Annotated in this window: 114 protein-coding genes (1 of these 114 cut by a window edge); 61 read left to right on the forward strand and 53 right to left on the reverse strand. The window is 52.5% G+C overall.

Features of this window, described 5'->3' with window-relative positions:
• From proB to WGC32_RS02385, 14 genes are all read right to left on the reverse strand, one after another.
• On the reverse strand, positions 1 to 280 hold the 5' portion of the coding sequence (gene proB / locus WGC32_RS02320; protein WP_342680547.1) for a glutamate 5-kinase. 509 nt of this gene lie to the left of the window's left edge; the window shows 280 of its 789 coding nt (coding positions 1-280); it begins with the start codon at positions 278 to 280; its stop codon lies beyond the left edge, outside the window.
• Positions 281 to 405: 125 nt separating this feature from the next.
• A complete protein-coding gene (locus WGC32_RS02325) occupies positions 406 to 699 on the reverse strand; it encodes a hypothetical protein (protein WP_342680548.1) in 294 nt (97 codons plus the stop codon).
• A 129-nt stretch (positions 700 to 828) separates the two neighbouring features.
• Positions 829 to 2,946: a polyribonucleotide nucleotidyltransferase gene (locus WGC32_RS02330; protein WP_342680549.1), complete on the reverse strand. Its 2,118-nt coding sequence runs from the start codon at positions 2,944 to 2,946 to the stop codon at positions 829 to 831.
• 220 nt (positions 2,947 to 3,166) lie between these two features.
• On the reverse strand, positions 3,167 to 3,430 hold the full coding sequence (rpsO, locus tag WGC32_RS02335) for a 30S ribosomal protein S15 (RefSeq protein ID WP_191481934.1): 264 nt from the start codon (positions 3,428 to 3,430) through the stop codon (positions 3,167 to 3,169).
• A gap of 169 nt (positions 3,431 to 3,599) precedes the next feature.
• Positions 3,600 to 4,556, reverse strand: a complete 957-nt coding sequence (locus WGC32_RS02340) for a bifunctional riboflavin kinase/FAD synthetase (RefSeq protein WP_342680550.1) — start codon at positions 4,554 to 4,556, stop codon at positions 3,600 to 3,602.
• 1 nt (position 4,557) lies between these two features.
• Positions 4,558 to 5,451 (reverse strand): tRNA pseudouridine(55) synthase TruB, encoded by an 894-nt coding sequence (gene truB, locus WGC32_RS02345; RefSeq protein ID WP_342680551.1) that lies wholly within the window; start codon positions 5,449 to 5,451, stop codon positions 4,558 to 4,560.
• A gap of 3 nt (positions 5,452 to 5,454) precedes the next feature.
• Positions 5,455 to 6,426: a DHH family phosphoesterase gene (locus WGC32_RS02350; protein WP_342680552.1), complete on the reverse strand. Its 972-nt coding sequence runs from the start codon at positions 6,424 to 6,426 to the stop codon at positions 5,455 to 5,457.
• A gap of 21 nt (positions 6,427 to 6,447) precedes the next feature.
• A complete protein-coding gene (rbfA, locus tag WGC32_RS02355; protein WP_191481888.1) occupies positions 6,448 to 6,792 on the reverse strand; it encodes a 30S ribosome-binding factor RbfA in 345 nt (114 codons plus the stop codon).
• 82 nt (positions 6,793 to 6,874) lie between these two features.
• On the reverse strand, positions 6,875 to 9,652 hold the full coding sequence (gene infB / locus WGC32_RS02360) for a translation initiation factor IF-2 (protein ID WP_342680553.1): 2,778 nt from the start codon (positions 9,650 to 9,652) through the stop codon (positions 6,875 to 6,877).
• Positions 9,653 to 9,724: 72 nt separating this feature from the next.
• On the reverse strand, positions 9,725 to 10,036 hold the full coding sequence (locus tag WGC32_RS02365; protein WP_191481890.1) for a 50S ribosomal protein L7: 312 nt from the start codon (positions 10,034 to 10,036) through the stop codon (positions 9,725 to 9,727).
• The gene (gene rnpM / locus WGC32_RS02370) at positions 10,029 to 10,298 is read right to left on the reverse strand and encodes an RNase P modulator RnpM (protein WP_191481891.1); all 270 of its coding nucleotides are present in this window, start codon (positions 10,296 to 10,298) and stop codon (positions 10,029 to 10,031) included. Before rnpM ends, WGC32_RS02365 begins: the two co-directional genes overlap by 8 nt.
• Before the next feature lie 87 nt (positions 10,299 to 10,385).
• Complete coding sequence (nusA, locus tag WGC32_RS02375; protein ID WP_191510535.1) at positions 10,386 to 11,459, reverse strand: transcription termination factor NusA; 1,074 nt, start codon at positions 11,457 to 11,459, stop codon at positions 10,386 to 10,388.
• Positions 11,456 to 11,953 (reverse strand): ribosome maturation factor RimP, encoded by a 498-nt coding sequence (locus tag WGC32_RS02380; RefSeq protein WP_191481893.1) that lies wholly within the window; start codon positions 11,951 to 11,953, stop codon positions 11,456 to 11,458. The genes nusA and WGC32_RS02380 overlap by 4 nt, the downstream gene beginning before the upstream one ends.
• A gap of 174 nt (positions 11,954 to 12,127) precedes the next feature.
• Positions 12,128 to 12,670, reverse strand: coding sequence for a stage V sporulation T C-terminal domain-containing protein (locus tag WGC32_RS02385; RefSeq protein WP_191481894.1), 543 nt, complete (start codon positions 12,668 to 12,670; stop codon positions 12,128 to 12,130).
• A 581-nt stretch (positions 12,671 to 13,251) separates the two neighbouring features.
• Here WGC32_RS02385 and WGC32_RS02390 point away from each other — a divergent pair.
• The 14 genes from WGC32_RS02390 (at position 13,252) to WGC32_RS02455 (ending at position 25,741) form a co-directional block, all read left to right on the forward strand.
• A complete protein-coding gene (locus tag WGC32_RS02390) occupies positions 13,252 to 13,950 on the forward strand; it encodes a redox-sensing transcriptional repressor Rex (RefSeq protein WP_191481895.1) in 699 nt (232 codons plus the stop codon).
• Positions 13,943 to 14,890, forward strand: a complete 948-nt coding sequence (locus WGC32_RS02395) for an L-lactate dehydrogenase (protein WP_191481896.1) — start codon at positions 13,943 to 13,945, stop codon at positions 14,888 to 14,890. Before WGC32_RS02390 ends, WGC32_RS02395 begins: the two co-directional genes overlap by 8 nt.
• Before the next feature lie 97 nt (positions 14,891 to 14,987).
• A complete protein-coding gene (gene fumC / locus WGC32_RS02400) occupies positions 14,988 to 16,379 on the forward strand; it encodes a class II fumarate hydratase (protein WP_342680554.1) in 1,392 nt (463 codons plus the stop codon).
• 44 nt (positions 16,380 to 16,423) lie between these two features.
• Positions 16,424 to 17,212 (forward strand): CoB--CoM heterodisulfide reductase iron-sulfur subunit B family protein, encoded by a 789-nt coding sequence (locus WGC32_RS02405; protein WP_342680555.1) that lies wholly within the window; start codon positions 16,424 to 16,426, stop codon positions 17,210 to 17,212.
• A gap of 16 nt (positions 17,213 to 17,228) precedes the next feature.
• Positions 17,229 to 17,612, forward strand: coding sequence for a 4Fe-4S dicluster domain-containing protein (locus WGC32_RS02410; protein WP_342680556.1), 384 nt, complete (start codon positions 17,229 to 17,231; stop codon positions 17,610 to 17,612).
• A 12-nt stretch (positions 17,613 to 17,624) separates the two neighbouring features.
• Positions 17,625 to 19,622, forward strand: a complete 1,998-nt coding sequence (locus WGC32_RS02415) for a 4Fe-4S binding protein (RefSeq protein WP_191481900.1) — start codon at positions 17,625 to 17,627, stop codon at positions 19,620 to 19,622.
• Entirely contained in the window at positions 19,607 to 20,047 is a 441-nt protein-coding gene (locus tag WGC32_RS02420; protein ID WP_191481901.1) for a hydrogenase iron-sulfur subunit, read from the forward strand. The genes WGC32_RS02415 and WGC32_RS02420 overlap by 16 nt, the downstream gene beginning before the upstream one ends.
• Entirely contained in the window at positions 20,035 to 21,006 is a 972-nt protein-coding gene (locus WGC32_RS02425) for a 4Fe-4S dicluster domain-containing protein (protein ID WP_342680557.1), read from the forward strand. The genes WGC32_RS02420 and WGC32_RS02425 overlap by 13 nt, the downstream gene beginning before the upstream one ends.
• A gap of 3 nt (positions 21,007 to 21,009) precedes the next feature.
• A complete protein-coding gene (locus WGC32_RS02430; RefSeq protein ID WP_191481903.1) occupies positions 21,010 to 22,035 on the forward strand; it encodes a 4Fe-4S dicluster domain-containing protein in 1,026 nt (341 codons plus the stop codon).
• Complete coding sequence (locus WGC32_RS02435; protein WP_342680558.1) at positions 22,032 to 22,859, forward strand: FAD/NAD(P)-binding protein; 828 nt, start codon at positions 22,032 to 22,034, stop codon at positions 22,857 to 22,859. Before WGC32_RS02430 ends, WGC32_RS02435 begins: the two co-directional genes overlap by 4 nt.
• Before the next feature lie 16 nt (positions 22,860 to 22,875).
• Positions 22,876 to 23,550 carry a 4Fe-4S dicluster domain-containing protein gene (locus WGC32_RS02440; protein WP_191481905.1) on the forward strand — a complete coding sequence of 225 codons (675 nt, stop codon included), beginning with the start codon at positions 22,876 to 22,878 and terminating at the stop codon, positions 23,548 to 23,550.
• A gap of 13 nt (positions 23,551 to 23,563) precedes the next feature.
• Complete coding sequence (locus WGC32_RS02445) at positions 23,564 to 25,159, forward strand: FAD-dependent oxidoreductase (RefSeq protein ID WP_191481906.1); 1,596 nt, start codon at positions 23,564 to 23,566, stop codon at positions 25,157 to 25,159.
• Between the two features lie 24 nt (positions 25,160 to 25,183).
• Positions 25,184 to 25,471, forward strand: a complete 288-nt coding sequence (locus WGC32_RS02450; protein ID WP_224771561.1) for a hypothetical protein — start codon at positions 25,184 to 25,186, stop codon at positions 25,469 to 25,471.
• A gap of 27 nt (positions 25,472 to 25,498) precedes the next feature.
• Positions 25,499 to 25,741, forward strand: coding sequence for an NAD(P)H-dependent oxidoreductase subunit E (locus tag WGC32_RS02455; RefSeq protein ID WP_191481907.1), 243 nt, complete (start codon positions 25,499 to 25,501; stop codon positions 25,739 to 25,741).
• A 165-nt stretch (positions 25,742 to 25,906) separates the two neighbouring features.
• Here the strand turns inward: WGC32_RS02455 and WGC32_RS02460 are convergent, their stop codons facing one another.
• The 12 genes from WGC32_RS02460 to WGC32_RS02515 all read right to left on the reverse strand — a co-directional run bounded on the left by WGC32_RS02460 (position 25,907) and on the right by WGC32_RS02515 (position 37,581).
• Positions 25,907 to 26,707, reverse strand: a complete 801-nt coding sequence (locus tag WGC32_RS02460) for a Cof-type HAD-IIB family hydrolase (RefSeq protein WP_342680559.1) — start codon at positions 26,705 to 26,707, stop codon at positions 25,907 to 25,909.
• 47 nt (positions 26,708 to 26,754) lie between these two features.
• Entirely contained in the window at positions 26,755 to 27,150 is a 396-nt protein-coding gene (rbsD, locus tag WGC32_RS02465; protein WP_191509799.1) for a D-ribose pyranase, read from the reverse strand.
• Positions 27,151 to 27,248: 98 nt separating this feature from the next.
• Entirely contained in the window at positions 27,249 to 28,730 is a 1,482-nt protein-coding gene (locus tag WGC32_RS02470; protein WP_191481910.1) for a glycerol kinase GlpK, read from the reverse strand.
• Between the two features lie 51 nt (positions 28,731 to 28,781).
• The gene (locus WGC32_RS02475) at positions 28,782 to 29,717 is read right to left on the reverse strand and encodes a transketolase family protein (protein ID WP_342680560.1); all 936 of its coding nucleotides are present in this window, start codon (positions 29,715 to 29,717) and stop codon (positions 28,782 to 28,784) included.
• Entirely contained in the window at positions 29,714 to 30,535 is an 822-nt protein-coding gene (locus tag WGC32_RS02480; RefSeq protein ID WP_342680561.1) for a transketolase, read from the reverse strand. The genes WGC32_RS02475 and WGC32_RS02480 overlap by 4 nt, the downstream gene beginning before the upstream one ends.
• Before the next feature lie 62 nt (positions 30,536 to 30,597).
• Positions 30,598 to 31,605 (reverse strand): LacI family DNA-binding transcriptional regulator, encoded by a 1,008-nt coding sequence (locus WGC32_RS02485; RefSeq protein ID WP_342680562.1) that lies wholly within the window; start codon positions 31,603 to 31,605, stop codon positions 30,598 to 30,600.
• Positions 31,606 to 31,829: 224 nt separating this feature from the next.
• Entirely contained in the window at positions 31,830 to 32,714 is an 885-nt protein-coding gene (locus WGC32_RS02490) for a DUF362 domain-containing protein (RefSeq protein WP_342680563.1), read from the reverse strand.
• Between the two features lie 122 nt (positions 32,715 to 32,836).
• On the reverse strand, positions 32,837 to 34,087 hold the full coding sequence (locus WGC32_RS02495; RefSeq protein WP_342680564.1) for a putative glycoside hydrolase: 1,251 nt from the start codon (positions 34,085 to 34,087) through the stop codon (positions 32,837 to 32,839).
• Between the two features lie 47 nt (positions 34,088 to 34,134).
• Positions 34,135 to 34,728 carry an Rnf-Nqr domain containing protein gene (locus WGC32_RS02500; RefSeq protein ID WP_342680565.1) on the reverse strand — a complete coding sequence of 198 codons (594 nt, stop codon included), beginning with the start codon at positions 34,726 to 34,728 and terminating at the stop codon, positions 34,135 to 34,137.
• Positions 34,729 to 35,385 (reverse strand): Rnf-Nqr domain containing protein, encoded by a 657-nt coding sequence (locus WGC32_RS02505; RefSeq protein ID WP_342680566.1) that lies wholly within the window; start codon positions 35,383 to 35,385, stop codon positions 34,729 to 34,731.
• Positions 35,372 to 36,349: an RnfABCDGE type electron transport complex subunit D gene (locus WGC32_RS02510; RefSeq protein WP_342680567.1), complete on the reverse strand. Its 978-nt coding sequence runs from the start codon at positions 36,347 to 36,349 to the stop codon at positions 35,372 to 35,374. The genes WGC32_RS02505 and WGC32_RS02510 overlap by 14 nt, the downstream gene beginning before the upstream one ends.
• Positions 36,346 to 37,581, reverse strand: coding sequence for a 4Fe-4S dicluster domain-containing protein (locus tag WGC32_RS02515; protein ID WP_342680568.1), 1,236 nt, complete (start codon positions 37,579 to 37,581; stop codon positions 36,346 to 36,348). The genes WGC32_RS02510 and WGC32_RS02515 overlap by 4 nt, the downstream gene beginning before the upstream one ends.
• Before the next feature lie 196 nt (positions 37,582 to 37,777).
• On the opposite strand from WGC32_RS02515, the gene WGC32_RS02520 reads away from it, so the two are divergent.
• A complete protein-coding gene (locus WGC32_RS02520; protein WP_342680569.1) occupies positions 37,778 to 38,359 on the forward strand; it encodes an adaptor protein MecA in 582 nt (193 codons plus the stop codon).
• Here WGC32_RS02520 and rpe read toward each other — a convergent pair.
• Entirely contained in the window at positions 38,347 to 39,018 is a 672-nt protein-coding gene (rpe, locus tag WGC32_RS02525) for a ribulose-phosphate 3-epimerase (protein WP_342680570.1), read from the reverse strand. The two genes, WGC32_RS02520 and rpe, sit on opposite strands and share 13 nt — an antisense overlap.
• Positions 39,019 to 39,304: 286 nt before the next feature.
• Between rpe and WGC32_RS02530 the strand changes: the two genes are divergently transcribed.
• Positions 39,305 to 40,435 carry an aldo/keto reductase gene (locus WGC32_RS02530; RefSeq protein WP_342680571.1) on the forward strand — a complete coding sequence of 377 codons (1,131 nt, stop codon included), beginning with the start codon at positions 39,305 to 39,307 and terminating at the stop codon, positions 40,433 to 40,435.
• A gap of 546 nt (positions 40,436 to 40,981) precedes the next feature.
• Here the strand turns inward: WGC32_RS02530 and WGC32_RS02535 are convergent.
• From WGC32_RS02535 to WGC32_RS02550, 4 genes are all read right to left on the reverse strand, one after another.
• Positions 40,982 to 41,920, reverse strand: a complete 939-nt coding sequence (locus WGC32_RS02535) for an AEC family transporter (RefSeq protein ID WP_342680572.1) — start codon at positions 41,918 to 41,920, stop codon at positions 40,982 to 40,984.
• Positions 41,921 to 42,097: 177 nt separating this feature from the next.
• Positions 42,098 to 43,774, reverse strand: a complete 1,677-nt coding sequence (locus tag WGC32_RS02540; protein ID WP_342680573.1) for a S1C family serine protease — start codon at positions 43,772 to 43,774, stop codon at positions 42,098 to 42,100.
• 112 nt (positions 43,775 to 43,886) lie between these two features.
• Positions 43,887 to 45,347: a sensor histidine kinase gene (locus WGC32_RS02545; protein ID WP_342680574.1), complete on the reverse strand. Its 1,461-nt coding sequence runs from the start codon at positions 45,345 to 45,347 to the stop codon at positions 43,887 to 43,889.
• A 106-nt stretch (positions 45,348 to 45,453) separates the two neighbouring features.
• Complete coding sequence (locus WGC32_RS02550) at positions 45,454 to 46,146, reverse strand: response regulator transcription factor (protein ID WP_342680575.1); 693 nt, start codon at positions 46,144 to 46,146, stop codon at positions 45,454 to 45,456.
• Positions 46,147 to 46,515: 369 nt separating this feature from the next.
• Between WGC32_RS02550 and ychF the strand changes: the two genes are divergently transcribed.
• The gene (gene ychF, locus WGC32_RS02555) at positions 46,516 to 47,610 is read left to right on the forward strand and encodes a redox-regulated ATPase YchF (RefSeq protein ID WP_342680576.1); all 1,095 of its coding nucleotides are present in this window, start codon (positions 46,516 to 46,518) and stop codon (positions 47,608 to 47,610) included.
• A gap of 49 nt (positions 47,611 to 47,659) precedes the next feature.
• Here ychF and WGC32_RS02560 read toward each other — a convergent pair whose 3' ends face one another.
• A complete protein-coding gene (locus WGC32_RS02560) occupies positions 47,660 to 48,199 on the reverse strand; it encodes a zinc ribbon domain-containing protein (RefSeq protein WP_224771576.1) in 540 nt (179 codons plus the stop codon).
• A gap of 122 nt (positions 48,200 to 48,321) precedes the next feature.
• The gene (locus WGC32_RS02565) at positions 48,322 to 49,095 is read right to left on the reverse strand and encodes a hypothetical protein (RefSeq protein WP_191509500.1); all 774 of its coding nucleotides are present in this window, start codon (positions 49,093 to 49,095) and stop codon (positions 48,322 to 48,324) included.
• 260 nt (positions 49,096 to 49,355) lie between these two features.
• Here WGC32_RS02565 and WGC32_RS02570 point away from each other — a divergent pair, with 260 nt between their 5' ends.
• From WGC32_RS02570 to WGC32_RS02585, 4 genes are all read left to right on the forward strand, one after another.
• The gene (locus WGC32_RS02570) at positions 49,356 to 50,519 is read left to right on the forward strand and encodes an iron-containing alcohol dehydrogenase (protein WP_342680577.1); all 1,164 of its coding nucleotides are present in this window, start codon (positions 49,356 to 49,358) and stop codon (positions 50,517 to 50,519) included.
• Between the two features lie 80 nt (positions 50,520 to 50,599).
• Positions 50,600 to 50,932 carry a CGGC domain-containing protein gene (locus tag WGC32_RS02575; protein ID WP_191482124.1) on the forward strand — a complete coding sequence of 111 codons (333 nt, stop codon included), beginning with the start codon at positions 50,600 to 50,602 and terminating at the stop codon, positions 50,930 to 50,932.
• Between the two features lie 31 nt (positions 50,933 to 50,963).
• Positions 50,964 to 51,671, forward strand: coding sequence for a DNA-3-methyladenine glycosylase family protein (locus tag WGC32_RS02580; RefSeq protein ID WP_342680578.1), 708 nt, complete (start codon positions 50,964 to 50,966; stop codon positions 51,669 to 51,671).
• 20 nt (positions 51,672 to 51,691) lie between these two features.
• Positions 51,692 to 52,225 carry a methylated-DNA--[protein]-cysteine S-methyltransferase gene (locus WGC32_RS02585; RefSeq protein ID WP_342680579.1) on the forward strand — a complete coding sequence of 178 codons (534 nt, stop codon included), beginning with the start codon at positions 51,692 to 51,694 and terminating at the stop codon, positions 52,223 to 52,225.
• Positions 52,226 to 52,269: 44 nt separating this feature from the next.
• On the opposite strand, the gene WGC32_RS02590 is transcribed toward WGC32_RS02585, so the two are convergent.
• Both WGC32_RS02590 and WGC32_RS02595 read right to left on the reverse strand, forming a co-directional pair.
• A complete protein-coding gene (locus tag WGC32_RS02590) occupies positions 52,270 to 52,842 on the reverse strand; it encodes a class I SAM-dependent DNA methyltransferase (protein WP_342680580.1) in 573 nt (190 codons plus the stop codon).
• Complete coding sequence (locus WGC32_RS02595; protein WP_342680581.1) at positions 52,835 to 53,356, reverse strand: ECF transporter S component; 522 nt, start codon at positions 53,354 to 53,356, stop codon at positions 52,835 to 52,837. The genes WGC32_RS02590 and WGC32_RS02595 overlap by 8 nt, the downstream gene beginning before the upstream one ends.
• 153 nt (positions 53,357 to 53,509) lie before the next feature.
• Between WGC32_RS02595 and rbr the strand changes: the two genes are divergently transcribed.
• Positions 53,510 to 54,052: a rubrerythrin gene (rbr, locus tag WGC32_RS02600; RefSeq protein ID WP_191482119.1), complete on the forward strand. Its 543-nt coding sequence runs from the start codon at positions 53,510 to 53,512 to the stop codon at positions 54,050 to 54,052.
• Between the two features lie 70 nt (positions 54,053 to 54,122).
• Here rbr and putP read toward each other — a convergent pair whose 3' ends face one another.
• The 9 genes from putP to WGC32_RS02645 form a co-directional block, all read right to left on the reverse strand.
• Entirely contained in the window at positions 54,123 to 55,676 is a 1,554-nt protein-coding gene (gene putP, locus WGC32_RS02605) for a sodium/proline symporter PutP (protein ID WP_342680582.1), read from the reverse strand.
• Positions 55,677 to 55,825: 149 nt separating this feature from the next.
• The gene (locus WGC32_RS02610) at positions 55,826 to 56,887 is read right to left on the reverse strand and encodes a glycosyltransferase family 4 protein (RefSeq protein ID WP_342680583.1); all 1,062 of its coding nucleotides are present in this window, start codon (positions 56,885 to 56,887) and stop codon (positions 55,826 to 55,828) included.
• A gap of 12 nt (positions 56,888 to 56,899) precedes the next feature.
• Positions 56,900 to 57,979, reverse strand: coding sequence for a non-hydrolyzing UDP-N-acetylglucosamine 2-epimerase (gene wecB / locus WGC32_RS02615; protein WP_342680584.1), 1,080 nt, complete (start codon positions 57,977 to 57,979; stop codon positions 56,900 to 56,902).
• A 166-nt stretch (positions 57,980 to 58,145) separates the two neighbouring features.
• A complete protein-coding gene (locus WGC32_RS02620) occupies positions 58,146 to 59,123 on the reverse strand; it encodes a carbohydrate kinase family protein (protein WP_342680585.1) in 978 nt (325 codons plus the stop codon).
• A 24-nt stretch (positions 59,124 to 59,147) separates the two neighbouring features.
• The gene (locus WGC32_RS02625; RefSeq protein ID WP_342680586.1) at positions 59,148 to 60,134 is read right to left on the reverse strand and encodes a carbohydrate kinase family protein; all 987 of its coding nucleotides are present in this window, start codon (positions 60,132 to 60,134) and stop codon (positions 59,148 to 59,150) included.
• Between the two features lie 38 nt (positions 60,135 to 60,172).
• On the reverse strand, positions 60,173 to 61,147 hold the full coding sequence (locus WGC32_RS02630; RefSeq protein ID WP_342680587.1) for a carbohydrate kinase family protein: 975 nt from the start codon (positions 61,145 to 61,147) through the stop codon (positions 60,173 to 60,175).
• Between the two features lie 30 nt (positions 61,148 to 61,177).
• Entirely contained in the window at positions 61,178 to 62,155 is a 978-nt protein-coding gene (locus WGC32_RS02635) for a PfkB family carbohydrate kinase (protein WP_191509488.1), read from the reverse strand.
• Positions 62,156 to 62,474: 319 nt separating this feature from the next.
• Positions 62,475 to 63,446, reverse strand: coding sequence for a PfkB family carbohydrate kinase (locus WGC32_RS02640; RefSeq protein WP_191482111.1), 972 nt, complete (start codon positions 63,444 to 63,446; stop codon positions 62,475 to 62,477).
• 65 nt (positions 63,447 to 63,511) lie between these two features.
• The gene (locus WGC32_RS02645) at positions 63,512 to 64,495 is read right to left on the reverse strand and encodes a carbohydrate kinase family protein (protein WP_342680588.1); all 984 of its coding nucleotides are present in this window, start codon (positions 64,493 to 64,495) and stop codon (positions 63,512 to 63,514) included.
• 311 nt (positions 64,496 to 64,806) lie between these two features.
• On the opposite strand from WGC32_RS02645, the gene WGC32_RS02650 reads away from it, so the two are divergent.
• Both WGC32_RS02650 and WGC32_RS02655 read left to right on the forward strand, forming a co-directional pair.
• Complete coding sequence (locus WGC32_RS02650; protein WP_342680589.1) at positions 64,807 to 65,499, forward strand: hypothetical protein; 693 nt, start codon at positions 64,807 to 64,809, stop codon at positions 65,497 to 65,499.
• Positions 65,500 to 65,738: 239 nt separating this feature from the next.
• The gene (locus WGC32_RS02655; protein ID WP_342680590.1) at positions 65,739 to 67,505 is read left to right on the forward strand and encodes an L-fucose isomerase; all 1,767 of its coding nucleotides are present in this window, start codon (positions 65,739 to 65,741) and stop codon (positions 67,503 to 67,505) included.
• Positions 67,506 to 67,631: 126 nt separating this feature from the next.
• Here WGC32_RS02655 and trxB read toward each other — a convergent pair whose 3' ends face one another.
• Both trxB and WGC32_RS02665 read right to left on the reverse strand, forming a co-directional pair.
• Entirely contained in the window at positions 67,632 to 68,552 is a 921-nt protein-coding gene (trxB, locus tag WGC32_RS02660) for a thioredoxin-disulfide reductase (RefSeq protein WP_342680591.1), read from the reverse strand.
• Positions 68,553 to 68,569: 17 nt separating this feature from the next.
• Positions 68,570 to 69,520 carry a M28 family metallopeptidase gene (locus WGC32_RS02665; protein WP_342680592.1) on the reverse strand — a complete coding sequence of 317 codons (951 nt, stop codon included), beginning with the start codon at positions 69,518 to 69,520 and terminating at the stop codon, positions 68,570 to 68,572.
• Positions 69,521 to 69,875: 355 nt separating this feature from the next.
• On the opposite strand from WGC32_RS02665, the gene WGC32_RS02670 reads away from it, so the two are divergent.
• The 13 genes from WGC32_RS02670 (at position 69,876) to WGC32_RS02730 (ending at position 83,771) form a co-directional block, all read left to right on the forward strand.
• Positions 69,876 to 70,487 (forward strand): recombinase family protein, encoded by a 612-nt coding sequence (locus WGC32_RS02670; RefSeq protein WP_342680593.1) that lies wholly within the window; start codon positions 69,876 to 69,878, stop codon positions 70,485 to 70,487.
• A gap of 188 nt (positions 70,488 to 70,675) precedes the next feature.
• On the forward strand, positions 70,676 to 71,128 hold the full coding sequence (locus WGC32_RS02675; RefSeq protein WP_342680594.1) for a DUF4234 domain-containing protein: 453 nt from the start codon (positions 70,676 to 70,678) through the stop codon (positions 71,126 to 71,128).
• A gap of 58 nt (positions 71,129 to 71,186) precedes the next feature.
• Positions 71,187 to 71,771, forward strand: a complete 585-nt coding sequence (locus WGC32_RS02680; RefSeq protein ID WP_342680595.1) for a zinc ribbon domain-containing protein — start codon at positions 71,187 to 71,189, stop codon at positions 71,769 to 71,771.
• 98 nt (positions 71,772 to 71,869) lie between these two features.
• Positions 71,870 to 72,511: a hypothetical protein gene (locus WGC32_RS02685; protein ID WP_342680596.1), complete on the forward strand. Its 642-nt coding sequence runs from the start codon at positions 71,870 to 71,872 to the stop codon at positions 72,509 to 72,511.
• Positions 72,512 to 72,530: 19 nt separating this feature from the next.
• Positions 72,531 to 73,190 carry a zinc ribbon domain-containing protein gene (locus tag WGC32_RS02690; protein ID WP_342680597.1) on the forward strand — a complete coding sequence of 220 codons (660 nt, stop codon included), beginning with the start codon at positions 72,531 to 72,533 and terminating at the stop codon, positions 73,188 to 73,190.
• Positions 73,191 to 73,319: 129 nt separating this feature from the next.
• The gene (locus WGC32_RS02695; protein ID WP_342680598.1) at positions 73,320 to 73,724 is read left to right on the forward strand and encodes a hypothetical protein; all 405 of its coding nucleotides are present in this window, start codon (positions 73,320 to 73,322) and stop codon (positions 73,722 to 73,724) included.
• A gap of 18 nt (positions 73,725 to 73,742) precedes the next feature.
• Entirely contained in the window at positions 73,743 to 74,078 is a 336-nt protein-coding gene (locus tag WGC32_RS02700; protein WP_342680599.1) for a lipocalin-like domain-containing protein, read from the forward strand.
• A 21-nt stretch (positions 74,079 to 74,099) separates the two neighbouring features.
• On the forward strand, positions 74,100 to 74,516 hold the full coding sequence (locus WGC32_RS02705; RefSeq protein ID WP_342680600.1) for a hypothetical protein: 417 nt from the start codon (positions 74,100 to 74,102) through the stop codon (positions 74,514 to 74,516).
• Positions 74,517 to 74,673: 157 nt separating this feature from the next.
• The gene (locus WGC32_RS02710; protein ID WP_342680601.1) at positions 74,674 to 76,440 is read left to right on the forward strand and encodes a zinc ribbon domain-containing protein; all 1,767 of its coding nucleotides are present in this window, start codon (positions 74,674 to 74,676) and stop codon (positions 76,438 to 76,440) included.
• Positions 76,441 to 76,521: 81 nt separating this feature from the next.
• Positions 76,522 to 79,860: a S8 family peptidase gene (locus tag WGC32_RS02715; RefSeq protein ID WP_342680602.1), complete on the forward strand. Its 3,339-nt coding sequence runs from the start codon at positions 76,522 to 76,524 to the stop codon at positions 79,858 to 79,860.
• A 40-nt stretch (positions 79,861 to 79,900) separates the two neighbouring features.
• Positions 79,901 to 80,704, forward strand: coding sequence for a zinc ribbon domain-containing protein (locus WGC32_RS02720; RefSeq protein ID WP_342680603.1), 804 nt, complete (start codon positions 79,901 to 79,903; stop codon positions 80,702 to 80,704).
• Complete coding sequence (locus WGC32_RS02725) at positions 80,701 to 83,175, forward strand: hypothetical protein (RefSeq protein ID WP_342680604.1); 2,475 nt, start codon at positions 80,701 to 80,703, stop codon at positions 83,173 to 83,175. The genes WGC32_RS02720 and WGC32_RS02725 overlap by 4 nt, the downstream gene beginning before the upstream one ends.
• A gap of 314 nt (positions 83,176 to 83,489) precedes the next feature.
• A complete protein-coding gene (locus tag WGC32_RS02730) occupies positions 83,490 to 83,771 on the forward strand; it encodes a sporulation transcriptional regulator SpoIIID (protein WP_191482105.1) in 282 nt (93 codons plus the stop codon).
• Between the two features lie 174 nt (positions 83,772 to 83,945).
• Here WGC32_RS02730 and WGC32_RS02735 read toward each other — a convergent pair whose 3' ends face one another.
• The 4 genes from WGC32_RS02735 to WGC32_RS02750 all read right to left on the reverse strand — a co-directional run bounded on the left by WGC32_RS02735 (position 83,946) and on the right by WGC32_RS02750 (position 87,847).
• The gene (locus tag WGC32_RS02735) at positions 83,946 to 84,596 is read right to left on the reverse strand and encodes a GntR family transcriptional regulator (protein ID WP_191482104.1); all 651 of its coding nucleotides are present in this window, start codon (positions 84,594 to 84,596) and stop codon (positions 83,946 to 83,948) included.
• Between the two features lie 24 nt (positions 84,597 to 84,620).
• Entirely contained in the window at positions 84,621 to 85,412 is a 792-nt protein-coding gene (locus WGC32_RS02740) for a 5-deoxy-glucuronate isomerase (RefSeq protein WP_342680605.1), read from the reverse strand.
• Positions 85,413 to 85,594: 182 nt separating this feature from the next.
• Positions 85,595 to 86,380 (reverse strand): peptidoglycan DD-metalloendopeptidase family protein, encoded by a 786-nt coding sequence (locus WGC32_RS02745; protein ID WP_191482102.1) that lies wholly within the window; start codon positions 86,378 to 86,380, stop codon positions 85,595 to 85,597.
• A 192-nt stretch (positions 86,381 to 86,572) separates the two neighbouring features.
• Positions 86,573 to 87,847, reverse strand: coding sequence for an adenylosuccinate synthase (locus WGC32_RS02750; protein ID WP_342680606.1), 1,275 nt, complete (start codon positions 87,845 to 87,847; stop codon positions 86,573 to 86,575).
• A 244-nt stretch (positions 87,848 to 88,091) separates the two neighbouring features.
• On the opposite strand from WGC32_RS02750, the gene spoVAC reads away from it, so the two are divergent.
• The 3 genes from spoVAC to spoVAE are packed head-to-tail and all read left to right on the forward strand — an operon-like array spanning position 88,092 to position 89,934.
• Complete coding sequence (gene spoVAC, locus WGC32_RS02755) at positions 88,092 to 88,535, forward strand: stage V sporulation protein AC (protein ID WP_191482100.1); 444 nt, start codon at positions 88,092 to 88,094, stop codon at positions 88,533 to 88,535.
• Between the two features lie 17 nt (positions 88,536 to 88,552).
• Positions 88,553 to 89,566 (forward strand): stage V sporulation protein AD, encoded by a 1,014-nt coding sequence (spoVAD, locus tag WGC32_RS02760; protein ID WP_191482099.1) that lies wholly within the window; start codon positions 88,553 to 88,555, stop codon positions 89,564 to 89,566.
• An 11-nt stretch (positions 89,567 to 89,577) separates the two neighbouring features.
• Entirely contained in the window at positions 89,578 to 89,934 is a 357-nt protein-coding gene (gene spoVAE, locus WGC32_RS02765; RefSeq protein ID WP_342680607.1) for a stage V sporulation protein AE, read from the forward strand.
• 153 nt (positions 89,935 to 90,087) lie between these two features.
• On the opposite strand, the gene WGC32_RS02770 is transcribed toward spoVAE, so the two are convergent.
• Positions 90,088 to 90,234: a hypothetical protein gene (locus WGC32_RS02770; protein ID WP_342680608.1), complete on the reverse strand. Its 147-nt coding sequence runs from the start codon at positions 90,232 to 90,234 to the stop codon at positions 90,088 to 90,090.
• Between the two features lie 219 nt (positions 90,235 to 90,453).
• Positions 90,454 to 90,720 carry a 30S ribosomal protein S20 gene (gene rpsT / locus WGC32_RS02775; protein WP_191482095.1) on the reverse strand — a complete coding sequence of 89 codons (267 nt, stop codon included), beginning with the start codon at positions 90,718 to 90,720 and terminating at the stop codon, positions 90,454 to 90,456.
• Between the two features lie 166 nt (positions 90,721 to 90,886).
• Here rpsT and gpr point away from each other — a divergent pair, with 166 nt between their 5' ends.
• The 17 genes from gpr (at position 90,887) to WGC32_RS02860 (ending at position 110,502) form a co-directional block, all read left to right on the forward strand.
• A complete protein-coding gene (gene gpr / locus WGC32_RS02780; protein WP_191509480.1) occupies positions 90,887 to 91,759 on the forward strand; it encodes a GPR endopeptidase in 873 nt (290 codons plus the stop codon).
• 101 nt (positions 91,760 to 91,860) lie between these two features.
• Entirely contained in the window at positions 91,861 to 93,015 is a 1,155-nt protein-coding gene (spoIIP, locus tag WGC32_RS02785; RefSeq protein ID WP_342680609.1) for a stage II sporulation protein P, read from the forward strand.
• Between the two features lie 24 nt (positions 93,016 to 93,039).
• Positions 93,040 to 93,372: a hypothetical protein gene (locus WGC32_RS02790; protein ID WP_342680610.1), complete on the forward strand. Its 333-nt coding sequence runs from the start codon at positions 93,040 to 93,042 to the stop codon at positions 93,370 to 93,372.
• 126 nt (positions 93,373 to 93,498) lie between these two features.
• Entirely contained in the window at positions 93,499 to 95,307 is a 1,809-nt protein-coding gene (gene lepA / locus WGC32_RS02795) for a translation elongation factor 4 (protein WP_191482091.1), read from the forward strand.
• A 59-nt stretch (positions 95,308 to 95,366) separates the two neighbouring features.
• Positions 95,367 to 96,488 (forward strand): radical SAM family heme chaperone HemW, encoded by a 1,122-nt coding sequence (gene hemW, locus WGC32_RS02800; RefSeq protein ID WP_342680611.1) that lies wholly within the window; start codon positions 95,367 to 95,369, stop codon positions 96,486 to 96,488.
• A 184-nt stretch (positions 96,489 to 96,672) separates the two neighbouring features.
• Entirely contained in the window at positions 96,673 to 97,737 is a 1,065-nt protein-coding gene (gene hrcA, locus WGC32_RS02805) for a heat-inducible transcriptional repressor HrcA (protein WP_342680612.1), read from the forward strand.
• Between the two features lie 40 nt (positions 97,738 to 97,777).
• Positions 97,778 to 98,344, forward strand: coding sequence for a nucleotide exchange factor GrpE (gene grpE, locus WGC32_RS02810; RefSeq protein WP_342680613.1), 567 nt, complete (start codon positions 97,778 to 97,780; stop codon positions 98,342 to 98,344).
• A gap of 92 nt (positions 98,345 to 98,436) precedes the next feature.
• Entirely contained in the window at positions 98,437 to 100,275 is a 1,839-nt protein-coding gene (dnaK, locus tag WGC32_RS02815) for a molecular chaperone DnaK (protein WP_191482087.1), read from the forward strand.
• A gap of 96 nt (positions 100,276 to 100,371) precedes the next feature.
• Positions 100,372 to 101,547: a molecular chaperone DnaJ gene (gene dnaJ, locus WGC32_RS02820; RefSeq protein ID WP_191482086.1), complete on the forward strand. Its 1,176-nt coding sequence runs from the start codon at positions 100,372 to 100,374 to the stop codon at positions 101,545 to 101,547.
• 314 nt (positions 101,548 to 101,861) lie between these two features.
• Complete coding sequence (locus WGC32_RS02825; RefSeq protein ID WP_342680614.1) at positions 101,862 to 102,293, forward strand: MarR family winged helix-turn-helix transcriptional regulator; 432 nt, start codon at positions 101,862 to 101,864, stop codon at positions 102,291 to 102,293.
• A 91-nt stretch (positions 102,294 to 102,384) separates the two neighbouring features.
• Entirely contained in the window at positions 102,385 to 104,142 is a 1,758-nt protein-coding gene (locus WGC32_RS02830) for an ABC transporter ATP-binding protein (protein ID WP_342680615.1), read from the forward strand.
• Complete coding sequence (locus WGC32_RS02835; protein ID WP_462933612.1) at positions 104,142 to 106,550, forward strand: ABC transporter ATP-binding protein; 2,409 nt, start codon at positions 104,142 to 104,144, stop codon at positions 106,548 to 106,550. Before WGC32_RS02830 ends, WGC32_RS02835 begins: the two co-directional genes overlap by 1 nt.
• Before the next feature lie 16 nt (positions 106,551 to 106,566).
• A complete protein-coding gene (locus WGC32_RS02840; protein ID WP_342680616.1) occupies positions 106,567 to 107,169 on the forward strand; it encodes a cytidylate kinase-like family protein in 603 nt (200 codons plus the stop codon).
• A 330-nt stretch (positions 107,170 to 107,499) separates the two neighbouring features.
• Positions 107,500 to 108,129 (forward strand): NAD(P)H-binding protein, encoded by a 630-nt coding sequence (locus tag WGC32_RS02845; RefSeq protein WP_191482082.1) that lies wholly within the window; start codon positions 107,500 to 107,502, stop codon positions 108,127 to 108,129.
• A gap of 84 nt (positions 108,130 to 108,213) precedes the next feature.
• Positions 108,214 to 108,834, forward strand: coding sequence for a 4Fe-4S binding protein (locus WGC32_RS02850; RefSeq protein WP_342680617.1), 621 nt, complete (start codon positions 108,214 to 108,216; stop codon positions 108,832 to 108,834).
• Positions 108,831 to 109,610 (forward strand): protein-ADP-ribose hydrolase, encoded by a 780-nt coding sequence (locus WGC32_RS02855; protein ID WP_342680618.1) that lies wholly within the window; start codon positions 108,831 to 108,833, stop codon positions 109,608 to 109,610. Before WGC32_RS02850 ends, WGC32_RS02855 begins: the two co-directional genes overlap by 4 nt.
• A complete protein-coding gene (locus WGC32_RS02860; RefSeq protein WP_342680619.1) occupies positions 109,555 to 110,502 on the forward strand; it encodes an SIR2 family NAD-dependent protein deacylase in 948 nt (315 codons plus the stop codon). The genes WGC32_RS02855 and WGC32_RS02860 overlap by 56 nt, the downstream gene beginning before the upstream one ends.
• Before the next feature lie 21 nt (positions 110,503 to 110,523).
• Here the strand turns inward: WGC32_RS02860 and WGC32_RS02865 are convergent, their stop codons facing one another.
• The gene (locus WGC32_RS02865; RefSeq protein ID WP_342680620.1) at positions 110,524 to 111,849 is read right to left on the reverse strand and encodes a WD40/YVTN/BNR-like repeat-containing protein; all 1,326 of its coding nucleotides are present in this window, start codon (positions 111,847 to 111,849) and stop codon (positions 110,524 to 110,526) included.
• Positions 111,850 to 112,019: 170 nt separating this feature from the next.
• Here WGC32_RS02865 and prmA point away from each other — a divergent pair, with 170 nt between their 5' ends.
• The 4 genes from prmA (at position 112,020) to WGC32_RS02885 (ending at position 115,250) form a co-directional block, all read left to right on the forward strand.
• Entirely contained in the window at positions 112,020 to 112,973 is a 954-nt protein-coding gene (gene prmA, locus WGC32_RS02870) for a 50S ribosomal protein L11 methyltransferase (RefSeq protein ID WP_342680621.1), read from the forward strand.
• A 2-nt stretch (positions 112,974 to 112,975) separates the two neighbouring features.
• Positions 112,976 to 113,698: a 16S rRNA (uracil(1498)-N(3))-methyltransferase gene (locus WGC32_RS02875; protein ID WP_342680622.1), complete on the forward strand. Its 723-nt coding sequence runs from the start codon at positions 112,976 to 112,978 to the stop codon at positions 113,696 to 113,698.
• 106 nt (positions 113,699 to 113,804) lie between these two features.
• A complete protein-coding gene (locus tag WGC32_RS02880) occupies positions 113,805 to 114,671 on the forward strand; it encodes a M15 family metallopeptidase (RefSeq protein WP_342680623.1) in 867 nt (288 codons plus the stop codon).
• 33 nt (positions 114,672 to 114,704) lie between these two features.
• Entirely contained in the window at positions 114,705 to 115,250 is a 546-nt protein-coding gene (locus WGC32_RS02885) for a hypothetical protein (RefSeq protein ID WP_342680624.1), read from the forward strand.
• The last annotated feature ends 93 nt before the right edge of the window (positions 115,251 to 115,343 follow it).

Below are 115,343 nucleotides of genomic sequence, written 5' to 3' on the forward strand. Positions count from 1 at the left end.
ACAATTTGTCATACAGGTACATTAGCTCACACTGCCCCACCGAGGCCGCCGCCTGTTTAGAAGGGGTGTCCTGAGGTCGTTCTTTCAGGCCCAATTTCCCCACGCCAACACCAATGGCACCGGAAGAAACCAGGATGACATCCTTGCCCGAGTTTTTCAAATCCGAAAGGGTCTTCACCAGTTTTTCCAGATGGCGGATGTTGATGAGCCCCGTATCATAGGTCAGGGTAGAAGTTCCCACCTTGACTACAACCCGTTTTGCTTGTTCAAAACAGTTCACCATTTCATCTCCTCAACTGTCAAGTATACTATTATATATAAATAAGTAGAAGGGCAATTATTCTCTGTGATCAAACAGGATCAGAAGTTTAGGACAAAGCGTCATTTTCCTTTTTGGTTGACGAATTAGTCTCTCCGCAAGGGGCCCCGCTTATTTTTTCTGGCCTTCTCTGCCAGGCCAAGGGCCACCCCGCCTATGGCCAGCAGGGAGAAAAATATAACAGCGATGTCCTGTTCTCTGGTCAGCTTAATCGTTCCGTCACTGTTGGTCTCGATGGCGGAGGTTGTTGTAGTCTGGGGCGCCGTAGTGGATACGGGAGCAGTTTCCTCCTCATATCGAACTGGAGCTGCTAAAGCGGTCTGCGCACCGCTCAAAACCAGTATTATACATAACATGATTCCAATCAATCTCTTTTTCATGATCTTTCCCCTTTTTTGCACTTCGTGTAGACATCATTATAGCACAAATACCCGCTCACGAAAAGAAAATTTATAAGAAAGGCCCCGAAACTTCCTGGTTCCGGGGCCTTTTTCAGCAGTCGCTGCTTATTATTCTTTCTCTTTATTTTTCTTGGCCTGAATTTCCATCAAGGCGTCCTTCCGGGACAGGTTAATTCTGCCCTGGGAATCAATTTCCGTCACCTTGACGATAATCTCATCCCCCACGGTGACCACATCTTCTACCTTCTCTACCCGCTTGAGATCCAGCTTGGAGATATGGACCAAGCCCTCTTTGCCAGGAGCGATCTCCACAAAGGCACCGAAATTCATCAGCCGGGTTACCCTTCCTTTATAGAGGGCGCCCACCTCCGGATCGTTGGCAATGGTTTCAATGACCTGGACGGCACGGCGGGCATCGTCAATATCCACACCGGAGACAAAGACCTTGCCGTCGTCCTCAATGTCAATCTTGACATTACACTCCGCGCAGATTCTCTGAATCACCTTGCCGCCGGAGCCAATAACCTCACGGATCTTTTCTGGATCAATGGTGAGGGTAAGCATCTTCGGCGCGTATTTGGACAGCTCTGCCCGAGGCTCAGGAATGCACTTGAGCATTACTTCGTTGAGGATATACATTCTGGCCTTCCGAGTTTTCTCAAAGGCTTCTTTTATAATAGGAAGCGTCAGGCCGTCTACCTTGATATCCACCTGGATGGCAGTAATACCCTTCTCGGTACCGCCTACCTTAAAGTCCATGTCGCCGTAGAAATCCTCTAAGCCCTGGATGTCCACCATGGTCATCCAGTCGTCGCCGTCGGTAATCAAACCACAGGAGATACCTGCCACCGGCGCCTTGATGGGCACACCGGCATCCATCAGAGCCAGGGTAGAGCCGCAGATGGAGCCCTGGGAGGTAGAACCGTTGGAGGAGAGAACCTCAGACACCAGACGATAAGCATAGGGGAATTCCTCCACCGAGGGAATCACCGGCTCCAACGCACGCTCTGCCAGGGCGCCGTGGCCGATTTCGCGGCGGCCAGGACCGCGGCTGGGCCGGGTCTCACCTACCGAGTAGGAGGGGAAGTTATACTGATGCATATATCTCTTGGAATCCTCGCCGTCGATACCGTCGAGGATCTGGGCATCGCTGACCGGGCCCAGGGTGACAATGGTGAGCACCTGGGTCTGTCCACGGGTGAACATACCGGAGCCGTGGACTCTGGGGATGAGCCCGACTTCGGCATCCAGCGGGCGGATTTCATCCAGGCCTCTGCCGTCCACACGTTTGCCCTGTTTGAGCCATGCCCGGACAATCTGCTTCTGCAACTGGTACATACACTCATCCACCGTGTCGACCAGCTCTGGATATTCCTCATCAAACTTGGCGTGAATATCTTCAACAATGGGAGCCAATCTGGCATCCCGCTCGTTTTTATCATCGGTATCCAGCGCCTCTTTGACACGCTCTTCCGCAAATTCTTTGATCTTTTCAAAGAAGTCGTGGTCTACTTCCATAGACTCAAAGGTAAACTTCTCTTTTCCGATCTCCGCCTGGACACCGGCGATAAAGTCTACCATCTTCTTAATTTCCTCATGGCCTTGGGCGATGGCATCCAGCATGACATCTTCAGGCACCTGGTTAGCGCCTGCCTCGATCATGACGATCTTATCTTTGGAGCCAGCCACAGTTACCGCCATATCGGAAACCTTTCTCTGCTCCTCATCGGGGCAGATAACCACCTTGCCGTCCACCAGGCCCAGGGCGACGCCGGAAATGGGGCCGTTCCAGGGGATATCGGAAATGGACAGGGCGAAGGAGGTGCCGATCATACCGGCGATCTCCGGAGAGCAGTCCGGGTCAACGGACAACACCGTCATGACAACGGAAACATCGTTTCTCATATATTTGGGGAAGAGGGGGCGAATGGGGCGATCCACCAAACGGGAAGCCAAAATGGCTTTCTGAGACGGACGGCCCTCCCTCTTCAGGAAGGAACCGGGGATTTTACCCACAGCATAAAGCTTTTCCTCAAAGTCCACCGACAGGGGGAAGAAATCAATTCCCTCTCTGGGCTTTTTGGACGCTGTGACGTTCACCAGCACTGTGGTCTCGCCATAGCGCACCAGGACGGACGCGTTGGAAAGGCAGCACATCTTACCGGTTTCAAAGGAAATCTTCTTTCCGGCCAGCTCGGTTTCAAACACGCGGAAATTTTCGAACATGACATGACCTCCATTTTCTGCGAGGCAATCCACCCTGGTTTAGCAATTCATCCGTTACGCAAACCTCCGCTTGCGTCCCCGATGCACTGCTAAAACCATGCGCTTAAAAAGCAGGCAACTGCCTCGGATATTCTATTTTCTGCCCCCGGCATCACCGGAATGCAAAAGGTAAATATGCATTTGAAGGCAGGTGCAATAAACACCTGCCTTCATAGCAAAATTACTTACGGATACCCAGTTTTGCAATGATTGCACGATAACGGTTGATATCTTTTTTGATCAGGTAGTTGAGAAGATTTCTTCTCTTACCAACCATTTTCAGAAGGCCTCTCCGGGAATGATGGTCTTTTTTGTTGACCTTCAGATGCTCGGTGAGCTCGTTGATTCTCTTGGTCAGAATAGCGATCTGTACCTCAGGAGAACCGGTGTCACCCTCATGGGTGGCGTTGTCTGCGATGATCTGGGCTTTGACTGCTTTGTCCAGCATAGAAATGCACCTCTTTTTAAAATATTTACCGGTACCATAGAAAAGGGCAGGCACTTCCCCTCAGGGGCTTACTCCCTATTCCATGCATACGGTAGGGCTGTGAGTATAGATGGACTTTCTCCTATCCCACTAACTAGTATAGGATACCATAGAGATGATTTTTTGTCTATATTTTTTGTAAATTTCTTTCCTCTATTCTCCGGTTTTTCAGGTAGGCGCCGGAAATGCGCCGGGCGGCCTCACTGTCCTGGCTGATCTGCTCCTTCAATTGTTCGATGGAGTCGAATTTTCTCTCCGGCCGCAGGAAGGAAAGCAGTGCCACCTCCACACTTTTTCCATATAAGTCCCCATCAAAGTCCAGGATATAGGTCTCCGCCAGGGGATCTTTGACCTCTACCGTGGGCTTGATCCCCACATTGGTGACGCCGGGGCGCCATGCCCCATCCACATAAGCGATGGAGGCGTAAACTCCGAACCGCGGAATAATATGCCCCTTCTCAAAGGGCTGGTTGATGGTGGGAAAATCCAGCTTCCTTCCCAACCGGCGGCCGTGGATCACCTTGGTATCCACCGTAAAGAGACTTTCCAGCAGCCGGTTGGCTTCTTCCATCTCCCCGTCTAAAATCAGTCCCCGGATCCGGGTAGAGCTGACCGGACATCCTCCATCGTCAATATGATCTACCACGCAGACCTCTACCCCGTACTCTCCGCACAGCTGACGAAGGGTGCCGACATCTCCGGCTGCCCCCTTGCCAAAGCGGAAATCATAGCCACAGGCCACATACTTGGCCTGCAGTCCCTTTACCAGGATTTTCTCTACGTATTCTCTGGGGGTGAGATCTCGGAATTGGTCAAAAGCAGGACAAAGCTCTATTTCAATGCCCAATTGTGCAAAAATTTCGCTTTTGCGGCGGCCTGACATGATCGCCAAATATCCTTTTTTAGAGGCAGGCTTTTCCCCATGGACCGTAAAGGTAAAGACGCAGGGGGTGAGGCCAGCGGATTTTTGTTCTACCACTTTCTGGATCACCGCCCGATGGCCCTTATGGACCCCGTCAAACAGGCCCAGAGCCACCGCTGTTGGCGTCTTTATCTGATATTGTAATGTATAGGAAGTAACCAAATTATTGCCTCCCCCAAAATAGCTTTCTGATCCGCAGCTTTCCTTCCTCCTCATCCCGATAGGCAAGTCCGCCAAAGGTGCCGTCCTCCCCGGTAACCCGCAGGTTGCCCTTGGCCTCAGGGCAGGAAATCCTTTCTAAATCCAGTTTGACACCGTTGACAAACTGGCCAAATTGGCGGTTTCCCAACCGCACCTCCGGAAGCTCTTTGAAGGCAGATTCCACCGGCAAAAGCGCCTCTTCCAGTTTCCCCGTGTCAGCCAGTGCCTGGATCCCTTCCAAAGTCAGGCACTGGTCGATGGAGATGCCGCAGGCCATGGTTCGCTCCAGGGAAACCATAGCCGCCCCGCATCCCAGCTTCTCGCCGATATCGTGGCAAAGAGTGCGCACATAGGTGCCTTTGGAACAGTGGACGTCAAAATCCACCTCATCGCCCTCCATGGAGAGGACAGAAATACCATACACGGTAATAGGCCGTGGAGGGCGTTCTACCGTAATGCCCTCCCGGGCCAGATCGCACAGCTTCCGGCCGCCGATCTTAATGGCGGAATACATGGGCGGAATCTGCATTCCTTCCCCCCGAAAGCCTTCCACTGCCTGCAGAATCTCTGCCTGCGTCGGCCGGGCATCCCTTTGGGTAAGGATGTTCCCCGTCATGTCCTGGGTGTCGGTGGTAACCCCCAGCCGCAGCCGGGCCCGGTATTTTTTATCCTGATCCGGCATCAGGTCACAGGCTTTGGTGGCTGTGCCGATAAGCACCGGCAACACCCCTGTGGCCATGGGATCCAGGGTGCCGCTGTGGCCAATACGCCGGGTCTTGGTCATCCCCCGCAGCTTCGCCACCACATCAAAGGAGGTGAAGCCCTGAGGTTTGTTCACACAGAGGATTCCGTCCATTGACTATCTGCCCTCCATCACTGGGGCTAGAGCCAGCAGGACCATCTCTTTGGCATGGGCCAAATCCTCCGCAATAAAGCAGCCGGCAGCACGGGCATGGCCGCCGCCCCCTAATTTGCCGCATAGATGGGATGCATCAATTTCCTCCGATGTGCGGACGGAAATTTTGTAGCCGCCCTCCTTTTCCCGGAAGGTGACCCCAACCTGTACCCCTTCAATCTGGCGGGGAATGGCGGAAATACCGTCCAGTTCGCTGTCACTGATCCCCGTCTGCCGAATCGCATCCAGGGATACGACGATGAAAGCGCACCGGTTGTTAAAGTGATACTCCATAGAGGAAAGGGCCATCTGCTCCATCCGGATGCGGCTCAGGCTCTTGGTGTCAAACATGATCCGGTTGATCATCCCCGCCATGGCCCCTTTATCATAAAGGTCCGCCGCGATCCGATGGCTGCGGGCAGTCACGTTGGTATAGCGGAAACAGCCGGTATCGGTGGAAATCCCGGTATAGATGGCCGATGCCATCACTGGGTCCCATGCTATCCCCATTGCTTCGATGACCTCATAGATCACCTCAGCGGTGGCGGCGCTTTGGTCTTCCAAAAGGACACGCTCCGCATAAAATATGTTGGAGGGGTGGTGATCGATGCACAAATCCACCCGGCCTTTATAGGGAAGAAGTTTTTCCCCAAAGAGCTGGGTATCGGCAATATCCACCGCCACAATCATACCGGGGGCAAACTCTTCTTCCAGGTAGTCCTTGGTCATGTAGCCGTACCGCTCCGAGATCGGGTCAGAACACAAAACCTTTGCCCGCTTTCCCAGTTTTTTCAGCGCGTAGTAAAGCCCGAAGGCGGAACCCAAGGTATCCCCGTCAGGATGCTGATGGCAGAGAATGTAAAAATCCTCCCCCTGCCTGAGCATCGACGCTACATCTTCCACCGAAATTCTCTTTTGATCCTTTGTCTTTGTCATGGCTGTCCTTCCCTCCGGCAATTACTCATGATCCAGCTCCCGCAGCAGGCTGGAGATGTGGGCGCTGTGCTCTATGGAGTCATCCGGGATAAACTTAAATTCCGGGGAGCAGCGCAGCTTCAGCCGGAGATTGATCTCCCGGCGGATAAAGCCTGCTGCGCTCTTGAGGCCTTTGACGGCCTCCTTGGCCCCTTCTATCCCATCCATAGAGCTGACGTAAACCTTCACCTGGGACATATCCTTGCTCATTTCAGTACGGACAATGGTAATCAGTCCGCTGATGCGGGGATCCTTGAGGGAGCGCATAATATCGGTCAGCTCTCTCTTGACATCCTCACTGATTCTGTCCACTTTGTATCCTGCCATCTCTTTCACTTCCTTACTGGCCCATAGAGAGCCGATGAGAAATTACCAGCAGGCAAACTGCCTGCTGGTAACCAGTTCCTTGTTATTCTCTGTATTCTTCCACGACATATGCTTCAAATATGTCGCCTTCTTTGATGTCGTTGAATTTCTCCAGGCTCATACCGCACTCGTAGCCGGAAGCAACCTCTTTGACGTCGTCTTTAAACCGCTTGAGGCTGTCGAGCTTGTCGTCGGCGATGATGATGCCATCCCGGACGATACGGATGTTGGCGCTGCGGGTAATCTTGCCCTCCAACACATAACATCCGGCCACGGCGCCAACATTGGAGATCTTGTACACCTGGCGCACCTCTGCACGGCCCAGATCCACATCCTTGTATTTGGGGGCCAGCATGCCTTTCATGGCGGATTTAATCTCCTCAATGGCATCGTAGATAATACGGTAGAGACGGATTTCCACCCCATCCCGTTCCGCTGCGTCCTTGGCTACCGGGTCAGGACGGACGTTGAAGCCTACGATAATGGCGTTGGATGCATCGGCCAGCATAACATCAGATTCGCTGACCGCGCCCACAGCGCCGTGGATCACCTTGACCCGCACCTCGTCATTGGAAAGCTTCTCCAAAGATTGGCGGACTGCTTCCACCGAGCCCTGGACGTCGGCTTTGATGATGATGGGCAACTCCTTGACCTCGCCCTGCTCGATCTGGGAGAAGAGATTGTCAAGGGTGACCTTCTGATAGGTGCTAAACTGTTCTTCCTTCAGCTCATGCTTACGCTGTTCCACCAGTTCCTTGGCCAGTTTTTCGTCCTCAACGCAGTTGAAGATGTCTCCGGCAGACGGCACCTCAGAAAGGCCGGTAATCTCCACCGGAACAGAGGGGCCGGCCTCGGTCACCTTGCGATGGCGGTCATCCAGCATCACCCGGACATGGCCCAGGGCTGTGCCCGCGATGATGACATCGCCGGTGTGAAGGGTGCCGTTTTGCACCAATACCGTGGCTACAGGACCGCGGCCCTTATCCAGCTTTGCCTCAATCACAGTGCCCTTGGCAAGGCGGTCGGGATTGGCCTTCAGCTCTTTCATATCGGCAACCAGCTGGACCATTTCCAGCAGGGTATCGATGTTTTCGTGGGTTTTAGCAGAAACCGGGACACAGATGACGTCGCCGCCCCACTCCTCTGGCACCAGCTCGTACTCTGTCAGCTCCTGTTTCACCTTTTCGGGATTGGCTTCCGGTTTATCCATCTTGTTAATGGCCACAATGATGGAAACTCCCGCCGCTTTGGCATGGTTGATGGCCTCCACCGTCTGGGGCATGATGCCGTCATCAGCGGCTACCACCAGGATGGCAATATCGGTAACCTGGGCGCCGCGGGCACGCATAGAGGTAAACGCCTCATGGCCGGGGGTATCCAGGAAGGTAATGTATTTATCGTTAATCTTCACCCGATAAGCACCGATGTGCTGGGTGATACCGCCGGCCTCGGTGGCGGTGACATCAGAATGACGGATAGCGTCGAGAAGGCTGGTCTTTCCGTGGTCAACATGGCCCATAACCACCACAACCGGGCTTCTCTCCTGGAGGGAATCGGTGTCGTCCTCGCTGTCGTCGATCAGACGTTCCTCAATGGTGATGACTACCTCTTTTTCTACCTTGGCCCCGAAATCCATGGCCACTAGGGCAGCGGTGTCGTAATCAATGGTTTCGGTGACAGTGGCCATGACCCCAAGGCCCATCAGTTTTTTGATGACCTGGGCCGCCGGCACCATCAGCTTGGAAGCAAGCTCTCCCACCACAATGGCTTCGGGAAGAACCAGATGCATCTGAGGCCGTTTCGCCCGTTCAGCCTCGATGCGGCGGAGCTTCTCTGCCTCCGTCTCCTTTTTGCGTCCGTATTTTCCACGCTGGGCGCTGCGCTGGTTGATCTTCTGCTTTTTCTGCACATTATCCCGTGTGATGGCGGAAGCAGGAGCAATCTGCTCATAGTGCTCGTTGTATTTGTCCAGGTCTACCTGGGCTGCCCGCATATCTACATAGCGGACATTCTTATCCTTATCAATGGTAGAGACATTGGAGTTGGTTCCCGCAGTGGTCGGAGCCTGGCGCTGGGGCAGCTGCTTATTCTGCGCCGGGCGCTTGGTTCCCTGCTCCCCTTTCTGGAAGGGGCGGCCATTGCCTTGATGGGCCGGACGTCCGCCCTGTCGGCCATCCTGAGAAGGCCGGCCACCCTGGTAATTGGGCCGGCCGCCCTGCTGACCGCCTTGGAAGGAGCCACGGTTGTTCTGCCGGTCACCCTGATAGGCTGGGCGTCCACCTTGCTGATTTCCTTGATAAGGCGGACGGCTTCCCTGCTGGCCACCTTGGAAGGAACCGCGGTTGTTCTGCTGGCCGCCCTGATAAGCTGGACGTCCACCCTGCTGATTCCCCTGATAGGGGGCGCGAGGCCGTTCCTGCGCATCGGAGCGGGGAGAAGCTGGCTGCTGGGCACGGGGTGCCGGAGCCGGCTTTGCCTCCTGGGGCTTCTGAGGAGCCGGCTGAGCCGGGGCGGCAGTCTTCTCCTCCGCCTTGACCTCCGCTGGTTCTGATTTTGCCGGGGCGGGAGCCGGCGCCTTTACTGCCGGTTTTGCCGGGGCCTTCGGCGCTTCCTTTTTAAGGCCGGATGCGAAATAGGCATTAAAGTCCTTCACCTGATTTTTCTGTGTAAAATACTCAAAAACAAGATTTAGCTCCTGTTCTGTCAACGCTGTCATATGTTTTTTAGGGGTATCGAAATGTTCACCGAGCAGATCGATGACATCCTTGCTGGGGACATTCAGGTCTTTTGCGACCTCGTGGACTCTGTACTTTATGATCACTGGGCGTTACCTCCTTGTCATTGCGGCCACCGTTTTACATCTTCTATCTCTCTCCTGGCAAAGGCCAGCATCCTAGCCATCCAACGGCTTTAACATCTGCCGGATACGGTCCGCCATTCCCTGGTCCAACACCGCCAACACGCCGGAACGCTTGGAAACGGAAAACCAGATTTCATCCATCGTCGCCGGAATCGTTCTTCGCTCAACGCCTGCCCGGCTACAGATCAAGTTGATTTCCTTCTCTGTCTTCGGGGACAGATCGGATGTACATAGGACAAGCCCTGTCCGCTGTTTCAGGACCGCTTCTTTCACTACATCAAACCCGAGAGCTAACCTGCCCGCTCTTTTGGTCAGCGAGAGGAAGGATAGCAGTTGTTCATTCACTTGCCTGCAGTTCCTCCTCCATCTTTTGGTACACTTCATCGGGAATGGCGCAGGAGAAGGCTCTTTCAAAGCCCTTTTGCTTCCGGGCTTTCTGGAAGCACTCCAGGTTTCTGCAAACATAGGCGCCCCGTCCCGATTTCTTTCCGGTGAGGTCGAGGAAGATTTCGCCTGCATTGGTTTTGACCACCCGGACCAATTCCTTTTTGGGCTTCATCTCCCTGCACCCGGTACACATACGCATGGGTACTTTTCTGGCCTGCATAACATCCTCCATCCTTTGACATCCATCAAAAGCTTTCGTTTTTCTTTGCTCTCTATCACATCGCCGGAAAACCGGCGGAATTCTCCTTTATTCCTCCTCTACCGGAGCCGTGGGTTCTGGCGCCGGGGCGCTTTCGCTGCGGATATCGATTTTCCATCCGGTGAGCCGGGCAGCCAAACGGGCATTCTGCCCCTTGTTGCCGATAGCCAGGGAAAGCTGGTTGTCAGGAACCACCACATGGCAGATCTTCTGCTCCTCGTCCTCTATTTCCACGCTGATGACATCAGCAGGAGAAAGGGCGGCGGCAATAAACTCTGTGGGGTCTTCGCTGTATTTGATGACGTCGATCTTCTCGCCGCCCAGTTCGTCGACAATCTTGGCCACCCGCACGCCTCTCTGTCCGATACAGGCGCCTACGGCGTCCACATTGGGATCTTTGGTGTGAACGGCAATTTTGGTCCGGGAGCCAGCCTCTCTGGAAATGGCCTTGACCTCCACCACGCCGTCGTAAATCTCGGGGACCTCCATCTCAAAGAGCCGTTTGACCAGCCCTGGATGGCTCCTGGAAATCATGACCCGGGGGCCTCTGTCGGAATCGGCCACTTCCACCACGTAAACCTTGATCCGGTCTCCTTCGTGAAGTTCCTCTCCCGGCACCTGCTCGGATTTGGGCAGGACCGCCTCATTTCTGCCGATTTCCAGGGTAGCGGTCCCTCTGCGCTGATCGATGCGCTGGACAATGGCGGTGACAATCTCCTGCTCCTTGTTCTGGAACTCCTGGAGCATCTGTCCCCGCTCCGCCTCTCGGATGCCCTGACGGATGACGTGCTTGGCGGTCTGGGCAGCGATACGGCCAAACTGCTTGGTCTCCAGGGGAATATTGACTACCGATCCCACCTGAGCCTTTTTATCATACTGGATTGCATTCTCCAAAAGGATTTCATTGGCGTCGTCTTCCACCTGGTCCACTACGTTTTTGACGATGGCCACATCAAAGACACCTTTGTCGGGATTGATGTCAACCAGCACATTTTCTACCCCTGCGTGGTCTCTCTTGACGGCGATAACGATGGCATTGCTGATCTTTTCCAGCAAATAATCCGCCGGTATGCCCTTTTCCCTCTCCAAAAGCGACAGGGCCTCAAAAAACTCGGTGTTCATTCTCCGCTTCCTCCCATATCAAAATCGTCATAAAGTCGTATAAATGCCGTATCCGCCTTTTTGACGGAAAAAACAGTCTCGTTCTCTAACCGCATGGTCACAGTCCCATCCTCATAGGACATCAGTTCTCCTGTGAAATCCCGCTGGCCATCCACCGGACGGATCAGTCTAACATTAATTTTATGTCCCAGGAACTGCTTAAAATGCCAATCCTTGACAAGATCCCGCTCCACGCCGGGAGAGGAAACCTCCAGATAATAACTTTGGGAGATAGGATCCGCATCATCAAGGAGCTTGTCGATTCCCCTGCTGACCCGCTCGCAGTCGTCAATGTCAACTCCGCCCTCTTTGTCAATAAAGATGCGCAGGTACCAATAGGCCCCCTCTTTTTCAAAGCGGACATCCCACAAAGTCAGTCCCATATCCCGGATTACCGGCTCTACAATACCGGTGACAATCTGGACGGTCCCGCCGCCCGAACTTCCCTTCGCCAAAAAAATCACTCCAACATAAAGCAAAGAGTGGGAAAACCCACTCTTCACCTTCACTCTATTCTTACTTTAAATAGAATACACTGAAAAACGCCTACTGTCAAGGTTTTTTCACCCTTGGAATCCCCATTTCCGCCGTTTTTTACCCCGTTTTTACCGAAACAGAACTGTTTTTTCCTATTCCTCCATCTGTTTGCCCAAAAATGCAGCCGCCGCCTGGATGAGTTTGATCTCGCTGTCCCCTACGGCCGCTGCCGGTTCGCTGGCCAAAAACATGACGGTGCCCGATACATCCCCTCCAGAGAGGATGGGGATGGCGACGCTGGCATAGCGCTCCACCCCTTCTACCGGCTGCAGCCGCTTCTGTTCCTTAGAGGTATAGATATACCCCCGTCTTTGTTCCATAATATCCTCCAGGGAGGCGGAGACACGGCGCTCGATCATCTCCTTCTTGGGGATACCGGAGACGGCAACCACGTGATCCCGATCGCTGACGATGACAGGGTGGCCGCCAATTTTATAGAGCACGTCCGCGTACTGCCCCGCAAAGGAGGCCAGCTCCCCGATGGGCGAATACTTCTTAAAGATGACCTCTCCGTCGTTGTCTGTATAAATTTCAAGGGGATCCCCTTCCCTGATCCGCATGGTCCTGCGGATTTCCTTGGGGATGACCACCCGGCCTAAATCGTCGATCCTTCTCACAATACCTGTTGCCTTCAATTTATTTTACCTCCTGAAGATTTATTTTTATGATTCTGTGGTTAGTATCCTCCATTTGGAATCTTCTATGCATCCTCAAAAAGAAATTTCCACATCGGATTACGATTTAAAAATCAGGAGAAATTCTTTCCATTGCTATCTACCTTATTATATAGTAAAATCGATAGGCGGCAGTTGTCCGCAACTGCTCCCAGGGATTTTATCGCAAAACCCATCCCTGGATTGGTTGACCCAGATCCATTCCTTTATTTTTACCTCTTTTTCCATACTTTAAAAATCTTTGTGAAAAAATCGACAAAAATAATGGCGTTTTCCCCACTTTTTTCTTTTTCTACGTAGATGTAGTTTTTTTCGAAACCACTTTTCATCCGGCAGAATCTATGTTATAGTATGAATATACGAAATTCGATGCTTTTTGTTCCCTTTCATAGCTTTCGCTTGATTTCCCATGAAGTGGTTTTTCAGCTCATGCGGAAGATTTTTTTGCTTTTTATCGATATTTATTTATCGATAAAAAGCGTGCTGATTTCCAATTGGCGAACAAGGGCATCTGGAATTCGCGGAAGGAAAGGAGTGTGTCCATGGCTTCCAGCAGCATTTCCCGGCTGACGCTGCAGAGGCTTCCCACCTATCTGTCATACCTAAAAGGTCTTCCCGAAAGCAGTCCGCCCAACATTTCCGCGGCGGCAATTGCGGCAGGGCTAGGCCTAGGAGAAGTTCAAGTCCGGAAAGATCTCGCTTCGGTCAGCGACGCCGGAAAGCCACGAATCGGTTACCTGGTTTCTGATCTAATCCGGGATCTTGAGCAGTTTCTAGGGTATGGCACCTGTAACCGCACCGTCCTGGTGGGGGTGGGAAATTTAGGGCTCGCCCTTCTCTCTTACTCCGGCTTCGCGGAATACGGTCTTCATATTGTCGCAGCCTTTGATGTTAACAAAGCACTGATTGGCAATACGGTGGACCAAAAGCCGATTCTGCCGGTGGAAGATCTTCCTGCTTTTTGCCGGGAGTCTGGTATCCAAATTGGTGTGCTGACCGTGCCGGCTGCGGCCGCCCAATCCTGCTGTAATGCCCTGGTGGCTGGCGGGGTGCGGGCGATATGGAATTTTGCCCCTGTCCATTTGCAGGCCCCTCCCGGCGTACTGGTCCAGCGGGAAAACATGGCTTCCTCCCTGGCGCTGCTCTCCTACCACTTAAAAACACAGAGCGGTTATCCGGGAGAAACAAGAAGAAACGGCCGTCAGTCTGAAAAGGAAATAGGAGGAAAAAGAAATGGGTAAAAAAGTAACTATTATCGGCGCTGGTAGCGTCGGCTCGACCATCGCCTACACCATGGCAGTAAATGGCATTGCCACTGAGGTGGTCATGATCGATATCAACGAGTCGAAATCTATGGGTGAGGCTCTGGATATCCGGCAGGGCGTTCCCTTCTGCCCCCCAATTTCGATTTATGCCGGCAGCTATCCTGACGCAGTAGACTCCGATATTGTCATCCTGACATCCGGTATCGCCAGAAAGCCCGGTCAATCCCGCCTGGAACTGGCCCAGGTCAACGTTGACATTACCAAATCCATTGTGGCCGAAATCGTAAAGTATGCCCCCAATGCGGTGTATATCATCGTCAGCAACCCGGTTGATATTCTTACCTATGTATTTACCAAAGTCTCCGGTCTGCCTGAAAAACAGATCATTGGTTCCGGCACTATTCTAGATACTGCCCGTCTCCGTGCCCGTTTGGCCGAGTATTTTTCCATCAATCAGCAGAATGTTCATGCCTATGTTTTCGGTGAGCACGGCGATTCTTCCTTTGTCCCCTGGTCCGTAGGCAGTGTCTCCAATATTCCAATTGATAAGTACAGCGAATGTCTCACAGAGAAAGACGTCGTTATTCCCAAGCTGGTACATAGCGAAGTTGAAAATTACATCCGTAAGTCCGGAGCTAAGATCATCGAGCGCAAAGGCGCTACCTTCTATGCTGTGGCAGTTTCCGTATGTCATATCTGCAAATGCATCTTCAGCGGCGCTGACACCACCATGACCGTATCCAGCATGATGCATGGCGAGTACGGTATTGATGATGTATGTCTAAGCACCCTGAGCATTGTCGGAGCAGGCGGACTGGCCGGAAAATTGATGATCCCCCTGACCGATGAGGAAACCGCGCTACTTCACAAGAGCGCCGACAACCTGAAGGCTGTCCTGAAAAATATCAACATCTAAACTTTCAGAAAGACCGGCAAACGGGCGGCCACCTGCCGCCCGCTGGCCGGTACTGTAAGTTTTGTTCTGATTTTATATAGGAAAGCGAGCGATAGAAATGGAACAGAAAAAACAGGAGTACCGGATCGAGCACGATTCCATGGGCGAAGTCAAGGTGCCTGCGGATAAATATTGGGCAGCACAGACCGAACGCAGCCATGAGAACTTCCTCATTGGCGTAGGAATCGAAACGATGCCCCGGGAGATTACCCATGCCTTTGGCATCCTGAAAAAGGCTGCCGCTCAGGCCAATCACGCCCTGAAGCCGGAGAAGATGACCGACGAAAAATTGGCGGCGATTTCCCAGGCTTGCGACGAGGTCATCAGCGGCGCTTTGAACGACCACTTCCCTCTGGTCGTCTGGCAGACCGGCAGCGGCACCCAATCCAACATGAACGCCAACGAGGTCATTGCCAACCGCGGCAATGAAATTGCCGGCAAAAAGCTGCTGCATCCCAATGATGACATCAATATGAGCCAGTCTTCCAATGACACTTTCCCCACCGCCATGCATATTTCGGCGGTCCTTACCATTGAAGACAAGCTCTTCCCGGCCATTGACCTGCTGGTTTCCACCTTCCGCCGTTTGGAAGAGGAAAACCGCGGCATTGTCAAAAGCGGCCGCACCCATCTCCAGGACGCCACCCCCATCCAGTTCTCCCAGGAGATCAGCGGCTGGCGCTCCTCTTTGGAAAAGGACAAAAAGATGCTGGAACTGGCCCTGCCCGAACTCAAGGAACTGGCCTTGGGCGGCACGGCTGTTGGCACCGGGCTCAATGCCCCTGCCGGATTTGACGTAAAGGTGGCAGAAGCTGTGTCCGCTCTGACCGGCAAACAGTTTGTCACCGCACCTAACAAGTTCCACGCCCTCACCAGCAAAGACGAGCTGGTCTTTGCCCACGGAGCTCTGAAAGCCCTGGCGGCCGATCTGATGAAGATTGCCAACGACGTGCGCTGGCTGGCCAGCGGACCCAGGGACGGCCTCGGCGAGATTTTCATTCCGGAAAACGAGCCCGGCTCCTCCATCATGCCCGGCAAGGTCAATCCGACCCAGTGTGAAGCTGTCACCATGGTTGCTGTCCAGGTCATGGGCAATGACGTAGCGGTGGGGATGGCCGCCTCCCAGGGTAACTTTGAGCTCAACGTATTCATGCCGGTGTGCATTTATAATTTCCTTCAGTCGGCCAGACTGCTGACGGAGTGCATGGTTTCCTTTAACAACAACTGTGCCGTAGGCATTACCGCCAACCGGGAAAAGATGCATCACAACCTGCATAACTCCCTGATGCTGGTCACCGCTCTGAATCCTTACATCGGCTATGAAAACGCTGCCAAAACGGCGAAGAAAGCCTATAAGGACAACATCTCCCTCAAAGAGGCCTGTGTTGAGCTGGGCTTCCTGACGGCAGAAAAATTTGACGAGGTATTCCATCCGGAAGAGATGGCCTAAACGCCCTCGTCCAGTAAACTTTCACGATAAGGGAAGGGAATCGTATGATATTCAGTTATTATCCTGGCTGCACGTTGAAAAACAAGGCACAGGATTTGGACCGGTATGCCCACCGTTCGGCGGAAGCCCTGGGCTTTACGCTGGAGGAACTGCCGGAGTGGCAGTGCTGCGGCGGCGCCTATTCCATGGCGCAGGACGAGATTGCCAGCAAACTGGCAGCCGTTCGGGCTCTCAATACCGCCAAAGAACAGGGCCGCACCCTGGTCACCCTGTGCTCAGCGTGCCACAACGTGCTCAAACAGGCCAACCATGACATGAAGGAAAACGAAGAGTTTTCCCAGAAGGCCAACAACTATATGCAGCTGGATGAGCCCTATCAAGGGGAAGCCGAGGTGCTTCATTATCTGGAGGTGCTGCGCGATGTGGTCGGCTTTGACAAACTGGCCCAAGCGGTGAAAAATCCGCTGACCGGCAAACGGATCGGCGCCTATTATGGCTGCCTGCTGCTTCGTCCCGGCAAGGTGCTGCAGATGGATAACCCGGAAAACCCAAAGATCATGGAAGATCTTATCCGTGCTTTGGGAGGCGAGCCGGTCATCTATGCCAACCGGAATGAATGCTGCGGCGGCTATGTGACCATGGAGGACAAGGCCCTTGCCAGCAAAAAGAGCACAGCGGTAATGGAAAACGCCGCTGAGATGAAGGCCGACATGCTGATCACCGCATGTCCCCTGTGCCTATACAACCTGACCAAGAATACGCCGGAGCAAAACCGGTTGCCGGTGTTGTACTTCACCGAGCTTTTGGCGGAAGCCTTAGGCGTAAAAGACTGAGAAGGGAGCGCGAAATATGAGCAAATATGATAAAGAACAAGTTCTCCGCTCCAGCGGCGTCAACGTTTTGAAGTGTATGCGCTGCGGCAAATGTTCCGCCACCTGCCCTTCTTACGATGAGATGGAATACCATCCCCATGAGTTTGTCTATATGGTGGAAAAAGGCCAGATCGACAAGCTGATGGCTTCCCCATCCATTTACAAATGTCTTTCCTGCTACGCATGTCTGGAGCGTTGTCCCCGCGGCGTGGAACCCGCTAAGCTTGTGGAAGCGGTACGCCTGCTGGTCATCCGCCAGCAGGGGCAAAACCATTTGAAGGCCGATGATATCCCTGCGCTGCTGGACGAAGATCTGCCGCAGCAGGCCATCGTAACCGCCCTTCGCAAGTACAGCAAATAAGGAGGAAACAAAATGCAAAGAATTGGCGTGTTTGTCTGCTGGTGCGGTAGTAATATTGCCGGCACTGTAGACGTCAACGCGGTTTCAGAGGCCTTGGCTCACGAGCCCGGTGTCGTTTACTCCATCAACTACCAATATATGTGTTCGGAAGCGGGACAGAATCTGGTCAAAGATGCCATCAAGGAGCATCAGCTCACCGGTGTAGTCATCTGCTCCTGCTCCCCCCGTATGCATGAGGCGACCTTCCGGAAGGCGGCAGCCTCTGCCGGACTCAACCCCTATATGGTCGAAATCGCTAACATCCGCGAGCAGTGCTCCTGGATTCATAAAGATATGCCCACCGCAACAGAAAAAGCCATTATCCTAGGCCGTGCAGCCATTGCGAAGGTACAGCTGAACACCCCCCTCATCGCTGGGGAAAGCCCGGTTACCAAGCGTGCGCTGGTCATCGGCGGCGGTATCGCAGGCATCCAGACCGCGCTGGATATCGCCGATGCCGGCTTTGAGGTGGACATTGTAGAGAAACAGCCCACCATCGGCGGCAAGATGACCCAGCTGGATAAAACATTCCCCACCTTGGACTGTGCCGCTTGTATCCTGACCCCCAAAATGGTGGATTGCGCCCAGAACGATAACATCAACATCTACGCCTTCAGCGAGGTGGAAGAGGTCAAGGGCTTTGTGGGCAACTTCACGGTGAAGATCCGGAAGAAAGCCCGGTATGTGGACGAGACCAAGTGCACCGGCTGCGGCCTCTGCACCGAAAAATGTCCTCAGAAACGGGTTCCCAACGAGTTTAACCTGGGAATGGATAACCGCAGGGCTGTCTATATTCCCTTTGCCCAGGCCGTTCCCAAAATTGCCACCATTGACCCTGACTACTGTAACATGCTCAAAAACGGCAAGTGCGGCGTCTGCGCCAAGGTATGTACCGCTGGGGCCATCGACTATAAACAGAAAGATCAGATCGTAGAGCGGGAATACGGCGCCATCGTTGTGGCCACCGGATATAATCCCATCCAGCTGGATCAGTTTGAGGAATATGCCTACTCCCAGAGCAAGGATGTTGTCACCTCCCTGGAGTTTGAGCGTCTGACCAACGCGGCAGGTCCTACCAACGGCACCCTGCTTCGTCCCTCCGACGGCAAGCATCCTCACACCATTGTATTTGTCCAGTGTGTTGGCTCCCGTGACACATCCGGTTGCGGCAAGCCCTACTGCTCCAAGATCTGCTGCATGTACACGGCCAAGCATGCCATGCTGACCCGTGAAAAATACCCGGATACCGATGTCTATGTGTTCTACATTGATGTGCGTACCCCTGGTAAGAACTTTGATGAGTTCTATCGCCGGGCGGTGGAAGAATATGGCGTCCATTACATCAAAGGTATGGTAGGAAAGGTAACGCCCCGTGCCGACGGCAAATTGTCGGTGCAGGCTTCCGACCTGATCTCCAACGAACAGCTTCATATTGACGCCGATATGGTGGTGTTGGCCGCCGCTATTGAGCCCGATAAGAGCGCCCGTTCCCTGGGGACCATGCTCACAGCCAGCATGGATACCAACGACTTCTTTACCGAAGCTCATCCCAAGCTGCGTCCGGTAGAAAGCCCCACCGCTGGTATCTTCCTTTCCGGCACTTGCCAGGGTCCCAAGGATATTCCGGAGACCGTTTCCCAAGCTGGCGCGGCTGCGGCCAAGGTCATCGGACTTCTGGCCAAGAACAAGCTGACCTGCAACCCCTGTGTGGCTCATTCCGACGAATTGATGTGCAATGGCTGCTCGTCCTGCGAAAAGGTTTGCCCCTACGGCGCTATTACCTATTTGGATAAAGAGTTTGTCATGCCCGACCGGACCACGGCAATCCGCCGCGTAGCTTCGGTCAACGAGGCTGTCTGCCAGGGATGCGGCGCTTGTACCGTAGCCTGCCCGTCTGGTGCAATGGATCTGAAAGGCTTCTCGAATAGCCAAATTATGGCGGAGGTGGATGCAATATGCAACATGAAGTAAAAGAATTCAAGCCCAAAATCGTCGCATTTTGCTGCAACTGGTGTTCCTATGCAGGCGCGGACCTGGCGGGAACCAACCGCCTCAACTATCCCGCTGATGTCAAGATCATCCGGGTTCCCTGCTCCTGCCGGGTCAACCCCATGTTTATCCTTCGCGCTTTCCAGCGGGGTGCTGACGGTGTAATCCTCTGCGGTTGCCATCCCGGCGACTGCCATTACACCACCGGCAACTACTATGCCCGCCGCCGCATGACCCTGCTGTTCTCCATGCTGGACTATCTGGGCATTGAGAAAGAGCGCACCCGTGTGGAATGGGTTTCCGCTGCGGAAGGCGCCAAGTTTGCTCAGACTATGAATGAATTTGTTGCCGCCGTGACCAAGCTGGGCGAGAATAAGAGATTGGAGGATCTGAGATGCAAGAAGTAATCATTGCAAAAGCCAAGGAACTGCTCCAGAACTCCACCGTCGACCGTGTGTTGGGCTGGAAAACCGGCGAGTTTGTCTATGACGTAACCCCTGCTGTCTTTGAGAGCGTAGAGGAGATCGACAACGGCTTTGTCGCCAACGATTTCTGCGGAAACAACCTTTCCAAATATCTGATCAAGGAGTCCCGCAAGCCGGGTAAGGTCCTGGTCTTTTTGAAGCCCTGTGATACATACAGCTTTAACCAGCTGATCAAGGAACACCGCATTGTGCAGGAAAATGTGTATGCAGTGGGCATTCCCTGCGACGGAAAAACCGACGGAGAAGCCCTCAAAGCCAAGGGCATCAAAGGCATTCTGGGCATCTCCTCCGAGGGCGACCAGTTTGTGGTAGATACCCTCTACGGTGAGCAAACAGTGGCCAAGAAAGACGTGCTGCCGGAGCGCTGCCTCAACTGCAAGAGCAAAAAACATGTAGCTTACGATGAGCTCATCGGAGAAGATGGTGAGGTACTGGACAGCCATCGCTTCGATATGGTAGCCAAGCTGGAGGCTATGACTCCCGACGAGCGCTTTGAGTTCTGGCGGGGCGAGCTTTCCCGCTGCATCCGCTGCAACGCCTGCCGCAATGTATGTCCCGCCTGCTCCTGTGAAAAATGCGTGTTCGACAACGACGCTTCCGGCATTGCTCAAAAGGCTGCGGCTGATAGCTTTGAAGAAAACATGTTCCACATTATCCGCGCCTTCCATGTGGCAGGCCGCTGCACCGACTGCGGAGAATGTTCCCGTGTCTGCCCTCAGAATATCCCGCTGCACCTGCTCAACCGGAAATTTATCAAGGATATTGACACCTTCTACAGCGATTACCAAGCCGGCGCCGATACCGACAGCCGTGCTCCCCTCACCAATTATACCGAGGGCGATGTAGAGCCCGGCATTGTATATGAAAGGGAGGGAAAATAAGCCATGCTGAAACTTTCCCTTGCAAAATTAGACGACCTGTTTGCCGCTATTTCTGCTGACCGGGCCCTTTACCTGCCGGTGGACGATGCAAGCGGTCAGGCCAAATATCAAAAATGGACCGAGGGCGCAAAACTGAGCCAGGCCCTCAACACCGTGCGCAGCGCCAAAGATTTCTTCTTCCCCCAGACCGAAAACTTAGTTGACTTTAAGGTCAAAGGCAAGGAAATCGAGATCATCGACCCCCGCACAGAGCATGACGATTTTGTCATCTTCGGGGTTCGCGCCTGTGACGCCCGCAGCTTTTCCATCCTGGACAAGGTCTTCTTAGCCGATCCGGTGGACACCTACTACCAGTCCCGTCGGGAACACGGTATTGTGGTCAGCATGGCCTGTACCCGTCCTGAGGAAACCTGCTTCTGCACCAGCTTTGGCATTGATCCCACCCGTCCTGAAGGGGATGTCAGCTGCTGGATGGATGAGGAGAACCTCTACCTCTCCGTTTTGACGGAAAAGGGCCAGCAATTTGTCGATCTGGCTGCCGGCCTGCTGGAAGAAGGCGGCGATGAAGCGGTAGCAAGTCAGCAGGAAGCCACTTCTGCATTGATGAAAAAACTGCCTCTGGCCAGCTTCTCTACCCAGAGCTATGGCGGCGACGTCCTTCTCAAGGTTTTCGATTCTCCCAAGTGGGCCGAGCTTTCAGAAAGCTGCCTGGGCTGCGGTACCTGTACCTTTGTTTGTCCCACCTGCCAGTGTTATGACATCCGGGACTTCAACACCGGAAACGGAATTACCCGCTTCCGCTGCTGGGATTCCTGCATGTATTCCGATTTCACCAAAATGGCCCACGGAAATCCCCGCTTGACCCAGCTGGAACGTTTCCGCCAGCGCTTTATGCATAAGCTGGTCTACTTCCCCGCCAACAATGACGGCGAGTATGGCTGCGTCGGCTGCGGCCGCTGCCTTGCCAAATGCCCGATCTCCATGAATATTGTGAAGGTCGCGAAAACACTGGAGGGAGATACCAAATGAACGCTGAAACTTTAATTCCCAAGATTGGCGTCGTGACCGATATCCGCATCGATACACCTGACGTCAAAACTTTCCGCGTGGTTGGCCTGGACGGCAAAAAGGTCTTTGACCACATGCCCGGCCAATGCGCTATGCTCTCCATCCCTGGGGTAGGCGAAGCAATGTTCTCCATTACCTCTTCCCCTACCAACACGGAATTTATGGAGTTTAGTATTAAAAAATGCGGTTGCCTGACCAATTGGCTCCACGCCATGGACGTTGGCCAACAGATTACCATCCGCGGGCCTTACGGTAACAGCTTCCCGGTAGAAACCGCCCTCAAGGGGAAGGACCTTCTCTTTATCGCCGGCGGTATCGGCTTGGCCCCCCTGCGCTCCGTTATCAACTATGTGCGCGATAACCGTGCCAATTACGGCAGCATTCAGATCGTTTACGGTTCCCGCTCTAAGGATGACCTGGTAGACTATCGGGAAATCCTGGACGAATGGATGGCCGACGAGGGCGTTGAGGTCAACCTGACCATCGACCGTCCCCAAGAAGGCTGGGATGGACATGTGGGATTTGTCCCCAACTATGTCAAAGAGCTCCAGCCGGATCTAAACAAAACGGTGCTCGTGTGCGGTCCTCCGGTAATGATTAAATTTACCCTGCAGGGCCTGAAGGAGCTCGGCTTCCAGGAAACACAGGTATACACCACCATGGAGCTGCGTATGAAGTGCGGCGTTGGCAAGTGTGGTCGCTGCAACATCGGCAGCAAGTATGTGTGCAAAGACGGTCCGGTATTCCGCTTTGACCAGCTGGACGAGCTTCCCAACGAGTATTAAAAAGGAGAGTAGCGCAATGGAAACAATGGTTCATATTTTTCTCATGGGAAAACAATATGAAGTTCCCTCCAATCTGACCATTATGAAAGCGATGGAATACGCAGGCTACCAGCTGATCCGCGGATGTGGATGCCGCAACGGCTTCTGCGGCGCCTGCGCCACCATCTACCGTATTAAGGGCGACCGGGAGCTGAAAGCCTGTCTGGCCTGCCAGACCAAGGTAGAAGATAACATGTATGTCGCTACCCTGCCCTTCTTCCCCCTGGTCAAGCAGGTGTACGATATCGAAAAGGTATCTCCCACCCAGCAGATTATGATGCAGCTGTATCCTGAAATCTATGCGTGTATCGGCTGCAACGCCTGCACCAAGAGCTGCACCCAGGATCTTAACGTTATGCAGTATATCGCCTATGCCCAGCGCGGCGACTTTGAAAAATGCGCTGAGGAGTCCTTTGACTGCGTCATGTGCGGTGTCTGCTCCTCCCGCTGTCCGGCCGGAATCTCCCATCCGCAGGTAGCCATGCTGGCCCGCCGTCTCAACGGTAAATACCTGGCTCCCAAGTCGGAGCATCTGGAAAACCGGGTCCGCGAGATCAAAAACGGCGACTTCAAAGAGCTGCTGGAAGGCTTGATGCAGAAGCCGTTGGAAGAAATGCAGGAACTTTACAACCACAGAGATATCGAGAAATAAGGAGGGCCAGTTCATGTATACAAAAGAAATGCTGGAATCCATGAAAAAGGTGGAGGCCAACCGCGAGGCCAACGCTGTGCTGGAGCCCAGAAGAATGACCGCGGAAGAAAAGGACACCCTCCTGAAAACCTATCATCCCGACTACAGACAGGAAGAGTTTGATGTCCTGGCCATCGGCCCCAATAAAGGGGAAAAGGTGCCTAAGGAACTGGCTGCCCTGCTGCAGGCCAACAGCCGAATCCAGCCGGATCAAATTGATCTAAGCCATGTGGATTACGACGTGGATGTGCTGATCATCGGCGGCGGCGGCGCCGGCGCATCTGCTGCCATCGAGGCTGACAACGCCGGCGCAAAGGCGATGATTGTCACCAAGCTGCGGATCGGCGACGCCAACACCATGATGGCAGAAGGCGGCATCCAGGCGGCTGATAAGCCCAATGACAGCCCGGCTGTCCACTATCTTGACGCATTCGGCGGCGGCCATTTTGCCGCTAAACCGGAACTGCTCTATAAACTGGTCACCGAAGCACCTGAGGCTATCCAGTGGCTCAATGACCTGGGTGTGGAATTTGACAAAGCACCTGACGGCACCATGATTACCACCCACGGCGGCGGCACTTCCCGCAAGAGGATGCATGCAGCTAAGGACTATTCCGGTGCAGAAATCATGCGTACCCTCCGGGATGAAGTGCTCAACCGTGAGATCCCTGTTGTGGACTTTACCGCTGCCATCGAGCTGATCCTGGATGAAAACGGTAAAGCGGCTGGCGCTGTTCTGCTGAACATGGAAACGCAGGAGATCCTGATCGCCCGGGCAAAGACAGTGGTCATTGCCACCGGCGGCGCTGGACGCCTGCATTACCAGGGCTTCCCCACCTCCAACCACTATGGTGCAACCGCTGACGGTCTGGTACTGGCCTATCGTGCCGGAGCCAAACTGCTGTATCCGGATACCCTGCAGTATCATCCCACCGGCGCGGCCTATCCGGAGCAGATCTTCGGCGCTCTGGTTACGGAAAAGGTGCGTTCCCTGGGAGCGAAACTCATCAACGTAGACGGTGAGGTCTTTATGCATCCCCTGGAAACCCGCGATGTTTCCGCGGCTTCCATCATCCGTGAATGCTCTGACCGCGGCAAAGGTGTTGCCACACCGGAAGGTACCGGCGTATGGCTGGATACTCCTATGATCGAGCTCAAAGGCGGCGAAGGCACCATCGAAAAACGCATTCCGGCTATGATGCGTATGTTTGCAAAATACGATATTGATATCCGCAAAGAGCCTATTCTGGTTTACCCCACCCTGCACTATCAAAACGGCGGTATCGATATCTCCAGCAACGGCCAGAGCAGTATCGAAAACCTGTTTGTGGCAGGCGAGGCTGTCGGCGGTATCCATGGCCGCAACCGGCTGATGGGCAATTCCCTGCTGGACATCATTGTATTCGGCCGTAACGCAGGCCGCAACGCTTCTGCCAAAGCGAAAGAAACCACGGTAGGCGCCTTGACCCTGGCCCACGTGGACGCTTACGCCAAGGAAATGAAGGAAGCTGGTATTACCAGCGATATGGTCTCTCCGAAACTCCTGCCGGATTATCGGAGAAATAAATAATTTAACTACTGGGAGGAAGCAGTTATGCCTTCTGTTGCAGAAATTTTTGAAACGATTATGATTATCAGCTTTGGAATTTCCTGGCCTCTGTCCATTGTCCGTTCGGTCCGTTCCAAATCTACCAAGGGTAAAAGTTTGCTCTTTATGTGTTTTATCGCCTTCGGTTACGTTTGCGGCATTATCGCCAAGTGCATGACCCAGACCTACAACCTGGCGTTCTGGTTCTATTTCCCCAACGTCATCCTGGTCTGCACCGATATCGGCTTGTACTTCCGCAACCGGGCCATTGAACGCCGTGAGGAAAAACACTAATTTTCTTTTAGGGGAGGCACTATCCTAATGACAGTTACAGTATGCTTAGGAAGCGCTTGTCACGTAAAAGGTTCCCATTATGTATTGGAGACGTTGCAGCGCTTGGTCAAAGAAAATCATCTGGAGGACCAGGTCCATATGGCTGGGACCTTCTGCACAGGGAATTGCCAGAAAGGTGTCTGCGTCACCATTGACGACACCCTCTTCTCCTTTTCCCCGGATACCACAGAAGAGCTTTTTAAAAAAGAAATCCTTTCCAAGTTGAAGTAACACAACGAGGAAATGCCGTCTCGCCCAGGGATGGATGGTAGAGGTAAGGCGGCAAGCGTTTTGGCCATATGTGCTTTATTGTGTCATACGCCATTAGACAATCACAAAAAAGCCTGGAGAAATCGTAATGATTTCTCCAGGCTTTTGTTCTATAAGAATCCTTATTCAAAGTCCCAGTTCCTCTAAGGCATAGTAGATGCCATCGTGATCGTTGTCCTTCGTAACCCGTCCGACCTTTTTCCGGATATCCTCCGGGGCATTTCCCATGGCGGTGCCGTAACCGGCGGCCTCCAGCATCTCCAGGTCATTGTAGTTGTCCCCGAAAGCGATGGCCTCCCGAATGTCTACCCCCCAGAAACCGCAGAGCCAGCGGACGGCCTTGGCCTTGTTGACCCCTCCGGCCATGACCTCCAGAAGGATGTCGGAGGATTTGACAATGGAAAGCTCCGGGAAGGCCTTTTTGAGCTGCTGCTCAATCCCCAGGATCTTCCCTGGCCCGCACATGCACAGGATTTTGTGTACCATAGCGTCCTTGGGTAGGGAGTCCATGGTTCCCTCCCTGGCCTGGGCCTTTACCGCGTCCTCCTCCGTTTTTACCCGGGGGTCGTCCTTGACCTTGACAATCCAGTCATCCACCGAGTAGACACCCCAGCTTGCATCCAGCCTGTGGCCCTCTATGTAGTCTAGGACGGCTTTTGCCTGGCCATAGGTCATGGCATGCTGATGGAGAGGTTTCCGTTCCTCATCCAAAATCAGCGCCCCACTGTAGGCAATAATGGGGCTGCGAAAATCATTTTCTTCCAGGATGTGATAGATACCAGATGGGCTCCTAGCCGAAACAATGACGAAGGGAATCTTCCGCTCTTTCAGCCTCCCGATGGCCTTTCGGGTCAGCTGGGTCAGTTCGTTCTCCGTATTCAGCAAAGTCCCATCCACATCAGAAAAAACAACCTTGTATTGGGTCACTAAGTTCCCGCCTTTCCGCTTTTTAATGGACGGGGATTCCGTCACCTCTAGAATACCACACCTGCCCGCAAAATAACATTGGCAAAAGAAGAAAATTCTCCGGTGCGGATGGCAAATTTCACATTCTGGCTCATGGCCTTTAGTTCCTCGTGAGGCATAGTGTCATAGGAAAGTCCCGAAAGGGTATTTTGCAGCAGGGACCAGATAGCGGGATTTGCCCCCTGGGTTTCCTCCGCGACAAAGTAATGCTCAGCGCACATTTCTTCCATGACAGCTTCAAACACCTGGGCAAAGGTGGGAACCCCCCTGGTCACCGCCAAATCCACAATGGGCACCCCCTTGGGGATGGGCATCCCGGCGTCGCCGATCATCACAAGGTCCTTGTGCCCCAGCGCCGCAATCATACCAGACAGCTGGCTGTTGAGTATACCTGTTTTTTTCATCTGTATGACCCCTCTCTTTTCTGACAGTAATACATGGGGGCCGCAGACAGCGGCCCCGCTTTATTCAAGCTATTTGGTTTTTCTTTTCCGGCGGGCGGTTATTTCGTCAGGACGACAGAAAGGGCTTTGTCCCAGCCGGCCCGCTTTTTCGCCCGGGTGGCGGCATCCATTTGCGGCAGGTAATCCTGCCGGGTCATCCGCTCGAAAACCTCCTTGGTGTAGACGCCCAAAGCGAGGCCGGCGGTATAAGCCGCACCTACACCGGAAAGTTCCTCTACACTGGCCACCCGCACCGGGATGCCTAAAATGTCGCTTTGAAACTGCATGAGATAACGATCCCGGGAAGCTCCGCCATCCACCCGAAGGGAATCAATGGAGATGCCGGATTCCCGGCTCATGATACCGATAATATCCGCGATCTGATAGACAATGCAGTCCTCGGCAGCCCGGACAATCTCGTTTTTGCCGGTAGTCCGGGTCATGCCATAGATCACCGCTTTGGCGTCCGAGTCCCAATAGGGAGCGCCCAAGCCGGTGAAGGCGGGAACCAGGTAGGTTTCATCCTCCTCGTTGGCGGCCATGGCGGTTTTCGACGCCTCCTTGGGGGAGGAAAGGAGCCCTAGGTCCTCCACAATCCACTTCATCACAGCGCCAGTGTAGTTGATATTTCCTTCCAACACATATTCCACCCGGCCGTCCATCCCCCAGGCGATGGAGGTCACCACCCCGCTGGCGCTGAGCATAGGCGTCTCGCCGATGTTCATCATCACCGAGGATCCTGTGCCGTAGGTTGTCTTAATCATGCCCTTTTGCAGGCAGCCCTGGCCAAACAGGGCCCCATGGGAATCCCCGATGACCCCGTGGATGGGGATGGGATGGGGCAGGAAGCCCTCAAAATCCGTCTCTCCATAATTTGCGTTGGTGTCGCAGACCTGGGCAAGACATGCCGTGTCAATGCCAAAGAGGGAGCAAATATGCTTATCCCAGGTGAGGTCAAAGATGTTAAACATCTGGGTGCGGGAGGCGTTGGAATAATCGGTTTTAAAGGATTTCCCGCCGGTGAGCCGAAAAACCTCCCAGCTATCCATGGTGCCCATACACAGCTCCCCTGCCTGGGCTTTTTCCTTGACACCGGGGACATTCTGCAGAATCCAAGCCAGCTTTGCCGCTGAAAAATAGGGGGAAAGATTGAGCCCTGTGGCCTTTCTGATCTCCTCGGCATGGCCTGCTTTCTCAATCTCTTTGCAGATGGCCTCTCCCCGGGCGCACTGCCAAACAATGGCGTTGTAAACTGGTTTTCCCGTGCCGCGGTCCCAGGCCATAGCGGTTTCCCGCTGATTGCTGATGCCGACCCCTACAATAAGGCTTTTATCAATCCCTGCCTTTTCTACCACTGCCTTCACCGCCTCCACGGTGTTGCGGTAGATTTCTTCGGGATCGTGTTCCACCCAGCCCTTTTCATCAATGATCTGGCGGTGGCTTTTATCGCTGCGGCAGATCAGGTCCCCCTTGTTGTCAAAGAGCAGCGCCTTGGTCCCAGCCGTGCTCTGGTCAATAGAAAGGATATACTTTTCCTGCATCGCGTCATCCTTCTTTCTGTCTCTATTGGGTCTTTCACCTTCAAATAGCGGCTATTTCTCCATCAGCTTCCGCGCTGTTTTGGCAATTCCTTCTTTGTCCAGGCCATAGTAGCCGAAAACCTCCGCTGAGTTTCCTGCAATAGCCGGCTCGTCAGGCAGCGCCATATTGATAACCTTTTTGGGGCAGTGTTCCGATACGATCTGGCAGACCATAGAGCCCAGCCCTCCGAAAATGCTGTGCTCCTCCACCGTAATGATGGCCTGGGTCTCCTCTGCCGCCTGGATTACCGCCTCTTTATCGATGGGTTTTACGCTGTACATATCCAGTACCCGGCAGCTGATGCCCTCTGCCTCCAGCATTTTTGCCGCGTCCAGAGAAGGCTTCACCATTTCACCGGTGGCGATGATCGCGATGTCATTGCCCTCATGGACACAGGTGGCTTTATCCATCACAAAGGGGACGTTGCCCTCTTCGTAGACATCCTCTACCGCGTTTCTTCCCACCCGGATATAGGCAGGCTTATTGTCTTTGAGCAGCTCCTTGATGAGGATCTCGGTTTGCAGCCGGTCGCTGGGCAGATAGACCCGCATATTGGGCACTGCCGCCAAAGCCGCGATATCTTGGGCGGAGTGATGGGTCATGCCGAGAGAACCATAGCTGATGCCGCCGCTGATGCCGATGAGCTTGACATTGGTATTGGAATAGGCCACATCCACCTTGCACTGCTCAAAGCTGCGGGTGGAAAGGAAGCAGGCCGGAGAGGCCGCAAAGGCTTTCTTTCCGCAGGAGGCCAGGCCTGACGCCATAGAGACCAGATTCTGCTCGGCAATGCCGGTCTCCACAAACTGGTCGGGATGGGCATTGGCAAAGTTTGTCAGGGAGGCGGAACCTCTGGAATCACTGCAAAGAACCACAATATCCTTATCTGTGTTGGCCGCTTCCACCAACACGTCACAAATCACCTGTTTGTTTGCAATCTTGCTCATAGCGCCTGTGCCCTCCTTGCCTGTAACTCTTTCTTCGCCGCCGCATATTCCTCCGCGTTCGGCACCTTATGATGCCAGGGTGCTTTGTTTTCCATAAAGGAGACACCATAGCCTTTGGTGGTCTCCGCAATGATGACGGTGGGTTTTCCCTTGGTCGCCTTGGCTTCGGTTAGGGCTTTATCCAGGGAGTCGATGTCGTTGCCGTCACAGACAATGGCGTGCCATCCGAAGGATTCCCACCGGGTTTTCTGGTCGTCCTGGGTCATGACATCCTCCGTACATCCCGAAATTTGCAGACGGTTGCGGTCCACAATGGCCGTCAGGTTATCCAGCTTGTAGTGGCCGCCGGCCATGGCGCCTTCCCAGACGGAGCCTTCCGCCAGCTCGCCGTCTCCCATGACAGTGTAGACCCGGTAGTCCCGTTTGTCCATCTTGGCGGCCAGGGCCATCCCGACGCAAACCGGCAGCCCGTGGCCCAGAGAGCCGGAGCACATCTCAATGCCGTTAATCTTGTTGTTGGGGTGACCGATATATTTGGTTTTAAACTGAGATACCGTTTCTAGGTCGGAGTAAGGGAAGAATCCCCGCTCGGCGAGGACACAATAAAGAGCTTCCACCGAGTGACCCTTGGAAAGGACAAAACGATCCCGATCTGGGTCGTTTACCTTCTCCGGCCCTACATTCATGTGCTTAAAATAAAGGGCTACCAGGATGTCGGTGACGCTCATGTCTCCTCCGATGTGTCCCGCTTTGGCCCGATAGATCACGTCCAGCACATGCTCCCTGATCTCAAAGGACTTAGCTTTTAAATTTTCCATCTCCATTGCTCCTTTTTTTCGGAGGCTTTTGCAGCCTCCGGCATTGTCTTGTGGAAAAACATCTATTTTTGCAGGGGCGCCTTAACGCTCTCCCGCTCAATATACTCGGTTCCAATCTGGACTTTGCTTACAATCTTGCTCTGGGACTTGATTTTATCCAGCAGCCGTTTTACCGCCATCTGTCCCATCTCCTGTTTAAAGACCCGGATGGTGGATAAGGGAGGCGACGATATTTCACAGAAGGGCAGGTCGTCAAAGCCAATGATGGAGATATCCTCTGGAATACGGCAGCCTGCTTCTTTCAGCGCTTTCATTGCTCCCAGCGCAATAATGTCGTTATCCGCAAAATAAGCGGTGGGAAGCTGAGGATTCCTTTCCAAAAATCGGGCCATATCCTTATAAGCGCCCTCCATGGTGGGGGTGAGTTCCACGGTAAAGGCTGGATTAACCGCAATTCCCGCTTCTTCATGGGCCCGGCGGTATCCAGCCTCCCGATAGCGGAAGTTCTGAATCCGCATGCTAGATTTTAGATACCCGATCTCCCGGTGTCCCATTTTGATCAGGTGGCCCACAGCATTGCTCACCGAATCGGTGTTGTTGATCAGGACCGTGTCAAAGTCCATCTGCTCAAAGCTGGCGTCTAGAACCACCAGCGGCGCCACCGCCCGATGAAAGGCCTTTACATCCTCTTCCCCCATTTCGGTGGCCAGCAGCAGGATGCCGGAGTTTGGATCAGAAAGGATCTGTTCCAGATGGCTTTCAAAGTCTTCACTGTGTTCATTCAGGTTACAGATCACAGTGTCATAACCCGATGCCCGGCACTCCTCGTTGACCCCTTCGGTCAGGGAGGAAAAGAAAGGGGTATCCGACAGAACCCAGCCGTGTTTTTTATAGACCACCAGCTTGATACTAGTCATCCGGTTTTCACTGAGATAGCCGGATTCCCGGGCCAGTTTCATAATCAGTTCCGCCGTGTCCTTGTTCACGCCCTTTTTTCCATTGAGCACATTGGATACTGTGGCGGGAGAAAAGCCGGACATTTCACTGAGTTGTTTGATACTGATTTTCATCCTGCCTCCTCCTTTCATCTGTAGTATAAAACTTTTATATAAATATTTCAATAGATATTTTACCAATAATCTTATATTTTATGAAATATCATCTTGTATAATTTGCTATTCTTTGTGTTTTCTCCCCAATTTCATGGTTTTTGAGTATAAAATCAAAAAGAGCATCTAAATTTTTATATAAAAATTTAGATGCTCTTTTCATCTAGATCGTTTCTCAGCCTATATTAGTCCAGAGAAATAATTTCATATTCTCGGCTGCCCAGGTCATGCTGTGCCGCAGCTTCTACTGTGTGGATACCATGGCGGGAATCCATGCGTTCAATCAGCGCCGCTTTGCCTGGATCATCAGAATGAATGACCGCGTCATAGCACGCCTGATCTACCGCCACTGGGTCAGTAGAAGCAAAAATTCCAAGATCCGCCATCTCCGGCTCTGCTGGATTGGAGTCACAGTCGCAGTCCACACTCAGGCGGTTGGCTACATTGATATACAGCATATTTTCCGCGCCCTTGTAGTCAATCACTGCCTTGCAGGCATCAGCCATGGACTCCAGGAAGTGATCCTGGGGCGGAAGGTTGTCAAATAAAACCGCCGCATCTGTGGTCACCCCAGCTGTATGGATATAGGTTTTTCCTCGGGTGGAGCCGATGCCGATGCTGATATTTTTCAGCGCCCCGCCAAATCCGCCCATAGCATGCCCCTTAAAGTGGGACAAAACCAGGATAGAATCATAGTTTGCCAGATGTTCTCCTACAATGTCTTTGTCCAGGTGAAATCCGTTTTTCACAGGGATATCGATCTCCCCAAACTCATCCAGAATATCGCAGGGAGCCATAGCTTTAAACCCATGCTCTTCAATGGCCTTCCAATGCTCTTTAGGATCCATCCGCCGGCCGTTGTATGCGGTGCAGCACTCAATAATTGTGCCATCCAGCAGATGCACCAGCTCTCCAATCAGCTCCGGATGAAGGTAGTTGTGCCCACCAGGCTCACCGGTGGAAATTTTTACCCCAACTTTACCGTGTAATTGGGTGCCCAACGCCTCGTAGATCCGGATCAGGCTTTTTGCAGTAATTTCTTTGGTGAAAAATACTTTTGCTTTTTCCATTTTGCAGACCTCCTTGACGATTTACGGGAAAACGGATGTTGTCGCGGATCAAAAGGCGTTTTCCCTCTTTTCATCCTTATTTTTCCGCCGGACAGCCTCGCAGGCTGCCAGTGTCCACCCGGCTATTCCGCCGGGAAGGTTCCGGTAGGGCTAAAGAGCAGATAGTCCTCAATCTCCTGTTCTGTCAGTGCCCGCAGCTGTTCGGAGATATCCTCCCTGGTGTAGGTTTTGTTCTGGTCCTCGGATAATCCATCAGCTGTGTAACATTGGACAAACATGGTCAGGTTGGTCCCCTCCGGCACAATTGTCTTGATTTGAGCTGCCGCCATCGTCAAAGCCTGGTAGGGGGATCGGGCCGGAGAAGCGAGGGTTTCCTCCCCTATTGTCAAGGTGGAGCCAAAAGAGGCCGGCATGGCGTTGACCAGAAGGTTTTCCGCTCCCAGCGTTGCCGGGTTGACCCCGCCATAGGCGGTTTGATCGGTGGCAAACAGGGACGCGCCGGTGACATACAGTCCCACCTCTGTACCAGAAGGCTCTAAGGCGGCAGTCAACGTGGCAAGATAGTTTTTCAAGCAAGCGTCCCGGGTGACGGTATCCGCCGTCTCCCCATAGGTTGCATACTCCGAGCCCACCATGGTGGGGAAGTAATATCCATCCAGTACAATCTCTTTGATCCCCATCCCCGCAAGTTCAAGAGAGATGTCGGTAATGTATTTCTGGGCGCTCTCAGAGTAGGGGTTCATCCAGTTTTGTCCCCCATTCTCCCTTGTATCGGTGAGCCACAGGGTTTCGGTTCCGTTATATTTGACAGCCATGTCCGTATAGGTCCGCGGGGCGATGGGGTCGACCCAGGTATGGATGCGGGCTACCGGCGTCATATTGTAGCTTTCCAGGGCTGCCAACACGGTGGGCAAATCCACCGCGCTGGAGGAAATCGCCCCTGCGCCCACTGCTTCTGCCACCGTGGATTGGTATAACAGATAACCATTGGCATCCTTCAGGTCCATCATTACCCCATTGGCCCCCATATCCACTGCGGACTGGAGGAAAGCGTCTAGCTGGGTGGCGTCAGCCATAATCGCATGGGGCAGATAAACCAAATGCTGCGCCGAAGTCTCCTCGGACACAGGTTCCTGAGACTCACTTTCTGAATCACTGGTCACCGGTGCGGAGGGAGTACTGCTGGATTCTGTGGGCAGGGAGGAAGAAATATTCCCGGTAACCAAATTATACACCGGCTGATACAGGCTCCAGCCCAAAAATGCCAGAACGCAGCATCCTACCACTGTCAGTACAATGGACAGCGGCGAAGGACGTCTACCCCGCCCCCGGTACATTCTGGTATTGCGCTTAATTTTATAAGGCTTTGACATAGCAAAAATCCTCCCTTACTGCTACACAGATGTCGAAGTAAACCAAATCAACTTGGAAGCTGATGGCCGATCAAGCCATAAAAGGCCAGGGAAAGGATACCGATATACAAAAGGGTGGCAGGCAGTCCCCGGAAGGAGCGGGGCAGTCTGGAAAGTTCCAACCTCTTTTGTCCCTCACAGATCAGCAGCGCCGCAACGGTAAAACCAATTCCCGTGCCGAGGCCAAATCCAATGGTCTGGGCAAGGTTGAAATTTTGATGAAGCGCTACCAATATGGCGCCCAAAAGAGCGGAATTAAAGGTAGCCATAGGCAGCATCTTCCCAATACGGTTCTGGACCTTTGGGAAAAAGCGCCCTATGATGAGGTATATGATGGCATAGACAATGCCAATGCACAGGACAAAAACCAACGGCTCTAAATATAGATAATATGGGGTCATCCGCAGCAGGATATTCGCCGGATAGCACAGCAGCGATGAAAAAAATGTGATGACCGTGAGTACCGCTCCAAAAAGCATGGTGCTCCGGGAGGAACGCATCTCCATCAAGGCGCGGCTGGCGCCTAATGCCCGGGTAAAAACGGTGTTCTCCGCGAAGATGGCGGTCAGCGCCAGGAGGAAAAACTGAACAACGGCCTCCATTTATTTCACCTCCCCTGATGAATCAGACCGGTGATAGATCCGCTTGTTAAGCAGGCGATTGAGAAACTGGGCGAAAGCCGCCAAAAATGCCACCAGGATAAATCCGGCAAAAGGAAGCAATACAGCTGGTGTCCTCTGGCTCAGATTTAAGGACACACCCCAGATACTGCCGGCGCCGATGATCTCCCGGATGGTGGACACCACACATAGCACCACACCAAAGCCAATGGTATAGCAGCTTCCGTCAATGAGGGCACGGACAGGCTTATTCTTCCGTGCAAACCGCTCAGCCCGGGAAAGCAGCACCGAATTGATGACCAGGATCGGCAGATAAATTCCCATCAGGTCAACGCCCAAAGGATGAACCAGGCGCACCAAGGCAAGAGCCGGAATAAAAAATACCGATGCAATCAGTGCATATACCACCGAACGCAGCCACCGGGGCACGCTGTTTTTGATAAAAGAAGCCGCCACCAGGGTGGGAACGGTGACAACGAAAAAGGCCAGGGTCATAGCGACGGCGTTTTTCAGAGAGGTGGTAATCATAATAGCCGGGGCTAGGGCGAAACCGCAGATCAGCACCGGATTGCGATAGGTCATCCCCTCAAACAGCCGCATCTTTTCTCTGCTTTTCTTCAGATGACTACGAATCGCCATGCAGCCGCCTCCTCCCATATGCAACCAGCCGTCCCATTTCCCGATCCAACACATGAGACAGGGCGTTCATAATAAGCACGGCAAACACCAGTCCCTGTTCAAAGCCCCCATAATAGCGGAAGAACATGGTGACCACGCCTGACAAAATGCTGTAAGCCCATCGGCCAGGCACTGTTTTAGGCCCGGTCACCGGTTCGGTGACTACAAAGACGGCGCCAAACAAAAGGGTACCGGAAAAGAGCTCATAGATGACAGAGTATCGAGGGCTTCCTCCAATCCGCGGGAAGAGGAGCGCGCAAGCGGCACAGGCCGCTACAAAGCCCAGAGGAATCCTCCAGTCGATGTTCTTGCGATAGAGGAGGAAGAGCAAGCAGGTCAAGATTACCACGATGTTGGTAGCGCCCATGGGCCCCGGATAGTTGCCGAGGAGCATCTGCACCGGGTCATGGGCGGGCAGTCCTCCCAGCTTGAGGGTGAAAGCCGTGCTTTCTACCAATGGAGCAGACACACTGCCTACCAGTTCCAGCTGGGAGAAGGGGGTGGGATAGGTAAATACACTCTGCGGGAAACTGATGGCTACAAAAGCAAACCCACCGGCTGCCGGGTTAAAGGGATTGTTTCCCAGGCCTCCAAAGGGGTGCTTGAGCACCAGGATGGCAAACAGGCAGGCCAGCACAACGATAAAATAGGGCACCGACGCCGGCATCATCAAAACCACAATCAGCCCTGTCACAATAGAAGACAGGTCCTTGGGGTTGGGCATCTTGCCCCGGATGGCATAGCCGAGCATATCTGCGGCATAGCTCACCGCCACCGCTGTCACCATCAACAGAGCGGCCCGCAGTCCATAATAGTAAAAGGCCATGACGCACAGCGGCAGCAGGGCGATGATCATGTCCCCCATGATCACAGCAGCAGTATCCCTGGACTTGAGCTGTGCTGTCAGCCGTATTTTCTGTTTCACACGCTTTCCTCCCCTTTTTGAGGCAGGTCCTCACCGAGCACCGTCTGGATATAAGACGCAACATCTATATTCGATGGGCATATATATGAACAAAGGCCGCATTTGGTGCAACGCTCCAGACCGAGCTGCTGATACCTCTGGTTTTTTCCCGTAATGTAGCGGTAGGCAAGATAAGGATTGATTCCCGCTGGGCAGGCTTTCACACACCGGCCGCAGCCAATACACTCGTAGTGGGTGCGTCTGCCGTCCTTAGCATCCGCGATCAGGCAATTCATCCCAAAAGATACCGGCGTCTGGGTATCGGTCAGCCGGTATCCCGCCATAGTACCCCGGGTAATGAGCCTACGTGGTTCTCTGGCCAGTCCGCAAAAGCGCAAAACCTCCCCGACCGGAGTTCCCAAAGCCACCTCCACATTGCCAGGATTGGCGATGGCATCCCCGGCCACAGTGAGAAACAGGGAACTGTGGGGCTTTTCATAGACCACAGCCCGGTAGAGATGGATCAGGGCATTGGAGGAGATGGAAACCACCCGCATACCAGGGTATTTCTTCCCGATCTCCTGTTCCAGCCTGGGGCGGGCCGGATAACGGCCTTTCATCCTGACCACCGGAATCTTTTCCAACTCTTTGGGAATGCGCTGGTCACTGCTCCCGATTTCTCCATAGATGGCAAAGCAGATTTCCGCCGCACCCAGAGCCTTTTGGGCCAGCCGCAGGCCGCCTGCTGCCTCTGCTGTCAGCTTAAACAAGGGGCCCATATGGTTGGAAATCATGGGCTGGTCATCGATAGCGTTGCCGACCACCACCAGCTTCCGTTTATCCTGGGCTTGCTCCAGCTTTCGGTAAAGAAACTCCCCGTCGAGATCGTCGACGACGGAGCATTTTTTTGCATAGGCGATGATCCGTTCCGGCTCCACCGTTTCCTCGTCATTCTTTTTCATAATCTGGCGCTGGGTCGGGGTAACCGTGTTGCGCAACACCGCATAGGTGTGCTCTTTATCAAAAGAAGGGGTTAGGATATCCTCTACCTCTGCGTCGATGGGGGAAAAAACCGCCTGGTTCCCTACGGTAAACGCCGGCTCATCAATCCGCACCTGGTCACCGCGCTGGAACACGGCCCTTTGGGGCAGCCGCAAATATACCATCTTGGGAAACACATAATGTGCAATGGGTCGGGATAAGGCTGGTTCCTTAGCCTGATCCAGAAAAACTCCCTTTTTCCTAAATTCCATGAAATTATCTGCACCTCTTTTGTCCCCGCCTTGCGGCAGGGTGAATCAGTGGGTGTTGCACCCGCCCGGGGCAGGTGCCGGCCGCTTCACGGCCTTTCTGCTGTATCCTGGCCCATCCCCTGAAAGCGGGCCTTCTGTCTCATCTATGTCGCCATAGACGCGGTTTCCTTCTGGAATCCGCCGGAGGTTTTCTCACATGAATATACAACTCATCAGCAAAAACAAGCTCAAAGTCACCCTTAGCTGCGAGGATCTCAAAGGCCTGGGCATCTCCTACGATTCCCTGGACTATAGCGATCCCCACACCAAGGAGGTTCTCCTTCATATCCTAGGCAAAGCTAAGTCCCAGGCAGGCTTTTCACCGGGACGGCAGAAGCTCTTCATCCAGGTCTATCCCAGCAGCCAGAACGGCTGCGTCATCTATTTTACCCCGCTCTTTGACAAAAGCCCTACCATCCGGCGCTATCGGGTCAAACACACCATTGGCGAACCCGCGATCTATCGCTTTTCCCAGGTGGATACCGTTATCGATGCCTCCGTCAAGCTATTCCGGCAGATGGGGCACCGGGTCTACAAAAGCTCCCTGTACCGCCTGGGCCAAAGCTACTATCTAGCCATCTATCCCCTGGATGGCCCAAGGGGAAAAACCGCTGGTTTTCTCAGCGAATACGCGCCCTTGGCCGGACGGGGCAGCTTGTTTGTTTCCTATCTGGAGGAACACGGCCGGGTCATTGTGGAAAACAGGGCCATTGACATCCTGTCTTATTACTTGTCATAAGCAGTTTCCGCGGCCCGGCGGAGGTTGGCAACTCCCGCTTTATAATCCGCCTGCTTAAACAGAGAGGAGCCTGCCACCAATACGTTGGCTCCCGCCTTGGCCACCAGAGCCGCCGTATCGTCGGCAATGCCGCCGTCCACCTGGATATCCAGTTCTGTTTTCCCTATCGCGTTCGCCATATCCCGCACCTGCCGGATCTTGGGAAGCATGTCCGCCATAAACTTCTGGCCGCCGAATCCCGGTTCTACCGTCATCACCAGCACCATGTCCACCAAGGGCAGGAGCTGCTCCAGGACGGAGGCCGGGGTTTTTGGCTTAATGGAGATTCCTACCTCTTTGCCAGCTCCGCGGATGGCGTCAATCACCTGCTTTGGATCGTCATCAGACTCAAAGTGGAAGGTAATCCGGTCGCTGCCCGCCTTGACAAAATCAGGCAGATATTGCAAGGGATTGGTAATCATTAGATGCACATCAAACATCATGGGCAGCTTGGGCCGCAGGGCAGCCACCACCGGCGCCCCAATGGAAATATTGGGGACAAAATGGCCATCCATCACATCCACATGGAGCATGTCAGCCCCTGCCGCCTCCATGGCTTTGGATTCCCGCTCCAAATTAGCGAAGTCACAGGCTAAAATCGACGGCGATATTTTAATCATATCCATACCCCTTTTCCCGCCGGCAACCCGGCGGTTTTTCTATGGTGTATCCGCCGATCTCAGGCCTTGGATACCCCAGATGGCGATAAAACTCCATGATACTATCATCTTATTTATTCTAAACCAAGGGCCCCGCAAACGTCAACCTTTCCCCCGAGAAAAAGCTCCCTGGTTTCAATAAATTCATATTTGTGTTATACTATATTTACAGAAAAAGTGGATTTATGAATCCCGGGACAAGCCCTGCCTATGCACACACATTTAATTGATGAAAGGAGTTCCCTTTATGGAAAAAAAGCCTATCGCCTCCATGGACGCCTCTCCCTCCCTGCTGGGATTTGGCTGCATGCGCTTCCCTAAACTGGAAAACGGGAAGATCAACCGGCCCGAAGCGGAGAAAATGTTGGATTACGCCTATGCCCATGGGGTCAACTACTACGATACCGCCTATATGTACCACGACGGGGAGTCTGAACAGTTTATCGGTGACTATCTGATGCAGAAATATCCCCGGGACAGCTTCTATCTGGCCAGCAAACTGCCCATCTGGTTCTGCAAGACCCCGGATGACATGGAACGCATCTTCAACGAACAACTGGCCCGATGTCACACAGACCACTTTGATTTTTATCTGCTTCACAGCGTGGACCAGGAAAAATGGGCTCAGATTGAGGAGTTTCACGCCTATGATTTTGTCCAGAAAAAGAGGGAAGAAGGCAAGATCAAATACATCGGCTTTTCCTACCACGATGATCCCAAATACTTAACCGCCATGGTGGAGGCCCATCCCTGGGATTTTGTCCAGCTTCAGGTCAACTACCTGGACTGGGAGATGCAGCGGGCAAAGGACAGCTATCAGATCCTGGTGGACCATCACATCCCATGTTGGGTCATGGAGCCTGTACGGGGCGGTTATCTGGCTACCCTCCCCGATGTGGCGGAGGACGTCTTCAAAAAATATGAGCCTACAGCATCTGCGGCATCCTGGGCGGTCAAATGGGTGGCCTCCCTGGAAAATGTAAAGGTCGTCCTCTCCGGCATGTCCAGTATGGAGCAGGTGGTGGACAATGTGGCCCAGTTTGAGCCCTTCGTCCCCATGACAGGCCAGCAGTACAAGGTCATTGACGAGGTGGTGGAAGCCATCCACAGTGTCAAAACCGTTCCCTGCACCGGCTGCCGGTACTGCATGCCCTGTCCCGCCGGGGTGGATATTCCCGAGGTATTTAAAATCTACAACACCCTGCAGCAGCGCAAGCGTTCCTCCCCCACCAAACTGATCTACACCAAATTCCTGCCGGAGGAAAAACACGCCAAAAACTGCGTGCGGTGCGGCCAGTGTATGGAGCATTGTCCTCAGCACATTCAAATTCCTGATCGTCTGGAAGAGGCTGAAAATGCCATCAACGCCCTTCCCTAACCTTGCAAAAAAGCAGCCCTTCTGGGCTGCTTTTTATTTCACTTTATCATAAGAAACACCGTTTCCTAGAAAAGGGCTCCCGCGGGAAGAACGTTTGCCGGCAAGGCGCCACGGGAAACAGTCTCTCTTTTTAGGGCGGTGTTTCATCCTATTCCTCAGCGGCCGGACGCCCTAGGGCGTCCGGCGCTCCTTATGGTAAAAGCCAAGCCGGGTACCCGGCCCGGCTGAAAAGTGCCCTCAGGAACTGGGCATCTGGCATTTCGCGGCAATTGGTCAGCAGACACGGACAGGATATAAAATGCAGCAAAGCCTGTGGAACCCGCTTTCTGATTCCGCCGCCCTTTACTGCGCCGCCACCTCAAATGCCAATATCATCTTATGCGTCCGACTGGTTTCTGCCCCTGCATGGCCTTCTTCTTCCTTTTTCGAATCCTTCTTTTTGCAGGGCAAAATCTCTCAAGGGCCTGAAAGCCAAACAAAAAAGGCGCGAAACTTTTCTAAGAAAAAAGTTTCGCGCCTTTGCTTTCCGGCTTTTATGGGGACCGATCAAATAAGCTGCGCTACCATAACCACCAGCGGCAGCGTTACAATGGATAGGATGGTGGTCACCGCCACCAACTGACCGCCATACGCCGCGTCCTGATTGTATTGCTTGGACATAATACTGGCCATGGCCGCCGTAGGACAGGAAGCGGTAATCAGGTTGATGATTACTACCATCTCTGCTCCCTCAAACCAATGCATGACCCCTGCCAGTTTGTAGATAAGGATGAGTAGTAGAGGGATCAAAAGCAGCCGTACCGCACAGACCCCATACATCCCCTTGTTGCGGAACATCCCCTTCAGCTTTGTTCCAGCGATGAACGCCCCACAAGCCATCATTCCCAAAGGCGTATTCATAGAGGCCACATATTTGATGGCGGGGCCAATGGGATTGGGCAGATGAATTTGGAAACAGAACAGCAAAACACCTACGATCACGCTCCAGATACCGGGATGCAGCAGGATCGAACGCACCTTGGGCCGATGGCCTTCCCCCTGAAGCTCCATGGCGCCTAGGGAAAAGGCAAAAAGGTTAAAGGTTGCCAAATAGGCCGTCGCAAAAATGACCCCCTCATCACCCATGGTAGCCTGCACCAAAGGCAGCCCCATAAATCCGGCGTTGGAATAAACCGCTGCAAATCGCTCCACCCGGTATCGGGGGTCCTCCCTTTTCCGGAAAAGCAACTTGGCCACTACAATGGCCAGGATATGGCTGAAGATCGCCAGACCAAAAGCAAGAATAATCCCCTTGATGATCCCTGTATCCATGTCCACCTGGTAAACATCGATGGCCAAACAGGGAACCACAATGTAAATCAGTAGATCGGATAGCTGCTTGGAACCCTTCTCACTGATAATATTCCTTTTGACACAAAAAAAGCCCACTCCAATGAGTAGGAACATAACGAGTACCTGTTGCATGAGCACCCATGAAAGCTCCAATGTCTTTCCCCCATCCTTTGTATTGCTATATTGCTTTTTTATTTTACAACAACCGAGCTTCAGGGACAACCCAAACCGAAAAAAGTAGCATTTTCCCTAAAAACCTTTCTCCTCTCGCCCTTTTTCTTGCCCCGAGCGATTAAAAAACCTCGCATCCGCAGATGCGAGGTTTTCCGTTTAAGACTTTTCTCCGCTTTGGGCTGTAGGCACCAAATCAGGCAATGCGTTTTCCACATCCTCCTGCAGCTCTACATTAACTTCAAACGTCTTTTGAGAGCCGGTGCTGGTCTTCCGATAGATAGTCATCCGAATGGTCTGACCAGGTGTCAGCCCCTCCAGTGCCGTGGCCACGTCGGAGTTTGAGTATATTTCCTGTTCGTTAATTTTGGTGATGATATCTCCTACCATCAGATTCTTTGCCGCCGCATCGCTGTCAGCTTCGATGGAAATGATGCGGACTCCCTGGGGGACATCGTTGAGTTTTGACAGCGCCTCGGTCACCGGCTGTACCGTAATACCGATCTTCACCCGTCCGGTTACCCGGCCGTTTTCCATCAGTTCGTCGATGATAGGCTTCGCTTCATTAATGGGGATGGCAAAGCCGATCCCTTCATAGTCCACATTGCTGACTTTGGCGGAGTTAATCCCAATGACCTGGCCAAAACGGTTGATGAGGGCGCCTCCGGAATTTCCAGGATTGATGGCCGCATCGGTCTGGATATAGGTGATGGCATTACCAGTGCCGTCAGAGCTTTTCACCACACGGTTGAGCCCCGAAATAATGCCTTCGGTGGTGCTGCCTCCAAACTCGATGCCGCCAGGGTAACCGATGGCCACCGCCTTTTCCCCTACTTCCAGCTGGTCAGAGTTGCCAAATTCCGCATAGGACAGATTCTCCGCTTCAATCTTCAGCACTGCTAAATCAGTCTTGGTATCGATCCCCACCAACTGGGCTACGTAGTCCTCGCCGTTAGCCAAAACCACACCAATTTCATCCGCATCACTGACCACATGGGCATTGGTGACAATATAACCGTCGGCGCTCATAATAATACCAGAACCCTCTCCTGCCGCTGTAAAGGGATAAGCCGCCTGATATTTAATCACACCTACCACAGACGGACGTACCTTTTTCTGAATCTGGGCTGTGGTCAGAGATCCGTCTTCCGACAAGGTATCAGATACATCGGGCTTATTTTCCAGCACTAGGCCGCTCTGGGCGTCCGTTTCCCCACTTTGCGGAAGCTGGGCATTGTCATGGGTGCCGCTGCTATCCTCTTCAGAGACCAGACGATAGACGCCTACCCCGGCAAACATCAGGCCGGTGAGCACAAAAACGATGCATAAAATGGAGAGAAAAGCCACAATGCCCCGATTCTTCCGGGAGCCTTTGCCCTGTTTTGCCGCCGCTTCATATTCATCAAAATTATAGCGGTAGGGATTGGGGGATACCCGCTGATGATTATTCGCGGTACTTCCGGTAGAACGGTAGTCACTGTAGGGCTGCTGATAACCCTGCTGCCCGCCGTAATCCGATTGGTAGGCGCCACCGGCGGAGGTACTCTGCCCTCCCTGAGACGGGTTGTGGTAGTAGGCCTGATTGCCATAAACCCAACCGGTTTCTTCTTTGGGAGAAGAGGCAGTGTCGTGATTCTCCCCGGCAGAGGAAGCTCCGCTCTCGCGGCCCGGCTCCTGCCCACCCTGTGCCGCAGTATCAGCAGAGGACGCAGTTTCCCACGAGGACGCATCCTGCTCCCAGGAGCTAGAAACCCCTTGGTCGCCCATTTCCCGCGTCTCCCCTTGAGCCTCTTCCTGGGGCTGGCCTGGATAATCGTTTTTTTCAAATTCGTTCATCTATCAAACCCTCCCGAATCAAGGCCGCCGAATGCAGGCGGCTTATCGGTGATTTCCTTTCCTGACCCTATTGTAGCGGCTGATTGTGGACATAAAATAAACAAAAGATCAATCATTTTTCTTTATTCTCATTTTTTTTGAATCTGGCGGCGGAACCGGTAGGCAGAGAGAACACAAATTCGCAGTATTCCCCTTCCACGCTCCTGACTAGTATATCTCCTGAATGAAGATTTATAATGGAGCGGACAATATACAATCCCAGCCCCACACCGTTTTTATCCAGGCCACGGGACCGGTCGGATTTATAGAACCGGTCAAAGACATGGGGAATCTCCTCTTTGGGGATACCGGCACCGGAATTGCGCACCGCAATATAGGTCACCGGCCCCGAAACCTCATAGCTGACCTCAATATAGCCGCCTTCATCCACAAACTTGACAGCGTTGTCAACGAGGTTATAGACCACCTGATAGATCAAATCCTCATCAGCGCACACCAGCACCCTGGGGCTATCCAATCCCCGGATATCCACACGCTTTTTCTCGATCTGCTGTTCCAGGCTAAAGACCGTCTGGCAGACGACGGCATTAATATCAAAATCGGTGGCATTGATGGTGGTTTCCCCGGCCTCAATGCGGGAAATATTCAGCATGGAGCGAACCATGCGGGAGAGCCTTTTTACCTCATCGGAGACAATGCGCAGATAATATTTGTGCTTCTCCTCTGGAATGGTACCGTCAATAATACCGTCCACAAAGCCCCCGATGGTGGTCATGGGCGTTTTCAGCTCGTGGGACACATTGGCCACAAAAGAGCGGCGGGTAGATTCTGTCATGGCCAGGGAATTTGCCATGTTATTAAAAGCAATGGCCAATTGGGCGATCTCATCATTGCCCTCCACCGGTACCCGCACTGTAAAGTCGCCCTTGGCAAAGCTACGGATGGCCTGGGACATCTGGGCCAAAGGCCGGGTCATCCGTTTTGTCACAAAATAAATAATGACAAAAGCGAACAGAAGTACCGCCACCGAACTAACGGCAAACATTTTCAGCATATTCATTAAGAAATCACTGAGGCTTTGAGCCGCGGTAGAAGCAAAAATAGCTCCCACCACCTGATTTCCTTCTGTCAATAGCGGAACTCCCACCGTGTAGTAGCGGTCGGTGTAAATACCGCCCAGTTTTCCCATCTCCGAGTAGGACTCACCGTTTTTGATCCGGTTCATAATGCTCTGGGCCATGAGGTAGGTGGCATGCTGGCAAGAGCCCTCCTCGGTACAGACCAAAGTCTTTCCATTCAGGTCGGTCAGAAAAATTTCAGCATCAATGGCGTTTCCCATCATCTCATAGCCCTGGAGGATAGCCGTTTGGCTGATATACTGATAATCATTGATCTGATAATTTTCCATGGTGATTTCCGCAGCGTGGCTGGCGTTTTTGTAGAGTAAGTCCAGCTTTTCGTTTCGAAAATTTTGGGAGGCGAAAATGAGGAATAGCCCGCCGAGGACGGTAATGCACATCAGGATGATGACGGCGCAAACCGAAAAATAACGGGTAAATACACTTTTCTGCAAGCTTTCCCTCTCCTTTCCTCTGTCTATACCCATGGAAGTGGCCAGAATGCCTGGCTCTTTTTAGAGAAACTACAGGCTGTACCGTCCTTTGGTACAGCCTGCACGGTTATTCTTTGACCTCAAATTTGTAACCGACACCCCATACGGTCTTTAGGGACCACTGGTCAGAAACACCCTCCAGCTTTTCCCGCAGCCGCTTAATGTGTACGTCCACCGTTCTGGAATCACCGTAGTACTCAAAGCCCCAGACCTCATCCAGCAGCTGATCTCTGGTGTAAACGCGGTTGGGATTGCTGGCCAGGTGATAGAGCAGCTCCAGCTCCTTAGGCGGGGTATCCACGATTTTGCCGTCCACCTTCAGCTCATACTTGGTCATATTGACCACCAGCTTATCATAGCGGACTTCCTTGACATCCCCCTCTGAGGTATTCTTCCCTGTGCGGCGCATAACCGCCTTGATCCTTGCAACAATTTCTTTGGTATCAAAAGGCTTGACCACATAATCGTCGGCCCCCAGCTCCAGGCCCAGGACCTTGTCAAAGGTCTCGCCCTTGGCAGTGATCATGATGATGGGGCAGTTGGATTTTTTCCGGATTTCACGACAAACCTGCCATCCATCTAAGCCCGGCATCATGATATCCAAAAGCACCATGTCAGGGCTTTCCGCATTGAATTTGGCGATGGCTTGGGTCCCATCGTTGGCAATGCTCACTTCGTAGCCCTCTTTTTCAAGATAAAGCCGCAGCAGCTCGCAGATATTTTTATCGTCGTCGGATACTAAAATTTTTCCCATGGACATGATTTCAACCCCCAATGATCGTCATCTATTTCACTCTGCAACAAAAGCTTCATTGATGGCCCGCTCCCGCCTATAACGAGGCTAAAAGACAGACCGTTTGCAGCGCTATTTATGGCAAGGCACCGGGCCTTTGGCCATTCGCCGCTATCCTCCCATCTCGGTATGTAGCTTTTTGCTGAACTGATATTTCTATTATACAATAAAAACACCCGGAATAGTGAATAATTTTTTAAGGAATCCTCGATTTCGGATGAACAGCCCTTGCCCCTCATCCAAATAGCGGGTATAATGATAATGTTTTATCAGACGCCTGCTATGAGGATGCCTGATCCAGCAAAATCAATGCAACGATAGATTGGAGCAACTTGTATGAAATTAGGAATCGTCGGCCTCCCTAATGTGGGAAAAAGCACCCTATTTAACGCCATTACCAATGCTGGCGCAGAATCCGCCAACTACCCTTTCTGCACCATCGAACCCAATGTAGGAGTAGTGGCCGTCCCGGACAAACGTCTGGATGTGCTGGCCGAAATGTATCATCCGGATAAATATACCCCCGCTGTCATCGAATTTGTGGACATTGCCGGCCTTGTCAAAGGCGCTTCCAAAGGTGAGGGACTGGGCAATAAGTTCCTTTCCAACATCCGGGAGGTGGACGCCATTGTTCACGTGGTCCGCTGCTTTGAAAGCACCGAGATCATCCACGTCAACGGTGAAATTGGTCCCGCCCGGGATATTGAAACCATCAACCTGGAACTGATCTTCTCCGACATCGAACTGGTGGAACGGCGGATCGACAAAGCCCTGAAGATGGCCAAAGCTGATAAAAAATATACCGCCGAGGCAGAACTGTTCCAGCGGCTGAAAGCCCATCTGGAGGAGGGCAAATCCGCCCGTGCCTTTGCCTGCGATGAGGAGGAAAAGGAGCTTATCTCCACCATTCCCCTGCTCTCCAATAAGCCTGTCATCTATGCGGCCAACCTGTCAGAGGACGATTTTATCGGCGGACTGGACAACCAACAGTATTTTGCCCAGGTCAAAAAAATTGCCGAGGAAGAAGGCGCCGGGGTTCTGCCCATCTGCGCCAGCATTGAGGAGGAAATCTCCGATATGCCTCCGGAGGACAAGGCCATGTTCCTGTCCGAATTGGGCCTGACCCAGTCGGGCCTGGATCGTCTGATCCAGGAGTGCTACAGCCTGCTGGGTCTGATCTCCTATCTCACCGCCGGCAAGCCGGAGGTTCGTGCCTGGACCATCACCAAGGGGACCAAAGCGCCCCAGGCGGCGGGTAAAATCCACTCCGACTTTGAAAAAGGCTTTATCCGGGCTGAGGTCGTGGCTTTCGACGACCTGGTGGCTTGCGGCAGCATGACCGCCGCCAAGGAAAAGGGATTGGTCCGCTCCGAAGGGAAAGAATACGTCATGCAGGACGGCGATGTGGTCCTTTTCCGGTTTAACGTGTAAAACTTGCGAAGTATAAAGAAACAGCGCGGAGAAAATCTCCGCGCTGTTTTTATTTGGGGAATGTAACACTGTGGCTGTCAGAAAGCTGGATGGTATCCTGCTGAGGGACGGTATCCTGCCAGCTTGCGTTATCCCAGTCCCAATCGTACTGGTAGTAGTATTCCTCCGTATGCTGAACCGCCCAGTTAACGATGGCGACCAGCCCCACAATAATAGAAATAATCACCGCCATGGCCGCGATCACAATGGCCACGATGACACCGGTATGCTTTTTAGGCGGCTGATAGTTAACGGTGGGGAAGTTGGGATTGGGATACGGGCCGCCTGCGCCAGCTCCTGGCGCTCCTCCATAGGGGTTATTCTGACGGTTGCGCTGGGTATAGTAATCATAAGCAGTACCTGGCATCGGTCCGAATGCTGCACCAGGCTGATTCTGTGTATAAGGGGGAACATTGTGCTCTCCGCCGTTCTGATTGGCCGGATCTGGGCCCGGAGGCGGAGTTTGGGCATCTGGACGAAGCTTGGCCTGGCACTGGGGACAGAAGTTATACTGCTCTTCCACCTCTGCGCCGCACTGCGGACATTTCATAGGGCTCACACCTTTCTCCCCCTGGGGGGATCGTTTTCTCAACAGCCGGGCCCGGCGTCCCTCGCTCCAGGATCCCAGTCAAGATTTTGCTTATTATACCATGTTTTTTCCCAGATTTCAAATCAGGAAAAATCTCCCTGCTCCTGCCTTTTTCGCTTCTGGGCACGGAAATACAGGATGCTGAGGATGAGGCTGCCGGCGAAGATAAAGCCGAAGAATCCAGCCGCGATCTGGTAAAAACTGATAAAGCCGTTGTTGACATCGGCGGTGGAAACAGCGGTGTCAATGGCCAGAGCACACACAATATCGCCCCTCGCATCCTGGATGGGGATATAGGAGGTCACTGTGGAACCCCGGTTGGCATTTTGAGAGACAGTGTTGGTGGAGGCCAGAGGCAGCGCGCCGCTGTAGACCTGCTCTAAGAGCCGGGCGGCCTGCCTGGAAATCTCCCGGGGCAGGTAGCTGCCTCCAATGGGGATATAATCGGTATTGGCGATGAGACTGGGGGAATACTGGGCATCCAGCAGCACATGATAGCCATCGTCTTCCTTGTAAATAACATAGAGGTATTTATACCCATTGACATCCCGAATCTCCCCCAAATACTCACAGAGGGAACGGTAGGTATCGTTGACCTGCCCGTTTTCGATAAGGCCGCGGATATCATCAAGGGCAAAACGTTTGAGACTGGCCGCAATCCCGCGGCCGGTATCCACACTGCGGCTCCCCAGATTTTCCAGGTTGTTGGTGCGGATGCTGGAGGCAAGGGTGAGGGAGACAATCCCCATGGCCGCCGACACAATCACCGAAATAATCAAAATGGCGGCAATATTGATTCTTCTCTTTGGTTTCATCTGAACAACTTCTAATTCTTTTTCCTTTTTCCGGCGGAACAAGATAATCCCTCCTCTTCCTCATTACTTTCATTATACGGGGAAAAACGGGTGCGTCAAGAAAAAAGCTATATTTTTCGAAATCAAAGCTGTTTCCTCCTTGTGAAAAATGGCGGGCTGGAACTGGTTTCATTTAGACATTGATACAAAGTTGTCCTAAGGGGAGGGCAAAAGGTTTACATTTGCGGGCAATGGAATATAATTGAGGTTGGAGCCGGCCCTATCTTCCGGCTTTGAAATGCTGCAAAGAAAGGACGTTTTTTATGGTTAATTTTAACTTTTATAACCCTGCCCGTATCATCTTTGGCAAAGATACGGAGAAGGAACTGCCTGCGCAGATTCAGAAATTTGGTTCCAAAGTCCTGCTGCATTATGGCGGCGGCTCCATTAAAAAAATCGGATTATACGACAAGATTGTAAAGATTTTAAAGGACGCCGGCATCCCCTTTGTGGAGCTGGGCGGCGTTCAGCCTAATCCCCGCCTTTCTCTGGTCTATGAGGGCATCCAGCTGTGTAAAAAAGAAAATGTGGACTTTATCCTGGCGGTAGGCGGCGGCAGCACCATTGACTCCGCCAAAGCCATCGCCATCGGCGTGCCCTATGACGGGGATGTATGGGATTTCTACGACAATAAAGGAGAGCCGAAGGAGATCCTTCCCGTGGCCTCTGTCCTCACCATTCCGGCAGCGGGCAGTGAATCCTCCGATGGCTCAGTCATCACCAACGATACCCTGAATCTAAAACACTCGGTGGGCTGTGAGCTGATGATCCCCAAATTCACCATCATGAATCCGGAGAACACCTTCTCCCTGCCTCCCTACCAGACCGCTTGCGGCGCTACCGATATTATGGCCCACTTGATGGAGCGTTATTTTACCACCGTCCCCAATGTGGACGTGTCCGACCGGCTCATTGAAGCCACCTTCCGCAGCATGCTCTACAATGTGCCCAAGGTCCTGAGAAACCCCAACGACTACGACGCCAGGGCGGAGATCATGTGGGCTGGAACTGTGGCCCACAACAATCTCTATCAGATGGGCAGAATCCCCGACTGGGGTTCCCACAATATTGAGCATGAGCTCAGCGCCATCTATGACATTGCCCACGGCGCGGGATTGGCCATCGTCTTCCCCGCTTGGATGAAATATGTCTATAAAACCGACATCAAGCGCTTTGTCCAGTACGCTGTACGGATGTTTGACGTAGATCTGGCCTTTGCCGACGACGAGGAGATTGCCCTGGAAGGTATCCGCCGTCTGGAAGCCTTCTCCAAGTCCATCGGCATGCCCACCCGCCTGGCCGACATCGGCATTGGCGGCGACCGCATCGATGAGATGGCGAAAAAGGCTGTCATGTACGGTCCTATCGGCAAATTTAAACCTCTCTATGAGGAGGATGTGGCTGCTATCCTTCGGCTGGCACTGTAAGCCCAAAGCCCATTCATCCCCTCTGCTTTGGAGCAGAGGGGATTTTTATAGCAGCATAGCAAAAGAAAGGATGGTGACTTATGAAAGTGGGCATTCTGCGTTGTATGCAAACCGAGGACTTTTGTCCTGGAACTACGGATTTCCGTATGATACAGCAAAAGCAAGGCGCTTTTCATGGAGTGAATGAAGATATTGAAATCATAGGTTTTATAAATTGCGGCGGATGTCCTGGAAAAAAGGCGGTGCTGCGGGCTCGGGAGCTGGTGAAGCGAGGGGCTGATACTATCGCCTTTGCCTCCTGCATCCAGAAAGGCACACCTATTGGATACCCCTGTCCCTTTGGGAAGAAAATGCGGGAATTGATCGTCCAAGACCTTGGCGACAGCATCCGCATTTTGGATTACACCCACTGAGAAAAGCATTGGGAAAGGAAGAAAATCGCCTATGTACTTCCGCTATGGCGACAAGGAAACCGGTTATCTCAAGGAAAGAGACCCGAAACTGGGAGAGCTCATCGACCTGATTGGGCCTGTCCAGCGCCAGGTAGACCCGGATCTGTTTTCCTCCGTCGTCCATCATATCATCGGGCAACAAATCTCTACCAAAGCTCAGCAAACCATCTGGCAGCGGATGCAGGACACTCTGGGGCAGGTAAATGCTTCCACCATTTTGGCCGCCGGCATAGAGCGGCTTCAGGGCTGCGGGATCTCCTTTAGGAAAGCGGAATATATCACCGACTTTGCACAAAAGGTGCAAAAAGGCCAATTTGATCTACAGACAATCTGGCAGATGCCCGACGAAGAGGCCATCCAGGCTTTGTCCTCCCTCAAGGGCATCGGGGTGTGGACGGCGGAAATGATCCTGCTTTTCTGCATGGAGCGGCCTGATATCCTGAGCTTTGACGATCTGGCCATCCAGCGGGGTCTGCGGATGGTCTATCACCACCGCCGTATCGACCGCAAACTGTTTGAGCGGTACCGCCGCCGCTTCCATCCCTATGGCAGCGTGGCCAGCCTCTACCTCTGGGCGGTGGCGGGAGGCGCAGTACCGGGGATGAAGGACTACGCACCTAAAAAAGTCTCTCCGAATAAGAAAAATGCAAAGAGGAAAGCCGCTTCTCCCACCAAAGAGGATCTGCCTGGCGCAGATTAAGCGAAAGGAGTGTGACCCCCATGCAGTATATCGATACTTATTCCTCCCCTCTCGGCGGCATCACCATGGCCAGCGACGGGGAGTCTCTCACCGGCCTGTGGTTTGACGGTCAAAAGTATTTTGGCGCTACCCTGACCGATTCCCGGGAGGAAAAACACCTATCTGTTTTTCAGCAGGTCAAAGAGTGGCTGGATCTCTATTTCCAGGGGAAAAAGCCTCCCTTTACTCCCCCTCTGTCGCCCCAGGGTTCCCCCTTCCGCCAGAGGGTTTGGGAGATTCTCCTGCAAATTCCCTATGGCCAGACCATGACCTATGGGGAAATTGCCTCCCGCATTGCAGAAAAACAGGGTCTGGAAAGCATGTCCGCCCAAGCGGTAGGAGGTGCCGTAGGCCACAACCCTATCTCCATCATCATCCCCTGCCATCGGGTGGTGGGGAGCAACGGCAGCCTCACCGGATATGCCGGAGGCATCGACAAAAAAATTGCCCTGCTCACCCTGGAAGGGGTCGATCAGAGCCGGTTCTTCTCCCCCAAAAGGGGAAGCACCTTATAGAATTTATCCCATCATAAAAGCCTGTCCCTAGAAGGGACAGGCTTTTATTTTTTTCTACCGCAAACTAGATACATTTGCTCGTCATCCACAATCTCTTCCACAGCAAACCAAGGCTCCATCAGCTCAGCCAGCTGGGAGGCCTCCATCAGCCCCCGCGAAACCTGGCTGGCACTGCCGCCGTGGATGGAGTTGATCTGTTCCCTGGACTGGGAATGGGCAATAACCAGCCGTCCGCTGGAAGAAAGAAGACTGTTTGCCTTTTCCAGCAGCTGTTCCGGCACTAGAAAATGGGGGAATGCGCTGTAAACGATGCAGACATCAAAGGGGCCGCCGGTGTATTCCAGCACATCCTGGCAGATGTAGGTTACCCTATCCCCGTATTTCTTCTGGGCAATATCAATCATCTTGGGGGATAGGTCAATGCCGGTGACAGAAGCCGGCTCCCACTCCAACAGGAAGGGGGCCAGCACCCCAGTACCGCAGGCGATATCCAACACGCGGCTTTTCTTACTCAGGTGGCAGCTGTGCAAAATTTTTCGGATCTTTTGGGGGTCGTGGACGGAAACCTCATCCCACTGGGGAGCGAGGGCGTCAAAATATGCCCTGATTTTATTCATTTAAATCCGTCAGCCCCGCTTTCTTCATCACAATAATTACCAGCGGAATCACCACAATCTGGATGACAATGCCAGGCAGTGCCGTAACAAAAGACGCGGTTAAAAAGGCGCTGAGGGTATAGGAATTCCCCGCCAGGCCCATGAGCACCAAATTCGCACAGCCGGATACGGCGCGGCCGGCCAGCATGGCGACGAGGAGGGTCACATAGACATTACATTTTTTGCGGAGCAACCCTGTAACCAACCCATAGGTCAGCAGTTCCAGCGCCATAGCCACCGCTGTGGGATACATGGGCGGCATGCCGGTAAACAGAGAGGAAACCAAAGGAACAACCAGTCCACAGAGGGCGCCAAACTGAGGCCCACACAAAAATCCGCAGAGGAGGATGGGCAGATGCATCGGCAGGAAAATTCCGCCCGAAATCTGGAAGGTGTGGAACACCATGGGAATTAGGATGCCTAGCGCCAACATAAGAGCGGCATAAGTCAAACGTCTGGTGGTATTTTGATGCATGATGGATTCTTTCTCCTTTTTCTTTTGATCTCCCGGGGATCCTGTATAAAAGGATTTCCCTTGGCAATTATAACCTGTGTAGGAAAATCCGTCAATTTTTCCACAAAATATGGCGTCCTTACAGGCGCGCAACAGGAAAGGATATGTGATTATATGCAGCTTAAAGACAGCAAAACCTATGCAAACCTGCTGGCGGCTTTTGCCGGCGAATCCCAGGCCCGGTGTAAATATCAGATGTATGCCAAAAAGGCTAAAAAAGACGGCTATGAGCAGATCAGCGCCATCTTTGAAGAGACCTCCGACAATGAATACGCCCACGCCTACCAGTGGTATAAATACATCCAAGGCGGCCAGGTGGCGGATACCCAGACCAATCTGGAGGATGCCGCCAAAGGGGAAAACTACGAGTGGACCCAGATGTATAAAGAGTTTGCCCAGGTGGCCCGGGAGGAAGGTTTCAACGAAATCGCCACCCATTTTGAGCTGGTGGCTCAAATCGAGGCGGAACATGAGCAGCGCTATCAAAAGCTGTGCCAAAACATCAAGGATCAGAAGGTATTCAAAAAGGACGATAGCCAGACGGTGTGGGTCTGCCGCTTCTGTGGCCGGGAGCATGTCGGCCCCCAAGCACCCGGCGTCTGCCCGGTCTGCAAGCATCCCCAGAGCTATTTTCAGGTCAAAGCGGCCAATTACTAAAGCTTGCACACAGCGTAAAAAGGCATACCGCAGTTTGCGGTATGCCTTTTCTCTTGATGAAATGTGGAGCTTATACTCCAGCTTTAACTTCGTCAAATTCCTTTTCGATTTCAGCGGATGGCTTCGGTGACAGCAGTGAAACCACCACGACGAATAGGCAGGAGATGATGAAGGCTGGTAGAAGTTCGTAGATATCCCACAGACCGCCTAAAGGACGGATGAGCAGATTCCAGACAAATACCATGACGCCGCCGCTGATCATGCCAGCAATGGCACCAGCCCGGGTGATTCGCTTCCAGAACAGGCTGAGAAGCATCAGGGGGCCGAAGGTGGCTCCAAATCCAGCCCAAGCGAAGCTGACGATGGTGAAGATGACACTGTTCTCATCCAACGCAATCACAATGGCGATAGCTGTCACCGCCAGCAGGGTAATACGAGAAACAATCATAACATGTTTATCGGTAGCCTTTTTATGCATCAGTCCCTGATATAAATTCTTAGCGAAGGCAGAAGCCGCAATCAGCAGATAAGAGTCGGAAGAGCTGATGGTGGCCGCTAGGATACCCGCCATAACAAAACCAGCCAGCAGTGCCGGTAAAAGCCCGGTGGAGAGCAGGATGAATACGTTCTCAGCATCGGATGCTGTCAGCAGCGCGGAAGGGAAGAGGGCACGGCCCATGACGCCGATGAAGACGGCGATGGTCAGAGAGATAACCACCCAGACTGTAGCGATACGACGGGAACGGGTCAGGCTGTGCTCATCCCGGATGGCCATAAACCGCAGCAGCACCTGAGGCATACCGAAATAACCAAGGCCCCATGCGACATTAGAAATAATAGAAAGGATACTGTAATTTCCAGCCGCGCCAAATTGAGGCTGGCCATTGACTACCTGCTGCACACCGTCCACTGTGGTGGGGGTGGCAATGCCAAAGAAATCAAAGAAACCAGGAATGGATTTGGCGTTTTCAATGACCGCGCCAAGCCCTCCTGCCGCTACAGTTCCCACTGTAACAACAACACCCAAAGCGATAATCATGACAATGGCCTGCATAAAATCAGAAGCGCTTTCTGCCAGGAATCCACCGAGAATGGTATAAATCAGAACAAATACAGCACCCACGATCATCATGGGAATATAGGGCATATCAAACAGGGTAGAAAAAAGCTTTCCACAGGTGACCAGACAGCTTGCCGCATAAACCGTAAAAAAGATCAGGATAAAGATGGCGGCGATGGTCATGACCACCTTTTTCTTCTCATGGAAACGGTTGGAGAAGTACTCCGGAAGGGTGATGGCATTACCCGCCTTCTCACTGTAGCGGCGCAGGCGCTTGGACACAATGAGCCAGTTGATGTATGTACCTAGAGCAAGTCCGATAGCTGTCCAGGCTGCGTCGGCGATACCGCACCAGTAAGCTACGCCGGGCAGACCCATGAGCAGCCATCCGGACATGTCCGACGCCTCGGCGCTCATGGCAGTCACCCAGGGGCCCAAGCTGCGGCCGCCCAGAAAATATTCTTCTGAGTTTTTGTTGGCCCTTTTGGCAAAGGCCACACCAATGATGATAACAATCGCCATGTAGATCACCATGGCAATCAAAATTTGAATTGTATCTCCCATAGTCCCCTCCTACAATATAAAACTACCTGTTTTTCTTTTTTCAGGCAACAGCACTATTTTACTTTACCTTGGTAATAAAATCAAGCAAAATATGCCAAAACCAAAAAACCTCCGGCATTTTTGGACAAACCGCCAAAATTGACCGTTATTTATTTTTTCTTTAGCGCGGAAAGGTCCTCTACTACCTTTTGGGCCCGGTTGCGCCATTGGTTTTCGCTCATGGCCTTTTTGACATTGTTCCGGTATTCTTCTATCTTTTCCGGATCACTGTAAAACCGGGCAATGGCATCGGCCAGAGATTGGGGATCATCCTTGCAGGTGAGCCCGCATCCATACCGGTCGATCATCCGTTTTGTCTCCACGCAGTCGGTGGAAATGACCGGCAGGCCATACCCCATATATTCAAACATCTTCACACAGATTGCAAAATCCATATAAAAGTCCCTTTGGAGTGGGATTAACCCTACATCCGCTCCCGCATAAATGGAGGCCAATTGCTCATCGCCACTAGCATGAAAAACTGTTATCCACTTCTTTTGTAGGTCTTGAGCCTTTAAATTCTGCATTTCTTCTGACCTACAAACCAAAGAAAGTTTAATGTCCATACCACGCTTATGGAGAAGATTGATGGCCTCAAGAAGTTGTTGTGTTCCATAGCGTGGTGTAACTCCTCCTACGTAAACCACCCTATGTTGTATTTTGCGAGTATGGTCACCATGATACTCTCCAGCCGGCGGTAGTATTTCCCGGCGGCGGAAGTCAAAAAGGTCCGCCATGCTGGGGCTTGGAAAATAGATGATATCACAGCTCTTTGCAAACACCTTCAGATCCCGTTTGTGCATGTAGGTCAGCAGCCATTTTTTCGGACCCTTGACCCCCCACCACTTAGCAAACTTCCAATAAGCGTCCCGGTAGAACAGGGCAATGGGCACTCCCATCCCATGAACCTTTTTGAGAAGCTTGAGATCGATAGCGTTAAAAAAGGGGCCGGCTGGGGGCTCTACATAACAGATATCCGGGGTATGAGAGTCCAGCCAGGAGAGGATTTCCGCTGTCTTCTGCTTGCGCTCTGCCCGGCGGTTTTGCTGCCCCTCCAGGAGCTTGACCTCATGGCCCAGCTGCCGGAAGGCGTCATACATCTTCTGGGGGCGGACGCTGGAGCCGGATTTAAACTCCCCAAAGTCGATGAAGGTTATATATAAAATGGTCACAATATCCGCTCCTTATTTTTGAAACTCCGTCAGGATCTTGGTGATCTTTTCAGCGGCATGCCCATCGCCAAACTGGTTCTGATGCTGGGAAAAGTCAGGCTGCACCGCCAATTTTTGCAGAATTTCCGCTTTTTCCGGCCGGCAAAGCTGGTTGACGTTGCCATCCAATGTTTCCGGCCAGGGGGGATTGTCTAGGAGGGTGACGCACTGTTTCCCCATAAACCACGCCTCCCGCTGTAACCCGCCCGAGTCGGTGACCACCTTCTGAGCGTGTTTGATAAGATACAGGGAGGTAAGATATCCTACCGGCTGGGTCAGCAGAATATTTCGGTATCCTTTTTCCCGGCACAGACGGTCCGCCCTTTCATGATTGCGGGGATGTACCGGATAGACCACCGGAACCGTCAGTTCTTCCATGGCGGAGAAGATTTGGTCCAAAGGCTCATCTGAACCGGTATTTTCCTCCCTGTGGCAGGTAAGGAGGAGATAATTCTCCGGAAGGGATACCTCCTTCCCTCCAAAGTCCAGAATATCCCCTTCCTTTAGCGGCGGAAGATTTTTTCCGTAGTAAACAACCGCATCGTACATCAGGTCCCCGGTATTATAGACCCCTTTGGTGATTCCCTCCGCCTTCAGGTTGCCAATGGCAGTTTCCGTGCAGCACATGAGCAAAGCGGAAATCCGGTCGGTCAGCACCCGGTTGACCTCCTCGGGATTTTGGAGGGTCTCCATCCGCACCCCCGCTTCTACATGACAGATGGGAATATGCAGCTTTACCGCCGCCAGAGCCCCTGCCAGGGTGGAATTGGTGTCGCCATAGACCAGCACCATATCCGGGTGCTCCTCTAACAGGACTTTCTCAATTGCAATCAGCATTTCTCCCGTCATCTTGCCATGGCTTCCACCGGAGATACCCAGATTATAATCGGGCCTGGGTATGGAAAGCTCATCGAAGAAGATGTCGGACATATTGTGATCGTAGTGCTGCCCTGTGTGGATCAGCACTTCTTCATGCTCCTTCCGCAGGACCCGGGACAGGGCCGCCGCTTTAATAAACTGGGGCCTTGCCCCCACAATGGTGCATATTTTCATCGGAGCTTCTCCCTTTCTGTCTCACGTTCTTTTCCACCGTTTCCGGGAATTTCATATTTCGATAAGTTATTATATTTCTATTTTGCCAAAAGGTCAATAAAATACCACATATGACAATAAAAAGGGCTGGAAAACGTTGTTTCCCAGCCCTTTGATTGGCTATTAATTAAAGGAATCTAGCCCGCAGGTCCTCGGGGACATCCTGGATATGGGCTTTGATATAAGCCATGGTCTCTTCCCGGGACTTAACGCCTAGGGTAGCTCCCACAGTCTGGCAGTTCATAGAGCCCACTGCGTTGCCAAAGACCGCCGCCTCCCAGATGCTCCAGCCCCAGGAGATAGCGGAGAGAAATGCCGCGCAGAAGCTGTCGCCGCAGCCGGTGACGTCCTTCACCTGATCCACATGGAAGGTGGGAATGGTGCGGTGTTCCTTCAAATTGCTGACATAAACCCCTTTGGCTCCCAGCTTGACCACCAGGTTTTTGATTCCGTAGCCCTTGAAAAACTCCTCGAACTCCTCGCAGGTCTCTTTGCCGGAGATCTCCGCCGCCTCGTTGTCACTGGGCATAAAGAAATCGGTATAGGGCAGGGCGTATTTCACATAGTCCAGCGCTACGTCGTTGTGATCCAGGATGCAGACATCCATAGCGGTGGTCACTCCAGCCTCCTTGCAGGCCTGGAACACCCGCCCAATGTCTGGTCCATCCAGCTTAGGCGCCAAGCCCGCGCTGCCATAATGGACAATCTTAGCCTGCTTGACATAGTCTAAATCAATGTCGTCATAGGTAAATTCCTTATTCACTCCCCGGGTGTGGGCAATACCGTTGCGCTCTCCATCCTCGCCGATGCAGAGCACCGCCATGGTGGTGGGCAGTTGGGGATCCTCTTTGGACCGGCTAATATCAATGCCGTATTGATCGCAGGTCTCCCGGATTAGGCGGCCGTAGATATCCTGGCCGGTTTTACAGACACAGCCAGTTTTGACCCCTAGCTTGGCGCAGTCAATGGCACAGTTGAGGGCATCGCCGCCGGTTGTTGTAGTGGCCGAATCGAACAGAATTACATCGTGTTCAAACATGTCGGAGGGAATGGGTTTGATCGCTACATCCACCATGCCCATACCCAGTGTTAAAATATCTACCATAACTTTCTGCTCTCCTTTTCACCATTACGCAAATCTGGCCCGCAGATCCTCCGGAACACAGTCGATCCGCTCCTTAATATAGGCCATAACCTCCTCCTTGGGCCGGACGCCAAAGGTGGCGCCTACCACCTGGCAGTTCATGGAACCCACGGCGTTGGCAAAGACTACCGCTTCCCAGATGCTCCAGCCCCAGGTGATCGCGCTGAGGAATCCTGCGCAGAAGCTGTCCCCGCAGCCGATGGTGTCAATGGCCAGCTCTACCGGGAAGGTGGGGATCATCTGGCTCTCCTTGAAATCGCTGACATAGCAGCCCTTCGGCCCCATTTTGATAAGCATCATCTTCATCCCATAGGGACGGAAGAAGTCCACAATCTCCTCACAGGTATTCTTTCCGCTGATGTCGGTGGCTTCGTCCCAGCTGGGGAGGAAATAATCGGTGTGATACAGGGCGTTGCGAATTTTTTCAAAGCCGGTGGCCGCCCTGCCCGACAGATCCTCGGTGCCGGAAACGTCGATGGAGGTCTCCACCCCCAGCTCATGGCACTTGCGGAACATGGCGGTCACCCCGTCCTCCGCCTCCATCTCGGGGCAGAGGTGGATGCTGCCATAGTGAACGATTTTCGCCGTTTTGATGTAGTCGTAGTCAATATCAGCCTCGGTCAGGGAGGTTTTGGGATCCAGGTTGAAAGCGCTGTGCCGGGCTCCCTTCCCGTCCAGCAGATGGAGGGAAAGGGTGCTTTTCCCGTCGGGGACCACCACCATGTGGCTCATATCCACATGGGCCTTTTCCGAAATCTCCCGGATGCTGCGGCCAAAGACGTCGTCTCCCACCTTACAGATGCAGCCCACCTGAACGCCAATCCTGGCGCAGGCATTGGCCACATTCATGGCGTCGCCGCCGGTGCTGGCCTCCCAGTAGCTGTAGTTGCGGAATTCTGTCTCAAATACCGCCGGGGTCACCGGGGTCACCGCCAAATCCTGCATTGCGCTTCCCACTGTGATTATATCCATCTGTCTGCCTCCTTTGTCCTCTTCATAGCGCCTTGCGCCTATTGGAACCGGGCCCGAAGGTCCTCCGGCACCTGATCGATTCTCTCTTTGATATAAGCCATGGTTTCCTCAAAGCTCTTGACACCCAGGTTGGCTCCCAGCACCTGGCAGTTCATGGAGCCTACCGCGTTGCCAAACACAGCCGCTTCCTCCATGCTCCAGCCCTTGACAATGGCGGTGAGGAAAGCCGCTACAAAAGAATCTCCGCAGCCGGTCACATCCACCACCTTGGGCACCTGGAAGGTGGGAATATAGCGTCTTGTCTTAAAGTCGGTGACATAGACCCCTCTGGCCCCCAGTTTGATGACCAGAATTTTGATGCCGAAGCGGCTGAAGAACTTCTCTATATCCTCACATTTGGTAAGTCCCCCTGTGATGATTTCAGCCTCGTAGTCGCTGGGGAAGAAGATATCGGTATAATTCAGAACATCTTTGACATTATTGTAGCACACTTCTGGCGGCAGGTCGCAGGTAACATCCATAGAGGTCATGCAGCCCGCTTCCTTGCACTCCTTGAACAAACGGGTAATGCCCGGGCCGTCCAGCTTGGCAAGGCCGTTGGCGCTGCCATATTGAACCACTTTGGCCTGCTTAAAGTAGTCTACATCCAGATCCTCGTAGACGAGTTCCGCATTGGCGCCGGTGAGCACCACCGTGTGCCGCTCGCCGTCCTCCTTGAGGAAATGGATAGATGTGGCGGTGCTGGCCTCATCGGTGCTGATGACGCGGCTAATATCCACGCCCTCCTTGGCCACCTCTCTTTTGAGGAAAGCTCCGTTGGCATCGGTACCGGTTTTTGCCACATATCCCACCTGCATTCCCAGCCGGGCGCAGTCGATGGCGGTGTTGAGGGCGTCCCCGCCGGTGACGGTGGAGATGGAGGGGATGTTCACCGCGTCAATCTGGAAAAAGTTATCTGGTACCGGTTTGAGAATAATATCGGCCACCGCATGGCCTACGGTTACAATATCCATATGCTTCACCCTTTGCATAATTCTTTCCCTTTATTGGAACCGGGCCCGGAGATCCTCCGGCACCTGGTCGATCCTCTCTTTGATATAGTCCATGGTTTCTTCAAAGGTCTTGACCCCCATGTTGGCGCCAATGGCCTGGCAGTTCATGGAGCCCACTGCGTTGCCCAGCACCGCCGCTTCCCAGATGTCCCAGCCCTTGGCCAGGGCGGTGAGGAAGGCCGCCACAAAGGCGTCCCCGCAGCCGGTGGTGTCCAGCACCTGATCCACCTGGAAGGTGGACAGATAGCGCCGGGTGGTGAAGTCGGTGATAAACACCCCTTTGGAGCCCAGCTTTACCACCAGCACCTTCAGTCCAAACCGGCCGAAAAATTCCTCGTATTCCTCGCAGGTTTTTAAGCCGTTGGTAATTATCTCGGCCTCGTAGTCGCTGGGGAAAAAGATATCGGTGTAATAGAGGGCGTCTTTGATATTGTTGTAGCACTCCTCGGGAGGCAGGTTGCAGTTGACGTCCATGGAGGTGGTCAGCCCCAGCTCCTTAGCCCGGCGGAACACCTTGGCAATTCCTTCCCCGTCCAGCTTCTTATGGACGTTGGCGCTGCCGTACTGGATAAATTTGGCCTTTGCCACATAGTCAAAGTCCACGTCGTCATAGCCCAGCTCGTCGTTGGCGCCGCAGGTATGCACCACATGCTTTTCCCCCGAAGGCTCCAGGCAGACAAAGGAAAGGCTGGTTTCCGCGTGGGGGTCGGTCATGACCTGGCTGTGGTCTACCCCCCGTTTTTCCAAATGCTCATGAATGACCTCCGCGTACTGGTCATCCCCCACTTTCGCGATAAGGCCGGCGCTCATCCCCAGCTTGACGCAGTCCAGCGCGGTGTTGAGGGCGTCCCCGCCGGTGGTGGAAACAATCTCCGGAATCCGCACCCCCGCCGACTGTTCCAGCAGGGTGTTGGGGATCGGTTTGAGCACAATGTCGTTGCAAGCGCTGCCAATGGTAATAATGTCCATTCCATTCATCCTTTTATCCATTAAATTTGATGGCAGCGGCGGTGCGGCTTTTACAGCCCTTCCCGCCAGCTTTTTACCTCTCTAAACGAACAACTATATGATAGGACATTTTTATTTTCTTGTCAATAAGCGTTTGATTTCCCCAAAAAAATTCCCTATTTTTTGTGAAATTCCACGAAAATCACGGAGATTTCCTACCAAAAGAACAAGTTTCCCTCCAAAGAAACCCACCCTTTCCCATCTCTTTGGCAACATCTGTCCAACCCGTGCGGGCCAAAAAAAGCGGGACGCAAATGCGTCCCGCTTTGCTTTTTCATTTTTACAGGAATCTGGCCCGCAGATCCTCGGGAACATGCTGAATGTTTTCCCGAATAAACTGGATGGTTTCATCAAAGGTTCTCACGCCCAGGGTAGCGCCGATGACCTGGCAGTTACAGGAACCCACCGCGTTGCCGAAGACGGCGCATTCCTCCATGCTCCAGCCCTTGACAATGCCGGTGAGGAAGCCGGCGCAGAAGCTGTCTCCGCAGCCGGTGGTATCGATAACCGGGGCGTCCTCAAAGGTCCGAATGTATCTCCTCTTGGCAAAATCGGTAACGTAGACCCCGTCGCCGCCCAGTTTGATAACCAGCATTTTCAGCCCATAGGGACGGAAGAATTCCTCGATCTCCTCACAGGTTTCCTTGCCGGTCAGCTGGGTTGCCTCATACATGCTGGGGAGGAAGATATCGGTATAGTGGAGGGCATCCTCAATGGCGGTCATATACACCTTGCCGTCCAGGCCGCCGGTGACGTCCATAGAGGTGATGCAGCCGGCCTCCTGGCACTCCTTGAGGAAGCGGCCCAGGTCGGGGCCGTCCAGCTTGGGGATACCGTTCGCGGAACCGATCTGTACCACCTTGGCTTGTTTGACATATTCCATGTCGATATCCTTGTAGCCAAACTCGTCGTTGGCGCCGATGGTCACCAAGAAATGGCGGTCGCCGCTCTCCTCAATGCAGACAAAGGAGATGTTGGTCATGTGTTCGGCAGATTCCACCATCCGGCTCACATCCACCCCGTTTTGCACAGCGTTGTTCTTCACCACGCCGCCGAACATGTCCTGGCCGATCATGGCACAGATGCCGGTATCCAGCCCCAGCTTGGAGCAGTCAATGGCGCAGTTAAGGGCGTCGCCGCCGGAGGTGTTCTGCACGCTGCTGATGCGGATAGAGTCCCTTTCCATAAAATCTTTGGTCACAGGTTTGAGCGCCATATCGCATACGGCGTTTCCTACAGTTACAATATCCATAAATCTGTTCCTTTCACTCTGGCCGCCCCATAGGGGCCAAACCGGCTTTACTTCTTCCAGCGGTGTTATTTGACAAATCTCCCCCGGAGATCTTCCGGCACATATTCGATGTTCTCCCGGATAAACTGCATGGTCTCCTCAAAGGAACGCACACCGGTGTTGGCGCCGATCTTCTGGCAGTTGCAGGAACCTACCGCGTTGCCGTAAACAGCGCACTCCTCTACATCCCAGCCCTTGATGACGCCGGTCAGGAAGCCAGCCACAAAGGAATCGCCGCAGCCGGTGGTATCAATGACCGGGGCATTCTCAAAGGTGCGGATATATCTGTGCTTTTTAAAGTCGGTGACAAAGCAGCCGTCTCCGCCCAGTTTAATGGCCATCATCTTCAGGCCGTAGGGACGGAAGAATTCTTCAATCTCTTCGCAGGTCTGTTTGCCGGTCAGGGCGGTGACTTCATACATACTGGGCAGGAAGATATCAAGATGCTGGAACATGGGCTCCAGGATTTTCATTGCCTCCACCATATCGTCGGCGCAGGACATGTCGCAGGAGGTGAGCATACCGGCTTCCTGGCACTCGGCGAAGAGCTTGCCAATGCCCTCATCCATTTTGGGGCAGGAAACAGCGCTACCGTATTGGAGGATCTTGGCGCCGGAATTTTTAATAAAATCGACGTTGACGTCTTCATAGCACAGGGAGTTGTTAGCCTCCTGGTTAACGGCGAAATGCCGCTGGCCGTCTGGCTCGATGCAGACGATGGAAACAGAGGTGGCCACGCTGGGATCCTCCACCACGCCCTGGGTATTGACTCCGGCGTCCTTCAGGTTGGCCCAGATGGGGTTCGCGAAGGTATCGGTTCCCACCTTACAGACAACGCCAGCCTCCAGCCCCATTTTCTGGCAGTCGATGGCGGTATTCACCGCGTCGCCTCCCGAATGGGACATAATAGAATCCAAGGTGATGGCGTCCCTGTCAAACAGTTCCCGCACCATGGGTTTGAGCAGCACGTCGCTGCAAGCCAATCCAATTGTAACAATATCCAATGCCATAAGTACCATCCTTTTCTTATTTTTAGGCGCTTATATAATGTAAAAGCAACTATGTTTACTTAAACAGTTCTATCATAAGATATCCTCATTTTTTTGTCAATAAGGGTTCATTTCTTTTCATGACTTCCAAAAATTTTTGACTTTTAGCACAAACATTTACCGATAAAATTAGGGAAAATACTAAAACAGTCTTTACAACCCCTCCAAATCTTAATATTTTATGTATTTTCCCACTATTTTTCTGAAAACGCCAAATCTATGCTATAATGTAGGTAATCACACCGCTATCTGCGGCCTAAGGAGGCCTTTTTATGGAGCAGCAACCGAAGCAATCCTATACCGATTTTATGCAGGAGCCCTCTCCCGCACCTAGTTCTCCCCCTCCGGGCAGCCCTTCCCGCGCCCCCCGTTCCTCAGAGCAGAAACAGGTCATCACCATCGTGGCGGTCCTCGCCGTGGTTGTGGCCTTTGTCCTCGTTAGCTGCCTCATCCTCTTTCACAACAATAGCGAGGATGAGGCCGGCTATATCCAGCAAATCCCTACCGCCTATGAATCCACCTATCGGGCGGGGCTTCTTTCCTCTTCCATCTGTAAGATCTATGCCCAGACCTGGGATCTAGCCCAAGAAGAAGGTTTGGACACCCAAGCCATTGTGGACAGCCTTGCAGACGAGGTGGAAGCTTCTGGATATCTCCAGCGCATCCAATCGGCGGTAGAGGAGGCGGAGGACGCCCTGTCCGGTCTTCCCAGTCCAGGCCGGAATCAGCAACAAATCCATGAACAGCTGCTGGGGATGAAAGCGCAGCTGGATATCCTCTCGGAGCTGGCCCTCCATCCTGAAGATTTGGATGATGAATTTGGCCAGGAATACCAAAACGCCTACAATGAGCTAACTGACCTTGCGGCAAAGATGCGGGAACTTCTGCCGGAGCTTCCCAACTTAAACTCTCTGGAAAGCGATATTATGTTTCCCATTGTATCAGACGACGCAAACGCCCAGTAAACGCTGGGCGTTCGCCTTTCCCGGCAGAAACTATCCTCCCAATTTTATGGTTTTCTCCTGATTTTTCTCTCTTATCCCAGTGAAATCATGTAAGAAATCACCAAGAAATTGGGGGAGAAATTTCACAGTTTCCTGATTGTTATCAGGGCCTATTTCCTTTATAATGAAGGTACATGCTGTGTTCTTACGCTTTTAAGGATATCAGAAACGGACAGACAAAAATGAAAGGGGTAATCTCTATGGCAAATCCAAAAATTGGCATCCGGCCCATCATCGACGGACGAAGATTGGGCGTCCGGGAATCCCTAGAGGAAAAGACAATGGCAATGGCCCATGCCGCTGCCGCTTTGATCAGTGAAAACTGCCGTTATGCTGACGGCACTCCGGTGGAATGCGTCATTGCGGACACCACCATTGGCGGCTGTAAAGAGGCTGCTCTCTGCGCCGAAAAATTTGCCGTCAACAACGTGTGCGCTACCCTGTCCGTCACCCCCTGCTGGTGCTACGGCTCCGAGACCATGGATACCGATCCCCTGACCATTAAGGCTGTCTGGGGCTTTAACGGGACTGAGCGCCCTGGCGCCGTCTATCTGGCCTGTGTCATGGCCGCCCATAACCAACGCGGCCTTCCCGCCTTTTCCATCTATGGCCATGATGTCCAGGACATTGAGGATAATTCCATCCCCGAGGATGTAAAGGAAAAGATCATCCGCTTTGCCAAAGGCGCCATTGCCGTCGGCGAAATGCGGGGCAAATCCTACATCAACCTGGGTTCTGTTTCTATGGGTATTATGGGCGCTTTCTGCGACCCCGCTTTCTTCCAGAAGTATCTGGGCATCCGTCCGGAATGGGTGGATATGAGTGAAGTTTCCCGCCGGGTAAAGTTGGGGATCTACGACCACGAAGAATACGAAAAGGCACTGAAGTGGGTCAAAGAGCACTGCAAGGAGGGCTTTGACAACAACGCTCCTGAAGTACAGCACTCCCGGCAGCAGAAAGACGAAGAGTGGGAGTTTGTGGTCAAGATGACCCTCATCTGCCGGGACATTTTCCACGGCAATCCCAAGCTGTATGATATGGGTTGGTATGAGGAAAGTTTGGGCCGCAACGGTCTGCTGGGTGGTTTCCAGGGCCAGCGGATGTGGTCCGACTGGCAGCCCAACGGCGACTTTACCGAGGCTATGCTCAACACCACCTTTGACTGGAACGGAATCAAGCAGCCCACCATCTTCGCCACCGAAAACGATACCCTCAACGCCACCTCCATGCTCTTCGGCCATCTGCTCACCGGCTGCGCTTCCATCTTTGCCGATGTGCGCACCTATTGGAGCCCTGACGCTGTGAAGCGGGTCACCGGCTGGCAGCCAGAAGGCCGGGCGGAAAATGGCTTTATCCATCTCATCAACTCCGGCGCGGCGGCGCTGGATGCTACCGGCAAATCTAAAGACGCCGGCGGCAACCCTGTCATGAAGCCCTGGTGGGAGATGACCCAGGCCGATGCAGACGCCTGTCTGGAAGCCACCGATTGGTGCCCGGCCAGCCTGGGCTACTTCCGTGGAGGCGGCTTCTCCTCCCACTTTAAGACCAGCGCGGAGATGCCTGTCACCATGATGCGTCTCAATCTCATCGACGGATTGGGCCCGGTGCTCCAGATTGCTGAGGGCTACACCGTCACCCTGCCCGACGAAGTGCACAATATCCTGGACAAACGGACCGATCCCACCTGGCCCACCACCTGGTTCGCTCCCCGCCTCACCGGCGAAGGCGCCTTTACCGACGTCTATTCCGTGATGGCCAACTGGGGCGCCAACCACGGCTCCCTCACCTACGGCCATGTGGGCGCCGACCTGATCACCCTGGCTTCCATGCTGCGGATTCCAGTGGCGCTGCACAACGTGCCCCGGGAGAAGATCTTCCGGCCCCATGCCTGGAGCGCTTTCGGCACCCAGGATCTGGAGTCTGCCGATTACAGAGCCTGCAGCACCTACGGCCCTCTCTACAAATAAGGTTACAACGAAAAGCGGCGTGTTAAAAACACGCCGCTTTTTTGCTGGGAGCGGCAGGGATAGCTGTCATGAACAAAAGGGGTGGGCCTAGAAGGTCCGCCCCTTTTTATGTGATGTGATCGGATGTTACCGGACAGCGGGGACCTCCCCAATGTAGTTCGCGGCCTCCACCGCCGCCACGGCCCCGTCCGCCGCCGCCGTCACCAGCTGCCGCACCGACTTGGTTCGGGTATCTCCGGCGGCAAACACACCGGGGATGTTGGTTTTGCAGTCCTCCCCCGCTTTGATGTAACCGCCTTCATCCACAGCCACTGCCGGGGAAAACAGCTGGTTTTTCGCCACCAGTCCCACGGCGATAAAGATGCCTTGGCAGGGGATGACAGAACTTTCTCCTGTCTTTTTATTTTTTATCTCCACCGATTCCACCGTATTTTCTCCTTGGATCTGCTGCACCACACTATCATAGTGGATCTGGATATTCTCCCGGGACAGGACGGACTCCACAATAACCTTGGATGCCCTAAACTGATCCCGCCGGTGAATCAGATGGACGGTATGGCAGCTATTGGAAAGATACAAAGCGTCCTCAAGGGCCGTGTTTCCTCCGCCTACAATGCAGACATCCTTGCCTCTATAAAAGGCTCCATCACAGGTGGCACAGTAGGATACCCCGCGGCCGCTGAGCCGTTCTTCCCCATCACAGCCTAACTTTCTCCGCTCCACACCATTAGCGATGATGACGCAGCGTCCCTCATAGGTATTTTGATTGGTGATTACCCTTTTCACCGGTCCTTCCAGCTCCACGGCCACCGGTGTTTCGTAAACCACCTGGGCCCCCAGGGCTACCGCCTGATTATAGATATTCTGGGCAAATTCAAAACCGGAGATAGAGGCAATGCCGGGATAGTTCTCCACATCCGGAGTGTTGGCAATCTGGCCGCCATAAATCATCTGCTCGATTACCACCACCGTCAGTCCGCTGCGCATCCCGTAAATGGCCGCGGATAAGCCGGCAGTTCCGGCGCCAATGACAATGATATCCGTCATTTCACTCACCTAATTTCTCAGCAAATTTTTCGTTTGGGCTCTCTTTCCATATATTTTACACTTTTTCCCGATTCATGCGCTGTGATTAAATCACAAACCAGGTCGATATTTTTCTCGTCCAGCTCCCGGTCTGTCCACCGGTGGATATGGGACAGCTTCAGCCCAAACCTGTCTTTTCGGAAGGCGCCGATCATGATCCCGTTGGCGGAAAAGTTGGCGTTGTCGGACATAACCAGCATATTCTTGGAAAGCCGGGCATAGACCCGCTTCCCCGGCGGTTCTTTTCCCAAAGCCCAAACCATGGACTGGGCTTTGGGCAGGGTAAATTTGTTGCACACCAGAACAAGATCATCTCCGGCACCGATACAGTCCAGATTGACGACCCATTTTCCCTTCATCTGCTTCCTATATTTTTTGGCAAATCCAGCGGATCCCAAAAGTCCCCACTCCTCGTTGTCGAACAGGACAAAGGCAATATCCTCCCGGCCTGTCTCCTTACACCGCAACGCGCATTCCAACACCCCCAGAACACCGGAGGAGTTGTCATTTTGGTTGTGGCGGTTATTCACCGTAAAGAAAAACAGGACAAAGGTCAAGAGAAACAGAAGATACCTAGGAAAAAGAGAGACCGACAAATAGGCCAGTAAAAACTGTGGGATGGCCAATGCCAGGATAATCCCCCAGGATTGGGAAAAAAGGGAGAGCCAAAAATGATCCAGATAGGTGGCAAAAGGGAAGGGCATGGCTTTCGGCGTGTCGTAATGGGCAGTCACTACCGTGGCCGCCTTCTCCAGGTCCCCGATGATCAAGTTGCGGTTTTTTACCACGCACCGGTCAATACTCACCCGGGAGGGGATTCCCTCCTCTCGGAGCATCTCCTGCACCCACCGCAAAAACGCGCTTTTCTGCCTTTTGCCGTTGCGCACCTCAAAGGTACCGCAGACCTTGTCAAACAACCTTTGCCTCATGTCCTCTCCTTCTGGAAAACCAGGCTTTTCCCGCCGCTCATGTTCCCTTCCTGCTTTTATATTCATTGTATCATGACTCGCCCCTTCTATGCAAACAGGGCTGAACAAAATCGCTGATACTCCATCCCGTATCACAGTGAAAATAATAACCATCTGTTGTCCCACATATTAAAAATCCCTAGACCCGCTTCATGGTTTTTTAAGGTAGATGAAGCCCTTTGTCTTCTCGCTATCATTTGACCTCATCCTTTACAATCTATAGATAGAACATGACTCATTATGGAGCGGAAAAGCTGCGCTCATCCTTTTGAGTCCTCGTTCAAAAGTATAAAAATAAGGAGGTTTCTTCGTAACAATGGGTAGGGTTTATGGCTACATTCGTGTGAGTACCAGGGAACAAAATGAGGAGCGCCAACTTGTGGCGCTCCGGAGGAAATGTATTCGGGAAAAAAATATTTTTTTGGACAAGCAGTCTGGCAAAGATTTTGATCGCCCGCAGTACAAAAAACTGCTTGAAAAATTAAGGCCGGGGGATTTGCTTTACATATTAAGCATCGACCGGCTGGGCCGCAATTATGAAGAAATTCAGTTTCAGTGGCGTGTTCTGACAAAAGAAAAGAAAGTGGATATCTGTGTCATTGATATGCCTTTGCTAGACACACGTCGGGGCAAAGACCTGATGGGGACCTTTATTGCCGATCTTGTCTTGCAAATCTTATCCTTCGTAGCCCAAAGCGAACACGAAAATATCAAAAAAAGACAAGCCGAAGGAATTTCCGCCGCAAAAGCCAAAGGAGTTAAATTTGGACGGCCTAAAAAAGAATTGCCCGTAGACTTTTTTAGGGCTGTAGAACGATGGCAGTCCAAGGAAATGGATTTTTCCGAAATCCTTCATCGATACCAAATCAGTGAATCCACCTTTTATCGTCGTTTGAGAGAGTATAGAAGCACCAATTCAACGATATAACACTGCATAAATACCAAAATGTGTATATTTTGACACGTTTCTTTGTTGTTTGTATCATAACATAACCTACCCTATTTCTCAAGACTATTGTGAATAAAAAATGAACTTTCTGCTTACAAATTATTTCGTGGTTTTACTGTCAAAATGTACACGTTCTTAAAGTGAATATGGAAGAAGGAGTGCTGAAAATGGAAACTGTTCAACAAAATGTATCGCAAAATACCCCCAATTTTTCCGCGCCGGTGGGCCAGCTCAAAACAAACCGAGGATTGGCAAAGTATATTCTTCTTGGAATAATTACTTTGGGAATCTACCCCATTGTGGTCATGTCCTCAATTTCCAGCGATATCAATATTATTGCCGGGCGCTATGATGGAAAGCGGACTATGCACTATTGCTTGCTCATCTTCTTGGTTAGTTGGCTTACCTTGGGTATCGGCGTGCTGGTCTGGTATCACAATTTATCCTCCCGCATTGGCAATGAGCTTCGCCGCAGGAATATTTCCTATCAGTTTGGGGCGGGCAGCTACTGGGGATGGTCCATCCTGGGCTCACTCATCGTTGTAGGACCTTTTATTTATATTTATAAACTGCTCAAAGCAATGAATCTTTTGTCTTCTCATTATAATGTCAATGGATGACTTATAACCGTAGATTCTCTGTGTGTATAATTTAATTGCATAATTTGGAGGGAAACCCATGGCATTTTGGGATAATCTAACACAAAAGGCTTCTCAAACCACGGCAAAGGCTGTGCAAAAGGCAAAGGATCTATCGGAGGTAGCAAAACTTAACTCTCTTATCACTTCGGAAGAGGGGAAAATTAACAATACCTATTCCCAAATCGGGAAGCTATATATGTCCCTGCATTTACAAGATTACGAAGATGAGTTTTCTGGGATGATTAACTCCATCATCGAATCTGAACAAAAAATTCGGGACTATCAGCAGCAGATTCAGGATATCAAAGGAGTTCAAAAGTGCCCGAATTGCGGCGCCGAGGTGGCGTCTGGCTTGGCTTTCTGCGGCTCCTGTGGCGCTCCCATGCCCAAAGATCCGTCAGTTGCTTCAAACGTTGATCTCATCCGGTGCGAAAGCTGCGGCGTTATGGTAAAAGTCGGAACGCAATTTTGCACCAACTGCGGTAAGCCCTTGCGCCAAGAGCCCAAGCATCCGCCGGCAGAATCCAGTCCCTATATCTCTGAATGTATCTGTCCCCATTGTGGCGCGAAATTAGAGGACGCTGTATCTTTCTGTACGGAGTGTGGCACAAAACTACGATAGTTTCCCCACAGCCTTGGCAGCGTTCAACAATCTCCGAAGGGAATGAAAGGGATCATCTCTTAATTATTCTTAACGCGAAATCGAGGAAGGGAAAAGATATGGATAAATTTTGCGGGAAATGCGGCGCACCCTTAGGCGGCGGGAAATTCTGTCCGAATTGCGGGGCACAGGTGGAAGGTGCTCCTTCCCCTACGCCCGATAAGGCCGAGCGGCTCCTTGTCTCCACCCAATCCAGCCGCACTGCCCTGAAAAGCTTTCAGATTGTTTTTTTAATCCTTTACTATGTTATTGTGCTCATTCTCCTGCTGATGATTTTCACCCATTGGTCTGAATATATGATCAGAACGGGCCTGATTGGCTTGGATCTCTTCGACAGCATCGACATAGGCCATTTCCTTGGTTTTGCCGTCATTCCTTTGCTTTTATGTCTGCCTATTGCGTCTATACGTTCTGTCATCGTCACCTTTTGTCAGGACAAGTCTTATTTAAATGTATATGAAAGACACCTTGAAGGAGTAACAGCCTTATCCTATACAGAGGCCATGACAAAATTCCGGCTGCACTATCGTGAAATTCTGAATGTGGCTGAGTCGGGACAGCACATTGTGATTTATACCTCCTATGCAACCTATGAAGTCCTGGCAAAGAATAACCGGGTGGAAGCACTCCGGGAAATATCCCGGAGATTACCCCATCGCCCTGAAGAACCTTCATCAGCGGCCAGCAATACCTACAACTGAAAATTTAGGAGGAAAAAATATGCCTTTTTGCGGAAAATGTGGCGCACCCTTAGACGGCGGGAAATTCTGCCCCAACTGCGGTGCAAAAACGGAATCTACACCACTGGTTGCCGGTGGCGCGGCGGCTATAAACTCACCTAAAAAGACCGGAGGGAAGCGCAGGATGGCTATCATAGCGGCCGTCATTGCAGCTATTGCCATTGCCGTCATCTTGGGAGCTTTTCTGCTTCCTGGAAGGAGCTATGAGTCCACTGTAGAAAAATTTGTGGACGCCCAATTCAGTGCCGACATGGAATCTGCTATTAACCTCATGCCTAAAAAGTTTATCGACTATCAGATGGAGCAGGACGGATATGATTCCGATGATTTTGACGAAGTGGTCGATGACCTCAACGGTCAGATTCAAGATCAATTGGACTCGTTCGACCAGCATCTAGGCGAAGGGTGGAAAATCTCCCATGAAATTGTCGATGCCGGGGAGATAGATCGTGAAGAATTAGAACGCACTAAAGACGCATATGCAGATATAGGGATCAAGGTATCTGCCGCGAAAACTGCGGAGGTAGAAATAACAATTACAGCGGATGAAACAGAGGTCAGTAACACATTGGAGATTCCTCTCGTCAAGGTAGGACGTTCCTGGTATCTGGATGGTATGCGTATTGGCAACCTTATTTAAATGTTGCTAATCCTCTGTGTCGAAGTTCATCACAGTAATATTTTGTCAAAAAATTCCGCAATATTACTACGAGTGATAGGAAGTAGCTGAATGTCATCTATCCCTGTCGATTTGTAAGGAGGAAAAAATATGCCTTTTTGTGGAAAATGTGGTGCACCCTTAAACGGGGAGGAAACCTGCCCCAACTGCGGTGCAAAAACGGAATCTACGCCACTGGTTGCCGGTGGCGCGGCGGCTATAAACTCACCTAAAAAGACCGGCCTTTGGAAAATCATCATAGCGGCGGCATTGATCATAGCCGTCATGGTATGGATTTTTACCAGTTGCTCTTCTACTGTCGACGTACCCTGCGATTGGTGCGGAAAGACTCCATCGGTGGCATATCAAACCAGTGACGGATCAGATGCTTATGTCTGCAAGGATTGTAGCAAGGTCTGCGCACTATGCGGTGAAAAAGCTACTAAACACTATGAAAATCTTTTAGGCATGGTGATCTTCGTCTGCAACGACTGCTATGGAATGGCAACAAACTAATTAAAGGAGTGCTTTAAGATGAAAAAAAAGAGTTTATTGCGCATATTAAGCGCGCTGCTTCTTATAACTTTATTATTAACCGGTTGTGGTCCGAAATCTCCTGATGAGTTAATTGTGGGGCGGTGGGTTTTTGAGGAAGATACGACCACAGGTTTTGAGTTTTTCTCAGACGGGGATGCGGTCGGATTTAACGGAGATGACACATATGAAGCGAATTGGAGTATTTCGGAAGATAGTTTGAAACTATCTAATCCTTATGGAGATGACATGCTATTAATGAATATCGAGGATCTGACGGAGGATCGTTTAGTTCTTTCTGCCGAAGGTCAAGAGCTTGTTTTATTGAAGGAATAATATTGAAAGGGGTAGATCGATATGCAAAAAACAAGGTTGGGTATTTCAGTAGGCATGCTGGGGGCCACAATCTACCTCAGCGGATTATTTGGAGGCTATGTAGCCATCCTGCTTCTGGCGGGTTATTCTCTTCTCTTTGAAGAAAATATCTGGCTGAAAAAAAGCGCTGTCAAGGCGGTTGCGTTGCTACTATTTTTCTCTTTTCTTTCCGTAATCATCCAGTTTATCCCCGACGTATTGGATCTTGCCCGAAATATCACCGCCATTTTTGACGACATGTTTGGAATGACGGCGTTGGATTACATCGTCTCCGCCATCGTTGGCATCATTGATATCGTGAAAAAAATCCTATTTCTCCTTCTTGGGATCAAGGCCCTAAGCCAGGGAACAGTTACCGTCCCCGTAGTAGACAATCTGATCAACAAATACATGGGATAATTCGAAGGGCAAAGAAGCTGCGGATGGTATGTCCATTCGCGGCTTCTTACGTTTTTATTCTGCTTAAAATTTATATATTTCCTGTACAAAATATGGTATACCTCGACAAGATCATTTCCGTCAGAACATGTGAAAGAGATAAAAAGGAGGGCTTTTTATGTATTGTCCCAACTGTGGTTCTAATGCAGCGGAAACAGACGTCTTTTGCGCCAATTGTGGCACACCTCTGGATCAGGCATCCAACTCAAGCCCAGAGTCAACCGTAACATCATCTACCTATGTGAATGCACCAGGTAATCCTCCTAGAGGAAATAAAACAAAACTCATAGTAGGAAGCGTCATCGTGGCTATTGTTATCATCGTTGCCACTATAATGATCCTACTATCGCAGCCTACAACCATCCACTTAGAAGATATGGTAACCATAGAATTTTCCGGATATAACACCGTTGGACAAGCTACCGCTTATCTAAATTCCGAGGAATTCGATCTGCGTCTCGCCAAGGCTCTGGGCAAGGGGAAATTTGACCTCACTTCTACAAATGCATATGCTATTTGTAGAAACGCTATTCAACTTTCCGTAGAACCTGCGAATGGACTTTCCAACGGTGACAAAGCTGTTGTCCGTATTTCTTATGACAATGAAGCCGTAAAAGAATATGACATCAAGTTCTCAGGAAAATCTGCTTCATTTACTGTGGAAGGATTGGCCAATCTGACAGAGATTGACCCATTCGAGGGGCTCAATGTTTCTTTTTCCGGATTTTCACCTGACGGACAGGTTGAATTTGAATATTCAGGTGACAACCCCTATGTTGGTTCTATTGGATTTGTCTGTGATAAGTCCTCTGGACTTAAGAACGGAGACGTTATAACCATATCTTTTCAAAAAGACAGCGAGTCTGCCGCTGTCCAAGATGGATACAAACTAGTCCAAGACTCAAAAAAATACACAGTAGATGGTTTGGATGAGTATGTGGACAGCTACAGTGATCTTCCCCAGGACTTTCTTGAAATGGCAAAACAAGAAGCTGAAGATCTCATCCAGTCCTATGTGGCCCAGTACTACAGCAAGCAGAGCAGCTTGGGACCTATCTCCTATGCCGGATATGTATTCAATACGGCAAAGCCTGGGAAGGACGCCGATTGCTATAACGAGTTTTACATCATCTATCGCGGGATGGTCTCCCATGTGGAACAGGAATTTCATGAAACCATGGTGTATTATCCTGTCCGTTTTGAAAATCTGCTGTCCTCTTCCGGAACCCTGGATTTTACAATGGATGACAGCATAGCTGGTAGTTCCCCCCTCTCCTACGGAAGCCTGGTAAACTCCAACTATACCGATGGATATGCCAATCCCCTGGTTGCCTACACCGAACTTATCACCTCTCGCCAGGACAATTATAACTGTACCGCTGGGGATGGCTTTGAAAAATACGCCTCTTACTCGCCAATTGCCGGCCTCACTGATATTGCGGACAGTGATTTACAGAATCTGGACAATCTTGCCATGGATTCCATCGCCGCCTACATTGCTGACAGCTATTCCGACACCTCTCACGCGTCTGAATTGTCATTGGTCGGCCAATATCTGCTCATCGCGAAATCACAAGGAAACGATTTCCGAAACAACAATCGATTAATTATCGTTTTTAGCGCTACCGTTTCCAGCAGCAACAATCGATTTGAACCCACCACCGTCTATTTCCCTGTCCAGTTTGAAGGGCTGGTCAACCTGCCCGGCGATGAATTCATTTATACAGAGGGCGGAGATATTTTAGGTGCCACCCAGTTTCCCCATAGTAGTTCCGTTACCAAAGGATATATCGATGGTGCTGAAATGTTCAGAGACCTCGTCACTGCCAATCGGACCGACTACACCTATGAAATTACAGAGGGGCTAAAAGCGTTCGGTGAGTAATGTAGGTAACGATTAACTATGATTGAGCACCGGTCACTTTCCTATCGCTGCCTGATGGGAAAAGAAGGGAGAAGTTGCAACATGGCAAAATTTTGCGGAAAATGCGGCTCTAGGCTAGACGTGGATACCGGTCTATGCCCACATTGCGGCCAAGAGAAACTGGAAACTACACAAGATCTTCCAAAAATTGAAGAGGAAGTATTCCAAGGAGGGAAAGATCATTCCCTGCCCACCGATGGGAAGCAATCTTCTTCCATCAACAATGAAAAAAAGCCTCATAGCCGTAGAAAGAAAGGATTTGCACTAAAAATATGCCTCACCTCGCTGGCGGTTGTTATCCTTCTTGGTGGCATTCTTTGTGCGCTTACATATTTTGATATGATCCGCGTTCCGTTCTTGTCGGACATCGTTGCTCCCTCCGCTTCCACTTCGGATGCGGGTGATTGGGAGGATATCCCGGAAACCGATACTGGTGGTATAACCTACTATCCCTCTGCCCCAGAGAATATAGTACAGGATCCGCAAACAGGGATCGCCTTTGTCAACAACGAAATCCTGGTAGCCTTGGAATCAGAAGCGTATCGGAGCCAGCTGGAAGATACACTTCAACCCGCTCAAGGGCAGATTGTGGGAGAAATCCCCCAGGTAGCTCAATATCAGGTTTTGCTGGATCGTGCATTGGGATACAATGAAATGGAAGACCTGGTCGCCTATTTGGAGTCTTTTGACTGGGTGGTTTACGCTTCCCCTAACTACGCTATGGAGACGGATGTTCAATTCATCCCCAACGACAAAGAATGGAAAAATGAGTGGGAGGACGTACCAGACGGCACCAATTGGGGATTGGAGGCCATCGATGCCCCTGGAGCCTGGGAATATCGGGAGCAGATGGAAACAGTGAACGTCGGCGTGTTCGACAACATGTTCTTGGGTAATCCTGATCTCACCTTCGCTGAAACGCCTTTGGGCCATGCAGAATTGCAGCAGGAATGGGATCAAAATCCAGATACAATGGAGCTTGACAGCCATGGCACCCATGTGGCGGGAACCATTGCAGCCGGGTTTAACGACAAAACCGGCATCTCGGGGATTCTGCCCAGCGCCAACCTGTATGGCGTGTCGTCCCAAGGTTTATGGGTAGAAGGACTTGGCACTCTGCAATGCCATAATGTTGCCTTTGCCTATTTGATTGATATAAAACAATGCTCTGTGGTCAATATGAGTTTGGGCTATGAGCGCCTAATCACCTTTAATGCCTCCAGAGAGGCGGAAGAGGATGGGGACGGCCCCGCTACCCGGGCATTACAAAAGTTCTCCGGCGCCGTGGGGGACTTTTTGCAGCTGCTCATTGACAGGGGACACCAGTTTGTTATCTGTAAATCTGCCGGCAACCGAAACGACCCAAACACCCAAGAGCCCAGCTATCAATACTTCCGCAAGGATGAGGACGACAATATCAACCCCTATGATTATATCTGCTATGGGGATTATCTGGATTATCTTGCAGGAAATGGAGGGCCGGACGGGGAAGAAAAATTCGGACGGTACCGAACCCGGGAAGCGGAAATCGCCGAGCGGCTGGTCAGCGGCAATCTAGACGCAGAGTTTGATATTCTCGGCGCCATCCAAAACCCGGAGGTGGCCGACCGCATCATTATGGTGGGAGCTGTTGAAACCAAGGGTACCCACAAAGAGGGCGGTTTCTTTGGGATCGGCGCTACTAAGGTCCATGACGGCTATGAGATCACTCCCTACAGCCAGTGCGGAGAACGGGTGGATATCCTGGCCCCGGGAGGAGATAGTGACAGCGAAAAGATCTACAGCACTATCCAGGAACGCCAAAGGTTTGGATATAAATGGTATGGCGGGAAGGCTGGCACCTCCATGGCCTCTCCTCACGTGGCGGGGGGGGCCGCCATGGTCTTTGCTGTTAACCCAGATTTGCGCGGCGAGGATGTAAAACGGATTATCGTTGATTCTGCGGTAGGCAGCTACGGAGAGGAAGGCTATGGACTTCTCAACGCTAAAAACGCCGTGGAAATGGCTCTCGACTATAAACCTAAAGCGGAAGCGCAAAGCCGTACACTGACCAAAGAAGACTTGATCGGCTGCTATTGGGAACAGACCGTGCAGAGCCATGTGGCTTATCGTTTTTTGGAAAATGGTATTATGGAGGAATACTTTCTCGATCCCGATGTGGCCGTCACCGATGAAACAGTAGAGTTTTACCAATCTTACCAATATGAAGTGAAGGACAACCAGCTTTTCATCTACTGGGAGGAAGACTCACAATCCCCCACCAAGCTAGAGTTCGTCTACAAAACCGACGACATTCAGTGGGACAGCGGGCTCAAAAACCAGTTGGATATTATTCCTGACGGCGAAGCCTTCCTCTACTCAACTGACTGGGAGCCTGGTGAAGGTGTTATGCGCGGCAACGCATTTTATCTCATCAAATGCATGGAAAGCCCCCATTCCGATTTGGTCGGCATCTATGAAACGACATTTGGAACCCGGCGGAGCGATTTTGTTCAGGGACCTGTCCCCGGAAAGCAAATGATTACCGTAGAACGGGTATACGGCAATCAAATTACCTTCCGATACGGGGAGTACCCGGAGGATCAGCCTTACTACCAGACAAAGCCTGTCACGGTGGAGTGGGCAGAGGGTGAAATTCCCTTTACCCTTACCGATGAAAACGGCAGCCTCTATGAAGGCGCTATTACTTTCCACGGCACACAGTCCCTTGATTTAGAATTCGAACTGGTTGACAATCCAGGCGATTGGCAAGGTTATATCACTAATTGCTGGGCAACTCTGCAAAAGATCTGGCCGGAAATCCCTGCTGCTGAAAAAGATGGTCCAACCGTCTCTTTCTCCCCTGCGCAACTAGAAGAATTGGCGCAACGACTAGGGGTACCAGAAGATTTAGACGTGGAAATCCGCCAATCAGAGCCATATTACTGGGATACTGGAGAAAGATGGCTGATTCAGGTGGATGTATATGAAAGGGGGAAGATAATCGCCGGTTCTGAATTTGATGTTTTCACTTTGGAGGCGGTTGGCGGTATCCTTATGTATGATCCGAGCCTTAGACCGTCCCAATCTTCTGGTGGGACAACCCCAGACGAGCTCATTCTTGGGCAATGGGGATATAATGGACGCTTGGTATTTGATTTTATGGGGGGAAATTTAGCGATTATTTATGGAGAAAATGAAGGCGAAATGATGCAGATGTACTATAACATTTCCGGCTCCAACATGTTTATGCGCCCATGGTTCCAGTCGGACTACGCCTCAGATACTGTCAATCCAGGTGTTGTCAATGAGGCTGTCTTCCAAATTGAATTTCCTGACCAAGATCATCTAGTGCTGCGCCATGAGGACAACGCTGAAACCCTGACCCGGATGTCTTCGTAATGGCTAAGCAAAAGAAGTATCTATTAAAGGAGGAAAATCCATGGCGAAATTTTGTGGAAAATGCGGCTCTAGGCTAGACGTGAATACCGGTCTATGCCCACATTGCGGCCAAGAGAAACTGGAAACTATACAAGGCCTTCCAAAAATTGAAGAGGAGGTATTCCAGGGAGGGAAAGATCATTCCCTGTCCATTGATGGAAAGCTATCTCCTCCCATCGACAATGGAAAAAAGCCTCATAGCCGTAGAAAGAAAGGGGTTGCACTAAAAATATGCCTCATCTTGCTGGCGGTTGTTATCCTTCTTGGTAGCATTCTTTGCGCGCTTACATATTTTGACATGATCCGCATCCCTCTCCTGTCGGGTTTTCTCCACTCTGCCACAGATGATGCGGTGGTATCTTCCCTTTACAGTGTCCTTTCTGGTGATGATTCCGTCGCCATTGTAGATGCGCAAGGGCAGCCTGTGGATTCACTGACAGGAGGCGTTATGTCCAAAAAAATGTTCGAATCTATCTCTTATTCTATCGTAAAGACGGCACAGAAGGAAAATATACTGACCGCTACCGTTGTATTTATTGTTCCAGACGCCCTTGCTTTGGTAGACGAGTATGGTGGCTTGGATTCGCCTGAGGATGATTTTTCCACGTGGCTGGTCAATCGGCTTGATGGTAGCTTTCCTACAGTTAAAATGACAGTTCCTGTACAGTTTATGGTGCAGGATGATGGGTTGGTTCTGATAGCAGATGAAGGACTTCTTAATGTTTTGACCGGCGGGGCATTGCAGTATTATGTAGACCAGCAAAAAAACGCATATGAAAAAGTAATGGAGGGTATCGCAGAATGAAAAAATATTTATCCTTCTTGCTGAGCTTGATTTTGATTATTCTGCTGGCGAATCCTACTGTCCTAGCCAATGAAGAAGAAAAAATTGTCCAAATTCCATGTCAGTATATCGTGGGTAACACCGTGGCGGAAACCACGATTCAAGGAGTTATTGCTGGAGATGGCAATCTTTATGTAACTCCTGAAGAGGTGGAAAAGGTTACCGGGTATTATTTTTCTCCGGAGGAAAATGTCTTCGTTTCTCGAAACGTCTATTCAGGATATCCAACCCTCTATCGGCTAGACGTGGATGCTGGATGTTTATACGACCATGATTCTCCTTTTTATCCGGATAAGACTTGGAAGATTCCCCTACGGACTTCGAGCGACGGTTCCATTTCCCTATCGTTAAACCACATACTCACGGCGATGAACGCAGAAATGCTGATAGAGCCCTCTGGGGAAATCCCACTCTCGATTTACCGTCCATTCACAATATTCGATGCAAAATACATGCTGCTCAATGACAACTACTTCTTTACGTGGACAGAGGTGGATGAAACTGCCACGCAGCAGGATATTGCTTTGCTTCATAACCTAAGCTCTATCATTTCCCTGATTATGGACTATAACAGCCACTTTGTGAGTGACATAGCATTTGCCTGGTGGTCCGAGGATGTTTTAAACGCCAATGAACATCAATATCTAGACGCGCTTGTGGAGATTATGACCTGCTTCTCTCAAATCGACCCCAATATCACAGATTCTCTTGATTATCAGACACTGACCTTACAGGGCGAAGTATTTGGCCTTACTCATGATATGATGAAATTATTGGGAATCGATGATGATGCTCTTAAGCTGCTAGGCTTTTCTTCAAACTTTACTGGGATAGGCACTGGCATTATCGAACAGGTGAGCCAATATCAAATCTATCAGCAAATCAGTGAATCGCAAAAAGACCTTTTAGAGTCTACTTTTTTAAGTGATAGGGAGAATAGCGTATTTCAAGACGAAAAGTTAAAAATTATTAAAAACGCAGCACAGCACCTCCAAACTTTATTGGATGACAGCACTTTAGGGACAGCTACCGCTGTTTACGACGGGATCGTTGAGATTGGCTCTGACGTTGTCCAGGGTATGTCACCCCTGTGTCTGATGGACGTCGCTTCTTTTATTATGTCTATCCTCCCCGGTACCTCTCAGGCATTGGATCTCAATGAAACCATCACTCGAGCAACCTGCTGTTCTATGCTGCAATCGTTTGCTCAGGAGGAATATGCTAGGATCAATGATGAAATCCGGGAAAATGGACTATCAGAAGACCTACTGCGCGAAAACAAAGAAACTTTGTTATTCGCCCTACAATCGTCCTATGCCATCCGGAATTTGTTGATCCAAAACAATGTTTTCTCATCAGATGTCACACAGCAACTGAAGCAGAATAATTCCGACACCTTGGAATTCATTCTTTTTTTACAGTCCTGTTCTACAAAGGTTGTTACTGAAAATAAATATGACTGGAATGAATACGCCGAAAAATCGCAAAACACCGTTGAAGAAGGCAGCTCTGGTTCGTCAATTGATCCAGGAGCCTACGAAAAGTATTTATCCGCAGTTACAAAAACAACTGCCTCTGGCTCATGGTCTGAGCAGCTTTCACTTGAGGCTGAAATGTCGATCTCCGCTGAGGGTGAAAGCGCAAACATTCAGGTCAGCTTGCATTCAGATTCAACCGTCTCCAATTATAAAAAAGACGACCTATCTCAGGTTGAGATATCCAGTATCTCCGATATGCAAATCATGGGTCAGAATTTCGTTTGGACTACAGAATATAGAGATGGCGTCGCTCATATTCAGTATACAGAACCGTCCCGGTCACAACAAAGCATGGAAATTCCTCCTGATCTCTTTAATTTTGATTCTATATCGCGTGAATCTATCATGAACCAAGAAATCTTGGGAAAACAAATACGGTTTACGGTTTCTGGACAGGAATTTACAGGAACAGGTTTTTCCACAGGCCAAATCAGCGGCATGAATAACCTGGAGTATGAAGATGTAGACGTGATCGTTACACTTCACGATTCTGGCAGTGTCGACCAAATTATCATGGAATTTGGTGCGTCGATGGAATATATGGGATATGACGCCACCGCTACGTATCAGATACGCTATTCTTTCTCTAGTCCTATCACTGAAACAGCTGGTCCCTTTGATTATGACACTGCCACACAAATCATCCTGGATTATTACAATCAACTACATACGGATGATGGAAACTATATCATTGTAGACGAAGAAACTCTAGAGTATGACGACCGTTATGTCGTCACCATTCGGTATCAAATGAGTGACAAGGAGGTGGAGGAACGACTGAGCAAAGGCCTGCATGTTGAACCCAATACCCTAACCAGTATGATCACCATTGAAAAAGAAACCGGCAGAATTTATGGAGACAGTATTTATGGCGAAAGTATAGTTATCCGATAAGCTATTATGGTTTATCGTCACCACTAACTCTTGCTTTTTATTCTTCTCCCTTCTCACCGGCCGCCATCTCTGCGGATAAAATACGAGGGATGGCGGCCGACTCATTTTTTCTTTTTCAGCAATTTCCGCCGGTAGAATCCCGTCCTGACCATCTGCCGTAAATGACTACGGCATCTTTCCTCAAACAGATCTGAGCAAAAGAGCCTCTCATCATCCCGAAAAAAACAGCGGACTGCCATCAGCGAGGGCATAAGGCCCCTGTCCCCGCGCATATATATGTCACAAGATATCGTTTCACGAGGGAGGGAAATGTTTTGAAGGGTCTACCGGAAGAACGGGCAGTTTCACTTGCGGCCTATATTATCGAAAACAATGCGACGGTGAGAAAAGCGGCCACTGTTTTCCATATATCGAAAAGTACGGTACATAAAGATGTGTCAGAACGTTTAAAAAAACTCAATCCCCAGCTGTATGTCCAGGTCAAAAAGGTACTGGACATTAACAAGCAGGAACGTCATATCCGAGGCGGCATGGCCACCCGCCGCAAATATCTTCTGTATAAAAGCGCCCACGACGAAAAAAACGCCGTAAAATAAGAAACGATTCACTCCCCTGAAATAAAAAGCTCGGGATACAAGGTCCCGGGCTTTTTTATAGTATTTCTTTCCTTCCCCACAATAGGAATGGGCCCTGATTTTTCAGGGCCCATTCCTAGCCTTCTGGCTAAAGGGAGAAATAAATACATCCTATTTTATATGGCATTCTCTCGATTATAGCAGCTGCAGGCCATAGCGGCACTCCTGTCCCACATGATAAAAGCTGCCCAAATGATTGACAACGGCCTCTGTAGCCCGCTTTTCATCCCTGGCGACCAGAGCGTCCACAATCTCTTCATGAACACTTAAATCACACCGGTCATCCGCCTTTCCGGATACAATCAGCAGCCGGCTCTTTAGATACAGTTCCTGCTGGAATTTGTAAAGGATAGGGTTCTTCCCAATCTCGGACAGGTACAGATGAAACTGGGCGTCCTGCTTGGCCCGCATGTAGAGGTCATCCATCTTTTCATAACACTGGCATTCCTTTGCCAGCTCGCGCAACCAGTCAAATTCTGCATTGCTGCCGTGATAGATGGCCAGTTGAACCGCCAGAATTTCCTGGTTGAGGCGGACGACCCCCAGATGGTGCATATCCTCTTCGCTGAAAGAGACAACCTCGGCAAAGCGCTTGGGATAGATGGTGATCAGTCCCTCCGCCGCCAGCCGCCGTAAGGCCTCCCGGATCGGGGTGCGGCTCATACCCAGCTGGGCTGCAATTTTGTCCTCGGGGATTCTTTCCCCGCAGACCAGCTCATAATGGAGGATCATTTCAAGGATGGTGTCGTAAACTGTGTCGCTGAGGCTTTTTCTCTTCCCGTTCATCGCGTGTTCCCTTTCCTTGGCAGGTTAGATCTCTGGGAAGTATTTTGCCCCCGGCTCTGTGGTCCAGGCGTATTCGGGAACTACGGTGGTTACAATATCCTTATCGTCCTGCAGACGGATGACCCACAGATAGTATTCCGCATAACCCGGCGCCACGCACTGGGAATGGGTCTTTTCATCCGGCATACCGGTCAGATCATTGTGTTTAATCTTATAAGCTTCATCTCCAAACTCGCCGAAGCCATAACCATTCTCAGGCAGGAATTTGTAGAAGTAGATCTCCGGCTCAACATGGCTGTGGGGCGGGAAGCTGGACCATTTTCCGGGGAAGTTGACCACTTCACCGATAAAGAAGTTGGTCTCCGGGCAGGTGGAACGGTCGAAGAAGGTCCGGACAATCCGGGTGGAAGCCTCGCCTAAGGTTCCCTTTCCCCGCTCTTCGGACGGGCACAGGCAGTCGGCGGCACGGTACAGTTTTGGAGCGAAATGGCGTTTGTTGGTGGTGCGCTGAATGGACAGTTCCGCATGGTCGGACAGGCAGGTGATCTTCACCGGGGTGTTTTCCGGCACGTGGAGAAGGATAGGATCATTGTGGAAGCAGTCCGGCCGATCCGCTGTCTCCTTTTTGCCCGCAAACTCAAAGGTAATGACGCCGTTTGTCAGGGTATAAACTACCTCTTTGGGCTCGTTGTATTCTACAACATCTCCCTGATCCATGCACAGGACGCCAAAGTCCATACCCATATCCTTGTTGACTTCTTCTTTGACAATGGCATTATAGCCCTTCTGGAAAGGACCCTTCTGAGAAATTTTCATCGCTCGCGCCTCTTTCTATGTATTTCACTGTTTCTGGGACTCACCGCCCCTTTTTCTGTCCTCAGCATAGCACTACATTGTATTTTTGTCAATAAAATTGTATACAATTTTATTGACAAAAATACAATAAATCTCATCAATAAAAAAGAGCCACTTGCTAAGCGGCTCTTTCTTTCCATCTGTCAGTCCTGGAGCTTGTCCATGCTTACTAAGGGGTCAACCCATTCTCCGTCCTGCTTTAGGCCGAAGTGGAGATGGGATTCCAGCGCCACCTCGGTCAAAGGGCTTTCTCCCACATATCCGACCAGCTGGCCGATCTCCACTGCCTGGCCTTCCTTCAAGGACACATCCTCCGCCAGGCCTGCATAGTAGCTTTCATAGCCTCCGGCATGGGAGATGGATACGGTTTTTCCCCACAGAGGATCATCGATGACCGATTCCACTGTACCCTCGGCCACCGCCTTTACCGGTGTTCCTGCCGCCGCAGCCATGTCGATGCCGTCGTGGGTGCGCCAGTCTCCCAGGGTCTGGTTCTTTACCAGCTCCCCGGCGCTGTATTTAGTGATCACGTCCCCAGAGAGAGGCAGCATAAACTGCACCTCTTGCTGTGTTGGCGATAACACCTGTTGTTCGGAGGGCTCGGACTGCCCGGATGACGGCTGCTGCTGCGTAGACGAGGATGAGGAGGTTGACTCCTGTGTGGAGGGCCGTGATGATATTTCCACATCGCTCTGCTCCTCGTTTGTTTCCTCTAATTCTGGAAATCCCCAATCTTCATTCACCTCACTGCTCTCTTGCGGTACTGCAATACTTTGCCCCTCGTCCAGCCCCTTCAGGGATGAATCGATGGCCACCCAAGATGCCGCTCCCGCTCCTACCAGACAAACGGCCAGGGCAATATAAAAGCCTTTGCCGGATAAAAATTTCTTCATCTTGGAATCTTTACCTGAAAAACGTGTTTCTGCCATTGCAAATGACACCTCCATGTTGATTCTTTCAGCCAAATCTGTTTTGCCACAACCTTAGTATTTATTCTTTGCTTCCAATTTAAACATGGATTTTTTCTTTCTGCGAAAAATTTTCGCGGACATCATGACAGTATGTTTTTCATATATAAAAAAATGGAGCGCTTACGCGCTCCATCATTTTTTGTGTTTTGCTTATCTCTCCAGATTCTGGGCTCTGGACGGACCCACGCCCACCATCTTTACCGGGCACTCGCACAGCTCCTCCAGCCGCGCGATGTAGTCTTTGCACAGCTGAGGAAGTGCGTCAAAGGACTGGCAGCCGGTGATATCGTCGTCAAATCCCTTGAGGGTTTCATAGACCGGCTCGCAGTTGGCCAGTTCCTCCAGGGTCGCCGGAAAATCTTTGATGATGGTGCCGTCCGGCAGCTTATAGGCGGTGCATACCTTCAGGTCACCAAGGCCGGACAGGGTATCCAGCTTATTGATGGCAAGGCCGGTCAAACCGTTGACCCGTACTGCGTGGCGCATGATAACGCTGTCAAACCAACCGCAGCGGCGGGGACGTCCGGTGGTGGTGCCGAACTCATTGCCTTTGTTGCGGATCTTGTCCCCCATCTCATCCAACAACTCGGTGGGGAAAGGACCTTTGCCTACCCGGGTGGTGTAGGCTTTGGCTACGCCGTAGATCTGATCGATCACCGTGGGGCCTACGCCAGTTCCGGTGCAGACGCCGGCAGAAAGGGGATGGGAAGATGTGACAAAGGGATAGGTGCCGAAATCAAGATCCAGCTGGGTTCCCTGGGCCCCCTCAAAGAGCACATTTTTGCCCGCTTTGCAGGCTTCGTAGGCAAGCACCGACACATCGTCCATATAGGGTTTGAGCCGTTTGCCGTATTCAATGTATTCATCGATAATGGCGTCGACATCCATCGCTTCGGTTTCATAGACCTTGGTCAGATAGAGATTTTTGATCTCACCCACCAGTTTGGCCTTCTCCTCCAGGAGCACCGGATGAACCAGATCGTAAAACCGGATGCCGCTGCGCTCCGCTTTGTCCATGTAGCAGGGGCCGATACCGCGGCCGGTGGTGCCGATTTCCGCCTTGCCTCTGAGTTTCTCAGACAGGCTATCCAGTTTAATATGCCAGGGCATAATAATATGAGCCCTGGGATCTATTTTCAGATTCTCACAGGTAATACCACGGGCTTTCAGGCCGTCGATCTCCTCCAGCAACACCTTTGGGTCGATGACGGTACCTGCGCCGATGAGGCACTGAGTACCCGGATAGAGAATGCCCGAGGGAATCAGGTGCAGTTTGTAGACCTCTCCCTGATTTTCCACGGTGTGGCCCGCATTGTTGCCACCCTGGGAACGCACCACTACATCGGCACGGGAAGCCAGGATGTCAATGATTTTTCCTTTGCCTTCATCGCCCCACTGGACGCCGACAACTACGCTTGCTGGCAATGGTATAACCTCATTTCATCATTTAAAATTGGCGGTTCAGCCAAAGCTGAACACACAGTTGTTATTATAGCAAATGGTTTTTGCTGAATCAACGAAAAAGCGAAAAAAACGCAGAAAATTCATAAATCTCCGCTTCTTTTCCGGAGCCAGAGAGAGTTTTCCTCCCGGCATATTACATAATCTGTCCCGCCGGTGGGAAAATAGAGACAGTTTTCTCAAAAAATACAACAGGAGATGATGGTCTGTGTCCCTGACACCCAATGAATACGAACAGCTCAACAAAAAATATTCCCCCAGCTCCCCCACCTGGAAAAACTGTCTGATGGCCTTTCTCGTCGGCGGCCTGATCTGCACCCTGGGACAGGTCATTGTCAACATCAGCCGCTCCCTAGGGCTGCCCGCTGACGAAGCCAGTACAGCCGCTTCCATCTCCCTGATCTTTCTGGCCTCCCTGCTCACCGGCCTGAATATCTTCGATAACATCGCCAAGGTAGGCGGCGCCGGCACCCTGGTGCCCATTACCGGATTTTCCAACTCCATTACCGCCCCTGCCCTGGAATTTAAAAGCGAGGGCTTTATCCTGGGACTGGGCGCCAAGATGTTTGTCATCGCCGGGCCTGTCCTTGTCTACGGCATCACCGCTTCCATTGTCTATGGCCTGATCCTCTATCTGTTCTCAATTGTATAAGGAAGGAGTTATCCATCATGCCAACCCGTATAGGACGCTATACCCTGCTGTTAAACTCCTGCCCTTCGGTGGTGGGATTTGCCGCCCTTGGCTCCAAAAAGGAGGCCCAAGGTCCCTTGGCCCGCTGCTTTGACCTCATCAACGACGACTGCACCTTCGGAGAAACCACCTGGGAAAAGGCGGAAAGCCGGATGCAGCAGCAGGTGGTCAATAAAGCCCTAGAAAAATCCAAGCTTTCCAGCGCCGACATCGACTATATCTTCGCCGGGGACCTGCTCAACCAGTGCACCGGCTCCGCCTATGGCCTGCGGGACCTGGGCATCCCTTTTCTGGGCGTCTATGGGGCCTGCTCCACCATGGCGGAAAGCCTGCTGATGGCCTCCATCTTTGTGGACGCCGGCTGCGCCTCCCGGACGGCCGCCGTGACGTCTTCCCATTTTTGCAGCGCGGAAAAACAGTTCCGTTACCCTCTGGAGTACGGCGGCCAGCGGCCTCCCTCCGCCCAATGGACGGTGACCGGCGCCGGCTGCGCCATCGTAGGCCAGTCCGATGCCCCGCCCTATATCCGGGCGGTTACCGCTGGGCGGATTGAGGATTACGGCATCAAGGACGCCAACAATATGGGGGCCGCCATGGCTCCCGCCGCTGCCTCCACCATCAAACAGTTTCTGGAGGACACCGGGACAAAGCCCGACGACTATGACCTCATCCTCACCGGGGACCTGGGTCAGATCGGTTCAGATCTCCTCTACGATCTGCTGGGCAGGGAAAACATCGACATCAGCGGTCATCATGCCGACTGTGGACTGCTCATCTACGACCGGGAAAAACAGGATGTCCACGCCGGCGGTTCCGGCTGCGGCTGTGCGGGTTCCGTCCTCTGCTCCTACATCCTCTCCCGGGTGCGGGACGGGGAGATTAAAAACATGCTCTTTATCGCCACCGGAGCTCTCCTGAGCCCCACCAGCGTACAGCAGGGACAGTCCATCCCCGGCATTGCCCATCTGGTGCATATCTCCCATACAAAGTGAGGTGAATTTGGATGGATTATATCAAAGCCTTTGTAATCGGCGGGCTGCTCTGCGTCATCGCCCAGCTGCTCATCGATAAAACCAAACTGACCCCAGCCCGGATCCTGGTCTCCTATGTGGTGGCCGGCGTGATCCTCGGCGCTTTGGGCCTCTATCAGCCCTTGGTGGACTTCGCCGGCGCCGGCGCCACCGTCCCTCTGACCGGATTTGGCAATCTGCTGGCCAAAGGCGTCCACAAGGCCGTAGCGGAACAGGGGCTCTTAGGCGTTCTGACCGGTGGTATTACTGCCGCTGCCGCCGGCATCTCCGCCGCCATCTTTTTCGGTCTACTCATTGCTCTCATTTTCAAGCCAAAAGAGAAATCCTAGCCTGCCGGGCGGCAGTCTTCCGCCCAGTCACCTGTGCTGCAAGGGCGGTGGATTTTGTCGTCCCATCTGCGGCAGCAGTGTAAAAAGGCAGCCGTGGTCCCATAGACAAAATATAAAAAGGACGGCGTTTCGCCGTCCTTTACTCTCCATCGTTTATATGCCGCAGTCGTTATAGTCCTTCCATTTTTCCCGATAGGCCCGCTCACTGGCCATCCGGTAAGCAATGTACGCCACAGAGGCCACCAAGGAAAAAATGCTCAGCACCACTGTCAAGAATTTCAGCTTGTCTTTAGACATCATCTATAAAACCTCCATCCGTCAAAGATACAGAAATAGAACACAAGGTTATCTTGTCTCTATGATAAACAAAGCGGCCCTCGGTGTCAACTGGTATTTCCTGCGGTTTTGAGCGGATTGTGTCATTCCGTGAAAAAAGCATCCGGGAAAGTAAAAAAGCAGTTTGTATGCTGTCACTCCAGCACACATCCTGCTTTTGCGTGAGACAATATTCGCTAAAGGCTATTTTGCAGCAGCGGCATTCATCTTGCTGACAAGATGAGATTTCTTTCTGGATGCGCAATTTTTATGCATAAGCCCCTTTGCACAAGCCTGATCGATCTTTTTAACTGCCAGCTTTACGCTGTCCTGCATATCGGCCGCACCTTCCGCAGTGGCAAGCTCAGCTTTTTTGATGACGGTTTTGAGGTTGCTCTTGAGGGCTTTGTTCTGCATGGCTTTCACTGCATTGACCTTAACTCTTTTCTTTGCAGATTTAATGTTAGGCATCATTACACCTCCTTTTATAACTCGAAGACAGTACAAATTATATTAGCATTATTTTTTCAAAAAATCAACTGGTTACGCTTAGAAAATTGCGGTTTTTCCGTAAAAAACTTGATTATTTTTGCTTTTCTCCCCGTCTGGGGGACAAAGCAGCCAGAGGAGGCCCAAAATGAACTTCCGCACCGACCTCGCCATAGAGGCAAGGGAGTTTCTCACCGAAAAGGAAATTCCCGGTATCACATCACAGGACAGCCAGATCGGTAATGTCCAGGTTAGCACCATCCAGGTCCATAGTCAAGAGGCCGCTCACCGGCTGCACAAGCCCATCGGGACCTACATTACCATTACAGTGGAGGCCTTTTCCGCCTCGATTACCGCGGCTGACGACGCTGTGGAGGCCGTCTGTTCCTCCCTGCGGCGGCTTCTGCGGAGGCGGGGCCTGACCTTGGTGGTGGGACTGGGCAACCACAACATTACTCCCGACGCCCTGGGGCCTTTGGTGACCGAGGGCATCCTGGCCACCCGCCACATCCAGGGGGCGGCGGCTTCTGCGGCAGGGCTGGACACTCTGGCCCCGGTGGCGGCCATCTCCCCCGGTGTTTTGGGGCAGACCGGCATGGAAACCTCAGAAATCATCGGCGCCCTGGTCGACTTTGTAAAGCCCGATCAGGTCATCGTCATCGATGCCTTAGCCGCCCAAAATCCTCAGCGCTTGGGGCGAACTGTGCAGATCTCCGATACCGGCATCTCTCCCGGCTCCGGGGTCCTCAACCGCCGCAAGGAACTGAGCCGCTCCACCCTGGGGGTGCCCGTCATCTCCATGGGGGTACCCACTGTTGTGGATTCCACCACCCTGGCCCACAGCGTTTTGGAGCAGGCGGGGGCTTCCCTTCCCCCGCCGACCTCCCAGAGCGCCATGATGGTGACGCCCCGGGACATTGACACCCTGATTTCCCGCTCGGCCAAGGTCATCTCCCTTGGCATCAACAGCGCCCTGCAACCGGATATCAGCCGGGAAGACCTAATCTATTTGACCATGTAGCCTGCCCGTCCTCGGTAAGCATACCCTTCCCCTCCTCCGCATAGAAATGATAATGGCGTTCGTTTTGTTTCCCGACCCAAAGGGAGGAGGTTATGCATTTGATGCGAAAAAGAAGGAATCGCCGTCTGGGCCGGACGGGTAAAAAAATCCTTTCCCTTTGTCTTGTGGCGGCCATTTTGGCCGTTTGCATTAAGGTAGCGGCTGTGTCCGCCCCCTATATCGAAAAATTCACCCAGCAGGCGGCGGTTCTCTCCGCGGTCCTGGGGATGCCCGACGGCGGCCTTTCCCTGATCCGCCAGCGCTTTGCCGATGAGATCGACGACGGGGAGGAGGAATCCGACCCCTATGTGACGCCGCCCTCCACCACCAAACCGGAGTCGGAATCCTCTGAGGAATCCCAGTCCGAATCCTCTTCCTCCTCAGAGTCCATCCAGGTGGAGCCGGTGCCGGAGGAAAACCGAGGCCCCATTGTGGAGCGGACCTATACCGCCCAGGCCGGCGGTATCTACATCCCTCTGGACCACGGATTCCTCAAAAATTCCACCGAACTTTCCAACAGTGACGTGCAGGCCCAGCTGGACAAGGCGTGGGATTTGGATCTCTCCACCCCGGAGGAACCTACCGTCCTTATCTACCACACCCATGCCACCGAGGCCTATGAGCCGGTGACCCGGGACTACTATGATGACAGGTATAATTCCCGCTCTACCGAGCAGGATAAAAACATGATCCGGGTGGGGGATGAGATTGCCAAACAGCTGGAGGCTGCCGGTATCGGGGTCATCCACGACACCACCCTCCACGATTACCCTTCATACAACGGCGCCTATGAGCGCAGCGCAGAGACCATTCAGAAATATTTAGATGAATATCCCTCCATCAAAATCACCATCGACGTCCACCGGGACGCCATCGAGGAAAGCGACGGCACCCGCATTGCGCCGGTGGCGGAAATCGACGGCAAAAAGGCGGCCCAGATTATGATTATTTCCGGCTGTGACGACGGCACCATGAATATGCCAAACTGGCCGGATAACCTCCGTTTTTCCGCCGCCTTTCAAAGCCAGATGGAGGCCGACTATCCGGGATTGACCCGCCCCATCTTCTTTTGCTACCGCCTTTATAATATGAATAAGACCCCTGGCAGCCTGCTTCTGGAGTTTGGCGCTCACGGCAATTCCCTGGAGGAGGCTGTCTATTCCGGGGAGCTGTGCGGCAAGGCCTTGGCTGAGCTGATCCTATCCCAGGGGGAATAATATGAAATAAGGAAGTCAAAACACATGTCCAAAGAGCAGCTTCGCTATTTTTTTGCCAGCTTTGCCATTTCCATCCTCCTCTATCTGGGGATGATGGGCATCTTCGTCGCTGACATTCATTCCCGCGCCCGTGGCTTCGGCGATGACAACGCCCTGCTTCTGGTTGAAAGGACAGGGGAAAATCAGGCCAATATCACCTGGCTGGGCAAGGATTACACCCTGGATACCGGCATCTTTACGGATATCCGGGAAGCTGTCTACCCCTTTCGCGCCCTCATCCCCATCCGCTACCGGTTTATCCCCGATCTGATCTCCTACGCCGGAGGGCTTGACTGGCAGCAGGTTCTTCCCTTTTGAATATTTCACCAAAGCGCCCCATCTCTGTTGCGAAGGGCGCTTTTGTTGTGCTATAATGAGCTGTAAATCCCTTGGATTCCGCCCTGCCTAGGGGCGCTTTAGACAACGGCGAAGAGGTGATCACTGTTGCAGTATGACCGCGAACACATCCGCAACTTCTGCATTATCGCACATATAGACCACGGCAAGTCCACCCTGGCCGACCGGATGCTGGAGATGACCAGCACCGTGGCCCAGCGGGACATGGAGGACCAGATTCTGGACAACATGGAGCTGGAACGGGAGCGGGGCATTACCATCAAAGCCCGGGCCGTCCGGCTGGATTATGAGGCCAAAAACGGGGAGCATTACTGTTTTAATCTCATCGATACCCCGGGACATGTGGACTTTAACTATGAGGTTTCCCGCTCCTTAGCCGCCTGCGAAGGGGCCCTTTTGGTGGTGGACGCCTCCCAGGGCATTGAAGCCCAGACCCTGGCCAATACCTACCTTGCCATTGAGCACGACCTGGAGGTCGTGCCTATCATCAACAAAATCGACCTGCCCGCCGCGGATCCAGACCGGGTCTGCCACGAAATCGAGGACATCATCGGCATTCCCGCCCTAGATGCTCCCCGGATCTCTGCCAAGGCGGGGATCAATATCGAAGAGGTGCTGGAACGGGTGGTCACCGATATCCCCGCTCCTCAGGGGGATGACCAAGCCCCTTTGAAAGCGCTGATCTTCGACTCCTATTACGACAGCTACAAAGGCGTCATTGTCTATGTCCGGGTCATGGAGGGGACGGTCCGCCCCGGCATGACCATCCGGATGATGGCTTCCGGCTCCGAGTTCACTGTGGTGGAAGCCGGTGCCATGGGGGCGACCAACCTGATCCCTCTGGAGGAGCTTTCCGCCGGACAGGTGGGATACATCACCGCCAGCATTAAAACGGTACAGGACACCACGGTGGGCGACACTGTCACCGACGCGGCAAATCCGGCGGCGGAACCCTTGCCCGGTTACCGGAAGGTCAACCCCATGGTGTTCTGCGGCATCTACCCTGCCGACGGGGCCAAATATCCGGATCTCCGGGAGGCCCTGGAAAAGCTTCAGCTCAACGACGCATCCCTCTCCTTTGAGCCGGAAACCTCGGTGGCGTTGGGCTTCGGCTTCCGATGCGGATTTTTGGGCCTGCTCCACATGGAGATCATCCAGGAGCGGATTGAGCGGGAGTTTAATCTGGACATCATTACCACCGCTCCCAGCGTTATCTATAAGGTCATCCTCACCTCCGGGGAGACTGTCTATATCGACAACCCCACCAACTTCCCCGACCCTGCCACCATCCAGGATGCGGAGGAGCCTATGGTCGCCGCCAACATCCTGACCCCCACCGCCTATATCGGCAACATCATGGAGCTGTGTCAGGAGCGGCGAGGCGTCTACAAGGATACCAAGTATCTTGACACCGACCGGGTAGAGCTTCACTACGACCTGCCTTTGGGGGAGATTGTCTACGACTTTTTCGACGCTCTCAAGTCCAGGACCAAAGGCTATGCCTCCTTCGACTATGAGATGAAGGGCTATGTTCCCTCCCGTCTTGTCAAGTTGGACATCCTTTTAAACGGCGAGATCGTAGACGCCCTCTCCTTCATCGTCTTTGCCGACAACGCCTATCCCAGGGCCCGCCGGATCTGCGAGAAGCTCAAAGAAAATATTCCCCGCCAGATGTTTGAGGTGCCCATCCAGGCGGCCATCGGCGGCAAGATCATCGCTCGGGAGACGGTCAAAGCCATGCGCAAGGATGTATTGGCCAAGTGCTATGGCGGCGACATCACCCGGAAAAAGAAACTTCTGGAAAAACAGAAGGAAGGCAAAAAACGGATGCGCCAGCTGGGTACTGTGGAGGTTCCCCAGGAGGCCTTTATGGCTGTCCTCAAGCTGGACGACTAAATCTGTCAAAACCGGCCGCCGCGACCTGCGGCGGCCTTTTTCTCAAAGGAGGTCTTTGGATGCCCCAGCCCATCGGCATTTACATCCACGTTCCCTTCTGCCGCTCCAAATGCCCCTACTGCGATTTCTATTCCCTCCGGGGCGGCGATGAGGCAATGGATGCCTACACCGCCGCCCTGCTCCGTCATATTGCTACCGCCCCCACGGAAAAGGCGGACTCCGTTTATCTGGGAGGCGGCACCCCTACCTTGCTGGGATCCCAGCGGCTTTCCCGGATTTTGGAGGCGGTGGCCGCCCATTTCCCACTCTCTAAGGACTGTGAAATCACCGCCGAGGCCAATCCCAGAGCCGCTGAGGGGGATACCATCGCCGCCTTAGGGAGGCTTGGTTTTACCCGGGTGAGCTTTGGCATGCAGTCGGCCGTTTCCTCCGAACTGCGCCTTCTGGGCCGCCGCCACACCCGGGAAGAGGTGGCCCAGTCGGTGGAGCTGGCCCGGCAGGGCGGGATAGACAACATCTCCCTGGACGTCATGCTGGGGGTCATCGGACAGACAGCCCCCTCCCTCTCCCAAACGCTGGATTTTGCCGCCTCCCTAAAGCCCACCCATATCTCTGCCTATATTTTAAAGGTAGAGGAGGGCACCGTTTACAACTCCCCCCGCTTTCTCTCCCAAATCCCCGACGAGGATACCCAGGTCGATCTGTATCTGGCCGCGGTGGAGGGGCTTTCCTCCTTGGGCTTTCATCAGTATGAAATTTCCAACTTTGCGAAACCGGGCTATGAGAGCCGCCACAACCTGAAATACTGGCGGTGCCAGGAATATCTGGGCTTTGGCCCTGCCGCCCATTCCTACTACGGCGGCAGCCGCTTTGCCCTGCCACGGGACCTGGAATCCTTCTGTAAAGCGCCCGGCTTCGGAGACATCCCCTTTGATGGCGTCTGCGATGGGGGCGGCTTTTTCGAGGAGTTCATGCTGGGGCTGCGGCTGGCAGAGGGGATCAACCTGGATCAGCTGGGCAGCCGGTTTTCCGTTGACGTCTCCCCTTTGGAAAGGGCTTGTCCGCCCCTGGAGCGCCGGGGTCTTCTTTGTCTAAACGGACATCATCTCTCCCTGACGACGGAGGGGTTTCTCCTCTCCAACAGCATTATTTCTCATCTCTTGAATACTATCTCCTGTTAAAAAAACGCGGCCGAAAAACAGCCGCGTTTTCTTTTTTGGCAGTCTCTGTGGACGATTGCCAACATTTTTGTAAATAAACTATGAAGTCCCTTGACATACTAAAAGAGAAGTGATACATTGATAACTGTAAGATTTAGCACTCCATAATCAAGAGTGCTAAAATAGCAAAAAGAGGTGATACGCTGTGGAACTGGATAGACGGAAGATGCAAATCCTCTCAGCGATCATCGAGATTTACACCAAAACCGGTGAGCCGGTAGGATCCAAGCTGCTGGCGTCGGTGATGGATTACGCAATCTCCCCCGCAACCATCCGCAACGAAATGGCGGCCCTGTTTGAGATGGGTTATCTTGAACAGCCCCATACTTCAGCAGGGCGTGTGCCCTCCCACAAGGGATACCGGCTCTACATCAACAACCTGATGCAGACCCAGCCCCTGACCGCCGCAGAAAAGGCGGAAATTGACGCGCTCTTTAACATTCAGCACCCCGATCCCGACCAGTTGGTAGAAGACGCGGCTACGGCCCTGGCCCAAGCCACCCACTGTGTCACCGTTTCCTCCACCATGACGCCGGAGGATGTAACGGTGCGCCGGATCGACATTATCCCCTCCGGGCCCAGGACCTTGGTGGTCTTGGTCATCGCCTCCAACGGCGTGGTCAAGAGCAAGGTCTGCCGGGTGGATTTTGCCGTCACCCCCCAGGTGCTGGATTTCTTCCGGAAATATGTCAACTCCCGGTTCAGAGGTCAATCCTTGGAAGGCGTTTCCAAGCTCTACCTTCAATCGGTGGCTGTGGCCCTGGGAGAATATTCCCGGGTGTTCACGCCGCTGCTGGTCTGTATCTTCGATCTGTGCCGGCAGATTTACGCCGGGCGCTACTACGTAGAAGGAGAAACCAATCTGCTTACCTATCAGGAGTTCACCCCTGTAGCGCACGACCTTCTGACCTTTCTCAACAAGCGGGATGAAATGCTCCGGCTCATCAACGAGGAGATGAAGGATAAAAACGTCTCCATCGGCAAAGAAGCTGGAAAATCAGAGCTTGCCGATTCCAGCATTGTCATCGCCCGCTATAATGTAGGCTCTTCCAGATCCGGCATCATTGGCATTGTGGGGCCGGTGCGGATGGATTATCCGAAACTCATCCCCCACATCCAGTATTTTGCCGACACCTTGGGACGGCTTCTCACCGAAATTTCCGAAGAGGAGGATATCACGCCGGAGACGTCTTCATCATCCAACGAATAACATTTCACATACATCATGAAAACCGAAAGGAGACATTGACGTGGCCGAAAAGAAAAACAAGAGCCCGGAGGCCGCCGAGCCGGAAACTGCTTCCCAGCAGGAGGCAGCGGGCACCGAGCAGGAAACCCCTTCTCAAAGCGCCCAAGCAGAGCAGGAGGCAAAGGCTCCCGACGAAACCGAGGCCCTCAAAGAGCAGGTCAAGGATCTCAACGATAAGCTGCTGCGCTCCATGGCCGAATTTGACAACTTCCGCAAGCGTTCCCAGCGGGAAAAGGATCAGATTTATACCGACGCCAAGGCGGATACCGCAGCTCAGTTTCTGACGGTGCTGGATAATTTCGAGCGTGCCCTGGCCACCGAAAGCACCGACGAGAACTTCCGCAAGGGAGTGCAGATGATCTACGACGGACTGCTGGAAACCATCAAAAAGCTGGGAATTGAGGAGATCAATCCCACCGAGGGAGACTTTGATCCAACGCTGCATCACGCGGTGATGCATGTGGACGACGATTCCCTGGGCCAGTCCCAGGTGGTAGAGGTCTTCCAGAAAGGCTACCGGATGGGCGACAAAATCCTGCGGTACGCCATGGTGAAGGTTGCAAATTAAGAAGCAAAGGCCCTGGGCCTTTCACATAAATGCAGAATATAACGAACTGAAAAGTATAGAATTCGAATGTAAGATTCGAGGAGGAATTGATTATGGGAAAAATCATTGGTATTGACTTAGGTACTACAAACTCATGTGTCGCCGTTATGGAAGGCGGCGAGGCTGTCGTCATCCCCAACGCGGAAGGCGACCGGACAACACCTTCTGTTGTCTCTTTTAAAAACGGTGAGCGTCTGGTAGGACAGGTTGCAAAACGTCAGGCCATCGCTAATCCGGATCACACCGTCAGCTCCATCAAACGCCATATGGGCTCTGACTATAAGGTAAATATTGATGGCAAAGGCTTTACTCCCCAAGAAATTTCCGCTATGATCCTGCAAAAGCTGAAGACTGACGCAGAAGCCTATCTGGGCGAAAAGGTCTATGACGCGGTTATTACCGTACCGGCTTACTTCACCGACGCACAGCGCCAGGCTACCAAGGATGCCGGCCGGATTGCCGGACTGGAAGTCAAGAGAATTATCAACGAGCCCACCGCCGCAGCACTGGCTTACGGCGTAGATAAAGAAAACGATCAGAAGATCATGGTTTACGACCTGGGCGGCGGCACCTTCGATGTCTCCATCATCGAAATGGGCGACGGCGTACAGGAAGTACTGGCCACCGCAGGCAACAACCGCTTGGGCGGCGATGACTTTGATAACCGGATTGTCAACTATCTGGCCGACCAGTTTAAGAAAGAAAACGGCATCGACCTGACCGGCGATAAAATGGCGATGCAGCGGCTGAAAGAGGCGGCGGAGAAAGCAAAAATCGAGCTTTCCAGCGTCACCCAGGCCAACATCAACCTGCCCTTTATCACCGCAGACGCCACCGGCCCGAAACACATGGATATGAACCTGACCCGGGCAAAATTCAACGAACTGACCGCTGACCTGGTGGAAGCCACCATGGGTCCGGTACGCCAGGCTCTGTCCGACTCCGGCCTGTCCGCTTCTGATCTTGATAAGATCCTGCTGGTAGGCGGTTCCACCCGTATCCCCGCTGTTCAGGAAGCAGTTCAGAAGATCACCGGCAAAGAGCCCTTCAAGGGCATCAACCCCGATGAGTGCGTCGCCATCGGCGCGGCTATCCAGGGCGGCGTCCTGGGCGGCGACGTCAAAGGCTTGCTGCTGCTGGATGTTACCCCTCTGTCCCTGGGCCTGGAAACCCTGGGCGGTGTCTTCACCAAGATCATTGACCGCAACACCACCATCCCCACCAAGAAGTCCCAGATCTTCTCCACCGCTGCTGACGGCCAGACTTCGGTTGAGGTCCATGTCCTCCAGGGTGAGCGTGAGATGGCGAAAGATAACAAGACTCTGGGTATGTTCCGTCTGGACGGCATCCCTGCTGCGCCCCGGGGTGTGCCTCAGATCGAGGTAACCTTCGACATCGACGCCAACGGCATTGTCCATGTTACCGCAAAAGATCTCGGCACCGGCAAGGAGCAGAACATCACCATTACCTCCTCCACCAACATGTCCAAGGAGGACATTGAAAAGGCAGTCAAAGAGGCTGAGCAGTATGCCGCTGAGGACAAAAAGCGCCGTGAGGAAATCGATGTAAGAAACGGCGCAGACCAAATGGTCTATCAGTGTGAGAAAACCCTCACCGACCTGGGTGACAAGATCGACGCCGCCGATAAAGCGGATGTCCAGGCCAAGGTAGACGCCCTGAAAGAAGCGCTGAAGGGCACCGATCTGGAGGCCATCAAGTCCCGCCAGGATGAGCTGCAGAAAAAGTTCTATGAAGTCTCCTCCAAAGTATACCAGCAGACCCAAGCAGCCGGTCAGGCTGCAGGCGGCGCTGCCCCTGGCGCTGAAGCTCCCCACGATGACAACGTGGTGGACGCCGACTACAAAGAGGTTGACGAAGACCAGAACAAGTAATATACTAAAACAGCTGCGCGATGATAAGACTGGGCCTATACCCGGTCTTATCTTGTGCAGGTGGTTTGTGACAATTCATACGTAAGGGTGATCAATTTGCCAGAAAAGAGAGATTATTACGAAGTCCTTGGCGTCGAAAAGGGCGCCTCGGAGGACGAGATCAAAAAAGCATATCGTAAAGTTGCAAAAAAGTATCACCCGGACCTCAATCCAGGAGATAAGGAAGCAGAAGCCAAATTCAAAGAGGTTGGAGAAGCCTATGAGGTCCTCTCCAATCCTGAAAAGCGCGCGCGTTACGATCAATTCGGCCACGCCGGCGTGGACCCGTCCTATGGGGCGGGCGCAGGCGGCGCGGGAGCTTATGGCGGTGCAGGCGGCTTTGGATTTGACGATCTGGGCGATATCTTCGACAGCTTTTTCGGCGGTGGTTTCGGTGGCTTTGGCGGAGGCGGCGGTTCTCGGAACCCCAACGGACCTGTACGGGGTAACGACCTGCGCTCCTCCATCGTCCTCAGCTTTTTGGAAGCGGCCAAAGGCTGTACCAAACGGCTGAAGATTTCCCGGCTGGAAACCTGTAAAACCTGCGGCGGCACCGGCGCCAAAAATGCCGACGCCATCAAGACCTGTCCTGACTGTCACGGCTCCGGCCAGGTACGGGTGACCCAGCGGACCCCCTTCGGCGTCATCAACTCCACCCGGACCTGCTCCAAGTGCTCCGGTAAAGGAAAAATCATTTCCGATCCCTGTACGGCTTGTAACGGCTTGGGTCGGGTTCGTGTCAACAAGACCATCGAGGTCAACATCCCCGCCGGTATCGATGACGGCCAAACCTTTGCTGTATCTGGCCAGGGGGATATGGGCATCAACGGCGGGCCTGCCGGTAACCTGAACGTCAATGTCAGCGTCCGGCCCGACCCCATCTTCGACCGGGATGGCTTCGATGTTTGGTGTGAAATCCCCATCACCTTCACCCAGGCGGTCTTTGGCGACGAGGTGGTAGTTCCCACCATCGACGGCAAGGTGAAATACAGCATTCACGAAGGAACCCAGCCTGGCACCACCTTCCGGCTTAAAAACAAGGGAATCCCCCTCATCAATGGCCGGGGACGGGGCGACCAGTACGTCAAGGTCACCATCGAGGTGCCCAAGAACCTGAGCGCAAAGCAAAAGGATCTGCTCAAGCAGTTTGAGGGTGCTTCCTCTGAGAAAAACTATGAGAAACGGAAAGGTTTCTTCGATAAGCTCAAGGACGCTTGGGAAGGTAAAAGCTAAATAGTCCTATAAGTTGTCCCACGTCTAACGGGAAACTTTAACCATATTCCCATATCCCGGGAATTTGAAACAATGAAAGGCTCCGTGAAAAAATACACGGAGCTTTTTTATTTCCGTTTACAGATTGAAATAGGAGCTTTCAAAACATTCCACCCATGTTTTTGTCCCGGCCGGAAAGAGTCTAAGGCCAGCCCCCTCGGCAACGCTCCATCGGCTTTTTGAATATTCAAAAAGTATTCACAGTTTTATCTTATGAAAGATAAAACTGTGATCTATAATCTAACCTAGTTAGTTTTTTGAGGGGAGGTCCTTTTATGGCTACCCAAGCGCAGATTGAAGCCATGCTCCATAAGCTGGAGCAATTTCATCCTACTGCTTTTTTCAAACGGATGGATGAAACCCAAGCAGGCATTGGAGCGGTGCTCCGGCTGCTTGATGAGTCTAATGAAACTATCACCGCGGGGAAGATCAGTGACATTCTGAATATCAGTACAGCGAGGGTGGCAGTTTTAATAAAAAAGATGGTAGCAAGAGGATTGATCACCAAGGAACACGATGTGTCTGACGCCCGTGTTACCATCGTGAAACTTACTCCTTTGGGAAAACAGCTCATCTTCAAGATGCGGCAGGATCTGTATCAGCAGATGGGACGCATCATTGACCAGATTGGGGAAAAACGCCTGTTGGAATTTATCGACACATTTCATGAGATCCGGAAGATCGTAAGTCCTCCGGAAATCGGCTAATTGGAAGGCTCTCGAATTTCGCCTTTCCCTCCTTTCCAATTATTCTCTCCATTTTATTCGCATGAAGTAAATGTAAGAAGGAGTGCAGTCCATGCTCAAGATTTTTAAAAATCTTAGAAAAAGGGAATGGTCACTTGTTGCCCTCTCCCTTGTCTTCATCGTCATCCAGGTATGGCTGGATCTGAAAACGCCCGAATACATGGCGGAAATCACCACCTTGGTGCAAACGGAAGGAAGCGCCATGGCGGATGTCCTTATTGCTGGCGGCCAAATGCTGCTATGCGCGCTGGGGAGCCTCATCTCATCTGTGGCGACCGCTGTCTGCGCCGCCAGTATCGCTTCCTCCTTCGGTGGAATTCTCCGGGGGAAGCTGTTCAGCAAGGTCCAATCTTTCTCCATGGAAGAGATCGGCCATTTTTCTACCGCCAGCCTAATCACCCGCTCCACCAACGATGTTACGCAGATTCAGATGCTCATCGCCATGGGTCTGCAGATGCTGGTCAAGGCGCCCATTATGGCTGTGTGGGCCGTATGTAAGATTGCCGACAAACAGTGGCAGTGGACCCTTTCCACGGCAGCGGCAGTGGTGATACTGCTCATCATCGTCGGCATCTGCCTGCTTTTGGCCACACCAAAATTCCGGAAGATGCAGAAACTCACCGACGATGTAAACCGTGTGACCAGAGAGAACCTAACAGGCCTTCGGGTTGTCCGTGCTTACAACGCAGAAGACTACCAAGAATCAAAGTTTGATCGTGCCAACACAGCCCTGACAAAAAATCAGCTTTTTGCCCAGCGCACCATGGCCTTTTTGCTGCCCAGTATCCAGATGGTAATGAGCGGTCTCTCCCTCGCCATCTATTGGATTGGCGCAGTGCTCATCGACCAGGCCGGGATGCAGGGAAAGCTCACCCTGTTCTCTGACATGATGGTGTTCTCTCAATACGCCATCCAGGTTGTCATGTCCTTTATGATGCTGGTGGTCATCTTTGTCATCCTTCCCCGTGCCTCTGTCGCCGCCAGACGTATCCAGGAGGTACTGGATACCCACCCCACCATCGTGGATGGAACAAGGACAGAGGGGCAGCAAGGCGTCACCGGCGAAGTGGAGTTTAAAAATGTATCCTTCCACTATCCCGACGCTGAAGAATGCGTGCTGAAAAACATTACATTTACCGCCCACAAAGGGGAAACGGTGGCCTTGATCGGCTCTACCGGTTGCGGAAAAAGTACCGTCATCAACTTGGTTCCCCGTTTTTACGACGCGACCGAGGGGCAGGTTTTGGTAGACGGCGTTGACGTCCGGGAGTATTCCCAGAAAGCCCTGCGCAACAAAATCGGTTACGTTTCCCAGAAGGCCACCCTGTTTTCTGGCAGCATCCGCTCCAATGTGGCCTATGGCGACAACGGCCGAAAACCGGCTTCCCTTGACCAGGTCAAAGAAGCCGTCGCCACGGCGCAGGCAAGCGAATTTGTAGAACAGATGGACAACAGTTATGACGGTTATGTGGCGCAGGGAGGCTCCAACCTTTCCGGAGGCCAGAAACAAAGGATTTCCATTGCCCGGGCCATCGCGAGAAAGCCTGAAATCCTTATCTTTGACGATTCCTTCTCGGCACTGGACTATAAGACGGACCGGGTCCTGCGAAGCGCCTTGGACAAAGAGTGCAAGGATGTAACACGTATCGTTGTGGCCCAGCGGATTGGAACCATCCGGGACGCGGATAAGATTATCGTCCTGGATGAAGGCAAAATTGCCGGTATGGGCAAACATCAAGAGCTGATGGAAAACTGTGAAGTTTACCAGCAGATTGCCCTGTCCCAGCTCTCAAAGGAGGAATTGGCGTAATGGAACATAAAGGCTATCAAACGGGCCAGCACCAAGTCAGGCATCATGGCCCGGCAGGCGGGCCGAGAATGGCCAGAGGCGGAGAAAAGGCCAAGGACTTCATCGGCACCTGGAAAAAACTGCTCGGTTACTGCCGCAGATATAGGGCGGCCATTGTCATCGCTCTGATCTGCGCGGGGATCGGAACCATCCTCACCTTGATGGGACCGGATAAGCTGTCGGATATGACCGACACCATCACGGCGGGAATCTCACCCAACACAGAAAAAATGGAAGAAATCGCCCAGACCATTTCACAAAACCTAACAGACAATACCCAAACCGTTATGGACGCCATTGCCGCTAACATCAGCGATGAAGAGAAGCTAAGCCAAAAGGCAGCCGATATTCTGAGTTCTCCGGATCTGACGGAGCAAGAAAAGCAGGCTTTTCAGGAAGTGATGGCGAATATGAGCTCGGAAGCGGAGGGAGCCAATGCGGCAGCACAACTTCTATCCCTGCCCAATTCTGTGCTGGAAGTCCTGATCGATGACATCCAGGTGGATGGGGCCAGCATTTCCGCGGCGGATCAGCTAGCGGCCCTGTCCTTTCTTGGGAACGTAGATAGCAGCGATGAAACTGCCGTTCAGAGCGCTTTGGGCCAGCTGCCGGAGCCTGTCCAGGCTGCGTTGTTCCAGGATATAACCGTTGACGGCGTCGCCATCACCGGCGCAGACCAGCTTTCCATGATGGAAGTCCTCTCCCAAGTGGACCCTGAGGATTCCGCTGCTGCGTTAGAAGCCATGGATCACCTTCCAGAGTCGGTCTACAGCCTGGTAAAACCCTCCATTGACATGGATAAAGTCCTGCAAATCGGCCTGCTTCTGGTTTCCTTCTATGCCCTCAGCTATATCCTCTCCGCTACCCAGGGCTGGATCATGTCCACCATTACCCAGCGGGTTTCTAAGGAAATGCGTTCCAACATCTCCCGGAAGATCAACAAACTGCCCATGTGGTTTTATAACCGCACCACCACCGGCGATGTCCTTTCCCGAGTGACAAACGATGTGGACACCATTGGCCAGTCCCTTAACCAGAGCATCGGCACCCTGATTTCCTCTGTCATCCTTTTTCTCGGCAGCTTGGTGATGATGCTGGTTACAGACGCCCGGCTGGCCTTGACCGCTATTCTGGCCAGCCTCCTGGGATTTGTCATCATGTTTGCCATTATGGGCCGAAGCCAAAAATATTTTGCCCGTCAACAGAAGCATTTGGGTGAAATCAACGGGCATATTGAGGAAATCTATTCCGGCCATACCGTTGTCAAAGCCTATAACGGAGAGGCAGCGGCCCAAGAGACCTTCGATGAAATGAACAAAAATCTCTGCAAGAGCAACTTCAAAGCCCAGTGCCTGTCGGGTATGATGATGCCTATTATGAGCTTTATCGGAAATTTCGGCTATGTTGCCGTCTGCGTCGTAGGCGGAGCCATGGCATTAAACGGCTCCATCAGCTTTGGCGTTATCGTCGCCTTTATGATGTATGTCCGCTACTTCACCCAGCCGCTGTCCCAGATGGCCCAGGCGGTGCAGTCCCTCCAGTCCGCCGCGGCAGCCGGCGAGCGTGTGTTTGAGTTCCTCGAGGCTGAGGAGATGGAGGATGAAAGCGGAAAAATTCAGAAGCTGGAGAATGTCAAAGGCGACGTTGTTTTCGACCATGTCAGGTTCGGCTATGAGGATTCGGACAGCGTCGTCATCCACGATTTCTCCGCCGAGGCAAAACCGGGCCAGAAGGTGGCCATTGTCGGCCCCACCGGCGCGGGAAAAACCACCCTGGTCAACCTGCTCATGCGTTTCCATGAGATTCAGGGCGGCGAAATCCGTATCGACGGAGTTTCCACCAAAGAGATGACCCGGGAGGCGGTGCATTCCCTGTTCTGCATGGTGTTGCAGGACACATGGCTCTTTGAAGGGACCGTCCGGGAAAACCTGATCTACTGCACCCAAGGCGCCAGCGATGAAAAGATGGAGGAAGCTTGCAAGGCTGTGGGACTGGATCATTTTATCCGCACCCTGCCCAAAGGTTACGACACCGTTCTCAATGACCAGGTAAACCTGTCCCAGGGGCAGAAACAGCAGCTCACCATTGCCCGTGCTATGATCGCGGATAAACCCATGCTGATTTTGGATGAAGCGACCTCATCGGTGGATACCCGCACTGAGCAGCAAATCCAGTCGGCTATGGATCAATTAATGGAAAACCGCACCTCCTTCGTGATTGCCCACCGTCTTTCCACCATCAAGAATTCTGATCTGATTCTGGTGCTGAAGGATGGAGATATTATCGAAAGCGGCAACCATGAAGAGCTTCTCAGCAAAGGGGGCTTCTACGCAGAACTTTACAACAGCCAGTTCGATCAAGCATCTTAAAAAGGGGGGATTCAAAATGAAATGCAGGTATATTACAATTGAAAGAGAGTACGGCAGCGGCGGTACTTCTATTGCCCATCTGCTTTCTGAGCAGACCGGCGTTCCGTGTTATGGCAGAGAAATTCTGGAAAAGGTTGCGAGGGAGCAAAATGTCTCCATGGACAGAATGCAGAGCTATGAGGAGTCGGTGACCAACAGTTTTCTCTATTCTCTTTACATGATGTCCCAGACGGCAGCAGTGAGCAATGATATGCTGACAAAGGATGGCCATATCTATGTGGCTGAGCAAACCGCGATTCAGCAGCTTGCCGCCAAAGGCCCTGCCATTTTCCTTGGTCACTGCGCCTGTGAAGCGCTGAAAGACCGCAAAGGGGTTGTCAATGTATTTATCCGCTGCACAGATGAACAGGCCAAGCGGCAGCGGATTATGGTGGACTATCAAGTCCCCGCGGCGCAGGTAGACAACTTCAAACGGAAGTTTGACAAAAAGCGCGCCAATTACTATCATGCCAACACCTCAAAAAAGTGGGATGATCTCAAAAATTACGACATTGTCTTGGACAGCGGCACCCTGGGTATTGAAGGCTGTGTCAACGCGCTCAAATCCCTCATAGGGTAAACGCTGTAGAACCGAATATATGCACGAAAAAGGGCCGTCCGTTGGCCAGATCAACGGGCGGCCCTTTTCTTTTTCAAAAAAGTTTTTCTCCCCCGGCAATGGGGCAAAAGCCCATAACTGCGCAATTGTTTCCTTTTGGTAACCGTCCAATTGTTTCCTCCCGGTAACTATACCACAATAAAGTGCGTACTTTACGGTCAAAATCCCCCTGGGTATAATATAGACAAGAGCTAAGGAACCCGGCCGGTCCAAAGCACATGACAAGATTCGTTGCACGCATCCAGACTGATGCGGCAGCACCCCACAGGGACACAAAAGGAGGAACCTTAGATGAAAATCGCAGTAATTTGTGCAAACGGAAAAGCAGGCAAACTAATTGTAAAAGAGGCTGTCAGCCGGGGACTTGATGTGACCGCGGTTGTTCGGGAAGAGAACCAGACACAGGCACAGTCTGTGCTGAAAAAGGATCTGTTTGATCTGACCTCTTCCGACCTGAAAGGATTTGATGTGGTCATCGATGCATTTGGCGCTTGGACTGAGGAAACCCTGCCCCAACACAGCACCTCTCTGGCCCATCTATGCGATATCCTTTCCGGCACCGATACCCGGCTATTGGTGGTAGGCGGCGCCGGCAGTCTCTACGTCAACCCCGAGCACACCGCCTGCGTGGCCGACGGCCCGGATTTCCCCGATGCCTTTAAGCCCTTGGCGGCAGCTATGGCAAAGGCCCTGGGAGAGCTTCGCAAGAGATCCGACGTCAAATGGACCTATCTGAGCCCGGCTGCTGACTTCCAGGCCGACGGTCCCCGCACAGGAAAGTACATCCTGGGCGGCGAGGAACTGACGCTAAACTCCAAAGGGGAAAGCGTCATCAGCTATGCGGACTACGCCATCGCAATGATCGATGAGGCTGTCAGCGGCGGCAACATCCAAAAGCGGATCAGCGTTGTCGTCCAGTAAGACGAAGGTCTTTATTGATAAAGAAAGCCACGCAAAGGGGTCCTTTGCGTGGCTTTCCCAAGTTTGAGTCAGGAGAGGTAAACCATGGATTATTTGAAGTTTTTACAGCAGGAGATTCACACAACCGTCGCCGCCACCGTCGATGACGACGGTCTTCCGGTCACCTGCGCCATCGACATCATGGACGCGGACGAAAATGGCCTGTACTTTCTCACAGCCAAGGGAAAGGGATTTTATCACCGGCTCAAAACTCAGGGATACCTGGCGCTGACCGGCATGAAGGGCCGGGACACCCTGTCCTGCGTGGCGGTGTCGGTCCGGGGCAAAATCCGGGAGCTGGGGGAGGCGCCCCTGCCCCGCCTGCTTCAAAAGAACCCCTATATGAAGGAAATCTATCCGACGGCGGAATCCCAAAAGGCGCTGACAGTGTTCCAGATCTTCGAGGGCACCGGCGAGTGGTTTGACCTTTCCCAAAAGCCTATTCAAAGGTTTTCTTTCTCCATCGGCCAGAGGAAGTCGGAAAAAGAAGGCTTTCGGATTACAGACGCTTGTACCGGCTGCCGGGCCTGTAAGGAGATATGTCCCCAAAATTGCATCGATTTTGGCTTTCTTCCCGCGGTTATTCAGCAGGAGCACTGCTTACACTGCGGCAACTGCCAGCAAGTCTGTCCCCAAAACGCGGTGATCCGGGAGGGAGCAAGATGACACAGGCAGAAAGACGGCGCTACCTCATCCAAGCGCTGCTCGAAGAGCGTCCCGAATATGCTGATATCCAGATCCCACCGGATGTGCCGGAGCAAAAAAGCCTGCTTCGCTCCCTTTTCAATGTACGCATGCCCTGGCCTATCAGCGAAGATTTTTTGAAGATGCAGGACGCCTACCTCCAGGAGGAAATCCGGCGCAAAGGCATAACCGGACTTGACAGCCTTCATCCGGTGCGGGAGGGCATCTATCTCTGGCAGGGGGACATTACCACCCTGCGCTGCGACGCCATCGTCAACGCCGCCAACAGCGGGATGCTGGGCTGCTTTGTCCCCTGCCACGGCTGCATTGACAATGCCATCCATACCTTTGCCGGGGTACAGCTGCGGCTGGCGTGCGCCCGCATCATGGATGGGCAGGGACGGCAGGAGGAAACCGGCGGGGCAAAGCTGACGCCGGCCTTTAACCTGCCCTGCCGCTACATCCTGCACACGGTGGGGCCCATTGTCAGCGGCCGGCTCACCCAGCGGGACTGTGACCTGCTGGCCTCCTGCTATCGCTCCTGCCTGGAGCTTGCGGAGGAAAATCATATCAAAAGCGTTGCTTTCTGCTGCATCTCCACCGGGGAATTTCACTTCCCCAACCGGCAGGCGGCAGAAATCGCGGTCAACACAGTCATGGAGTTCAAAGAGAAAACTCCCAGCAATATGGAGGTGATCTTTAATGTTTTCAAGAATATGGACGCAGCCATCTACCGAGCCTTACTCCAGCAAAATTGAACGGTTAAGGGTTGCGTTGGCAGGTGCAGACGCGGTGATTATCGGCGTCGGCGCGGGCATGTCCACCTCCGCCGGCTTGACCTATGACGGGGAGCGATTCCGGCGGCTTTTTTCCGACTTTGAGGAAAAATGTGGATTTCACGACATGTATTCCGGCGGATTCTATCCCTTCCCCACCCTGGAGGAACAGTGGGCCTATTGGAGCCGGTTTATTATGGCCAACCGCTACACAGATCCGCCCAAACCTGTGTATGAAAGGCTGCTCCAGCTTCTCAAGGACAAGGATTACTTCGTCATCACCACCAATGTGGACCACTGCTTCCAGAAGGCGGGAATTGACCGTCACCGGCTGTTCTACACCCAGGGAGATTACGGCCTGTGGCAGTGTTCCAAGCCCTGCCACAACAAAACCTACGACAACGCGGATGTTGTCCGCCAGATGGTGGAGACCCAAGGCTTTCAGATCACAGAAAAGGGGTTAAAACTGCCTGCCGGCAACCCGCCAAAGATGTCCGTCCCCACCGATCTGATCCCCCATTGCCCCCTATGCGGCGCTCCCATGGCCATGAACCTGCGGGCCGACAATACATTTGTGGAGGATGAGGGATGGCACCGGGCGGCCCAGCGCTACGAGAACTTTCTGCGCACAAGACAGGGGCAGCGCGTCCTATTCCTGGAGCTGGGGGTGGGCTACAACACCCCGGTCATCATCAAATATCCCTTCTGGCAGATGACGGCGCAAAATCCCAAGGCCACCTACGCCTGTGTCAATTTCGGCGACGCCCTCTGTCCCCGGGACATTGAAAAGCAGTCTATCTGCCTTGACGCGGATATCGGGGATGTGCTGAGCCAAATCGCTGGCCAGCCCTTCTCTCCTGGACTGGGAACCTAACATAGAGAAAACTTTTCCGGTTTAGCCCGGCTCATAGGAAGGCGGTTCATAAAGCCCCTCAAAGGTCCAGCTCAGTCCCAGATCTTCCGAAGTATAACGGGCCATACCAGTGCCTCCCATCAGATCGCCGTTTTCCCCCTGTCCCACCAGCATTACAAGCTTGCCCTCTTCCCAGGTAGGACATTGGGGGATGACAAAGGCGTCCGCCCACTCCCCTGCCGGGGGAATTTCCACCGGGGTAAAGGTTTTGCCCCCATCCTCGGTGCGGTAGAAATTGTGGGAGCCTTCTACCTCAGGATAACATAAAAATCCCACATCTTCACTGACAAACCCCGCCGACTGAAGCAGCCATGTCTCCGGCCCCCGGCCTGTCTGCTCCCAGGTGGCGCCACCGTCGGTGGTGCGGTAGATCATCTGTCCCTCCTGGGACATGGTGCGGCCGCCGGTGGCTACCACATAGCCGGTCTCCGGGGTGGGAAAGCTGACAAACTTGACCCGGACACTGTCCATGCTCCCGTCGATGAGGACATCCTGCCAGCTCTCTCCCCCGTCGTCGCTGTAGAGGATGGAAAGCCCTCTCTCCCAGGTGCCTCCATAGACAAAGGCAGTCTTTTCCGGGGTGATGAGATAACTGCCCTCCTGTAGCTGGTTGTAATAGGAATTGCCATCTCCAACCGTGCAGAGGGCTTCCAGAGAGATGGGAAGCTCGGTCCAGTTCTTTCCTCCGTCTAGGCTTACAGAACAAACTTCATCCTCAATTTTATAGGTGTACTCCGTCTGCTCGTAGGGGATTTCATCTATAAACTCCTGATTGTATTCATCCTGAGCCTGCTGTCCGCTGCCCTGATACTTGCCCAGCTCATAGGAAGCCAGAGTTTCCTTAAGGGTCATGTCATAGCGGAACCTTCCGTCGGAAAGCTGGGTTCGCTCAAACCATAGCACCCATTGGCAGGAAATCTCCCCGCCGTTCTGCATGCCCCAATCCTGGAAGATTTCTCCCCCTGCTCTCTGGGGTGTGGCGGTAAATTCGCAGAGTACCGCTAGATACTGCCCGTTTTCCAGCTCCTCAATGTCTGAGATATACCACTCTTCCAAGGTCCGCAGGCTGGAAAGATAGGGTTGTTGATACTGCTCCAAAAAGCCGTCCAGCCAGTGGACGGTAGCCAGGGTCAGGTTTTCTGTCTCCGCCTCCACCGAAAACTCCTCCGGCGCCAGGATGACGATACCCTCCTGCTGGCGGGCCCGATAGATGCCGTAGATACTAAAGCCCAGCAGCGCCGCAACCAGGACAATTCCAATGACCCAGATCATCTTCTGCCGCACCAGCCTGAAAAATTTTCCTTCCATAGCCATCTCCTTTCTTTTGTTCCTCTATTATAGCACGATGGTCAAACCAATGCTTTTCCAAAAGTTTGTAAATTTCCCCGCCCCCTTTTATCTTTACGGGGCGGGGAAAAACCGCTATAATAGAGGAACAAAAAACTTTGCGACAAGCACTACATCTTTGGAGGCCATCGATGAACTGGATACAAGCCGATATTTTTACCACCACCGCCGGCATCGACCCGGTGAGCACACAGCTGATTGCCCTGGGGCTTCCCGGCTTTGCCATACAGGACGCCCAGGATTTTCAAGACTTTTTGAAGGATACCACCATCCATTGGGACTATGTGGACGAAGAACTCATGAAACTGGCCCAATGTGAAACAAAAATCACCCTTTATCTGCCTGACAACCTCCAGGGGGCCGAACAGCTCTCTGGGGTAAAATCTATGCTGCGGGCACTCAAGGCCCAGGATACAGACCATTCCTATGGCCGGCTGGACATCGAGCTTGCCGATATCCAGGAGGAGGACTGGTCCACCGCCTGGAAAAAATACTACCATCCAGTGGAAATTTCTCCCCGGCTGGTGGTCTGCCCCTCTTGGGAGGACACCCCTCTGCGTCCGGGGCAGGCCATGCTCCGGCTGGATCCGGGTATGGCCTTTGGCACCGGCACCCATGACACCACCCGTCTTTGCATGCAGCTTTTGGAGCGGTATGTAGACGAAAACACCCATGTGCTGGATATTGGCTGCGGCAGTGGCATTCTCTCCATTGCGGCCCTGCTGCTGGGAGCTAAGGATGCCATCGGCGTTGACATCGACGAGAACGCGGTGAAGGTTTCCAGGGAAAACGCCGCTCTCAACGGGGTGGAAGACCGGCTCCATACCGTCTGCGGGGATCTGACCGACAAGGTCAGCGGTACCTTCCAGCTCATCTGCGCCAACATTGTGGCGGACGTCATCATCCGGCTGTGCCCGGTCATCCCCCGCTTTCTGGCCCCCGGCGGCGTCTTTATCGCCTCAGGCATTATCGATGAGCGGATCGGAGACGTCCGGGCCGCCCTGGCCGAAGCTGGCCTGTCCATTGAAGAGCAAAAGGAGAGCGGCGGATGGTGCGCCCTTTCCTGCCGCTGTGAGGAGAGATAGCCATGCCCCGTTTTTTTACCGAGAACATCAGCGGCGACACCGCCCTGATCACCGGCCCTGACGCCCGCCACATCGGCCGGGTGCTCCGGATGGCGGTGGGGGAAAACATCGTCCTGTGCGACCTGAAGGGGCTGGATTATCACTGCCAGATCGAGAGCATCCAGAAGGACGCCGTCTCTTGCCGGATCCTGTCCACCTGCCCCAGCGTTGGGGAGCCGGACTGTCAAGTCACCCTGTATCAAGCTTTCCCCAAAGGGGATAAGATGGATTTCATCATCCAAAAGGCGGTGGAGCTAGGGGTTTCCCGGGTAGTTCCGGTGCTGACCCGGCGCTGTGTGGCCCGACCCGATCCCAAAGCTATGACAGGGAAGCTGGCTCGTTTTTCCCGCATCGCTTTGGAGGCCGCTAAACAGTCCGGCCGGGGCCGGATTCCGCAGGTCGGGGAGCTTGTGGACTTTGACAGCGCGGTCAAGATGGCGGCCTTGGATCCCCTTTCCCTCTTTTTCTACGAGGGCGGCGGCCGCCCCCTTTCCCAGCTGCTTTCCCCCCAGGTGAGGTCTCTTTCCCTCTTTGTGGGCAGCGAAGGGGGCTTTGATCCCGAGGAGGTGGATCTGGCGGCCAAAGCGGGGCTGATTCCCGTCACCCTAGGGCCTCGGATCCTCCGGTGTGAAACAGCGCCGGTATGCGCCCTTTCCGTCATCATGTACGCCACAGGAAATCTTTGATAAAAAACGGTACTGCCGCGCATGGGTCATGCCTGGCAGCGCATAGGATACCTATACATCTCAAAAACACCACCAAGGACTGTAAAAAAATCAGGAGGTTTTCATCATGTCCCAGCCTGTACGCCGTCCCCGCCGTAGGAAAAATAACCGAAAGACATTGCTTGTCGTCATCATCCTGTTTCTCATCATCCTGGCTTGCATCCTTCTCTTTGCAAATCTAGGTGGAAATACAGAGGGAGAATCCAGCTCACGGGAAAACCCGTCCTCTTCATCCTCTATCAGCGAAGGCGCCAGCGGGACAGAGAGCCTGGATTCCAGCAGTTCCAGTTCTTCCACAGAAGAGTCTCAAGAGCCTTCCTCCGAGTCCTCTTCTACTCCTGCCGGTTCTACTGTAGATCCCACCGACTGGCGGCTGGTCATCGCCTCTGCCGCCCATCCTCTGGGGGATAACTATGACGTGGAACTTGCCACCGTCATCGGCAATTACCAGGTGGACGCCAGGATCCTGGAGCCCCTTAACGAAATGCTGGCCGCTGCCCAGGAAGACGGTGTGAGCCTTGCCATCACCTCCGCCTACCGGACGGTACAGCGGCAGGAAGAGCTTTACGCGGCCCAGGTCCAGCAATGGCTGGGCTACGGCTACAGCCAGGAGGAGGCGGAGAAGGAAGCCGCCCGGTGGGTGGCCCTCCCCGGCACCAGCGAGCACAACACCGGCCTAGCCCTGGATATTGTCTATCCCGGCTATTATGAAGATTACGGCGACCTCAATGAAGGCTTTGAGGAAACCGCCGCCTTTGATTGGCTGATCAACAACTGTACCGATTACGGCTTTGTCCTGCGTTATCCCAAAGATAAACAGGACATTACCGGCATTACCTATGAGCCCTGGCACTACCGCTATGTAGGGGTGGAAAATGCCAAGGCCATGGAGGCCGCAGGACAGTGCCTGGAGGAGTATCTGGGCCTGGCCTAATCTAATCCTATATAAGAAAGGAGGAGGCGCCCTGTGGCATCCCGCTTCTGGACCCGGATCAAGGCCTGCCTTTCCGGTCAGAAAAAGAATCCCGGACACCGGCTGTTTTCCCTGCTTCTGGTGGCGTTTGCCTTGGCTGCCATTATCCTGCTTTCCTCCTTCTGCGCTGAAGCCCTGCGGAATTTTTCAGTTTCGGGAGCCCAAACTGTGGTCACCAGCCTCCAGGAAAATATTTCCCTCTCCGATGTAGAGCAGATCCTGGGAAAGAAAAACACCATCCGCCTGATGCAGTCCTATGCCCAGGCCCTGGCCGGCGCTACCATTGAGTTTGACGAACTGCCCGATTATGACACCGCTATCTTCTTCACCATTGCCGGGGCCATTCCGCCTCAGGTGGAGGTTACCTCCTTCCACTTTCAAGGCCGCGACATTATCATGGACTGCACATCCCCCGACGAGCACAGCGCTGAAGAGCTTTTCCTCGCTTTAGAAGAAAGCGCCTATTTCAGCCACGTCTATTACACCATTCCCACGGATCACGGCGATGGATATGCCTATCAGTTTTACCTGACCGTTTAATAAGTGACCATCTTTTCAACAGGACCCTATGAAGGGTCCTGTTTTTTTCTGCCAAACCGAAAATACCTATTGACAGGATTGTATCTAAGTGTT

It is taken from the genome of Zongyangia acetica (assembly GCF_038739695.1).
Taxonomy (GTDB): Bacteria; Bacillota; Clostridia; order Oscillospirales; family Ruminococcaceae; genus Zongyangia; species Zongyangia gallinarum.

Excerpts from the sequence above, each read along its gene's own strand:
- WGC32_RS02325 (WP_342680548.1), bottom strand. The coding sequence starts at position 699 with ATGAAAAAGAGATTGATTGGAATCATGTTATGTATAATACTGGTTTTG.
- WGC32_RS02330 (WP_342680549.1), bottom strand. The coding sequence starts at position 2,946 with ATGTTCGAAAATTTCCGCGTGTTTGAAACCGAGCTGGCCGGAAAGAAG.
- truB (WP_342680551.1), bottom strand. The coding sequence starts at position 5,451 with ATGGACGGAATCCTCTGTGTGAACAAACCTCAGGGCTTCACCTCCTTT.
- WGC32_RS02350 (WP_342680552.1), bottom strand. The coding sequence starts at position 6,426 with ATGACAAAGACAAAGGATCAAAAGAGAATTTCGGTGGAAGATGTAGCG.
- rbfA (WP_191481888.1), bottom strand. The coding sequence starts at position 6,792 with ATGGCAGGATACAAAGTGGACAGAATCAGTGAGGATGTCAAGAGAGAG.
- rnpM (WP_191481891.1), bottom strand. The coding sequence starts at position 10,298 with ATGCAGGCCAGAAAAGTACCCATGCGTATGTGTACCGGGTGCAGGGAG.
- nusA (WP_191510535.1), bottom strand. The coding sequence starts at position 11,459 with ATGAACACCGAGTTTTTTGAGGCCCTGTCGCTTTTGGAGAGGGAAAAG.
- WGC32_RS02390 (WP_191481895.1), top strand. The coding sequence starts at position 13,252 with ATGGCTTCCAGCAGCATTTCCCGGCTGACGCTGCAGAGGCTTCCCACC.
- WGC32_RS02395 (WP_191481896.1), top strand. The coding sequence starts at position 13,943 with ATGGGTAAAAAAGTAACTATTATCGGCGCTGGTAGCGTCGGCTCGACC.
- fumC (WP_342680554.1), top strand. The coding sequence starts at position 14,988 with ATGGAACAGAAAAAACAGGAGTACCGGATCGAGCACGATTCCATGGGC.
- WGC32_RS02405 (WP_342680555.1), top strand. The coding sequence starts at position 16,424 with ATGATATTCAGTTATTATCCTGGCTGCACGTTGAAAAACAAGGCACAG.
- WGC32_RS02410 (WP_342680556.1), top strand. The coding sequence starts at position 17,229 with ATGAGCAAATATGATAAAGAACAAGTTCTCCGCTCCAGCGGCGTCAAC.
- WGC32_RS02415 (WP_191481900.1), top strand. The coding sequence starts at position 17,625 with ATGCAAAGAATTGGCGTGTTTGTCTGCTGGTGCGGTAGTAATATTGCC.
- WGC32_RS02420 (WP_191481901.1), top strand. The coding sequence starts at position 19,607 with ATGCAACATGAAGTAAAAGAATTCAAGCCCAAAATCGTCGCATTTTGC.
- WGC32_RS02425 (WP_342680557.1), top strand. The coding sequence starts at position 20,035 with ATGCAAGAAGTAATCATTGCAAAAGCCAAGGAACTGCTCCAGAACTCC.
- WGC32_RS02430 (WP_191481903.1), top strand. The coding sequence starts at position 21,010 with ATGCTGAAACTTTCCCTTGCAAAATTAGACGACCTGTTTGCCGCTATT.
- WGC32_RS02435 (WP_342680558.1), top strand. The coding sequence starts at position 22,032 with ATGAACGCTGAAACTTTAATTCCCAAGATTGGCGTCGTGACCGATATC.
- WGC32_RS02440 (WP_191481905.1), top strand. The coding sequence starts at position 22,876 with ATGGAAACAATGGTTCATATTTTTCTCATGGGAAAACAATATGAAGTT.
- WGC32_RS02445 (WP_191481906.1), top strand. The coding sequence starts at position 23,564 with ATGTATACAAAAGAAATGCTGGAATCCATGAAAAAGGTGGAGGCCAAC.
- WGC32_RS02450 (WP_224771561.1), top strand. The coding sequence starts at position 25,184 with ATGCCTTCTGTTGCAGAAATTTTTGAAACGATTATGATTATCAGCTTT.
- WGC32_RS02455 (WP_191481907.1), top strand. The coding sequence starts at position 25,499 with ATGACAGTTACAGTATGCTTAGGAAGCGCTTGTCACGTAAAAGGTTCC.
- rbsD (WP_191509799.1), bottom strand. The coding sequence starts at position 27,150 with ATGAAAAAAACAGGTATACTCAACAGCCAGCTGTCTGGTATGATTGCG.
- WGC32_RS02470 (WP_191481910.1), bottom strand. The coding sequence starts at position 28,730 with ATGCAGGAAAAGTATATCCTTTCTATTGACCAGAGCACGGCTGGGACC.
- WGC32_RS02475 (WP_342680560.1), bottom strand. The coding sequence starts at position 29,717 with ATGAGCAAGATTGCAAACAAACAGGTGATTTGTGACGTGTTGGTGGAA.
- WGC32_RS02480 (WP_342680561.1), bottom strand. The coding sequence starts at position 30,535 with ATGGAAAATTTAAAAGCTAAGTCCTTTGAGATCAGGGAGCATGTGCTG.
- WGC32_RS02485 (WP_342680562.1), bottom strand. The coding sequence starts at position 31,605 with ATGAAAATCAGTATCAAACAACTCAGTGAAATGTCCGGCTTTTCTCCC.
- WGC32_RS02490 (WP_342680563.1), bottom strand. The coding sequence starts at position 32,714 with ATGGAAAAAGCAAAAGTATTTTTCACCAAAGAAATTACTGCAAAAAGC.
- WGC32_RS02495 (WP_342680564.1), bottom strand. The coding sequence starts at position 34,087 with ATGTCAAAGCCTTATAAAATTAAGCGCAATACCAGAATGTACCGGGGG.
- WGC32_RS02500 (WP_342680565.1), bottom strand. The coding sequence starts at position 34,728 with ATGGAGGCCGTTGTTCAGTTTTTCCTCCTGGCGCTGACCGCCATCTTC.
- WGC32_RS02505 (WP_342680566.1), bottom strand. The coding sequence starts at position 35,385 with ATGGCGATTCGTAGTCATCTGAAGAAAAGCAGAGAAAAGATGCGGCTG.
- WGC32_RS02515 (WP_342680568.1), bottom strand. The coding sequence starts at position 37,581 with ATGGAATTTAGGAAAAAGGGAGTTTTTCTGGATCAGGCTAAGGAACCA.
- WGC32_RS02520 (WP_342680569.1), top strand. The coding sequence starts at position 37,778 with ATGAATATACAACTCATCAGCAAAAACAAGCTCAAAGTCACCCTTAGC.
- rpe (WP_342680570.1), bottom strand. The coding sequence starts at position 39,018 with ATGATTAAAATATCGCCGTCGATTTTAGCCTGTGACTTCGCTAATTTG.
- WGC32_RS02530 (WP_342680571.1), top strand. The coding sequence starts at position 39,305 with ATGGAAAAAAAGCCTATCGCCTCCATGGACGCCTCTCCCTCCCTGCTG.
- WGC32_RS02540 (WP_342680573.1), bottom strand. The coding sequence starts at position 43,774 with ATGAACGAATTTGAAAAAAACGATTATCCAGGCCAGCCCCAGGAAGAG.
- WGC32_RS02550 (WP_342680575.1), bottom strand. The coding sequence starts at position 46,146 with ATGTCCATGGGAAAAATTTTAGTATCCGACGACGATAAAAATATCTGC.
- ychF (WP_342680576.1), top strand. The coding sequence starts at position 46,516 with ATGAAATTAGGAATCGTCGGCCTCCCTAATGTGGGAAAAAGCACCCTA.
- WGC32_RS02560 (WP_224771576.1), bottom strand. The coding sequence starts at position 48,199 with ATGAAATGTCCGCAGTGCGGCGCAGAGGTGGAAGAGCAGTATAACTTC.
- WGC32_RS02570 (WP_342680577.1), top strand. The coding sequence starts at position 49,356 with ATGGTTAATTTTAACTTTTATAACCCTGCCCGTATCATCTTTGGCAAA.
- WGC32_RS02575 (WP_191482124.1), top strand. The coding sequence starts at position 50,600 with ATGAAAGTGGGCATTCTGCGTTGTATGCAAACCGAGGACTTTTGTCCT.
- WGC32_RS02580 (WP_342680578.1), top strand. The coding sequence starts at position 50,964 with ATGTACTTCCGCTATGGCGACAAGGAAACCGGTTATCTCAAGGAAAGA.
- WGC32_RS02585 (WP_342680579.1), top strand. The coding sequence starts at position 51,692 with ATGCAGTATATCGATACTTATTCCTCCCCTCTCGGCGGCATCACCATG.
- WGC32_RS02590 (WP_342680580.1), bottom strand. The coding sequence starts at position 52,842 with ATGAATAAAATCAGGGCATATTTTGACGCCCTCGCTCCCCAGTGGGAT.
- WGC32_RS02595 (WP_342680581.1), bottom strand. The coding sequence starts at position 53,356 with ATGCATCAAAATACCACCAGACGTTTGACTTATGCCGCTCTTATGTTG.
- rbr (WP_191482119.1), top strand. The coding sequence starts at position 53,510 with ATGCAGCTTAAAGACAGCAAAACCTATGCAAACCTGCTGGCGGCTTTT.
- putP (WP_342680582.1), bottom strand. The coding sequence starts at position 55,676 with ATGGGAGATACAATTCAAATTTTGATTGCCATGGTGATCTACATGGCG.
- wecB (WP_342680584.1), bottom strand. The coding sequence starts at position 57,979 with ATGAAAATATGCACCATTGTGGGGGCAAGGCCCCAGTTTATTAAAGCG.
- WGC32_RS02620 (WP_342680585.1), bottom strand. The coding sequence starts at position 59,123 with ATGGTAGATATTTTAACACTGGGTATGGGCATGGTGGATGTAGCGATC.
- WGC32_RS02625 (WP_342680586.1), bottom strand. The coding sequence starts at position 60,134 with ATGGATATAATCACAGTGGGAAGCGCAATGCAGGATTTGGCGGTGACC.
- WGC32_RS02630 (WP_342680587.1), bottom strand. The coding sequence starts at position 61,147 with ATGGATATTGTAACCGTAGGCCATGCGGTGGCCGATATTATTCTCAAA.
- WGC32_RS02635 (WP_191509488.1), bottom strand. The coding sequence starts at position 62,155 with ATGGACATTATTACCATTGGCAGCGCTTGCAACGACATTGTGCTCAAA.
- WGC32_RS02640 (WP_191482111.1), bottom strand. The coding sequence starts at position 63,446 with ATGGATATTGTAACTGTAGGAAACGCCGTATGCGATATGGCGCTCAAA.
- WGC32_RS02645 (WP_342680588.1), bottom strand. The coding sequence starts at position 64,495 with ATGGCATTGGATATTGTTACAATTGGATTGGCTTGCAGCGACGTGCTG.
- WGC32_RS02650 (WP_342680589.1), top strand. The coding sequence starts at position 64,807 with ATGGAGCAGCAACCGAAGCAATCCTATACCGATTTTATGCAGGAGCCC.
- WGC32_RS02655 (WP_342680590.1), top strand. The coding sequence starts at position 65,739 with ATGGCAAATCCAAAAATTGGCATCCGGCCCATCATCGACGGACGAAGA.
- trxB (WP_342680591.1), bottom strand. The coding sequence starts at position 68,552 with ATGACGGATATCATTGTCATTGGCGCCGGAACTGCCGGCTTATCCGCG.
- WGC32_RS02665 (WP_342680592.1), bottom strand. The coding sequence starts at position 69,520 with ATGAGGCAAAGGTTGTTTGACAAGGTCTGCGGTACCTTTGAGGTGCGC.
- WGC32_RS02670 (WP_342680593.1), top strand. The coding sequence starts at position 69,876 with ATGGGTAGGGTTTATGGCTACATTCGTGTGAGTACCAGGGAACAAAAT.
- WGC32_RS02675 (WP_342680594.1), top strand. The coding sequence starts at position 70,676 with ATGGAAACTGTTCAACAAAATGTATCGCAAAATACCCCCAATTTTTCC.
- WGC32_RS02680 (WP_342680595.1), top strand. The coding sequence starts at position 71,187 with ATGGCATTTTGGGATAATCTAACACAAAAGGCTTCTCAAACCACGGCA.
- WGC32_RS02685 (WP_342680596.1), top strand. The coding sequence starts at position 71,870 with ATGGATAAATTTTGCGGGAAATGCGGCGCACCCTTAGGCGGCGGGAAA.
- WGC32_RS02690 (WP_342680597.1), top strand. The coding sequence starts at position 72,531 with ATGCCTTTTTGCGGAAAATGTGGCGCACCCTTAGACGGCGGGAAATTC.
- WGC32_RS02695 (WP_342680598.1), top strand. The coding sequence starts at position 73,320 with ATGCCTTTTTGTGGAAAATGTGGTGCACCCTTAAACGGGGAGGAAACC.
- WGC32_RS02700 (WP_342680599.1), top strand. The coding sequence starts at position 73,743 with ATGAAAAAAAAGAGTTTATTGCGCATATTAAGCGCGCTGCTTCTTATA.
- WGC32_RS02705 (WP_342680600.1), top strand. The coding sequence starts at position 74,100 with ATGCAAAAAACAAGGTTGGGTATTTCAGTAGGCATGCTGGGGGCCACA.
- WGC32_RS02710 (WP_342680601.1), top strand. The coding sequence starts at position 74,674 with ATGTATTGTCCCAACTGTGGTTCTAATGCAGCGGAAACAGACGTCTTT.
- WGC32_RS02715 (WP_342680602.1), top strand. The coding sequence starts at position 76,522 with ATGGCAAAATTTTGCGGAAAATGCGGCTCTAGGCTAGACGTGGATACC.
- WGC32_RS02720 (WP_342680603.1), top strand. The coding sequence starts at position 79,901 with ATGGCGAAATTTTGTGGAAAATGCGGCTCTAGGCTAGACGTGAATACC.
- WGC32_RS02725 (WP_342680604.1), top strand. The coding sequence starts at position 80,701 with ATGAAAAAATATTTATCCTTCTTGCTGAGCTTGATTTTGATTATTCTG.
- WGC32_RS02735 (WP_191482104.1), bottom strand. The coding sequence starts at position 84,596 with ATGAACGGGAAGAGAAAAAGCCTCAGCGACACAGTTTACGACACCATC.
- WGC32_RS02740 (WP_342680605.1), bottom strand. The coding sequence starts at position 85,412 with ATGAAAATTTCTCAGAAGGGTCCTTTCCAGAAGGGCTATAATGCCATT.
- WGC32_RS02745 (WP_191482102.1), bottom strand. The coding sequence starts at position 86,380 with ATGGCAGAAACACGTTTTTCAGGTAAAGATTCCAAGATGAAGAAATTT.
- spoVAD (WP_191482099.1), top strand. The coding sequence starts at position 88,553 with ATGCCAACCCGTATAGGACGCTATACCCTGCTGTTAAACTCCTGCCCT.
- spoVAE (WP_342680607.1), top strand. The coding sequence starts at position 89,578 with ATGGATTATATCAAAGCCTTTGTAATCGGCGGGCTGCTCTGCGTCATC.
- WGC32_RS02770 (WP_342680608.1), bottom strand. The coding sequence starts at position 90,234 with ATGATGTCTAAAGACAAGCTGAAATTCTTGACAGTGGTGCTGAGCATT.
- rpsT (WP_191482095.1), bottom strand. The coding sequence starts at position 90,720 with ATGCCTAACATTAAATCTGCAAAGAAAAGAGTTAAGGTCAATGCAGTG.
- gpr (WP_191509480.1), top strand. The coding sequence starts at position 90,887 with ATGAACTTCCGCACCGACCTCGCCATAGAGGCAAGGGAGTTTCTCACC.
- spoIIP (WP_342680609.1), top strand. The coding sequence starts at position 91,861 with ATGCGAAAAAGAAGGAATCGCCGTCTGGGCCGGACGGGTAAAAAAATC.
- WGC32_RS02790 (WP_342680610.1), top strand. The coding sequence starts at position 93,040 with ATGTCCAAAGAGCAGCTTCGCTATTTTTTTGCCAGCTTTGCCATTTCC.
- hemW (WP_342680611.1), top strand. The coding sequence starts at position 95,367 with ATGCCCCAGCCCATCGGCATTTACATCCACGTTCCCTTCTGCCGCTCC.
- dnaK (WP_191482087.1), top strand. The coding sequence starts at position 98,437 with ATGGGAAAAATCATTGGTATTGACTTAGGTACTACAAACTCATGTGTC.
- WGC32_RS02825 (WP_342680614.1), top strand. The coding sequence starts at position 101,862 with ATGGCTACCCAAGCGCAGATTGAAGCCATGCTCCATAAGCTGGAGCAA.
- WGC32_RS02830 (WP_342680615.1), top strand. The coding sequence starts at position 102,385 with ATGCTCAAGATTTTTAAAAATCTTAGAAAAAGGGAATGGTCACTTGTT.
- WGC32_RS02835 (WP_462933612.1), top strand. The coding sequence starts at position 104,142 with ATGGAACATAAAGGCTATCAAACGGGCCAGCACCAAGTCAGGCATCAT.
- WGC32_RS02840 (WP_342680616.1), top strand. The coding sequence starts at position 106,567 with ATGAAATGCAGGTATATTACAATTGAAAGAGAGTACGGCAGCGGCGGT.
- WGC32_RS02845 (WP_191482082.1), top strand. The coding sequence starts at position 107,500 with ATGAAAATCGCAGTAATTTGTGCAAACGGAAAAGCAGGCAAACTAATT.
- WGC32_RS02850 (WP_342680617.1), top strand. The coding sequence starts at position 108,214 with ATGGATTATTTGAAGTTTTTACAGCAGGAGATTCACACAACCGTCGCC.
- WGC32_RS02855 (WP_342680618.1), top strand. The coding sequence starts at position 108,831 with ATGACACAGGCAGAAAGACGGCGCTACCTCATCCAAGCGCTGCTCGAA.
- WGC32_RS02860 (WP_342680619.1), top strand. The coding sequence starts at position 109,555 with ATGTTTTCAAGAATATGGACGCAGCCATCTACCGAGCCTTACTCCAGC.
- WGC32_RS02865 (WP_342680620.1), bottom strand. The coding sequence starts at position 111,849 with ATGGAAGGAAAATTTTTCAGGCTGGTGCGGCAGAAGATGATCTGGGTC.
- prmA (WP_342680621.1), top strand. The coding sequence starts at position 112,020 with ATGAACTGGATACAAGCCGATATTTTTACCACCACCGCCGGCATCGAC.
- WGC32_RS02875 (WP_342680622.1), top strand. The coding sequence starts at position 112,976 with ATGCCCCGTTTTTTTACCGAGAACATCAGCGGCGACACCGCCCTGATC.
- WGC32_RS02880 (WP_342680623.1), top strand. The coding sequence starts at position 113,805 with ATGTCCCAGCCTGTACGCCGTCCCCGCCGTAGGAAAAATAACCGAAAG.